The organism is Janthinobacterium sp., from assembly GCF_031995485.1.
Classification (GTDB): domain Bacteria; phylum Pseudomonadota; class Gammaproteobacteria; order Burkholderiales; family Burkholderiaceae_D; genus Janthinobacterium.
The window spans coordinates 56,873-169,010 of the sequence record NZ_DAMAGB010000005.1 but is presented as its reverse complement, the minus strand read 5'-3'; the positions used below and the strand labels follow the sequence as shown (position 1 = coordinate 169,010).

Sequence of the window (112,138 nt, the reverse complement as noted above, 5' to 3'; positions counted from 1 at the left end):
CCGTAGTTATACTGTATTGTGCGGCAAATTCAAGTTGTGTATTATAAAAAAAACTAAGTAGTACAAAAAGTACAACTAGGAGACACGATGTCCAACATCATCTTGGAAACAAGAAGCTTGACCAAGGAATTCAAGGGTTTCACCGCTGTCAGCGATGTGAACCTGAAAGTGGAGCGTGGCCATATCCACGCCTTGATCGGCCCGAACGGGGCCGGCAAGACCACGTGCTTTAACCTGCTCACCAAATTCCTGGTTCCCACGTCCGGACAGATCCTGTTCAATGGGAAAGATATTACCGCCGCCAAACCGGCGCAGATCGCCCGCATGGGCGTGATCCGCTCGTTCCAGATTTCCGCTGTGTTTCCTCACCTGTCGGTGCTGCAGAATGTGCGCATCGGCCTGCAGCGTCAGCTCGGCACCTCGTTTTACTTCTGGCAAAGCGAACGGGCGCTGAACCAGCTCAACGACCGTGCCATGGCCTTGCTGGCCGAAGTGGACCTGACCGAATTTGCCGACACCATCACGGTCGATATGCCGTATGGCCGCAAGCGCGCGCTCGAGATCGCCACCACCCTGGCGATGGAGCCGGAAATGATGCTGCTCGACGAGCCAACGCAGGGCATGGGCCATGAAGACGTGCACCGCGTGACGGAGCTGATCAAGAAAGTCTCGGCCGGCCGCACGATTCTGATGGTGGAGCACAACATGAGCGTGGTGTCGGGCATCTGCGACAAGATTTCCGTGCTGCAGCGCGGCGCCATGCTGGCCGAAGGCAGCTATGCGGAAGTGTCGCGCAATCCGCAGGTGATGGAAGCGTACATGGGCACCACCCACGCCGAACTGGAAGGGGCGCATTGATGACGTCGACAAACAAAGCGCCCGCGCTGGAAATTTCACAGCTGCACACCTGGTATGGCGAATCGCACATCCTGCACGATGTGAATCTGAAAGTGGAGCAGGGCGAGGTGGTCACTTTGCTGGGCCGCAATGGCGCCGGCCGCACCACCACCCTGCGCGCGATCATGGGCCTGACGGGCGCGCGCACCGGCTCGATCAAGGTCGACGGCGTGGAAGCGATCGGTTTGCCGACGCACAAAATCGCCCACCTGGGCATCGGCTATTGTCCCGAGGAGCGCGGTATTTTTTCGTCGCTGTCGGCGGAAGAAAACCTGATGCTGCCACCGACGCTGGCCAGCGGCCAGAAGGGCATGTCGGTGGCGGAGATCTACGCCATGTTCCCCAACCTGCAGGAGCGCCGCCACAGCCAGGGCACGCGCTTGTCCGGCGGCGAGCAGCAGATGCTGGCCGTAGCGCGCATCCTGCGCACGGGCGCGCGGCTGCTGCTGCTCGATGAAATCTCGGAAGGCCTGGCACCCGTCATCGTGCAGGGGCTGGCGCGCATGATCACCACCCTGAAAGCGAAGGGATACACCATCGTCATGGTGGAGCAGAATTTCCGGTTTGCCGCGCCGCTGGCGGACCGGTTTTATGTGATGGAGCACGGTCAGATCGTCGAGACTTTTGCTGCATCCGAACTGGAGGCCAAGATGCCGGTCCTGACCGAGCTGCTTGGCGTGTAGTGCGAGCGATCGAATTCAATAGCAAACAATAATTTCCAACGGAGACACCATGAAACGTAACGCTATCGCCATTGCCACCGCTGCCCTGTGCGCAGTGGGCTTTTCCTCCTTCGCTCACGCCCAGGTATCGGGCGACACCATCAAGATCGGTTTTATTTCGGACATGTCGGGCGTGTATTCCGACGTCGATGGCTTGGGCGGCGCCGAAGCCATCAAGATGGCGATCGCCGACGCCGGCGTGGTCATCGCTGGCAAGAAAGTGGAATTCATTTCCGCCGACCACCAGAACAAGGCCGACATCGCCGCCTCCAAGGCGCGCGAATGGTTCGACCAGCAGGGCGTCGACATGCTAATCGGCGGCACCAACTCGGGCGCCAGCCTGGCCATGGCCAAGGTGGCGGCCGAAAAGAAAAAGATTTTCGTCGCCATCGGCGCGGGCTCGTCGCGCCTGACCAATGAAGAATGCACGCCGTACACCGTGCATTACGCCTACGACACGGTGGCGCTGGCGCGCGGCACCGGCGGCACCATCGTCAAGCAGGGCGGCAAGAACTGGTACTTCATGACGGCCGATTATGCATTCGGCCACTCGCTGGAAAAAGACACGGCCGAAGTGGTCAAGGCGGCCGGCGGCAAGGTGCTGGGCAGCGTCAAGCATCCGCTGGGCGCCTCGGACTTTTCTTCGTTCCTGCTGCAGGCGCAAGGCGCCAAGCCGCAGATCCTGGGCCTGGCCAATGCCGGCGGCGACGCCATCAACAGCATCAAGGCGGCCAATGAATTCGGCGTGTCGAAAACCGTCAAGCTGGCGGGCTTGCTGATCTTTATCAACGACATCCATTCGCTGGGCCTGAACCTGACGCAGGGTATGTACCTGACCGATGGCTGGTACTGGGACCTGAATCCGGAAACGCGCGCCTGGTCGAAACGCTATTTCGACAAGATGAAGAAAGAGCCGTCGATGCTGCAGGCTGGCGACTACTCGGCCGCCGCCAACTACCTGAAAGCCGTCAAGGCGATTGGTACCGACGATTCCGACAAAGTCATGGCCTACCTGAAAAAGACCAAGATCAACGACATGTTCACCAAGAATGGCGAAATTCGTCCCGACGGCCGCATGGTGCACGATATGTACCTGATGGAAGTGAAAAAGCCGGCCGAGTCGAAATACCCGTGGGATTACTACAAGGTGGTGGCCACCGTGCCGGGTGCGCAAGCGTACCTGACCAAGGCCGAATCGAAGTGTTCGCTCTGGAAATAAGTTAAACGGAACTGCCCGCCTGGCCCATGCCACGCGGGCAGTTCCGCCATGGCCGCTCGTTCCGGCTCGCCATGCTTCACCTTGCGCCGCCCTGCCCAGGCAGGATGGCGTGTCTCCCTTGATACCGCACCGTCGTCCGGCGGTGCTTTTTATACTGTGATGCCATGGAAATTTTCGGCGTTCCATTACAAGCGATGATGAGCCAGCTGCTGCTGGGTCTCGTCAACGGCTCGTTCTATGCCATGTTGTCCCTCGGTCTGGCCGTCATCTTCGGCCTGCTCAACGTCATTAATTTCTCGCACGGCGCCATGTACATGATGGGCGCGTTCCTGGCCTGGATGGGGCTCAGCTATTTCGATATCAATTACTGGGCCATGCTGGTGATCGCACCGATTATCGTCGGCGCGTTCGGCATCCTGATCGAAAAAACCATGCTGCGCTGGCTGTACAAGCTCGACCATTTATACGGTTTGCTGCTGACCTTCGGCATCACGCTGATTGTCGAAGGCGTGTTTCGCTCCTTCTACGGCGTGTCGGGCCAGCCGTATGCCGTGCCGGAACTGCTGGCCGGCGCCACCGATCTCGGCTTCATGATCCTGCCGAATTACCGCGCCTGGGTCGTGGTCGCCTCGCTGGTCGTGTGCCTGGCGACCTGGTTCGTGATCGAAAAAACCAAGCTCGGCGCCTACCTGCGGGCCGGCACGGAAAACCCGAAACTGGTGGAAGCGTTTGGCATCAATGTGCCGCTGATGGTGACCCTGACGTTTGGCTTCGGCGTGGCGCTGGCCGGCTTTGCCGGCGTGCTGGCCGCACCGATCATCCAGGTCTCGCCGCTGATGGGCTCGAACCTGATCATTGTCGTGTTCGCCGTGGTGGTGATCGGCGGCATGGGTTCCATCCTGGGCTCGATCCTGACCGGTCTCTGCCTGGGCGTGATCGAAGGCCTGACCCGCGTGTTCTACCCGGAAGGCTCGGCCACCGTGGTGTTCGTGGTGATGGTGATCGTGCTGCTGCTGCGTCCGGCCGGCCTGTTCGGCAAAGAAAAGTAATCCTCATCAGTCATGTATTGGAGCAATCACGATGAATAAGAATGTAGGCTACGCAATCGCCCTGGCGCTGGCGCTGGCCGCACCGTTTTACGGCTACCCGGTCTTCCTGATGAAGTTGCTGTGCTTTGCCCTGTTTGCCTGCGCCTTCAATCTGCTGATCGGCTATACCGGTCTGCTGTCGTTCGGCCATGCGGCCTTCTTTGGCGGCGCCGGCTATGTCACCGGCTATGCGCTGCGCACCTGGGGCTGGCCGACCGAACTGGGCCTGCTGGCCGGCGTCGCCACCGGCGCTTTCCTGGGACTGGTGATGGGCGGCCTGGCGATCCGCCGCCAGGGCATCTACTTCACCATGATCACGCTGGCCCTGGCACAGATGGTGTACTTCCTGGCGCTGCGTTTGCCTTTCACGGGCGGCGAAGATGGGCTGCAGGGTGTTCCACGTGGAACGTTATTGGGCACGATCGACCTGGGCAACGACACGGTGCTGTACTACGTGGTGCTGGCCATCTTCATCGCCGGCTTTGCCCTGATCGTGCGCACCATTCACTCGCCGTTCGGCCAGGTGCTGAAAGCGATCAAGGAAAACGAACCGCGCGCCATCTCGCTCGGCTACGACGTCAACAAGTACAAGCTGACGGCCACCGTGCTGTCGGCTTCCTTGGCGGCACTGGCCGGCGCCACCAAGACGCTGGTACTGGGCTTTGAAACGCTGACCGACGTCTACTGGGGCATGTCGGGCCTGGTCGTGCTGATGACGCTGGTCGGCGGCATGGGGACATTGGCCGGCCCGATCCTGGGTGCGGTATTGATCATTGCGCTGGAAAACAAGCTGGGCGACCTGGGCACTTTCCTGGCCACGCATACGGGTGTGGAGTGGTTCGGGACCTTGGGCGAATCGGTGGGCATCGTGACGGGGATTATTTTCGTGATCTGCGTGTTGATGTTCCGGCGCGGCATCGTGGGCGAGGCGATCGCCCGCTTCGGCGGCAGGGCAGTCAAGCCTGCCGCCTGATTGGGAAGTAGCAAGCAAGGCCGGACGCAAGTCCGGCTTTTTTTATCTGGAGACAGTTTTTTTAGCGTTACCTCATCAATGAATGGAGAACAGCTATGACCGCAACAACCATGCGCACCGGCGGTGGCCTGTGCACATTACTTTTACTGGCCGCGTGCGGCAGCAATCACCGGGCCGAAGAGCTGAACCAGCTGCCCGGCTACCTGGGCACGATCACGCGCCTGGACGTCGATGGCAAGACCAATGACCTGCTGACAGCTGGCCTCGGCAAGACAGGGCTGGCCGCCGCCGCTCCCGCGTATGCGGACGCCGAACATCCGACCGCTGCCGAACTGCGCCGTAATGCGATTCACGCCAATTACCGCGCCGTGCTCGATATTGCCGCCAGCAGCGGCTACGGCACCCTGTACGGTCCCAACGTGGATGCCAATGGCGTGGTCGGCAGCGGCGAAGGATTGATCGCCGGCAGCGAGTACGTGGCATATGCCGACGATGGCACGGGCAAGAAAAATGTCACGCTGATGGTGCAGGTCCCAAGCACCTTCGATCCGGAGCGCGCCTGCATCGTGACGGGCACCTCGAGCGGCTCGCGCGGCATCTACGGCGCCATCGGCAGCTCCGGCGAATGGGGCCTGAAAAAAGGCTGCGCCGTGGCCTATGCGGACAAGGGTTCCGGTACCGGCCTGTATGTGTTCGAGGACGACAGCGTCAACCTGCAGAACGGCCTGCGCGCCACGCGCACGTCTGCCGGCAAGAACGCCATCTTCGCACCGGACCTGTCGGACACCGAGCGCGCCGCCTTTGCCAGCGCCAACCCGAACCGCATCGCCTTCAAGCACGCGCACTCGCAGCAGAACCCGGAAAAGGACTGGGGCAAGGCCACCTTGCAGGCAGTCGAGTTTGCCTACTATGTGCTGAACGAGCGCCATGGCGTGGTGGCGCGCGACGGCACCTCGCACCTGGTGCGCCTGACGCCGAAGAACACCATCACCATCGCGTCGAGCATTTCCAATGGCGCCGGCGCGGCGCTGCTGGCGGCCGAGCAGGACACCAAGGGGCTGATCAGCGGCGTGGCCGCCAGCGAACCGCAGGTGCAGCCGCAGCCATCGACCGCCTACAGCGTGCGGCAGGGCAGTGTGACGGTCGCCAGTCCGGGCCGCGCGCTGTTCGACTACGCCACGTACGCAGCGCTGTACCAGCCCTGCATCGCCTCGGTGGCCGGCAATGCCGGACGCTGCATGGCGCTGGCCGCCAAGGGCTTGCTCAATGGCGGCGACCTGGCATCGCAACAGCAGGATGCGAAACGGCGCCTGCAGGCGTATGGCTGGCTGATTGATTCCGATCCGCTGCAGGCGTCGCACGCGGGCACGAATATTCTGGTGGCCGTCACCTACGCGTATGCCTACGGAAAATTTTCCGTGACGGATAAAGTCTGCGGTTTCAGCTTTGCACAGACCGATGCGCTGGGCAGTCCCGTCGCCTATACCAATGCACAGAAGGCGGCCAGCTTTGCCACGCAGAACGGCATTCTCGGCAATGTACTCTACGAGAATGCTGCCGGTGGCGCGCGCGTATATACCGCCGCGGTGTCGCCGTCGAGCAACCTGGCCGACCAGGCGCTCGACGGCTTCCTGTGCCTGCGCAGCCTGGCAACGGGTGTGGATGCTGTCAGCGGGGTGGCGTTGACGGGCACGCTGGCCACGCAAAGCACGCGCGTGCGCGCCGGCATGGCCGAGGTGCAGGCCACGGGCAAGCTGAACGGAAAACCGGCGATTATCGTGCAGGGCCGCAGCGACACCTTGATTCCTGTCAATCACGCGTCGCGCGCCTACCTGGGCCTGAACGCCGTGGCCGAAGGCGCGAACAGCAAGCTGCGCTATATCGAGGTGACCAACGCCAACCACTTCGACTCCTTCAGCAGCGCCTTGCCGACGCTGATCGTGCCTTTGCACGTGTATCTGAACCGCGCACTGGACGCCATGTATCTGCATCTGAAAAGCAGCCAGGCCTTGCCGCCATCGCAGGTGGTGCGCACCGTCACGCGGACGGACGCCAGCACGGTGATCACCAACGTCAATCTGCCGGCCATCGCGGCGGCGCCGGTGGCAGGCAATGCCATTACACTGACGGGAACGGCGGTGAACATCCCTGACTAACTGTGCACGGTAAAAAAAATGGCCACGTTTCACGTGGCCATTTTTTATTGATCTGCTGGCGCAGGTCCGCACGTCCTGTATGCGGCTGTCAGCTCACCATGCCGCCGCATAGATCGCGCGGGCATCCGTCAGCGTGACAGGCCGGGGATTATTGCCCAGCAAGCGCGTCTGCAACATGGCAGCCTCGGCCAGAGCATCCAGGTCGCTTTCCGCAATCCCCACTTCTCTCAGCGTGCGCACGATGCCGGTCTCGGCCGCCAGCGCCTGCATCGCATCGATCATTGCCTGTGCGCGTGCGTCCTCGCTGCCGCTGGCGTGGGGCGCAACAATGGAAGCCAGCTGTGCATACAGCGGCGCCGCATGGGACAGGTTAAAGCGCAGCACATGCGGCAGTACCAGCGCATTCGACAAGCCATGGGGCACGTGGAACATGCCGCCGATCGGATAGGCGAGGGCATGCACAGCCGCCACCGGGGCATTGGAAAACGCCTGGCCCGCCAGGGTGGCGCCCAGCAGCATGGCTTGTCGCGCTGCCAGATCCTGGCCATTGCGGCAGACACGCGCGAGGTTTTGTGACAGCAGCGTCAACGCCTGCTGCGCCAGAATGTCGGACAAGGGGTTCTTCAGGTGCGCGCTGGTATACGCTTCGATTGCATGCACCATCGCATCGATACCGGTGGCGGCGGTAATCGCCGGTGGTAAGCCCAAAGTCAGGTTGGCGTCGAGAATGGCCAAGTCCGCATACAGCTGCGGCGCCACCACGCCCATCTTGCTGGTGGCGCCAGTCGTGACTATCGAGATATTCGTCACTTCCGATCCCGTGCCTGCCGTAGTCGGTATTTGTACCAGCGGCAGCCGCTGGCCCTGCACCTTGCCGATACCGTACATATCGGCTAGCTGCTGGTGGCCGGGCGCCAGCACGGCGATCAGCTTGGCCACATCCATCGAGCTGCCGCCGCCCAGACCGATGACCAGTTCCACGTGAAACAATTGCGCCTGCGCGACGGCAGCCATGACCACCGCTTCGGGCGGATCGGCCTGCACGTCGGCGTAGACGTGGACCTCGATGCCTGCGTCCCGCAAGCTGCGCAGCGGCGTCTCCACCAGGCCCGTGTTGAGAAAGCCGGGATCGGTAACCAGCAGAGCGCGCTTTACCTCAGGAAAATGCTGCCGGATATAGGCGCCCAACTGCGCGCTGGCGCCTGGTTCGCTGATCAGATGGGGGACGGTTCGGAATTGGAATACTGACATGCTGACTCCTGAATAAAGGATACAGCGAGCTTACTCCGCTTTTCAGTCATCGGCTTGTTCCACGTGAAACCTGACCGTGGTCTTGCTGGCACTGATCAACCGTTGTTCCACGTGGAACAGGCAAACGCTGTTTGCTTGTCTACTGAGTAAAAATTAAGCAAAAAATGACCCGTAAAAAGTTATGGCCGCAAAAAGACTCTATAATCGGAGCTCACTCCTCGCATTTTTCTAATTACTCATGTTATTTCCTACAGAATTCGACGTCATCGTCGTCGGTGGTGGTCACGCCGGTACCGAGGCGGCACTCGCTTCCGCCCGCATGGGGCAGAAGACGCTTTTGCTGACCCATAATATCGAGACCCTGGGCCAGATGTCGTGCAACCCGTCCATCGGCGGCATCGGCAAGGGCCACCTGGTCAAGGAAGTCGACGCCATGGGCGGCGCGATGGCAATTGCCACCGACGAGTCCGGCATCCAGTTCCGCATCCTGAACTCCTCGAAAGGCCCGGCAGTTCGCGCCACGCGCGCCCAGGCCGACCGTATTCTTTACAAGGCCGCGATCCGCTCGCGCCTGGAAAACCAGCCCAACCTGTGGCTGTTCCAGCAGGCCGTCGACGACCTGATCGTCGAAGGCGACCGCGTGGTCGGCGCCGTGACGCAGATCGGCCTGAAGTTCCTGGCCCGCGCCGTGGTGCTGACGGCGGGCACTTTCCTCGACGGCAAGATCCACGTTGGCCTGAACAACTACTCGGCCGGCCGTGCCGGCGACCCGCCGGCAATTTCTTTATCGGCGCGCCTGAAAGAACTGAAGCTGCCGCAGGGCCGCCTGAAGACCGGCACGCCGCCGCGCATCGACGGGCGCAGCATCGACTTTTCCGTGATGCAGGAACAGCCTGGCGACCTCGATCCGGTACCTGTCTTCTCGGTAATGGGCAACACATCCATGCACCCGAAACAGGTGCCATGCTGGATCACGCACACCAACAGCCAGACGCACGACATTATCCGCGCCGGCCTGGATCGCAGCCCCATGTATACAGGCGTGATCGAAGGCGTCGGTCCCCGTTATTGCCCGTCGATCGAAGACAAGATCCACCGCTTTGCCGGCAAGGAATCGCACCAGATTTTCCTGGAACCGGAAGGCTTGAGCACGCACGAATTCTATCCGAACGGCATCTCGACCAGCCTGCCGTTCGACGTGCAGATTGCCCTGGTGCGCTCGATGAAAGGCATGGAAAACGCGCATATCCTGCGCCCCGGCTATGCCATCGAATACGATTATTTCGACCCGCGTGGCCTGAAAGCGTCACTGGAAACCAAGGTCGTGGCAGGGCTGTTTTTTGCCGGCCAGATCAATGGCACCACGGGCTACGAGGAAGCGGCCGCGCAAGGCATGCTGGCCGGCATCAATGCCGCGCTGCTGACGCAAGGCAAGGAATCGTGGACGCCAGGCCGCTCCGAGGCGTACCTGGGCGTGCTGGTCGACGACCTGATCACGCAGGGTGTGCAGGAGCCGTACCGCATGTTTACCAGCCGCGCCGAGTACCGCCTGAGCCTGCGTGAAGACAATGCCGACATGCGCTTGACGGAAATCGGCCGGGCCCTGGGCTGCGTCGGCGATGTGCAGTGGGAAGCGTTCGAGCGCAAGCGCGAAGCCGTCGCCGTGGAACTGGAACGCCTGCGTTCCACGTGGGTCAATCCGCGCATCCTGGCCGCGGCCGAATCGGAGCGCATCGTTGGCCAGGCCATCGAGCGCGAATACTCGCTGGCCGACCTGCTGCGCCGCCCGAACGTGGCCTACGACACGCTGATGAGCATGACCGGCGTCGAAGGCCAGGCCCTGGCCGGCCCCGGCGTGGAAGACCCGGCGGTGCGCGAGCAGGTGGAAATCCAGCTCAAATACGCGGGCTATATCGAGCGCCAGACCAAGGAAATCGAGCGTCACGAACACTATGAGAACCTGGCCTTGCCGCAGGGTTTCAACTACCTCGATATCGCCGCCCTGTCGGTCGAAGTGCGCCAGAAACTCGACAAGCAGCGCCCCGAAACCCTGGGCCAGGCATCGCGCATTTCCGGCGTCACGCCGGCCGCCATTTCGCTGTTGCTGGTACACCTGAAAAAACGCGGATTCGGCGCAGGTCAGGCCGGCATACAGACCACTACTTTACAGGACGAGGTTGTTGAATGAAGCAGTTTGACCGGGCCGCATTGGCCCAGATTTTGAATGATGGTATTGCCGCGCTGGCGCTGGACCTGGGCGCGGAGCAGGCTGAAAAACTGCTCGATTATCTGGCTTTACTGGCCAAGTGGAACAGCGTCTACAACCTGACCTCGGTGCGCGATCCGATGCAGATGCTGACCCTGCATGTGCTCGACTCGCTGGCTGCCGTGCCGGCGTTTGCAGAGGCGAAAAACGTCCTCGACGTGGGCGCCGGCGGCGGCCTGCCAGGCATGGTGCTGGCGATCGCGCGGCCGGACGTCAAGGTGTCGATGATCGACACGGTGCACAAGAAAACCGCGTTTTTGACGCAAGTGAAGGCAGAGCTGGGCCTGGCCAACGTGACGGTGTACACCAAGCGCGTGGAGCAGCTGGAAGTGAAGCAGAAATTCGACGTGATCACCTCGCGCGCGTTTGCCGACCTGTCCGACTTCGTCAACTGGTCCAATCACGTACTGGAGGAGGGCGGGCAATTCATTGCCTTGAAGGGGGTGGCCCCGCCAGACGAGCGCGAGCGACTCCCGGCAGACTGGAAAGTGACGAAATTGCAGCCTATCCAGGTTCCAGGGCTAAATGCAGAGCGTCATCTGGTCTTTATAGCAAGAATTTAAGAACTGAAATTTAAACGATGTAAATCGTATAAACGGTATAAATCGTTTATACGATATAAACTATATAAATCGTATAAACAGTATAAATTGTATATATTGTATAAATAAAATAAACAGTATAAATCGTTTCGGTGGGTTGCCGGGACGCGACCATGCAGTGCGCATCCATTTACAATTAGAAGATACATGGCCAAAATTTTTTGTGTAGCAAATCAAAAGGGTGGTGTTGGTAAAACCACAACAAGCGTCAACCTGTCCGCCGGCCTGGCCAAGCTGAACCAGCGCGTGCTGCTGGTCGACCTGGACCCGCAAGGCAATGCCACCATGGGCGCCGGCATCAACAAGGCCGGTCTCGCTGCCTCGACCTATGAAGTGATGCTGGGCGAGTCCGATGTCAAAACGGCACGCCAGCGTTCGGAGACAGGCCGCTTCGACGTGCTGCCGTCGAACCGCGAGCTGGCCGGCGCCGAAGTGGAGATGGTGGAACTGGACCGCCGCGAGAGCCGTCTGAAGGATGCGCTGGCCGAAGTCGACAGCGAATACGACTTCATCCTGGTCGATTGTCCGCCGGCGCTGTCGATGCTGACCTTGAATGGCTTGTGCGCCGCGCATGGCGTGATCATCCCGATGCAGTGCGAGTACTACGCGCTGGAAGGTTTGTCCGACCTGGTCAACACCATCAAGAAGGTGCATGCCAACCTGAACCCGGAACTGAAGATCATCGGCCTGTTGCGCGTGATGTTCGATCCGCGCATGACATTATCGCAACAAGTGTCGGCCCAGCTGGAACAGCACTTCGGCGACAAGGTCTTCAAGACCATTATCCCGCGCAACGTGCGACTGGCCGAGGCACCGTCGTACGGGTTGCCTGGCGTCAACTTCGACCCCAGCTCGAAAGGCGCGCAGGCGTATATCGCGTTTGGCGCCGAGATGGTCGAGCGCATCAAGCATATGTAAACAGAGCAGGACAGACCCGCAGCATCGGGGTCCGACCCTTCGGGTCATACCCCTGCTTCTGCAGTTGGGTTGATACTTTATTAACCCTAAGAAAAATACTGGGGTCGGACCCGAAGGGTCCGACCCCTAAGCTAGTTAGGACAGCATGGCTACCAAAAAATTAAAAGGACTGGGCCGCGGCCTCGACGCCCTGTTGGGCGGCGGCGACTTCGCCAGTCCGGAAGTGAATACTCCGACAACGTTGCCGGTCACGCAAATGCAGGCCGGCAAATACCAGCCGCGCACGCGCATGGACGAGGGCGCCTTGAATGAACTGGCCGCCTCGATCAAGGCGCAGGGTTTGATGCAGCCGATCCTGGTGCGTCCGATCGGCCAGGATACGTTGAGCGGACTTGTCAAATATGAAATCATCGCCGGCGAACGGCGTTTCCGCGCCTCGCAGCTGGCGGGGCTGACGGAAGTGCCGGTACTGGTGCGCGATGTCGACGACCTGGCCGCCGCGGCCATGGCGCTGATCGAGAATATCCAGCGCGAAGACCTGAACCCGCTGGAAGAAGCGCAGGGCATCCACCGCCTGATTACGGACTTCAGTTTTACCCATGAGCAAGCGGCCACTGCGGTCGGACGCTCGCGCAGTGCTGTGTCCAACCTGTTGCGCCTGATGAATCTGGCCGCTCCCGTGCAGACCATGCTGATGGCCGGCGACATCGACATGGGCCATGCGCGCGCACTGCTGGCGGTGGATGCGGCCAGCCAGATCAACCTGGCCAACCAGGTGGTGGCGAAGCGGCTGTCGGTACGCGAAACGGAAAAACTGGTGACAAAAACCGTCGAAGAAGCGGCCAACCCGATAGAGCCGCGCGTAAAAGAGAAGTCGGGCGACATCGCGCGGCTGGAAGAAGAGCTGTCCGATGCGCTGGCAACCCCGGTGGTATTCAAGATGGGCAACAAAGGGCGTGGCCAATTGGTGATTGATTTTGCCGATCTTGACGTACTGGACGGTTTGTTAAGCCGTTTGCGTGGTTAAATGGCGGGTTGCTAACACGGGCGCCAGCGGCGCGGCAAGCCGCTTTGCCATATGTTGGTGCAAATCGCCGCGAAGTGTCGGTAAAGCGTCTGTTTCATGCTGCAATTGCCCTGCAGCGGTGCGCCAACGTTTGACTCTGTATATCAAAGCCAACTATAATCCCGTGTCTTTGCGTGTGTAGATTTTTCCGGGAACTTGGTAATTGAGTGATTCGATGCAAAACATTGCCAAGCCGGTCTACAAAGTAGTTGCCTTGCAGCTAGCAATCGTGATCAGCTTTGCCACTGTTACCCTGTTTTTTGGTGGCAGTAACCGAGGCTGGTCCGCCGCAGTTGGCGGTGCAATCGCCGTCATTGGCAGCGTGGCATATGCCATGCTGGTCGTTCGCGGCTCCAGCGACGCCAAAAAGGCTTTTCGTGCGCACGTGCGCGCGGAAGCGGTGAAAATATTTATCACAGCGGTGCTGTTTATATTGGCACTGGTGTTGTTTCAGTCGGCCGCCTGGTTATGGCTGATCTTGGGTTTCGCGGTGGCAACCTTAGCATACTGGTTTTCATTGCTCGCTGTTTAATCATTGGTTTTAGGGCCTGTTGTGCTCTGAAACGACAAATCTAAATTCATTATGACCACAGAACACGCTATTGAAGCGGGCCATGCTGCCCCGGCCAACGCCACAGAATACATCAGCCACCACTTGGCCCACTTGAAAAGCGCCGATGGCGCCTACAATCTGGACACCTTCTGGGTGTCGGCCATCCTGGGCTTTGTATTCCTTGCCGTTTTCTACATGGCTTCGCGCCGCGCGACCGCCGGTGTTCCTGGCAAGCTGCAAAACTTCGTCGAAATGATCATGGAAATGGTCAATGAGACTATCAATGGGGCCTTTCACGCAAAAAGCAAGATCATCGCGCCACTGGCCATCACGATTTTCGTGTGGGTCTGGTTGCTGAACGCGATGGACTTCCTGCCGGTTGACCTGTTGCCGAAAGTATTGAGCTGGTTCGGCGTGCACAAGCTGCGCGTGGTACCGACTGCCGACGTGAACCATACATTTGCGATGTCGTTCTCGGTGGTTCTGTGCATTATCGCTTTCTCCGTCAAGGCCAAGGGCCTGGGCGGCTGGATCAAGGAATTGTTCACGGCGCCGTTCCACGCCAGTGGCATTGTCGGCACGATCTTGCTGGCACCAGTTAATTTCCTGCTGCAAATGGTTGAGTTGGTTGCAAAACTGATCTCCCTGTCGCTGCGACTGTTCGGCAATATGTATGCCGGCGAACTGATTTTCATCTTGATCGCGTTGTTGCCTTGGTGGGCACAGTGGGCGTTGGGTGGTCCATGGGCAATTTTCCATATCTTGATTGTAACTTTGCAAGCTTTTGTGTTTATGGCGTTGACGGTTGTGTATCTGAGCCTTGCGGTTGAGAAGCATTAATCAGCAACTTTATATTTTGTTTTTTAGTTAGTACCTTTCGTTTTTAAATTTAGGAGAATTTTATGCAAGCTCTGATCGCACAAGTACAAAGCATGACCGTTCTGGCAGCAGCAATCATCATCGGCCTGGCCGCAATCGGTACCGCTTTGGGCTTCGCTATCTTGGGTGGTAAATTCCTGGAAGCTTCGGCACGTCAACCAGAACTGATGCCACAACTGCAAACCAAACTGTTCGTTATCGCTGGTCTGCTGGATGCTATCTCGATGATCGGCGTTGGTATCGCTCTGCTGTACACGTTCGCTAACCCGTTCCTGTCGGCTCTGACCGCTGTTGCTCAGTAATTCGCTCCAACCCTAGGAGAAACTTTTAGTCAGGAGCAAAGGTATGGACATCAATATGTCGCTCATCGGCCAGATGATCACCTTCGCGGTGTTGGTCTGGTTCTCGATGAAGTTCGTATTTCCAGCGCTGAACACAGCGCTGGATGAGCGTGCCAAACGAATCGCGGATGGATTGGCTGCGGCCGATCAAGGTCAGGCTTCGATGGCTGTCGCTGAAAAGCGTGCGCAAGAAGCATTGAATGGTGCACGTGAAGAAGCGTCGCAACGTGTTGCGGACGCTGAAAAGCGCGCCCAGCTGGTTGCTGAAGAGATCAAGCAAAATGCCCAGGCTGAAGCAGCGCGTATCATTGCGCAAGCCCAGTCCGACGCCGAGCAGCAACTGTCGAAAGCACGCGAACAATTGCGCGCTCAGGTGGCTGACCTGGCGATCAAGGGTGCCGAGCAGATCTTGAAACGTGAAGTAAACCCAACGGCTCACGCCGAAATGTTGCAGCGTCTTGCTGTCGAGCTGTAATCATGGCAGAACTCGCAACCGTCGCCCGTCCCTACGCGGAAGCTTTGTTCCGCGTAGCCCAAGCTGGTAAGGAGTCAAGCAACCTCGCGGCGTGGTCCGAACTGGTGTCCGAATTGGCCCAGGTTGGCAGCCACCCCGAGGTACAGGCGTACGCGCGCAATCCGAAAGTTTCGGAAAGCGACGTCGCCGCCACCATCCTGTCGTTGTTGAAATCGCCGCTCAACGAAGAAGTCAAAAACTTCGTGACCCTGTTGATCGAAAATGGCCGCATCAGCCTGCTGCCGGAAATCGGCGCGCAATTCCACCTGTTGAAAAACAGCCTGGAAGGTGCGGCTGACGCCGAGATCACGAGCGCTTTCGATCTGAGCGAAGGCCAAACGGCCGAGCTGGTCGCAACGCTGGAAAAGAAATTCAGTCGTAAGCTCAACCCTGCCGTCACAGTGGATCCATCGCTGCTCGGCGGCGTGCGCGTGGTTGTTGGCGACCAGGTGCTCGACACATCGGTGCGCGCCAAGCTGCAGCAACTGCACGCTGCTCTGGTGTCGTAAGACACGCGCTTCGGCAGGCCAGCTAAGACAGACCCTTACCCCTCGCGCAAGCTGAGAGAAACACTTTTAGGAGTTAGTATGCAACTCAACCCATCTGAAATCAGCGAGTTGATCAAGAGCCGGATCCAAGGTCTTGATGGCGGCGCTGAAGTGCGTAACCAAGGCACGGTCATTTCCGTCGCCGACGGTATCTGCCGCATCCACGGCCTGTCGGACGTGATGCAAGGCGAGATGCTGGAATTCCCGGGCAACACGTTCGGCCTGGCGATGAACCTGGAGCGCGACTCCGTCGGTTCCGTGATTCTGGGTGCTTACGAGCACATCTCCGAAGGCGACACGGTGAAATGCACCGGCCGCATTCTGGAAGTGCCGGTCGGTCCTGAACTGCTGGGCCGCGTGGTCAACGCGCTGGGTCAGCCGATCGACGGCAAAGGCCCGGTCGAAGCGAAAATGACGGCCGCGATCGAAAAAATCGCACCGGGCGTGATCGCCCGTGAATCCGTTTCGCAACCAATGCAAACCGGCCTGAAGTCGATCGATGCGATGGTTCCAGTTGGCCGCGGCCAGCGCGAACTGATCATCGGCGACCGTCAAACCGGTAAATCGGCCGTGGCGATTGATGCGATCATCAATCAAAAAGGCCAGGGCATGAAATGTATCTACGTCGCGATTGGCCAGAAGGCCTCGTCGATCAAGAACATCGTGCGCTCGCTGGAACAGCACGGCGCGATGGAATACACCATCGTTGTCGCCGCTTCCGCTTCGGAATCGGCCGCCATGCAATACATCTCGCCGTACTCGGGTTGCGCCATGGGCGAATACTTCCGTGACCGCGGTGAAGATGCACTGATCGTCTACGATGACCTGTCCAAGCAAGCTGTTGCTTACCGTCAGATCTCGCTGCTGCTGCGCCGTCCACCAGGTCGCGAAGCGTACCCAGGCGACGTGTTCTACCTGCACAGCCGTCTGCTGGAACGCGCAGCGCGCGTGAACGCCGACTACGTCGAGAAGTTCACCAACGGCGCCGTGACCGGCAAGACCGGTTCGCTGACGGCACTGCCGATCATCGAAACGCAAGCAGGCGACGTGTCGGCCTTCGTGCCAACCAACGTGATTTCGATTACCGACGGTCAGATCTTCCTGGAAACGTCGTTGTTCAACGCCGGTATCCGTCCTGCAATTAACGCCGGTATTTCCGTATCGCGCGTCGGTGGCGCCGCCCAGACCAAGGTCATCAAAAACCTGTCCGGCGGTATCCGTACCGACCTGGCGCAGTACCGTGAGCTGGCCGCGTTTGCGCAGTTCGCATCGGACCTGGACGAATCGACCCGCAAGCAGCTGGACCGTGGTGCCCGCGTAACGGAATTGCTCAAGCAAGCCCAGTACTCGCCACTGTCGATCTCGCTGATGGCTGTCTCGCTGTTCTCGGTGAACAAGGGCTTCATGGACGACGTGCCAGTCAAGCAAGTGCTGTCGTTCGAAGCAGGCGTCCACGCTTACATGAAAACCAAGCAAGCTGCTCTGCTGGCCAAGATCGAAGAAACCAAGCAACTCGACAAAGACAGCGAAGCAACTCTGTCGGCGGCCATTGCTGATTTCAAGAAATCCGGCGCATATTAAGCGGCCAGGCGGCGCCCGCCTCGAGTGAGGCGCCGCCCTACGCGCAGAAGGAGTAAGGACTCATGGCATCAAGCAAAGAGATACGTGGCAAGATCAAAAGCGTAGAGAATACGAAGAAGATCACCAAGGCGATGGAAATGGTCGCCGCGTCCAAAATGCGCAAGGCGCAAGACCGGATGCGGGCCGCTCGTCCCTACAGTGACAAGATTCGTAATATCGCCGCCAATCTGGCGAATGCCAATCCGGAATACACCCACCCGTTCCTGGCAGCAGCGCAGGGCACGGAAGCGAAGGCAGCGGGTTTCATCGTCGTCACGACCGACAAGGGTCTGTGCGGCGGCATGAACACCAATATCTTGCGCCAGGTAACGTCCAAGTCGCGCGAGCTGGAAGCAGCCGGCAACAAGATTGAAGCAGTCGCCATCGGTAACAAGGGTTTGGGTTTTTTGAATCGTATCGGCGTCAAGATCGTCGCCTCTGCCATTCAGACTGGCGATACGCCACACCTGGATAAATTGATCGGACCTGTCAAGGTCATGCTCGAAGAGTTCCAGGCCGGCAAGCTCGATGCAGTGTACCTGTGCTACACCAAATTCATCAACACGATGAAGCAGGAACCAGTGGTCGAACAGCTGCTGCCTTTGACGGCTGACAAAATGGTCGCCGACAAGAGCGCACACTCGTGGGATTACATCTACGAGCCAGATGCACAAAGCATCATCGACGAATTGCTGGAGCGCTATGTAGAAGCGCTGGTGTACCAGGCAGTCGCGGAAAATCTGGCGTCCGAGCAATCGGCACGGATGGTCGCGATGAAAGCTGCAAGCGACAACGCAGGTAGTGTGATCGGCGAACTGAAGCTCGTCTACAACAAGACCCGCCAAGCTGCGATTACCAAAGAACTCTCCGAAATCGTCGCCGGTGCGGCAGCGGTTTAAACGAATTTAACTATATTTGAAGGAACGAACATGGCTGATGGCAAAATCGTTCAGTGTATCGGCGCTGTGGTGGACGTTGAGTTTCCCCGCAACGCGATGCCTAAGGTATTTGATGCCTTGAAGATGGCGGGCTCGGAACTGACCCTGGAAGTACAACAACAGCTGGGCGACGGCATTGTCCGTACCATTGCACTCGGTTCGTCCGATGGCCTGCGTCGCGGCATGATGATCCAGAACACCGGCAAACCTATCATGGTGCCAGTCGGTAAAGCAACCCTGGGCCGCATCATGGACGTGCTGGGTAACCCGATCGACGAATGCGGTCCGGTATCGCACGAACAGATCGCGTCGATCCACCGCACCGCTCCTGCGTACGACGAACTGTCGCCATCGCAAGAACTGCTGGAAACCGGCATCAAGGTGATCGACCTGGTGTGCCCGTTTGCAAAAGGCGGTAAAGTCGGCCTGTTCGGCGGCGCCGGCGTGGGCAAGACCGTGAACATGATGGAACTGATCAACAACATCGCCAAGGCACACAGCGGCGTGTCCGTGTTTGCCGGCGTGGGCGAGCGTACTCGCGAGGGTAACGACTTCTACCACGAGATGGCTGACGCGAAAGTGGTCGATCTGGAAAATCCGGAAAACTCCAAAGTTGCGATGGTGTACGGTCAGATGAATGAACCACCAGGCAACCGTCTGCGCGTGGCGCTGACCGGCCTGACGATCGCTGAATCGTTCCGTGATGAAGGCAAGGACGTTCTGTTCTTCGTCGACAACATCTACCGCTTCACGCTGGCCGGTACCGAAGTATCCGCACTGCTGGGCCGTATGCCGTCGGCTGTGGGTTACCAGCCAACGCTGGCCGAAGAAATGGGCCGTCTGCAAGAGCGTATCACGTCGACCAAAACCGGCTCGATCACCTCGATCCAGGCCGTCTACGTTCCTGCCGATGATTACACCGATCCGTCGCCAGCAACCACCTTTGCCCACCTCGATTCGACCGTTGCCCTGTCGCGTGACATCGCTTCGCTGGGTATCTACCCGGCCGTCGATCCACTGGACTCGACCTCGCGCCAGCTGGACCCGCTGATCGTTGGTCAAGAGCACTATGACACCGCGCGTGCCGTGCAAACGACCCTGCAGCGCTACAAGGAATTGCGCGACATTATCGCGATTCTGGGCATGGACGAGCTGGCACCGGAAGACAAACTGCTGGTGGCCCGCGCACGTAAAATGCAGCGTTTCCTGTCGCAGCCGTTCCACGTTGCTGAAGTGTTTACCGGTTCGCCAGGTAAATACGTTTCGCTGAAAGACACGATCAAGGGCTTCAAGATGATCGCGTCGGGCGAACTCGATCACCTGCCGGAACAAGCGTTCTACATGGTCGGCACGATCGACGAAGCAATCGAAAAAGCCAAGAAACTTAACTAAGTTAAGTCTGGGCCTAACCCCGCCCGTCATACGGCGGGGTTCTTCAACCCGATAGGACACACATGGCACACACAATTCACGTTGACGTGGTTTCCGCTGAAGAATTGATTTTTTCAGGCGAAGCAGAATTCGTCGCGTTGCCGGGTGAACAGGGCGAGCTGGGTATCTACCCACGCCACACGCCCTTGATTACCCGCATCCGTCCGGGCGCGGTCCGCATCAAGGTAGTCGGCCAGGCTGAAGAAGAGTTCGTCTTCGTTGCCGGCGGCCTGCTGGAAGTGCAGCCTGACACCGTGACCGTCCTGGCCGATACCGCGATCCGCGGTCACGACCTCGACGAAGCGAAAGCGCTGGAAGCGAAGAAGCTGGCGGAAGAAAACATCCACAACAAGGATTCGGGCATCGACTACGCGCAAGCGCAAGCCGAGCTGGCCAGCGCGATTGCGCAGCTGGCAGCGATCCAGAAGCTGCGCAAGCATTAATTTGCCGCGCATGCAAAAAAAGCAGCCTTCGGGCTGCTTTTTTTTTGCTCAAACCCAAGTGCAAAGACTGGGGTCGGACCCTCAGGGTCCGACCCCGGCAGTTCAGCCGTTGGGTTAAAAAGCCGGGCAGCTCGGATTAGGCCGAAGGCCGTAATCCGCCAACATGGTTGACGCGGCCGATAAGCTAGCTGCACATCCCGTACGCCTTGCGCTCCTCAAAATACCGGTACGTAAACGTGCGCACCGGATAGCGCTTGCCGCCCACCAGCATGTCGGGCATCGACAAATCAAACCGTTGCGGCAGCTGGCGCGGCAGCTGCAGCCGCAAACGCCATTGGGTCGCCTTGCTGTTGCCCACCGCCGAGAACATGATCGGCAGCTTCTCGATCACATCGACGATTTCCGCCTTCTGGTCCAGGCCGCGCTGATAGATGGTAGTCACCTTGGCCTGCGCGAACGGTTCCTTCTTCGGCTCTTCCAGCAGGAACGACAAACGGGTAAAGCTCGCTTGCGTGCCGACCGGCAAAGTAAAAATCAGCGCCAGTTCCGTGCCGCCATCTTTCAAGGTGGTGGGAGGCGTGGCGTAGATGCTGATATCGCGCGGCAGCTCGAAGCGCGAGCCATCCGTCCACGTCTTGCAGTCGGGCGTGGTGGCCTGGTACAGGCTGGGCGCCGTATAGTCGTCGCAGGCGGACACCAGCAGCAGGAGTGGCAAGGCAAGCAGGGCGGAACGGCGCATGGCAGTGGAGGGTAAGGAGTGAGCCGACAGTGTAAGCGATCCACCGGCGATCGGCCAGCGATGGCCTTAGCCGGGTGGCGCGCGCCGCGCCGCATGCACTGCGCAGTGCTGCGCCTGCAGGGCGGTGGCGATGATGTCGAGCGCCAGCTGCGGACGCGCCGCGCCGCACATGAAGATATCGACGGCGGCAAAGCCGGCCTCGGGCCAGGTATGGATCGAGATATGCGACTCGGCCAGCAGCAGCACGCCCGTCACGCCCGCCTCCACGCCGAAGCTGTGGAAGTGGCCGTGCAGTACCTGTGCGCCCGCTGCGATGGCCGCCTGGCGCAGCAGCGCGTCGAGCGCCGCGCAGTCGCGCAGGCGCGCCGCCGCCACCCCCGACAGGTCGGCCAGCAGATGCGTGCCCAGCGGCAGATGCACGTTCTGCGTCATGTCACTTGTGGCTGCCGCCGCTGGAGCCACCGCCATAGCTGCCGCCGCCGCTGCCGGTGCGCGAACTCCAGCTGCTGCCGCCACCGCTGCCGCTGCCGGCTACCTTGAACATGCGTACCCAGTTGGTGGCCGTGACGGAGAACGTCACCATCAGTGCATAGATCACGTATTTGCTCATGTCGGCGGCTTGTTATTGTCGAGGAAGAGGGCGGGCACGAACAGCGCCACGCAGGCCAGCACACTCCACATCAGGGTGCTGGAAAACGACACGAACATCGGAATCGCATTGAGTACCAGCGTGATGATGATGAAGACCTTGGCCACGCCGCGATGAGTCATCTTGATGTTCGAGGTGGGCGTGATGCCATGGAAGGCGGCGCCGAACCAGGCGCTCATCTGGTCATGGGCGACCGGCGTGGAGCGCGACCAGGTCATCTCTTCGCTGGTCAGCTCGGCCGCCAGTTTTGTTTGCCCGTGTTCGAATTCGTAGACATGCGTGGTGTCGCCGACCGCCACCTTCCAGTTGAAGGCGCCGGCCGCATAGGTTACCTGCGAGCCGTAGTCATACAGCTTGGCATAGGTGGCGCCGTCGAGCGTGCACTTGTCCGCGTCGAGCGCAGCCCAGGTGGGCCAGTTCGGCAGCACATTCGAGCGCGACCAGCCGTCGTCGGTTTCCACCAGCCAGAAAAAGCCCGCGTGCGCGTTGTACAGCAGGTATTCGTTCCACCCGGTGCCTTCGTCGTCGCTGCGGCGCATCATGCCGATCACGGTGAAGTCGACATTGTTGATCTTCGCCGTGGCGCCCAGCTCCAGGGTGATCTCCGCTTCGTCCTCGACCTGCTTGCCCTTGGCCAGCACCTGCGTTTCGGGGCCGCTGGCGTCGAGCTGCGCATGGCAGGCCGGGCACACCAGCTGCGCGGCGGCGCCCGGCACATACTTGATGCCGCTGCCGCAGGACGGGCAGTCGAGCGCATCGAGCTTGCCGCGGTATTTGCCGGCCGTGCGCGCAATCGCGTCCTGGTCGCGCAGCAGCTGGCACTGCATGCCTTCCAGGGTGACGGCCACGCCCTGGTACAGCACCGGCTGCGGACCATCCGTGTAGTCGAGCGTGGCGAAGCTGGCGTAGTTGCGCAGGTCGGCCACCTGGATGCGCCAGCCGCTGCCCACCTTGAACGGCAGCTCGCCCTGGCCGGCGATGCATTCGCCGCTGCGCACTTCGGCCGCCGTGTACGGCTCGTTATTGATGGTGTAGCGCTGGCCCGGACGCAGTTCGGCAAAGGCGGGCAGGGGACCGCTGGCCTTGCGTTCGCGCGTCATCGTGTACAGGCCGGACGAGTCGCCCAGCCAGGCCGTGCTGGCGTCGTCGAACAGCACATGCCACTCGTTCCAGGTGCCGGCCGCGTAGCGCTGCTGGATGCGGCCCACCACCGTGAAATGGACGCCTTCATGGATGCCGGCGGTGCCGACCTGGATCGGCGAATAGTCTTCCAGCACGGCCGACATCTTGCCGATATCGCGCACCGACTCGGCGTCCTTCAGGATCGTGCTATGGCAGTACTCGCACACGGCCAGCACGGAAGCGTGCGAGCGAAAGTGGACCTCCGCGCCGCAGCTGGGACAGGAAACAGTTTGCATGCAGTCGCGCTTAACCGATCAGTTTCTTCAACAGTTCCGCCTTCGCGCCGTCGTAGTCGGCCGCCGAAATCAGGCCCTTGTCGAGCAGGCCCTTGAGCTTTTCCAGGCGCGCTTCGATCGGTTCCCCGGCGGGCGCCGGTGGCGCCGCTGGGGCAGGTGCGGGCTGCTGCTGCAGCGTATTACCCATGCTTTGCGCCATCACCTGGCCGATCGACAGTCCGGCTCCCAGGCCCGCGCCGATGCCGGCCATGCCGCCTTCGTTCTGCGCCGCCAGCGGGATCGCGTTCGCCACCTGGAATTTGGTGAAGCCGCTCATCTTGTCGGCACCCAGGCCGCCCTTCATGCCGGCCGAGATGCGCTCGTCCAGCGCCGCCTGCAGTTCCTCGGGCAGGCTGATGCTGGCGACATTAAATTCGTCCAGGCCCACGCCATAGCGGGCAAACGCCTGGCGCAAGCCGTCCTTGACCTCTTGCGCCATCAGCGCCTGGTTGGCCGCCATGTCGAGGAAGGGCACGTTGGCGCCGCCCAGCGAGCTGGCCATGCTGGCCATCAGGATGCCGCGCAGCTGGTCTTCCACTTCGTCGCGCGTATAGACTTCGCGCGTACCGCTGATCTCCGTAAAAAAGGCGCGCGCGTCAGCGATGCGGTACGAGTACATGCCGAAGGCGCGCACGCGGATCATGTCGAAGTCCTTGTCGCGGATCGTGATCGGCTGCGGCGTGCCCCATTTGCGGCCGGTCTGCACGCGGGTGCTGAAGTAGTACACGTCCGACTTGAAGGGCGAGTCGAACAGCTTGTCCCAGTTTTTCAGGTTGGTCAGCAGCGGCAGGGTTTGCGTGGTCAGCTTGTGCGTGCCGGGGCCGAACACGTCGGCGATCTTGCCTTCGTTGACGAAGACGGCAACCTGCGACTCGCGCACGTTCAAGATGGCGCCGTTCTGGATCTCGAAATCCTGCATCGGGAAGCGCCAGGCCAGCACACCTTCCGTCTCCTCGTTCCACTGCAGTACATCGATAAACTGCTTCTTGATAAAGCTGCCGAGGCTCATGATGGTGTCCTTGCGAAGATGGTGACGGGGTCAGGAAATGCAGGCCGCGTTGATGGCGCCGATGGACAGCGCGATGGCGCCCAGCAGGCCGCCAAAGGCGGTGTTGTTCGATTCGATCTGGTCTTTCGACATGCGCAGCAGGCGCGTGGCCACCACATAGGCCAGCAATTGCACCACCATCGCGCCAAAGGCCCAGGCGAAGAATTGCTGGTAGTTCGCCGTGTGCATCAGCGACGAGGCGATGGTGGCCGAAAAGCCGAGCAGGGCGCCGCCCAGCGACAGCGCCGCGGCCTGGTTCCCCTGGCGTATCAGCAGCACCTCGTTATACGGCGTCACGCGCGTGTAGATGACAAAAAAGACAATCAACAGCACGGCGGCCAGTAAAAGGTGGATCAGATAGTTTAGGATGTCGGGCACGGCATTCCTCGCAAGTGGCGCGCCCAGCCGGCGCGATGGCCACGCTTCCAGATGAGCATTTGATAACGTCCAAGCATATTAGAACAAAAAAAGCCCAATGAACAAAAAGATTCTGATTTTATCGGTGTTCGTGGTCGCTTCCTGCGGCCTTGCGTATGAACTGATCGCCGGCGCCATGTCCAGCTATCTGCTGGGCGACTCGATCCTGCAGTTCTCCACGATTATCGGCTGTTACCTGTTTGCCATGGGGGTAGGCGCTCACTTTTCCAAGTACGTGAAGGACGGCGACGTGCTGTCGCGCTTTGTCGATATCGAGCTGGCGGTCGGCCTGATCGGCGGGCTGTCGGCGGCGGTCCTGTTCATGACGTTTTCATGGATGGCCGCGCCGTTTCGCACCTTATTGTATGTGATGGTGTTCCTGATCGGCGCACTGGTCGGCATGGAGGTGCCGCTGGTGATGCGCGCGCTGAACACGCGCCAGACGGAATTTTCCGAACTGGTCAGCCGCGTGCTGACGTTCGACTACCTCGGTGCGCTGGCCGTCTCGCTGCTGTTCCCGCTGGTGCTCTCGCCGTATCTGGGCCTGGTGCGCACGGGCTTTTTGTTCGGCATGCTCAACGTGGCCGTCGGCCTGTGGAGCATTTACGTCTTCCGCGCCGAGCTGAAAAACATGACCGGCCAGTTCCTGCGCGCCTGCGCCGTGATGCTGCTGCTGGTCACCGGCTTCGCCATGTCCGACCGCATGGTGGAGTGGGGCGAGCATGGCCTGTTCGGCGACCAGATCGTGTATTCCACCACCACGCCGTACCAGCGCCTGGTGATCACGCGCTGGAAGGACGACACGCGCCTGTACATCAACGGCAACCTGCAGTTCTCCTCGCGCGACGAATACCGCTACCACGAAGCGCTGGTGCACCCGGTGCTGGAAGCCCTGCCATGGGCGCGCCGCGTGCTGGTGCTCGGTGGCGGCGACGGCCTGGCGCTGCGCGAGATCCTGCGCTATCCGCATATCGAACACGTCACCGTGGTCGACCTGGACCCGGCCATGACGGGCGCGTTTACCACCCGCCCGGAACTGGCCGAACTCAATAAAAAATCATTCTCCGACAAGCGCGTCACCGTCATCAATGCCGACGCCGCCGTCTGGCTGCGCAACAGCGGCGACATGTTCGACGCGGCGATTGTCGACTTCCCCGACCCGTCCAGCTTCGCGCTGGGCAAGCTGTATTCGGTGCCGTTCTACGACCTGGTCAAGAAACACCTGGCGGCCAAGGGCCTGATGGTGGTGCAATCGACCTCGCCGTTCTTTGCGCCGCACGCCTACTGGACCATCGATGCCACCCTGCGCGAAGTGGGCATGCGCACCTGGCCGTATCACGCCTATGTGCCGTCGTTCGGCGAATGGGGGTTTATCCTCGCCTCGCCGCAGCTCGATTACCGGCCGCCCACCAGTTACCGCCTGCCGATGCGCTACCTGAACGCCGACACCACGCGCGAGATGTTCATCTTCCCGCCCGACATGCAGAAGCTGCCGATGGCGCCGAACCGCCTCAATACCCAGTCGCTGGTGCACGAGTTCGAGCAGGACTGGAACCGGGTGATCCGCTGATGCAGCGCCGTTCCTTCATGCTGTGGGCCGCCGGCGGCACGGCGGCGGCAGCCGCGGGCGCCGGCAGCATCGCGGCGTACCTGCGCTGGCAGGAGATCACGCCCAGGATACTGTATCCGGGGCGCAGCGAGGGGCACTTCCTTCGAGACCGCAAGGCGCTGCCGCCGCCGTCGCGCACCCTCGTCACCGACGTGGCGATATTCGGTTCCGGCATCGCCGGGCTGACGGCCGCCTGGCGCCTGAACAAACTGGGCCACAAGGACTTCCTGATGGTCGACGGCCCGCAACCGTATGGCAATGCGGCCGGCGGCCATTTCGGCGACCTGGCCTATCCCACCGGCGGCCACTATCTGCCATTGCCGTCGCCCGAATCGACGCACGTGCGCGAAATCCTGTTCGACCTGGGCATTATCCAGCGCGACCCGATGGCGGAAAAGCCGACTTACGACGAACGCTATATCCTGCACGCGCCCGAGGAACGGCTGCTGTTCAACGGCCACTGGCAGGACGGCTTTATTCCCGTCGAAGGGGTAGCGGCCGACGAACTGGCGCAGCACCGGCGTTTCTTTGCGCAGGTGGCGCAGCTGCGCCAGGTGCGCGGCAATGACGGCAAGCGCGTGTTCGTGTTTCCCACCATCGAGTCGTCGCAGGACCCGGCCTGGCAGTCGCTCGATACCATCACGTTAAAGGCGTGGATGGAGCAGCACGGCTATACCTCGCCCACGCTGCACTGGTACCTGAACTACTGCTGCCGCGACGACTACGGCACGCGCTACGACCAGGTCTCGGCCTGGGCCGGCCTGCACTACTACTGCAGCCGCTGGGGCCAGGCCGCCAACGCGGGAAACGGCGCCTGGCTGACCTGGCCCGGCGGCATGCAGCCGGTCGCCACGGCGCTGGAGCAGGCCTCTGGCGTGCAGCGCCATGCGGGCACGGTGGTGTCGCTCACGACGACGGCAAACGGCGTGGAGGCGCTGTGCATGGAGCTGGTCGACGGCCAGCCGCGCACCTATCTGGTCAAGGCCCGCAAGGCCATCTGCGCCATGCCGCTATACGTGGCGGCGCGCGTGGTGCCGGAGATCGCCAGCTACGGCTTTGACATCAAGCGCGATACGCCCGCGTATGCGCCGTGGATGGTGGCCAATTTTTTGCTGAAACGCTTCCCCGCCGAACTGCCGCATGCGCCGCTTTGCTGGGACAACGTGGTGTACCAGGAGCCGGGCCTCGGCTACGTGGTCTCGACCCACCAGGATATCCGCGTGCGCCCGCCCGAGCAAACCGTGTTCAGCGCCTATGTCGCGCTGTCCGACCGCACGCCGCAGCAGGCCCGCAAGTGGCTCGATACGGCCAGCCCCGAGGAACTGCTGGCGCTGGCCAGCGTCGACCTGAAAACGGCGTACGGACGCGACTTTACCCGCTGCGTCGAGCGCGTCGACATCACCGTGCGCGGCCACGCCATGGCCGCGCCCTTGCCCGGCTTTCGCAGCAATGCGGGCCTGAAAGCGCTGCGCGAGCATGACGGCGCGATCCTGTTCGCGCATGCCGATTTGTCCGGCTTTTCGGTGTTCGAGGAGGCGGCGTGGTGGGGGGACAGGGCGGCGCGGCTGGCGGCGGGCTAGCTGAACACTCAAACACTAACTGTACAACCCGAAGGAATCACCATGAATAGTGCATTGATCGTTATCGATTTCCAGAACGCCGTCCTGAGCGAGCCGCCTGCCTGGCAGGCCGACACCATGTTGGAGCGCATCGCCGGCCTGATCGCCAGGGCGCGCGCCGCCGGCGTGCCGGTGATCTATGTGCAGCACGACACGGCCAATTCGGCCGATTTGGCCGGTTCAAGCTGGGCAGCCGGCACGCACGGCTGGCAGTTTCCCGCCTTGATCGCGCCGCAGCCGCAGGACCATGTCAGCGCCAAAAGCTCCTGCGATGCGTTTCGCCAGACCGGGCTGCAGCAGCACCTGGCGCAGGCCGGCATCACGACGATTTATGTGTGCGGCTATGCCACCGAATTTTGCATCGACACCAGCGTGCGCCGCGCCGCCAGCCTGGAACTGGCGACGGTGGTGATCAGCGACGCGCATACCACGCGCGACCGCCCGCACCTGGCCGCGCCGGCCATCGTCGAACACCATAACTGGGTATGGGGCCAGCTGCTCAATCCGGGCAATCCCGTCACGCTGGTCACGGCCGACGCCGTAACGTTCTGAATATGGTTCGCCCATAAAAAAGCCGGCGCATGCGCCGGCTTGAACCCCCTAAGGCTCGAACCTTCTCTTGCTTTGTTCTTACTTGTTCTTGTTGACCACGTCGATAAAGACGGCGGCCAGCAGCACCAGGCCCTTGATCACCTGCTGGTAATCGATGCCGATGCCCATGATGGACATGCCGTTGTTCATCACGCCCATGATGAAGGCGCCGATCACCGCGCCCATCACCTTGCCGACGCCGCCCGAGGCCGAAGCGCCGCCGATAAAGCAGGCTGCGATCACGTCCAGCTCGAAGCCGGTACCGGCTTTCGGCGTGGCGGTGTTCAGGCGTGCCGCGAAGATCAGGCCGGCCAGGGCTGCCAGCATGCCCATGTTGACGAAGGTGTAGAAGCTGACGCGTTCGGTCTTGATGCCGGACAGGCGCGCCGCCTTTTCATTGCCGCCGACGGCGTAGACGCGGCGGCCCAGCACGGTGCGGTTGGTCACGAAGGTGTAGGCGACGATCAGGACCGACATCACGGCCAGCACGTTCGGGAAGCCGCGGTACGACGACAGCAGGTAGCTGAAGTACACCATCACGACGGCGAAGATGCCGTTTTTCAGCAGGAAGAAGGCGCGTGGCTCGTTTTCCATGCCGTGTTTCATCTGCTTGGCGCGGCTGCGCAGCGAGGTGAAGATCAGTGCCGCGGCGGCGATCACGCCCAGCAGCAGCGAGAAGCCGCGCAGGTTTTCGCCGCCGAACGGATCAGGCAAAAAGCCCGAGCTCAGCATCTGGAAGCCTTCCGGGAACGGGCCGACCGACTGGCCTGCCAGCAGCGCCAGGGTCAGGCCCTTGAACACCAGCATGCCGGCCAGCGTGACGATAAACGACGGAATCTTGAAAAAGGCGACGAAATAGCCTTGCGCGCCGCCGATGACGGCACCGGCGATCAGGCAGATGATGCTGGCCGCGACAAAATTCATCTCGTAGTTGACGATCAGGACGGCCGCCAGCGCGCCGACAAAGCCCACCACCGAGCCGACCGACAGGTCGATATGGCCGGCCACGATGACCATCAGCATGCCCAGCGCCATGATGACGATGTAGCTGTTCTGCAGCACCAGATTGGTCAGGTTCAGCGGCTGCATCAGCGTGCCGTTCGTCATGTACTGGAAGAAGCCCATGATGACGATCAGCGACAGCAGCATGCCGTAGTCGCGCATATTGTTTTTCAAAAAGCCGGCATAGCTTTTCGCTTCCGGCGCGGCGGCTGGCGTTGCTGCTGCTGGCGCGCCTGCGGTCAGTTTGTTATCCATTGTTCTCTCCGTGTGTGACGATCGCGCGCATGATGCGTTCCTGCGACGCTTCTGCTGCGCTCAGTTCTGCCGCAAAGCGGCCTTCGTTCATGACATAGATCCGGTCGCACATGCCGAGCAGTTCCGGCATTTCCGACGAAATCATGATGATGCATTTGCCTTCGGCGGCCAGGTCGCTGATGATGCTGTAGATCTCGTACTTGGCGCCGACGTCGATGCCGCGGCTCGGCTCATCGAGGATCAGCACGTCGGGGCGCGAAAACAGCCACTTGGCCAGCACCACTTTCTGCTGGTTGCCGCCGGACAGGTTGACCACTTTCTGCGCCACGCTCGAGCAGCGGGTCTTGAGCTTGCGGCGAAATTCCTCGGCCACGCTGAACTCGCGCTGCTCGTCGATCACCATGTGCTTCGAGATCGCGTCCAGGTTGGCCAGGCTGGTGTTCTTCTGGATGTCCTCTTCGAGGATCAGGCCCAGGCCCTTGCGGTCTTCCGTCACATAGGCCAGACCGTGGGCAATCGCCTTGCCGATCGTGCTGACGTCGATTTCCTGGCCGTTCTTCAGCACCGTGCCGCTGATGCGCTGGCCATAGGCGCGGCCGAAGATGCTCATCGCCAGTTCGGTGCGCCCGGAGCCCATCAGGCCGGCGATGCCGATGATCTCGCCCTTTTTTGCATGCAGGTTGATGCCCTTGATGACGGCGCGGTCGGCGTGTTCGGGGTGATACACCTTCCAGTCGCGCACTTCGAAAATGGTCTCGCCGATGGTCGGCGTGCGCGGCGGATAGCGGTCCGCCATCTCGCGGCCGACCATTTTTTCGATGATGCGGTCTTCGCTGACCGGTTCGACGCGGCAGTCGAAACTGTCGACCGTGTTGCCGTCGCGCAGCACCGTGATGGCATCGGCGACGCGCGAAATTTCATTCAGTTTGTGCGAAATCAGGATCGACGAAATGCCCTGGGCTTTCAGGCCCAGCAGCAGGTCGAGCAGGGCCGCGCTGTCGCTTTCGTTCAGGCTGGCGGTCGGCTCGTCGAGGATCAGGAGCTTGACGTCCTTGCACAGCGCCTTGGCGATTTCGATCAGCTGCTGCTTGCCCACGCCCAGGTTGGTGATCAGGGTGTCGGGCGACTCTTTCAGGCCGACTTTCTGCAGCAGTTCGCGCGTCTTGCTTTGCGTGTGTTCCCAGTCGATGACGCCCATGGTGGCCGGCTCGTTACCGAGAAAAATATTCTCGGCGATCGACAGCTGCGGCACCAGCGCCAGTTCCTGGTGGATGATGATGATGCCGATTTCTTCGCTGTCCTTGATGCCGCGGAACTGGCGCACCTGGCCCTGATATTCGATGTCGCCCGAGTAGCTGCCGTGGCCATACACGCCACTCAGCACTTTCATCAGGGTCGATTTGCCGGCGCCGTTTTCGCCCACGATGGCGTGGATTTCGCCGCTGCGCACGCGCAGATTGACATTGTCGAGCGCAACCACGCCCGGGAACGTCTTGCGTATCCCGCGCATTTCCAGGATAGTGTTCGTCATATAACCTCTCTGGCACGGCCGCGCTGCATGCGGCGGCCGTGCTGCAGTCTTTGCTTGATATTCTGTGAAGCGAAAGGCCCGGCGTCGCCGGGCCTTCAGTACCCGTCTGCTACATTACTTCACTTGCGCTTCGGTGTAGTAGCCGCTGCCGGTGACCAGCACTTGCTTCCAGTTCGCCTTGTCGACGATGACCGGTTTCAACAGGAACGATGGCACGACTTTCACGCCATTGTTGTAGGTCTTGGTATCGTTTACGGTCGGGGTTTTGCCGGTCATCATGGCGTCAACCATGTTGGCGGTGACCTTGGCCAGTTCGCGCGTGTCCTTGAACACGGTCGATGCCTGTTCGCCGCGGATGATCGATTTCACCGACGGGATTTCCGCATCCTGGCCGGTCACGACCGGGAATGGCTGCTTCGGCGTACCGTAGCCGACGCCTTTGAGCGACGACAGGATGCCGATGCTCAGGCCATCATAAGGCGACAGCACGGCGTCCACGCGGGCATTGCCGTAGTAGGCGCTGAGCAGGTTGTCCATGCGGGCTTGCGCCACGGCGCCGTCCCAGCGCAAGGTCGCGACTTTTTCCATGCCCATCTGTTTCGAGCGCACCACCAGCTTGCCGCTGTCGATGTATGGCTTCAGTACAGACATCGCGCCGTTGTAGAAGAAGTGGGCGTTGTTGTCGTCAGCCGAACCGCCGAACAGTTCGATATTGAACGGGCCTTTGCCTTCTTTCAGCTTCAGCGCCGATTCGATATAGCCAGCCTGCAGCACGCCGACCTGGAAGTTGTCGAAGGTGGCGTAGTAGTCGATATTGGCAGTGCCGCGGATCAGGCGGTCATACGAGATGACCTTGATGCCCTTGGCCGAGGCTTTTTTCAGCACGTCCGACAGCGTGGTGCCGTCGATGGCGGCGATCACCAGGACTTTGGCGCCCTTGGTGATCATGTTTTCCACTTGCGCCAGCTGGTTCGGGATATCGTCGTCGGCGAACTGCAGATCGGTCTTGTAGCCGCGTTCCTTGAATACCTTGACCATGTTGTCGCCATCGGCGATCCAGCGCATCGACGATTTGGTTGGCATGGAAATGCCGACCGCGCCCTTGTCGGCAGCGCTTGCCATTGGCATCACTGCCATGCCGGACATCGCCAGCACCAGGCTTGCGGACAGCATTTTCATTGTCGTTTTCATATTGGGTCTCCACCGTGTTCGATAGTTGATGTGCCAGCGTCACGGTCTCTAGGGGCCGCCTTTTGCTGGTGGCCCAGGGAGGCCACGGCTGATAGTAGTTTGTCCACCGACGCCTCACCAATCACTTTTTGCGCATATGCGATATCCAAAACGGTATCAAGGCCCGGAATGCTGCACTGCCGCATGATTTTTCCTGAGCTGAACCGATGGCATCACGCGCCATTCGGCAGCGGTTTTTTTGGTGCGTCGCACTAACGATAATCATCATGCAAATTGGTGATTTTCGTAATTGCAGCGACCCCGCACGGCGCGCAGAATCGGCCTCACTTGTTTTCGCTCCCTTTTTTCTGAAAGCCGCCATGCTGCCGATTTCTCCCGCTTCCCTGCTGCCGTCCGACCTTGCCAACGCCACCCTGATCGGCCGCATCTGGCGTGGCGGTCCCTGCGTGGTGGCCGTGCGCGGCGGCGAAGTTTTCGATATCACGGCAGCCGTGCCGACCGTGTCGGAGTTGCTGGAACGCGACAATCCGCTGGAAATCGCGCGCCAGGCACCGGGCGAGTCGCTCGGTGCCGTGCAGGAGCTGCTGGCGCAGGCGCTGCAGGCACCCAACGACCAGCCGCTGCTGCTGGCGCCGTGCGACCTGCAGGCCGTCAAGGCCTGCGGCGTGACGTTTGCCGTCAGCCTGCTCGAGCGCGTGATCGAGGAACAGGCCGGCGGCAATGCCGACAAGGCCGCCGCCCTGCGCGGTGCGCTGCAGGCCACCCTGGGCAGCGATCTGTCGGCGCTGAAACCCGGTTCGGACGCGGCGCAGCGCCTGAAAGCGCAATTGCAGGAGCGCGGCGCCTGGTCGCAATACATGGAAGTGGGCATCGGCCCCGATGCGGAAGTATTTACCAAGGCGCAGCCGATGTCGTCGGTCGGCTGCGGCGCGCAGGTCGGCCTGCTGCCGGCGTCTGCCTGGAACAACCCGGAACCGGAGATCGTGCTGGCAGTGAACAGCCGTGGCCAGGTGCTGGGGGCGACTTTGGGCAACGACGTCAACCTGCGCGATATCGAAGGACGCAGTGCGCTATTGCTGGGCAAAGCCAAGGACAACAACGGCTCGTGCGCCATCGGCCCCTTCATCCGCCTGTTCGATGACGCCTTCACCATCGACACCGTGCGCGAAGCGGAAGTGTCGCTGCTGATCGAAGGCGCGGACGACGGCTTTGTGCTCGAAGGCGCCAGCTTCATGCGCGAAATCAGCCGCGACCCGCTCGACCTGGTGCGCCAGACGGCCGGCCAGTACCACCAGTATCCGGACGGCTTCATGCTGTTCCTGGGCACCATGTTCTCGCCCGTCAAGGACCGCGGCGCACCGGGTGGCGGCTTTACCCACCACCTGGGCGACCGCGTGACCATCGCCAGCCCCGCATTGGGCGCGCTGGTCAACGAAGTGCAGCATTGCGACGCGATCGCGCCATGGCAGTTCGGCGTGCGCGCCCTGTACAGCAACCTGGCACAACGCGGCCTGATCTGATTTTTTACCTCATATAAAACAAAACGAGAGACATTGATGCTGCATGCAACCTACCCCAGCCTGGCCGGAAAAAACGTCGTCATTACCGGTGGCGGCACCGGCATCGGCGTGGCTATTGTCGAGGCATTCGCGCGCCAGGGCGCGCAGGTCACCTTCCTCGATATCGCGCGCGATGCGTCGCGCGAACTCGAAGCCAAACTGGCCGCTTTGCCGCAGCCGCCGCGCTTTCGCTATTGCGACCTGACCGACCTGGCGGCGCTGGCCACCACCTTTGCCGAGATCGCAGCCGACGTGGGCGCCACCGACATCCTGATCAACAACGCGGCCAACGATGACCGCCACCAGATCGAAAACGTCACGCCCGCCTACTGGGACGAGCGCATGGCGGTCAACCTGCGCCACCAGTATTTCTGCGCCCAGGCCGTGGCGCCGGCCATGCGCGCGAAGAAAAGTGGCGTGATCCTGAACCTGGGCTCGATCTCGTGGCACCTGGCGCAGGCCAACCTGTCGATCTACATGACGGCCAAGGCCGGCATCGAAGGCCTGACACGGGGCCTGGCGCGCGACCTGGGCGTCGACGGCATCCGCGTCAACTGCATCATCCCGGGCGCCGTGCGCACGCCGCGCCAGGAACGCCTGTGGCATACGCCGGAAGCCGAAGCCGTGATCCTGCAGGGCCAGTGCCTGCAGCTGCGCGTGGAACCGGAAGACGTGGCGGCGCTGGCGCTGTTCCTGGCGTCCGACAACGCCGCCAAGTGCGCCGGCCGCGAATATTATGTCGACGCAGGCTGGTACGGCGCATGAGCGACCTGAAAATTCCGCCGACCACCGCGCCGCGCCGCTTCCGCTCGCAGGACTGGTTCGACAATCCCGACCATATCGACATGACGGCGCTGTACCTTGAGCGCTTCATGAACTACGGTATCACGCCGGAAGAACTGCGCTCGGGCCGGCCGATTATCGGCATCGCCCAAAGCGGCAGCGACATCAGCCCGTGCAACCGCATCCACCTGGACCTGGCCAAGCGCGTGCGCGACGGCATTCGCGACGCGGGCGGCATTCCGATGGAATTCCCGCTGCATCCGATTTTTGAAAACTGCCGCCGGCCTACCGCCGCGCTGGACCGCAACCTGGCTTACCTGGGCCTGGTCGAGATTTTGCACGGCTATCCGATCGACGCGGTGGTGCTGACCACCGGCTGCGACAAGACCACGCCGGCCCAGCTGATGGCCGCCGCCACGGTCGATATTCCCGCCATCGTGCTGTCGGGCGGCCCGATGCTCGACGGCTGGATGGACGGCGAACTGGTGGGCTCGGGCGCGGCCATCTGGAAGGGCCGCCGGCAATTGTCCGCCGGCCTGATCGACAACGACAAATTCCTGCAGATCGCCGCCGCGTCGGCGCCGTCGGCAGGGCACTGCAACACCATGGGCACGGCGTCGACCATGAACGCGCTGGCCGAAGCGCTGGGCATGTCGCTGACGGGCTGCTCGGCGATTCCCGCGCCATACCGCGAACGGGGCCAGATCGCCTATGAGACGGGACGCCGCATCGTCGGCCTCGCTTATGACGACGTGCGCCCGTCGGCCATCCTGACGCGCGAAGCGTTTCTGGATGCGATCATCGTCAACGCGGCCATCGGCGGCTCCACCAACGCCCAGCCGCACCTGATGGCGATGGCGCGCCACGCGGGCGTGGAACTGCATTCGAGCGACTGGATGGCGCATGGCTACGACGTGCCGCTGCTGCTGAACATGCAGCCGGCCGGGAAGTATTTGGGCGAGCGCTTCCACCGCGCCGGCGGCGTGCCGGCCATCATGTGGGAACTGCAGCAGGCGGGCCTGCTGCACACGGACCGCCTGACCGTCACCGGCAAGACCATGGCGGAAAACCTGGCCGGCCAGGAAAGCGGCGACCGCGAAATGATCCGTCCGTTTGCCGAACCGCTGAAGGAAAAGGCGGGCTTTTTGGCCTTGAAAGGCAATCTGTTCGACTTTGCCATCATGAAGACCAGCGTGATTTCGCCCGCTTTCCGCGAACGCTATCTGTCGCGCCCCGGCTGCGAAGGCATCTTCGAGGCGCGCGCCATCGTGTTCGACGGTTCGGCCGACTACCACGCCCGCATCAACGATCCGGCGCTGGCGATTGACGACAGCTGCATGCTGGTGATGCGCGGCGCGGGTCCGGTCGGCTGGCCCGGTTCGGCCGAAGTGGTCAACATGCAGCCGCCCGACGCCTTACTCAAAGCCGGCATATTGAATTTGCCGACGCTGGGCGATGGCCGCCAGTCCGGCACTTCGGACAGCCCGTCGATCCTGAATGCCTCGCCCGAAAGCGCGGTCGGCGGCGGTCTGGCGCTGCTGCGCACGGGAGACTTGATCCGCGTCAACTTGCAGGAAGGCCGCTGCGACATGCTGGTCGATGGCGAGGAACTGGCGCGCCGCGCGCAGGAACTGCCGCCACCGGTCAACGACAGCGCCACCCCGTGGCAGGAAATCTACCGCGCCAGCGTTGGCCAGCTGGAAACCGGCGCCTGCATGGAGCTGGCCCTGAAATACCGCGCCGTGGGCCAGACCCTGCCACGGCATAACCATTAGCAGGTAGGTCGGGTTAGCGCTCCGCGCGTGACCCGACACCATCGCAACAACCATTAACACCAGCACCAATTTTTCAGAGGCACCCGTAGTTAAAAAACGTTGTTAATAAAATCCATTAGGAGACACACAATGAACAAGATCATCAGTGCAGCCATCATGACCGCCATGCTGGCAATGAGCAGCGGCGCCGCCCTGGCCGACGCCAAGAATCCGAAGATCGGTTTTTCCATCGACGATCTGCGCGTCGAACGCTGGACGCGCGACCGCGACTTCTTTATCGCCGCCGCCGAAAAGCAGGGCGCCAAGGTGTTCGTGCAGTCGGCCGACGCCAGCGAGCAGCGCCAGATTTCGCAAATCGAAAACCTGATCTCGCGCGGCGTTGACGTGCTGGTGATCGTGCCGTTCAATGCCACGGTGCTGAACAACACCGTCAAGGAAGCCAAAAAGGCCGGCATCAAGGTGCTGTCGTATGACCGCCTGATCCTGGGCGCCGATATCGACGCGTACATCTCGTTCGACAATGAAAAAGTCGGCGAAATGCAGGCCGAAGGCGTGACCAAGGTTCAACCGAAGGGCAACTACTATCTGCTGGGTGGCGCGCCGACCGACAACAACGCCAAGATGCTGCGCGAAGGCCAGATGAAGGTCCTCAAACCGTTCATCGACAAGGGCGACATCAAGATCGTTGGCCAGCAATGGGTCAAGGACTGGAGCGCCACCGAAGCGCTGTCCATCGTGGAAAACGCGCTGACCGCCAACAACAACAAGATCGACGCCATCGTCGCCTCGAACGACGGCACGGCCGGCGGCGCGATCCAGGCGCTGGCTGCGCAAAAACTGGCCGGCAAGGTACCAGTGTCGGGCCAGGATGCCGACCTGGCCGCCGTCAAGCGCGTGATCGCCGGCACCCAGGCCATGACGGTCTACAAGCCGCTCAAAACCATCGCCTCGGAAGCGGCCAAACTGGCCGTGCAACTGGCCCGCAACGAAAAGCCGGCCTACAACTCCAGCTATGACAACGGCCTGAAAAAAGTCAGCACCGTGCTGCTCAAGCCGACGCCACTGACCAAGGCGAACGTGAATATTCTCGTTGACGACGGCTTCTACACCAAGGCGCAGCTGGGTAATTGATCGCCTCTCCAAATGTCGGGTTACGCGCTGCGCGCTGACCGACCTGCGCCGGCCCCGAAAAACGCCGGTGGTGGTGTCGGCTTACGCGCTTTGCGCTAACCCGACCTGCGCTTGCCCGGATCGGCCGTAGGTCGGATTAGCGGTGCCATGGGCACCGCGTAATCCGACATTTTTTCCCGTATCAGCAACGAGAGTGAGCATGTCCGACTATCTGCTTGAAATGAAAGGCATCGTCAAACAGTTTGGCGGTGTCCGCGCGCTCGATGGCATCGACCTGCAGGTGCGGGCCGGCGAGTGCATAGGCCTGTGCGGCGAGAATGGCGCCGGCAAGTCGACCCTGATGAAGGTGCTGTCCGGCGTGTACCCGCACGGCACCTGGGATGGCGAAATCCTGTGGGACGGCCAGCCGCTGCGCGCGCAGTCGATCCGCGATACCGAGGCGGCCGGCATCATCATCATCCACCAGGAACTGATGCTGGTGCCGCAGCTGTCGGTGGCCGAAAACATCTTCATGGGCCGCGAAATCACGCTGGCGGGCGGGCGCATGAACTATGGCGCCATGTACAAGCGCGCCGACGAACTGCTGCGCGAACTGAAGATCCCCGAACTGAACGTGGCGCTGCCGGTCATGAACTACGGTGGCGGCCACCAGCAGCTGGTCGAAATCGCCAAGGCGCTCAACAAGAATGCGCGCCTCCTGATCCTCGACGAGCCGTCGTCGTCGCTGACGGCGTCCGAAATCGCGGTGCTGCTCGATATTATCCGCGCGCTCAAAGCCAAGGGCGTCACCTGCATCTATATCTCGCACAAGCTCGATGAAGTGGCGGCCATCTGCGACACCATCGTGGTAATCCGCGACGGCAAGCATATCGCCACCACGCCGATGGCGCAGATGAACGTCGAACGCATCATCTCGCAGATGGTGGGGCGCGAAATGAGCCAGCTGTATCCGCACCGTGCCAAGAAAGAGGAAATCGGCGAGGTGCTGTTCGAGGCGCGCCATGTGACCTGCATCGACGCCGACAACCCGCAACGCAAGCGCGTCGACGATGTGTCGTTCAACCTGCGCCGCGGCGAAATTCTCGGCATCGCCGGACTGGTGGGGGCAGGGCGCACCGAGCTGGTCTCGGCGCTGTTCGGCGCCTACCAGGGACCGTGCGAGGCCGAAGTCTGGCTCGACGGCAAGCGCATCGACACCACCACGCCGTTGAAAGCCATCGCGCAGGGGCTGGCGATGGTGCCGGAAGACCGCAAGCACCACGGCATCGTGCCGGACCTGGACGTCGGCCAGAACATCACCCTGTCGGTGCTCGGTGAATTTGCGCGCGCCACGCGCATCGATGGCGACGCCGAACTGGCGGCCGTGCGCGGCGAGATCGCGCAGCTGGAACTGAAAACGGCCAGCCCGTCGCTGCCGATCACCAGCCTGTCGGGCGGCAACCAGCAGAAGGCCGTGCTGGCCAAGATGCTGCTGACCCGGCCGCGCGTGCTGATCCTGGACGAGCCGACGCGCGGCGTCGACGTGGGCGCCAAGTATGAAATCTACAAGCTGATGATGGCGCTGGCCGACGAAGGCGTGGCCATCATCATGGTCTCGTCCGAACTGGCCGAAGTGCTGGGCGTGTCGGACCGCGTGCTGGTGATGGGCGAAGGCCGGCTGCGCGGCGACTTTATCAACGATGGCCTGAGCCAGGAAACCGTGCTGGCGGCGGCGCTCGACCAGCGCCCGGCATCCGGCGACAACACTGCACACAAGGAACCTGCCGCATGAATACGCATAGCGTGAAACAGCTTTTCACCCAATACAAGATGCTGGCCCTGCTGATCGCAGTGGCCCTGATCTGGGCCTTTTTTTCGTGGAAGACCGAAGGCAGCTTCGTCACGCCGCGCAACCTGTCGAACCTGCTGCGCCAGATGTCGGTTACCGGCATCCTGGCCTGCGGCATGGTGCTGGTCATTATCGCCGGCGAGATCGACCTGTCGATCGGCTCCCTGCTGGGCCTGTTGGGCGGCATCGCCGCCGTGCTCGACGTCACGCAGCACTGGCCGCTGGCGCTGAACCTGATGGCGGTGCTGGGCTGCGGCCTGGTGATCGGCCTGTTGAACGGCTACCTGACCGCGTACCGGGGCATCCCCTCGTTTATCGTGGGCCTGGGCGGCATGCTGGCCTACCGCGGCATTTTATTGGGCATCACGGGCGGCATCACCATCGCGCCGGTGTCCGAACCGATGGTCTACCTGGGCCAGGGCTACCTGCCGGCCACGCCCGGCATGGTCCTGGGCGTGTTCCTGTTCGTGCTGGCCGCCTTCCTGACCTGGCGCGGCCGCGCCAGCCGCGCCCAGCATGGCCTGCCGCAAACGGCCGTGTGGATCGATACCCTGCGCGTGGCCGTGATCGGCGCGGTGCTGTATGCATTCGTGCGCACCCTGAACGGCTATGAAGGCATTCCGCTGCCGGTGCTGTTGCTGCTGGCGCTGCTGGGCCTGTTCAGCTATATCACCAGCCAGACCGTGTTCGGCCGCCGCATCTACGCGGTGGGCAGCAATATGGAAGCGACGCGCCTGTCGGGCATCAACGTGAAAGCCGTCAAGCTGTGGATCTTCGGCATCATGGGCCTGATGTGCGCCCTGGCGGGCCTGATCAATACGGGCCGCCTGGCCGCTGGTTCGCCCTCGGCCGGCACCTTCAGCGAACTCGATGCCATCGCCGCCTGCTTTATCGGCGGCACCTCGATGCGCGGCGGCTCGGGCACGGTGTACGGCGCCCTGATCGGCGCACTGGTGATGGCCAGCCTGGACAACGGCATGTCGATGCTGGACGTGGACACGTATTGGCAGATGATCGTGAAAGGCAGTATTCTGACCCTCGCAGTCTGGGTCGATGTCAGCACCCGGGCCGGACGCCGGTAGTACCGGCGCATGACCAGTGGCCAGGGACGAAGATACGTCCCGGCCGCGCCCATGGAGGAGACAAAAAGAATGAAGATGCCGACCGCGCACCGTATCGCGCTGCTTTTCAATGGCAACAAGATCTATGACCGCGACATCATCGCCGGCATTGCCGCCTACCTGAACACCACGCGCGTGTCGTGGGACCTGTTCCTGGAAGAGGACTTCCGCTGCCGCCTGCCCGGCATCGAGCGCTGGCAGGGCGACGGCATCATCGCCGACTTCGACGACCCGGCCGTCTGCGCGGCGCTGGCCAACAGCCATCTGCCGGTGGTCGCCGTGGGCGGCTCGTACGCGCACGAGGACGGCTACCCGGCCGGCATTCCCTATGTCGCGACCGACAATTTCAAGATCGTCAAGCTGGCCTACGACCACCTGGTCGAAGCGGGCCTGACGCGCTTTGCCTGTTTCAGCCTGCCCGAGGCGGACGTCAACCGCTGGGCGCAGGAGCGCGAAACGGCCTTCTGTACCCTGATGGAGCGCGACCATCTGCGCGCCGACGTGTACCGCGGCGTGGCCACCAGCGCGCCGTCGTGGGACGAAGCGGTCGAGCAGCAGATCGCCTGGCTCAACAGCTTGGAAAAACCGGTCGGCATCATCGCCGTCAGCGACGCGCGGGCGCGCCAGCTGCTGCAGGCCTGCATGCATGCGGGCATCGCCGTGCCGGAGCAAGTCGCCCTGATCGGCATCGACAACGACCCGCTGGCGCGCATGCTCACGCGCATCCCATTGAGTTCCGTGATCCAGGGCGCCGAAGAGATGGGCCGCACGGCCGCGCACCTGCTGCACCAGATGCTCAATGGCGCGCGCTTGTCCGGCACCCGCATCCTGGTGCCGCCGGCCGGCCTCAATGTGCTGGCCTCGACGCGCCACCAGCCGTTCCAGCATCCGCAGGTGATGCAGGCGCGCCACTTCATCCGCCAGTACGCCTGCCAGGGCATCAAGACGGAACAGGTGGCCGACTACGTGGGCGTGTCGCGCTCGACGCTGGAATCGCACTTCCGCCACGAGCTGGGGCGCAGCGTGCACGACGAGATCCTGCACTTCAAGCTCGATGCGGCCAAGACCCTGCTCACGCGCGAGCCGGGCCAGGTGGCCGACGTGGCCGTGCGTTGCGGTTTTACCACGGTGCAGTACATGCACGCCGTGTTCAAGCGCGAACTCGGTTGCACGCCGCGCGAATTCCAGCAGCGCAGCCGGCCGCCGCCTGCGCCGTCCGCATGACGGGGCAGGCTGGCGGCAGCCACACGCTGCGCAACGCGCGCGGCATGCGCGTGATGGTCAATCCGGTCGATGCCACCCTGTGCGGCTGGTGGGCGCCGGACCGCTACGGCCGCCTGGCCGATGTGCTGGAGCAGGCGCCCATAGCAGCGGCGGCGTCGCCGGCGCAGTGGCAATGCGACGCCGCCAGCGACGCCAGCCTGGAGCTGCGCCTGGCGCAGGACGGCCTGTGCGTGAAGTTGCGCTACCGGCTGGAAGACAATGGCGGCCTGCGCATCGATTGCGAGGCGGTGGCGATCGCGCCGGCCCGCATCGACCTGTGCGCACCGGCGTTCAACCTGCATGGCGGCGGAATCGTGGCGGATCACGTGCTGCGCCTGGCGGCCGACCGCTATCTGCCGGCACAGGGCGTGACGGACGTGGCCGGCAGCGCGTTTGACTTTCGCCAGCCGGCGCCGCTCGGCGCCCGCCTGGCCTGGCCCGGCGCCCAGCCGGCCGGCAGCGAGGGCTTCGACCATGGCTTCTGCCTGGCCGGCGACGGCCTGCTGCGCGAAGCGGCGCGCGTGGCCGATCCGGCCTCGGGGCGCGAATTGCGCTTTTTTACCACCCAGCCGCGCCTGCACCTGCACTCGGACAGCCGGCATTTCTGCCTGGCGGCCGAGGCGCTGGACGTGCCCTGCGGCGCCGTGACGCGGCATACCTTCGTGTATCGTCTGGGCGTGCAGGATATCGATGCGTTTGACATATCGGAATCGGTATCAATGTTGTGAAATAAGTGATTGGTCAGATATGCGGTGCAGTTCTACCATGAGGTAGTTTTTCGCCCCTCTTTCTCACCGACGCTGCGACACATGCCATGAATATAATTACCATCGATGCCGGCACCACCAATACGCGCACCCTGTTGTGGCAGAACGGACGCGTGATCGCGCAGGCCGCGCAGGAAATCGGCGTGCGCAATACGGCCATCGATGGCCACAACGGCGCGCTGAAACAGGCGCTGCGCGACAGCATCGCCGCCGTGCTGGCGCAAGCATCGCTGACGCAAAACGACCTGAAACTGGTGGTCGCCTCGGGCATGATCACCTCGCCGATGGGAGTGCAGGAAGTGCCGCACCTGCCGGCGCCGGCGGGCCTGGCGCAGCTGGCCAAGGGCATGCAGGCGGTGGACCTGCCCGACGTGCTGGACCTGCCCCTGTGGCTGATCCCGGGCGTGCGCAACCAGCATGGCGCGATTGGCCTGCACAATGTCGAAGCGATGGACATGATGCGCGGCGAAGAAACGGAAGTCATCAGCCTGCTCGACCGCCTGCAGCTGCAGGGCGCGGCCACGCTGATCATGCCGGGCTCGCACACCAAGCTGGTGAGCGTGGACGAGCAGCGCCGCATCCTCGGCTGCGCAACCACGATCGCCGGCGAACTGCTGCAGGCGATCTCGCAGCATACCCTGATACGCCAGTCGGTCGACGGCGAATTTGCCGAGTCCCTGGTGCCGAAAATGCTGCTGGCCGGCGCCGCCGCCGCGCAGAAAACGGGACTGGCGCGCGCCTGCTTCGGCGTGCGCACCCTGGGCCAGTTCGGCGCCGTCGAGCGCAACGAGCGGGCCAATTTCCTGATGGGCGCCGTCCTCAGTGGCGACCTGCTGGCGCTGCGCAACAGCAGCGCCGTGCAGATGCGGCCAGATACCACGCTGGTCATCACCGGCAAGGCCATGCTGCGCCAGGCGCTGGCCCTTTTGATCGAAGAACACGGATTTTTTTACGGCAAGCGCATCGTCGTCGACGATGGACAGCAAGCCAATATGGCGGGCCATGGTGCCCTTTTAATTGCCGCTGCGCGCGGCTTGATTTCACAGCAGGAGGCCGCGTGAGCGAGCTGAAGAACAAACGAGTATTACGCTCGCAATCATGGTTTGGTGGCGATGACAAAGACAGCTTCATTCACCGTAGCTGGATGAAGAACCAGGGTTACCCGAGCGATGCCTTCGATGGCCGTCCGGTGATCGGTATCTGCAATACGTGGTCGGAACTGACGCCGTGCAATGGCCATTTCCGCGACCTGGCCGAGATGGTCAAGCGCGGCGTACTCGAAGCGGGCGGCTTCCCGGTCGAATTCCCGGTGATGTCGCTGGGCGAAACGAACCTGCGTCCGACCGCCATGTTGTTCCGCAACCTGGCCAGCATGGACGTCGAGGAATCGATCCGCGCCAATCCGATTGACGGCGTGGTGCTGCTGACCGGCTGCGACAAGACCACCCCCGCCCTCCTGATGGGCGCGGCCAGCGTCGACCTGCCGACCATCGTGCTGTCCGGCGGCCCGATGCTGAACGGTAACTACCGCGGCAAGCCGATCGGCTCCGGCACCGACGTGTGGAAATTCTCCGAAGACGTGCGCGCAGGGCGCATGACATCGGCCGAATTCAAGCAGGCCGAGTCCTGCATGTCGCGCTCGACCGGCCACTGCATGACCATGGGCACCGCATCGACCATGGCCAGCATGGTTGAATCGCTGGGCGTGACCCTGCCTGGCAATGCGGCCATTCCGGCCGTCGATTCGCGCCGCAAGCTGCAGGCGCAGCTGACGGGCCGCCGCATCGTCGACATGGTCAACGAAGACCTGAAGCTGTCGAAGATCCTGACGCGCGAAGCGTTTGAAAACGCCATCATGGTCAACGGCGCCATCGGCGGCTCGACCAACGCCGTGATCCACCTGCTGGCGATTGCCGGCCGCATCGGCGTCGACATGCGCCTGGCCGACTGGGACCGCCTGGGCCGCGACATTCCGTGCCTGCTGAACCTGATGCCGTCGGGCCAGTACCTGATGGAAGATTTTTATTATGCGGGCGGCCTGCCCGTCATCATCCGCGACCTGCTGGGCAAGCTGCATGGCGAAGCCCTGACGGTGACCGGCGCCACCATGGCCGTCAACGTGGCCGAAGCGGAAAACTTCAACCCTGAAGTCATCACGCCGCTGGCGCAGCCGTTCAAGGACGAAGGCGGCATCGCTGTATTGCACGGCAACCTGTCGCCGCGCGGCGCCGTCATCAAGCCATCGGCCGCCTCGCCGGAACTGATGCAGCACCGTGGCCGCGCCGTGGTCTTCAACAGCATCGAGCACTACAAGGAGCGCGTCGACGATCCCGATCTCGATATCGACGCCAGCTGTATCATGGTGCTGCAGAACTGCGGCCCGCAAGGCTATCCGGGCATGGCCGAAGTGGGCAACATGGGCCTGCCGAAAAAACTGCTGGAGCTGGGGGTGCGCGACATGGTGCGCATCTCGGACGCGCGCATGAGCGGCACGGCGTACGGCACCGTGGTGCTGCACGTGGCGCCGGAAGCGGCCGCCGGCGGCCCGCTGGCGCTGGTGCGCGATGGCGACATGATTGAACTCGACGTGCATGGCCGCCGCCTGCACCTGGAAGTGTCCGACGAAGAGCTGGCGCGCCGCCGCGCCGAATGGACGCCACCGGCGCCGACCATGCGTGGCGGCTACCAGTCGATGTACATCAAGCACGTGACGCAGGCCGATGAAGGCGCGGACCTGGACTTCCTGGTCGGTTGCCGTGGGTCGGCCGTGCCGCGCGAGTCGCATTAAGACCGCAGGTCGGCTTGGTGCAGCGTAAGCCGACATTCAGCCGGCGCAACATGTCGGGTTACGCCGTGCCGGCTAACCCGACCTACGTGTCTTTGCCGCTGAAATAAAAAAGGAAAAAAAGATGGAGACAAAAGCACAATTACTGGTCGACTCCCAGGATTTCCTGGGCGAAGGCGTGCGCTGGTGCGAGCGCAGCGGGCGCGTGTTCTGGACCAATATCGAAGGCTGCAAGCTGCATGCGCTGACGCTGGCCACCGGCGTGCGCGAAACCTGGGTCATGCCCGAGCGCCTGGCCTGCTTTGCGCTGACGCACGACGACCATGTGCTGCTGCTGGGACTGGCCTCGCGCCTGGCCTGGTATGACCTGCGCAGCGGCGCCGTCACCACCCTGCATGTGGTGGAAGACGAGCTGCCGATGACGCGCCTGAACGATGGCCGCTGCGACCGCCAGGGCCGCTTCGTGTTCGGCACGCTCGACGAGCGCCCATGCCGCGATGCGATCGGCAGTTTCTACCGCCTCAATCTGGATCTGACGCTGGAGCGCCTGCCGCTGCCCAACGTGGCGATCTCGAACAGCATCTGCTTCAGCGTCGATGGCGCGGCCATGTATTTTTGCGACTCGATCAAGGGCGTGATCTGGCGCTGGGACGATTACCTTGGCGGCGACGCGGACAAGATCAGGGTGTTTGCGCATCTGTCCGGCGACCCCGGTGCACCCGATGGCGCCACCATCGACGCCGATGGCTATCTGTGGAGCGCGCAGTGGGGCGCTTCGCGCGTGCTGCGCTTTGCGCCGGACGGCAGCATCGACCAGCAGGTGACGTTGCCTGTCTCGCAGCCGAGCTGCGTGAGCGTGGGCGGCCCCGCTTGCAACGACGTATTCATCACCACGGCGCAGGAAAACCTGACGCCGGAACAACTGGCGGCCGAGCCGCAGGCCGGTGGCCTGTTCCATGCACGGTTTGACGGCGTGCGCGGCTTGCCTGAAGTGCGTTTCAATGCATTACCAGTTTGACCAACCGATCAGGAGCAACAGCATGTTGAAGCAAACAGTTTTTCAGGGCATTCTCGAACGCGGCATGGTGGGCATCGTGCGCGCCGACTCGCCCGAGGCGGCGGTGCAAATCGCCGAGGCGTGCATCGCCGGCGGCGTGACCGCGCTGGAAGTGGCGTTCACCACGCCCGACACGCTGGGCGTGCTGCGCACCCTGCGCGAGCGTCACGGCAAGGATGTGCTGCTCGGTGCCGGCACGGTGCTCGATCCTGAAACGGCGCGCGCGGCGATTCTGGCCGGCGCGCAGTTCATCATTTCGCCGGGCGTCAATGTCGAGACCATCGCCGTCTGCCAGCGCTACCAGGTGCTGGCCATGCCGGGCGCCATGACGCCGACCGAAATCGTCACTGCCCTGCAGGCCGGCGCCGATATCGTCAAGGTATTCCCGGCCGAGATGTTCGGCCCATCGTATATCAAGGCCCTGCGCGCGCCGTTGCCGCAGGCCCCCTTGATGCCGACCGGCGGCGTGACGGTGGAAAACCTGGGCGAATGGTTTGCCAGCGGCGCCATCGCCGTGGGCATCGGCAGCAGCCTGAGCGGCCCGGGCGCCAAGGGCGATTATGCGGCTGTCACCAGCCGCGCGCGCGAGTTCGTGGCGCAGATGGCGGCCATCCGCAAATAAGGCAGGACCAGGACTTCAGGCTGGCTACCGCGCCGGCCTGAATCTGCTACGCTAGGCGGGCAATCTCGCACGCCTGCCGAAGCCCAGAACATGCCCACCACATCCACTATCGCCCGCATCCTCCAGGATGCCCGTATCATCGCCATCGTCGGCCTGTCCGACAAGCCCGAACGCGCCAGCCACCAGGTGGCCGACTACCTGATCGCGAACGGCTACCGGGTCGTGCCCGTCAATCCGGCGCTGGCCGGCCAGGAGGTGCTGGGCCAGCGCGCGTTTTCTACCTTGACTGAAGCGGCTGCCGCCGTCGCGCCGGCACGCATCGATATCGTCGACTGCTTCCGCAAGTCCGACGACATCGTTCCCATCGCCGAAGAAGCGGTCGCCATCAAGGCCGGCTGCCTGTGGCTGCAGCTCGATGTGGTCAACGAGGACGCGGCCGGCATCGCGCGCGCCGGCGGGCTGGAGGTGGTGATGGATCACTGCACGAAAATCGAGCACCGCAAGCTGGCGGTGGCGGCATGAAGGCGCGCAAGCAGTTCCGCGCCGGCACAGGCTTCGACCTGGACGAGGATTTCGCCGGCAAGCGCCTGCTGGGCGCCGCCACCAAGTCCGCCAACAAGAAGCTGACGCCGGCCCAGTGCAAGGCGCTGGACCGCGAGGAAACCGTGGCGCTCACGGCGCAGATTGCCGAGTGCCAGAGCATGCTGTACGCGCAGCGCAAGCAGAAGGTGCTGCTGGTCCTGCAGGGCATGGACACCTCGGGCAAGGATGGCACTGTGAAAGCCATCTTCAGCAATATCAACCCGATGGGCATCCGCGCCGTGGCCTTCAAGGGCCCGACCGATATCGAACTGGCGCACGACTACCTGTGGCGCGTGCATCAGCATGTGCCGGTGAAAGGCGAGATCGCCATCTTCAACCGCAGCCATTATGAAGACGTGCTGATCACGCGCGTGCAGGGCATGATCGACAAGCCCGAATGCCAGCGCCGCTATGCGCAGATCCGCGACTTCGAGCGCATGCTGAGCGAAACGGGTACCGTGATCCTGAAGATCTTTTTGCATATCTCCAGGGACGAACAGCGCGGCCGCCTGCAGGAGCGGCTCGACGATCCCGACCGCCAGTGGAAGTTTGATCCGAACGATATCGCCCAGCGCAAGAAATGGGACGACTACCAGCGCGCCTACCAGACGGCGATACGCGAGACCGACGCCGACCATGCGCCCTGGTACGTGGTGCCGGCCAATTCCAAGACCCAGCGCAACCTGGTGGTGGCATCCCTGCTGCTCGAAACGCTGCAGGCGATGAAATTGAGCTATCCGGAACCGGATCCGAAACTGTCTTCCTACAAGGTCCAGTAAAGCCTAGTGCGCGCCGCGGCGCGCAGCCAGCCGGTCCAGCATGTTTTTGACCGCCTCCATCTGCGTGCCGCTCTTGCGGTAAAACTCCGGGACATAAGGATTGATGCTGGTATAGCCCCAGAAGTCCCAGCAGCCTTTCGGGTTGTACGGGTAGATCGGGCTCGGTTCCACCTGCGGATACAGCACCACGATCTTGTTGGCGTCGGCCACCTGGTTGTAGCCGGTGCGCGTATAGAACTTGTCGCCGATGGCCTGCGTGGTTTGCAGGCAGCCATGGAACACCACGTGCACGCGGCAGCTCTCGCTGTTGCAGGCGGCGGGCACATATGCATAGCCCGTATTGCCCATGCTTGAATACGAGCTCTTGATAAAGCCGCGCTGGTTGAAGGCGATCAGCTTGCCTTTCAGGGTGCCGGAAGTCGGCTGCAGGTCGGGATACAGGTGCTGCAGGATCTCGCGCGCCTGCACAAAACCGCAGTTGTTGATGAAGGGCGGCTGCGTGCTGTCGCAGGGTGCGTCCTGCAGGCTGTCGGTCAGGATGGCGTGGCCGGCGGCCACCGTGTCGGCAAAGCGGATCTGCGCGGCCGGCGTGCCGGCCAGCTGGTAGAACCTGGCCACCTGCTCCACCACCGGCCGCGTCACGGTCTGGTCGCGCGTGCCGCTGAACAGGTAGATGCGCTGGCGCTGCAGGTTGGCGGTATCGTCGATCAGCTTGTCGCGCGCAAAGTCGTTGGCCGCGCGCAGCAGGCCGGCCGCGTCCGGCGGGGGAACCTGGGCGTCGCCGGGGTTCATGCAGGTGGTCAGGGCATTGTTCAGGTAGGCGATAAACGGAAAGCGGCCCGGCTGGCTGGCGCAGTAATACGGCCCGCCCGCGACAATGCCGGCGCCGCTGACGGTGGCCGAATAGGCGACGGCAAACTGCGCCGCCATATAGCCGCCCGACGACAGGCCGGACACGGTGGTCTGGCGCAGGTCGACCTGCAGCGCGGGCAGGGCGTCCGCCTCGCTTTTCGGCGCAGGCGGCTTGACGCTGGTCGTGACGGCTCGGGCGTGCGATGCAAGCAGCAGGCCGGCGGCCAGCAGGATAGTACGGCAAAAGTGCGGCATGGCGTTTCCTTGTAAGCGCGGGTAGGGCGAGCATAGGTAAAAAAACTGTGCGCTGGGCAAGTAGTGCTGCGGGCTTGATACCGCTCAACTGCTTCAGTTGCGCCGGCGTCCCGTACGCGCGTGCAAGGATTGGCATAGAATGCTTTTTTCCCTATTTTTCATGGTGCCCGCATGTCCAAGATCCTAGCCCCGCTGTTTGCGTTAACCGCCCTGTGCGCGGGCCTGCCTGCCTTTGCCGCCCAGCCTGCGGTGGCCGCCGCCGCCGCTCCTGCCGCCGCCGCACCGGTCGCCTGCCCGGCCATCCTCAAGCAGACCTTCAACCGCCTGCAGGACGAAGCGCCGCAGAACCTGTGCCAGTACGCGGGCAAGGTGGTGCTGGTGGTCAATACGGCCAGCTACTGCGGCTTTACCAAGCAGTATGAAGGCCTCGAAGCGCTGTACGCCAAATACGGCAGCAAGGGCCTGGTGGTGCTGGGCTTTCCGTCGAACGACTTCGGCAACCAGGAACCGGGCAACAGCAAGGATATCGCCGACCTGTGCTACAACACCTACGGCGTCAAATTCCCGATGTTTGCCAAGTCGGTGGTGTCCGGCTCGACGCCGAATCCGTTCTACGCGGACCTGATCAGGCAGACCGGCAAGACGCCAGCCTGGAATTTTCACAAGTACCTGATCGACCGCAACGGCAAGGTCGTGGAAAGCTTCCCCAGCAAGGTTACGCCGGAGGACAAGAAACTGGTCGGCGCCGTCGAAAAGGCGCTGGCGATGTAAATGAAAGCCGGCTTGCAAGCCGGCTTTTTTTATGGCTATGTCATCGTAATACGTGGGAACGTGCTGGAATTGCTGAGGTCTAACGAATCAGTTATTTCCTTTCAGGAGAGTGTAATGGACGCTTCCCAATGGCATGTATTTCACAGGCAGTTTACACAACTGTCACAGCGTCAGCGCCTGATCAGTATCGGCTTGTTGCGCGACGATCCATCGCGCAACACAGGCATCACCGTGATCGAACAAGCGGCACAGGCGCACTTGCAGTGTCCAGCTTGCAGTTCGACACATTTTCACCGGCATGGCCATGCCAACCAGTTGCAACGCTATCGTTGCGTCCCCTGCGGCAAAACCTTCAACGCCTTGAGCGGCACGCCGCTGGCGCACCTGCGCCACAAGGAACGCTGGCTGGCCTATGCCGGCTGCATGCTGAACTCGTTTTCCGTGCGCAAGGCTGCCCAGCAGATTCGGATTCATCGCAACACCAGCTTTCGCTGGCGCCATCGTTTTCTGTCGCTGGCCAAGGCCGACCGGCCACACCGTCTGCACGGCATTGCCGAAGCCGACGAGATGTATGTGCTGGAATCGCAGAAAGGGTCGCGGCACCTGACGCGTCCGGCGCGCCAGCGTCTGCGTGCGGAGCGCGATCCACGTGCACAACGTCAACGCCTACCACAGCCGTTTGCGGCAATGGCTGCGCCCGTTTCACGGCGTGGCGACACGCTATCTGCCCAACTATCTCGGTTGGCGCTGGATACTCGATGCCAGGAGGATTTTGTCGCCCGAAAGCTTGCTCAGGGCCACCTTGGGTATATTCCCCCATCTGTCGGTGACATAGCCTTTTTTACAGTGCCGTGCTTGTTCTCCTGCCATCGCTGTCCTAAGCTGTCTGCTGGAGTTGTCTACAACTGCTGACAAGGAGAACATCATGGCGTATGTCGATGGATTCGTGGTGCCGGTACCCAGGGACCGGCTCGAAGATTACCTGGCCATGTCGCGTTCCTGCGGTGCCATCTGGCGCGACCATGGTGCGCTGGAATACCGCGAGTGCGTGGCCGACGATGTCAAGCCGGGCAAGTGGACCTCGTTCCCGCAGGCGGTCGACCTGCAGGACGGCGAAGTGGTGATCTTTTCCTGGATCGTCTACGAATCGCGCGCCCGGCGCGACGAGATCAACGACAAGGTCATGAAAGATCCGCGCATGAAGGACAACATGGATCCGGACCGGCTGCCGTTCGATGGCAAGCGCATGATCTACGGCGGTTACGAGATGAAGATAGACCTTTAAGCCAGCTGCGCCACTACCGCCCCGCGCAGCGCATTGCAGACCACGATCTGCTCGGCGCTGGCCAGCATGGCGCGCGTGATCACGGTTTCCTGCGCATTCCACGCCGGATCGGCCAACATGGCGGCGCGCTGCACGCCCGGCAGCAGGCCACAACTGAGCGGCGGCGTATGCCAGCGCCCGTCCAGCCGGACAAATACATTGCTGCGCCCGCCCTCGGTCAGCTCGCCTCGTTCGTTAAAGAACAGCATGTCGAAGCAGCCCTGTGCTTCGGCGGCGCGCCAGGCGTCGTCGTAACGGTGGCGCACGCTGCTCTTGTGGCGCAGGAACAAATTACTGCTATCGGTTGCCTCGGGCGCCAGCATCACCGTGACGGTAGCCGGCAGCGGCGCCAGCGCGCCGCTCTGCACGCTGAACACGCCATCCTGGCGCAGGGCCAGGCGCAGGCGGAACGGGAGATCGTCGCTGCGCGCGCTGCAGGCTGCCTGCAGCGCGGCGAGGGCTGCGTCCTCGTTCCACGCGAAGCCGAAATACGCGGCCGAAGCGGCCAGCCGCGCCAGGTGGCGCTGCTGCTGGCGGCAGCCGTCGATGCGGCTCGCATGCAGCGTCTCGAACAGGTCAAAGTCGTTCGTCAAACCGGTCAGGAAGCGCGCCTTGAGCCGGCATTCCGCGTATTCCTCATCGGCCACGCTGTCATGCACGATGCCGGCGCCCACGCCCAGCTCACCGCGGCGGGTGCCAGTGGTGGCGTCAAGAGGCTGCAAGGCCAGCGTGCGGATCGGCACGGACATGCAGAAGTCGCCCACGCCGTGAGCGGAGCCAGCGACCGGCGGATCGAACCAGCCGATCGCGCCGGTGTACACGCCGCGCGGATCGGGTTCCAGCTCGGCGATGATTTCCATGGTGCGCCGCTTGGGCGCGCCCGTGATCGAGCCGCACGGATACAGCGCCTGGAAGATGTCGGCCAGCGTGGCGTCAGCGCGCAGTCTTGCTTGCACGGTGGAAGTCATCTGCAGCACGCTGCTGTAGCGTTTCACTTCGAACAGCGCCGGCACCTGCACCGAGCCGGTGGCGGCGATGCGGCCGATATCGTTGCGCAGCAGGTCGACGATCATCAGGTTTTCGGCGCGGTTCTTCGGGTCCTGCGACAGCGCCAGTGCGCGCCGCGCGTTTTCTTCATCCTGGTCTGCCGCTGCGGCCGGCGCCGTGCCCTTCATCGGCCGCGCCAGCAGTTCGCCTTGCGCATGGCGCACGAACAGCTCGGGCGACAGCGACAGCAGGGCGCCGCCATCGGGCAGCATCAGCAGCGCGCCATACGGCACCGGCTGGCGCGCGCGCAGGCGCGCATACAGCGCCGCCGGCGCGCCGAACGCCTCGAAGCGCAGGCGGTAGGTGTAGTTGACCTGGTAGGTGTCGCCGGCGGCGATATAGTGGTGGATGCGGTCCAGGGCTTGCGTGAACTGCGCCTGGCCGAGACTGGCGCTGATATCGGCGATGCCGGCCGGGCCGGCGCTGGCCACGGCCTGTGCCTGCAGCCATTGCGCCACCTCGTCCTGCGATACATGCCGGCAGTGCTGGAACAGCAGCACCTGCGCCAGCGGCGGCGCATGCTCGCCTGCCGCGCGCGGCGGCATTGCCAGCAGATGCGCGCCCAGTTCGTAGCTGCAGACGGTGACGGCATGCAGGCCGCGTTGTAACGCCGCTTGCAGGCTCTCCAGCAGTGCCGGCCACTCGCTACCCTTGTCACAGCGCAGCACGGCCGCCAGGCCCGTGTAGAGGCGCGAGCCGGCGCCGGGGGGGCTGGCGTCGTCCAGCAGGGCGTAGCAGTCGGCACTCATGGAAAACCCGCGATCGATCAGCCCAGCAGCATGGCGATCTGCAGCGCCGCTTCCTGGGACGGATTGATCTTGAAGCCGCTTTTGGCGTAGCGGTGCCAGCGGCCGATCACGAAGCTGACCAGCAGCGTGGCGCGCGCCGCCACTTCGTTTTCCTTGCCGTGGCCTTCGGAGACGGCCACGCGCAAGGCCTGCTTGAGCGCCAGTTCCACGCGGTCGTAGAACTGGTTCATGCGCACTTGCAGGCGTTCGTCTTCATTGACCAGCGCGTCGCCGATCAGCACGCGCGTCATGCCCGGATTGCTGATGGCGAAATTGAGCAGCATGCCGACCATGTCGCGCGTTTGCGACAGGCCGTCGCTGTGCTTTTCCGTAATCTGGTTGATCAGGCCGAAGACGCTCGACTCGATGAATTCGATCAGCCCTTCGAACATCTGCGCCTTGCTGGCGAAATGGCGGTACAGCGCCGCTTCGGAGACGGCCAGCCTGGCGGCCAGTGCGGCCGTGGTGATCTTTTCGCCTTTCGGCTGCTCCAGCATTGCGGCGAGGGCCTGAAGAATTTGTAGCCTGCGTTGGCCCGGCGGTGTGCTTGCCATGTTTTCTCTTATAGTTAAAAAAAATGCTGCCTTGAGGGGAGTTCGAAACCGCCGCTAGCGGTCCGCCATCCGGGATCAGCCGGACGGCGCAGAAGGTCCCCTTCAGCGCAGGCGATGAAGGCGGCGTGCCAAATGCCGGACAGATTTTACTTTGACATCGACGTAAGCGGGGCGATTTAACGCTTTGGGCAGCCGCGCCATGCCGATCGGATCGGCCATTTTCAGGTATTGCGTGACCCACGCCGTGCGCAGGCCGACCTTTTTTGCGCCCTTCAGATTGGCCAGCGTGTCTTCAACCAAAATACAACGGTCTGGCCGCAGATGGTATTTGCGCATCAATTTGCGCAGCATCAGCGTCGATGGCTTGGGCCGCAGCTGGCGGTGCACATGCATGGACTCGATCGCCACGTGCTGGTCGAAGTGCCGGCGCAGCCGCAGGTGGCGCATCACGTCGCTCGAATAGCGCAGCGGCGCATTGGTCAGCAAAATTTTACGGCCAGGCAGGCGCCGCAGCAAGACCCCAAGTCCCCGTTCAGCGCGTATCATCGACGGCAAATCCGCAAAGGCATGCGTCTCGCTGAGAAAATGCGCGGCCGGCACCTGGTGATGCTTGACCATGCCCAGCAAGGTGGCGCCATAGCGGCGCCAGTATGCCGCGCGTGCCGCGTTGACGATGGCGTCATCGGCCGGCGTCACGCCGTCGCCCAGCACGCGCGCAATATAGGTGTTCATGTTGGCGGTGATCAGCGGGAAAATGGCGTGCGAGGCATTGTGCAGGGTGTTGTCGAGGTCGAACAGCCAGACGGGTGACGCGCGGTCAGGATAGGGCACAGGCACGAGAGTGTTCAGCAATCATAGTGAAAATTTAACGATCAGGAAAACCATGCGACGCCAGATTATAGTGATGTTCTGCGGATTATTCTTGCTGCCTCTTCCGGCAGCCTTTGCCGAAGCGCCGCCTGCGGCCGTCAAGCGCGGTGCGCTGTTCAAGGTGCAGGACAAGAACAACACGCTGTATTTGTTCGGCACCATCCACGTCGGCGCGCCCGACTTTTATCCGCTCGAACCGACCGTCACGCGCGCGCTGCACGAGGCTGGCGCGCTGGCGCTCGAGATCGACCCGGCCGGCGACCCGCGCGCGGCGGCGCGCGCCGTGATCAAATACGGCATGGATGCGCCGGGCGGCAGCGCCCCCGCCGACTGCCGCCAGACGCTGGCGCCGCGCGTGTCGCCGCTGTTGCAGAAATACGGCATTCCGGCGGAAGCCGTGGCGCCGATGAAGCCGTGGATGCTGGCCAGCGTGCTGGCGATCGGCGAATTTTCCACGCTCGGCTACCGGCCGGACCTGGCGGTCGACACCTATCTGTCGCAGCAGGCGAAACAGCGCCTGATCCCGGTGGTGGAGCTTGAATCGATGGAAAGCCAGCTGGCGCTGTTCGCTTCCATGACGCCGGCCGATCAATGCCGCTTCCTGGAAGACAGCGTGGAATCGATCGAGGACCAGGAGCAGAAAGAAGAAGCGCGCGAAATCGCCAACGCCTGGCGCACCGCCGACGCCGCCGCCTTCGAGCGCCTGGCCGCCAAGGCCGCCACCGACCCCTCGTACGCCGCCCAGTTCATGCAGAAAGTCCTGCTCGATGGCCGCAACCCGCACCTCGCCGACGGCATCGCCAAACTGCTCAAGCAGGAGAAAACCAGCCTCGCCGCCATCGGCGTTCTGCACCTGGTCGGCAGCCAAAGCGTCCCCGACCTCTTGCGCAAGAAAGGTTTGAAAGTAGAGCGCATCTATTGAACAACCGAGAAATAAGCTGACACCAGCTATGCCGCACAGCACACGCGGCAGAGTAGATGGAAAACCGTTCAGGACCAGGCGCCGAGCCGAAGACAGTACGCATGTACGGCGAGGCGAGGCAAGGCAGTCATGGACGGTTTTGAACGATGAGGAGATGACGGCAGAGTAGATGAAAAATGTTCAGGGCCAGGCGCCTTGACGAAGACAGTACGAATGTACGGCGAGGAAAGGCAACGCCGCCATGGACATTTTTCAGATACAGATCGAAGATACTGGTGCCCTTGACGTGGATCGAACACGTGGCCTCTCCCTTACCAAGGGAGTGCTCTACCACTGAGCTACAAGGGCAAAATTGAAAGCGGCGCCAGGTGAGTGCGCCGCCGTGCTGTTCGCGATGGGTTGCGAAATGTTTAGTGCGAACGGATCATAGTACCAAAAGCCTGCTCGGTCAACACTTCCAGCAACAAAGAGTGTTCGATGCGGCCATCGATGATGTGCACCGTGTTCACGCCGGACTTGGCAGCGTCGAGCGCGGACGAGATTTTTGGCAGCATGCCGCCCGAAATCGTGCCGTCGGCGAACATCTCGTCGATCTCGCGCGCCGACAGGTCGGTCACCAGGTTGCCCTGCTTGTCCTGCACGCCGGCGATATTGGTCATCATGATCAGCTTTTCCGCTTTCAGGATTTCCGCGATCTTGCCGGCCACCACATCGGCGTTGATGTTGTAGGCCTGGCCGTCCTGGCCGAAGCCGATCGGCGAGATGATCGGAATGAAGGCATCGTCCTGCAGCGCCTTGACCACGGCCGGATTGATGGCGTCGATCTCGCCGACGAAACCGATGTCGAGGAACTCGCCCGGTTTTTCGCGGTCAGGCATCTGCATGCGGCGAGCGCGGATCAAGCCGCCATCCTTGCCAGTCAGGCCGACAGCCTGGCCGCCGTAGTGGTTGATCAGCATGACGATATCCTGCTGCACTTCGCCGCCCAGCACCCACTCCACCACTTCCATGGTTTCTTCGTCGGTGATGCGCATGCCCTGCACGAAGGTGCCTTGCTTGCCGATTTTTTTCAGCGCATTGTCGATCTGCGGTCCGCCGCCGTGCACCACGACAGGGTTCATGCCGACCAGCTTGAGCAGGATGACGTCGCGCGCGAAGCCGTGCTTGAGGCGCTCGTCGGTCATCGCGTTGCCACCGTATTTGATGACGATGGTCTTGCCGTGGAAATTGCGGATGTAGGGCAGGGCCTCGGCCAGAATCTGCGCCTTGATTTGCGGCGATACGGCCGTCAAGTCGTCATTCATGTCCAGGTTCAATTTAGCTAGTTGATTCATGGCGAGTCCGGAAAATAGATAGGGGGGATTTTACAGGGAAGACGAAAATCTTGGAGGCATTATAGGACGATCCTGTTGTATTTTCCCTGGTGATCCGATAGTCTGGTCCGTTATGCATGCCAACCAGCCTTTTTACTGCCAGTTACATCTGCGTCGCGCCTTGCATCGTCGTGTGACACAGTTGCACATTAAATATCGATCATGAGCCAGTGTACGCTTTGTGGCGCCGATTTTACCTGCGGCCAGCTCGACTCCGAAGCGGGTGCCGCGTGCTGGTGCATGGCCTTGCCACCGGCGGTGCCGGTGCCCGGTACTGTCACCGCCATCGCCACCGGCTGCTGGTGCCCGGCCTGCCTGCAGGTGCATATCGCCGGCCTGGCCGTGCCGCCGGCATCTGGCACGCCATCGAAATAAGCGGGTCACTACCGGTTTTCTTTACATTTGACCTTGCACGGGGCGGGGCAAGCCGGTCAGACTTCGTTTTTTGGAAGTTACCGTAAGGAAATAAAAATGCGTTTCAGGGATATCCGCATCGGCGTGCGCATCAATGCGGGCTACGCCATCCTGATTGTGCTGATGCTGGTCGTAATCGTGCTGTCAGGCAGCCGCATCTATGCGATCCGCGCCGAGACCGACGATATCTTGCAGCGCGACTGGGTCGCCGCCAAGGCCACCAGCAAGATCCACGCGATGGCGCGCGAGGCGGCCACGCGCATCGTCAGCCTGCCGATTTTGCAAAGCGACGCGCTGCGCCAGGAAAACCAGGCCCGCCTCGAAGCGATCAAGCAGGGCGTCGATGGCCAGATGCGCATCCTCGAAAGCCTCGATGCGCGGCCCGCGGAACGGCGCCTGCTCGAGCAGATCCGCACTGCGCGCGCCGCCTATTTTGTCGCCCTCAAACAGATTTTTGCGCAGGTGGGGCGCGGCGATTATGCCGGCGCCGAGGTGACGCTGCAAACGGCGGCGCTGCCGGTGCTGGAGCAGGTGCTGCAGTACGTGGGCCAGCTCGACGCGCTGCAGCAGCAGCAGATCAGCGACAGCGCGGCGCGCATCCGCAGCGATATCGACACGTCCTTGCTGCTGATGGGCGGCATCGGCCTGGCGGCGCTGCTGGTGGGGCTGGCGTTTGCCTGGTCGGCCCGCTCGATCACGCGTCCGCTGGGGCAGGCGGTGGCGATCGCCACGCGCGTGGCCAATGGCGACCTGAGTTCCGTGATCGACGTCGACTCGCGCGACGAGACGGGCGAACTGATGCAGGCGCTGAAAAACATGAGCACCAGCCTGGCGGTGGAGCAGGACCTGCGCCACGCGGTGGAGGTGGCCGAAGACGCCACCAAGATGAAGTCCGACTTTCTCGCCAATATGTCGCACGAGATCCGCACGCCGATGAACGGCATTATCGGCATGACCCATCTCGCCTTGCAGACGGAGCTGACGCCGACCCAGCGCAACTACCTCGACAAGGTCGAATCGGCCTCGAAGAACCTGCTGGCCATTATCGACGACATCCTCGACTTTTCCAAAATCGAAGCGGGCAAGATGACGTTTGAAAAAGTCGATTTTTACCTTGAAGACGTGCTGGCGCAGATCGCGGATCTGTCGGTGATGCGGGCCCAGGACAAGGGCCTGGAACTGCTGTTCGACGTCGGCGCCGACGTGCCCAATGCGCTGCAGGGCGATCCGCTGCGCCTGGGCCAGGTACTGATCAATCTGACCAACAACGCGATCAAATTTACCGACAGGGGCGAGATCGTCGTCACCATCCGCCTGCTGCAACTGGAGAGCCATGCGGCCGTACTGCGCGTCGACGTGCGCGATACCGGCATTGGCCTGACGCCGCCCCAGCGCAGCAAATTGTTCCAGGCATTTACCCAGGCCGACACCTCGACCACGCGCCACCATGGCGGCACGGGCCTGGGCCTGACCATCAGCAAGCGCCTGGTGGAAATGATGGAAGGCGAGATCGGCCTGGAAAGCGAAGCGGGCGTGGGCAGCACCTTTTTCTTTACGGCCCGTTTTGGCCTGGCCGCCGTGCGCCGCGATCATCTCACCGTGCCGCAGCAGTTTGCCGGCCTGCGCGTGCTGGTGGTGGATGACAATCCCAGCGCGCGCGAGATCTTTGTCGGCATGCTGATCGCGCTCGGCTTCGAGGCGCGGGCGGTGAACGGCGGCGTGCTGGCGATCGGCGCGGTGGCGCAGGCGCGGCTCGATGGCCGTCCGTTCGGCCTGGTGCTGATGGACTGGAAAATGCCGGGCATGAACGGCCTCGATGCGCTGGCCGGCATCCGCGCCGAGGCCAATGGCATCGATGCCACGCCAGCCTGCATCATGGTTACCGCGTATCACCGCGAAGCGCTGCTGGAGGCGGCGCGCCAGCGCGAGCTGCCGCTCGACGGCGTGCTGAACAAACCGGTCAGCGCTTCGACCCTGCTCGACCAGATTGCCTTTGTGTTTGGCGGCGTCACCGGCCAAAGCCGCAAGACACTGCGCCAGAGCAGCTACAAGGAGGACGAACGGGCCCTGCGCGGCGCCTGGCTGCTGCTGGTGGAAGACAATGAGGTGAACCAGGAGGTGGCGCAGCAAATTCTCAGCGACGCCGGCATCCGCGTCGACATCGCCGGCAACGGCGCCATCGCACTGGCGAAAATCGCGGAAAACGCCTATGACGGCGTGCTGATGGATTGCCAGATGCCGGTGATGGACGGCTACCAGGCCACGCGCAAGCTGCGCCAGGATCCACGCTATTCGAATTTGCCGGTGATTGCCATGACAGCCAACGCGATGGTCGGCGACAAGGAGAAATGCCTGGACGCCGGCATGAACGACTTCATCGCCAAGCCGATCGACGTGGCCCAGCTGTTCGGCACCCTGGCGCGCTGGGTGGCCCCGAGCGCGCCGCACGACGTGGCCGTCAGCGTGGCACAACCGGAAGAGCAACTGCCGGTGGTGCCGGGCCTGAAAATGAGCGAGGCATTGCGCCGCGTGGGCGGCAATGTCAATTTGATGCGAAAATTGCTGGACCGTTTCGTGGAAACCCAGTTCGACGCCATGCTGCGCATCGCCACCGCGATCGACAACAACCAGCTGGCGACGGCGATCCGCGAGGCCCATACCCTGAAGGGGCTGGCCGGCAATATCGGCGCCGGCGGCCTGGCCGACAGCGCGGCGCGCGTCGAACATTTGCTCAGCCTCGGCTCGCACGACGGCCTGCCGCAGGCGCTTGAAGCGTGCACGCAGGCGCTCGACGAGCTGGTGCCGAAGATCGCGCAGGCGATGCAGGGCCGCGCGGCGATGGCCGCCACGTCGCAAGGCGCGGCCGTGGCTGCGGTCGACCGCGCGCAGCTGGCGGCCAGCCTGCGCGAACTGTCGCAGCTGCTGCAGCAGGACGATGCGCAGGCCGTCAAGCACCTCGACGGCATCGGCCCGCTGCTGGTGGCGGCCGGCCAGGCCGAGCATGCGCGCCAGTTGAAGCGCATGCTGGGACAATACGATTTTGAAGGTGCGCTGGCGCAGCTGGCCGATGTGGCCGAGGCGCTGGAAGTCACCCTGTGACAAGGACAGAAATGAATAGCGAACGAGTGGCCAAGGCGCCGCATGCCAAGCCGACTATCCTGGTGGTCGATGACACACCGGACAATATCGACCTGCTGCGCGCGGTGCTCGAAGACGATTACCGCACCAAGATCGCCGTCAATGGCGAGCGTGCGCTGAAGATCGCCGCCGGCAGCGACCAGCCCGACCTGATCCTGCTCGACATCATGATGCCGGGCATGAGCGGCTACGACGTGTGCCGCGCGCTGAAGGCCGATCCGTCCACCGCCAATATTCCCGTGATCTTTGTCACCGCCATGAGCGAAGTGGCCGACGAGCAGCTGGGACTGGCGCTGGGCGCTGTCGACTACATCACCAAGCCGATCTCGGCGCCGCTGGTACTGGCGCGCATCAAAACGCAGCTGGGCATGAAGCGCATGCAGGATTTTTTAAGGGACCAGAATCACTACCTGGAAAGCGAAGTGGAACGCCGGGTGCAGGAAGTGGCCGCCCTGCAGGACGTCACCATCCACGCCATGGCGTCACTGGCCGAGACGCGCGACAGCGAAACGGGCAACCATATCCGCCGCACTTCGCATTACCTGAAGGCGCTGGCCGAGCAGGTGCGCCACCTGCCGCGCTTCCGCGATTTTTTGACCGACAAGAATATCGAACTGCTGTTCAAGACGGCGCCGCTGCACGATATCGGCAAGGTTGGCATCCCCGACCATATCCTGCTCAAGCCGGGCCGCTTCGAGCCGCATGAAATGGCCATCATGAAGACCCACACCACGCTGGGCCGCGACGCCATCCTGGCGGCCGAGCGCGAGCTGGGCATCGAAGTCGATTTTTTGAAATACGCGAAAGAGATCGCCTACAGCCACCATGAAAAATGGGACGGCACCGGCTATCCGCAAGGGCTGGCCGGCGAACAGATCCCGATCTCGGCGCGCCTGATGGCGCTGGCCGACGTGTACGACGCGCTGATCAGCTGCCGCATCTACAAGGACGGCATGCGCCACGAAGACGCGGTGCGTATCATAGCCGACGGGCGCGGCACGCATTTCGACGCCGATATCGTCGACGCCTTTTTGCGCATCCAGGACCAGTTCCAGGCCATCTCCAGCCGCTATGCCGACGGCGTGCGCGAACTCGCCGACAAGCAGCGGCAAGTCGCGCGCTTTACCGCCTGATTGCCTAACTGACGGTTTTAAAGAAGCGCATCATCTCGCGACTGGCGTCCGGCCCCTTGTTGTCGGTATAGCTGCCGCTGTCGCTGCCGCCCGACCAGGCATGGCCGGCGCCGTGGATCACCCAGTATTCGCCCAGCGGCGAGCCGTCTGCCTGGCTGTGCGTGGTGCGCGTGTAGCGGTGGCCGTTCGGCACGCTGCCGTCGAAGGAATCCGCTTTCGCGTCCTGCCCGCGCACGGCCTGCGCGATCACTTCTTCGCCATTGCGCAGGTTGACGGTGGTGTCGCGGTCGCCGTGGAACACGATGATGGGCACGCCGCCTTCGGGCGCCTGGCGCTTGGGGTTGGGCATGGCGCCGCCGCGCATGGCCGACAGCGCCGATGGCAGATCCTGCGCCGAGGCGAACGGCAGGCCGGAATGGACACCGACAGCGGCAAACAGTTCCGGGTACAGCGTGCCGACGATGACGGCCATGGCGCCGCCCGCCGACAGGCCGGCGATGAATACTTCGCGTTCATTGACCGGGTATTCTTCGATGATCTGCTGCGTGATGCCGGCGATCAGCGATGGTTCGCCCTGGTCGCGCTGCTGATCGAGCGCATTGAACCAGTTCCAGCAGCGCGAGCTGTTGGCGCCCTGGGTCTGCGCCGGATAGACCACGAAGCACTGCTTTTCCTCGGCCACCGCATTCATCTGCGTGCCGGCGGCGAAATCGTCGGGGTTTTGCGTGCAGCCGTGCAGCATCACGATCAGCGGCATGGCCTGGCCGTGGTAGCCGCTGGGGATATACAGCTTGTAGGAGCGCGTGCCCGCATGGTTGCGGTAGCTGCCGTCGATAAACTGCGCGCCTTCCGGCACGGGCGTCGCCGCGGCGGCGGGGCCGCCGAAACCGGGCAGGCCCGAGGGCTGGAAGTTCGGCATCTCGAAACTGGGCATGTCGAAGCTGTGCTGGCCCAGGCCGGCCGGCACGCCGAGGCGTGCCATGAAGTCCTGGGCAAATTCCTGCGCCGCCTGCGCAGGCGAGGGCGGCACCGGCGTGGCCTGGGCCTGGGCTTGTTTCACCTCAGGCTCTGGCTGCGCGGTTCTGGCCTGGCTGTTCGCTGGCGGCGGATTGATATCGTGCATGGGGCGTGCCGGCGGCGTGGCGGACGGCTGCGGCGCCGCCGCGGCGCTTGCGGCGCCAGCGGCCGGCATCAGGCCGGCGGCCGACAGCGCGTTCTGGATCACTTCGGTGGCAGCCTGCGGGCTGCTGCCCATCAGTTTGCTGGTCGCGGCGCGCATCTGCGCCATCATGTCGTGCGGTAGTTTCATGGCAGTCCTTAACTGTTGCATGGTTTGCGCAACTGGTCCGGCATCCTGCCGCCACCGTCACGCTAGTGAATTCGCCCTGCCAGCGCCGTCTTGACGACGGTGCTGGCGTGCAGGGCACCTAATACAAAAATCGATTCGATGGTGGCCAAGGCCAGTTCCACCGATACATCGCTGGCAATGCTGGCCATGCCGAGCACCTGGATCTGCAGGCGCTGTCCGGCTGCCTGGATCGCTTCGAGGTCGGCGCGCGAATAATGCTGCATGCCCAGTACCAGGCTGCGCCGCGCCACCGTCTGCTTGACCACCTCGGCATGCGTACCCAGCTGGTTGCGTATCGCCGTGCGGATCAGATCCGTGCGGTTCGAATAAAATCCCTCCTGTACCAGCAAATCAATCTGCCCCAGGTCGATCAGGCCCAGATTGATGGTAATTTTTTCCGATTCCCCAATTTTGGGCTTGCTGTCTTGCTTGGCCATATCGCTCCGTAGACTCCACGTGGCATCCATTTGCCATCTGTATGGATGGTAGTATAGGCCTGAAACAAACTGAGTCAAGTCCATCGCGTCTGATTTTGACCGGGGTTCTTGTCCTACAGAATGTGAAATCGCTGCAAACAAAGTGTGCACTCTTGCCATGCTGGCAGCATTTTTTCGTCCACCCCACCAGGCGGGCGTTTCGCGGCATAATGAATGTCCATATTTTCAGACGCCTTTCACGATGGTCGCTACCCCGCCAGTTGTTTCCGCCGATTTGCCTTCGCCTGTACCTTCGCCTTGCGTCAGCCTGTGCAAGATGAACCGCAACAGCGGCCTGTGCGAAGGTTGTTTGCGCACGCTCGACGAGATCATTGCCTGGGGCAAGGCCGACGACGATTTCAAGCGTGCTGTCTGGGCGCAATTGCCGGGCCGCGAGTCGCTGCTCGATTTCGAGCCCGATTACTGAGGACGCCATGACGCTGCTGCCGGACTCCATCGAAGTATTCGAACGCGGCTGGCTGTCGTCGAACAATATCGTGCTGCACGGGAAAGACGAGGTGGCCCTGATCGACAGCGGCTACGTCAGCCATGCGCCGCAGACGCTGGCGCTGCTGCGCCACAGCCTGCAGGGGCGGTCCCTGGACCGCCTGTTCAATACCCACCTGCATTCGGACCATTGCGGCGGCAACGCGCTGCTGCAGGCCGCATATGGCTGCCATACGGCGATTCCTGTTTCGGAAGCGGCCAAGGTGCGCGACTGGGACGTCGATGCGCTCAGTTTCAAAGCCACCGGCCAGCAGTGCGACCGTTTTACGTTCGACGCCACCGTCTCACCCGGCGACCAGCTTGTGCTGGCCGGCCTGCGCTGGCAGGCACTGGGCGCGCCGGGCCACGATCCGCATTCATTGATCTTTTACTGCGCCGACGAGGGCATCCTGGTGTCGGCCGACGCGCTGTGGGAAAACGGCTTTGGCGTGATCTTTCCGGAGCTCGAAGGCGAGTCCGGTTTTGACGAGGCGCGCGCCACGCTGGCGCTGATCGCCACGCTCGACATACGCGTGGTGATCCCAGGCCATGGCCGGCCGTTTGCGGATGCAAAGGGCGCGCTGGAGCGCGCCTTTTCGCGCCTCGATTACCTGTCGTCGGAACCGGCGCGCAATGCGCAAAATGCGGTGAAAGTGCTGCTGAAATTTTTGCTGCTGGAGCGCCAGCGCATCGCCTTGGCCGAGGTGCCGGCGCTGTTGCAGGCGATGCCGCTGTTCAGGGAGGCGAACCGGCGCTTCCTGCGCCAGGAAACGCCGGCCCTGGCCGAGTGGGCGGTGGCGCAGCTGGTCAAGGCCGATGCGGCGCGCGTGGACGGCGACCAGCTGACCAATTAAGCGCCTTTGGCCGGCACCTTCTCGGCCCAGGCACGCCCTTGCGCATCGAGCGCCTGGCGCCGCGCGGGCGCCACCAGCGGCAGCAGCTGTGCGCGCGTGGTGCGGTCGATCGTGCACGAGACGGCCGTGACGCGCTTGCCGAATGCACGCTTGAGAACACAGTCGAATTCATACGCGCCGGCCGCATCCTCATAGCCTTGTTCGAGCAGCTCGGGCAGCGCGCTGGCATAGCGTGCCACGGTCTGCGCCGAGATGCTCCTGTAGCCCGGATCGAAGGCGCCGGCCTGGTGGCTGTAGCGCACGGCGTCCTTCAGGCTCTTGAACGCAGCGGCATGCTTCTCGATATTGGCGATCCCGGGCGGCAGCTTGCTTTGCGTGTCGCCGGCGTTCTTGCCGCTGCTGGTGGTCTCGATCACGGCCCAGCCGCTGTCGCCCGTCAGTTTTTCTTCGTGGCAGGCCAGTACGTTGCCGGCGACGGCGGCGCGGTTGCGGATCGCTTCGCGGTCGCCGCCGTCGGCTTCGCGGCCATTGGTCTGCAGCCAGCTTTTGTAGGTGGTTGCCGCCTTGCCGCCGGTCAGGACGTCGCAATCGCTGAGATCAAGCTCGGCGGCATGGGTCAAGGGGGCGATGGCCGACAGCAGCAGGGCCGCGATACAGGTTTTATGCAGGGCAGTCATGAAAGGTCTCGAAAATCCGGTGGAAATGGCTGCAAATCATACCTTGAAAAAATGCCAAATCATCAATGCTTTTCAATCGTGCGCGCCTGCCGCGCTTATCGCTGACGGCGAGCAAAACTAATTGGCACCCCTGATCAAAAATGCTGACACTGGCAAGGCCTGAAGGCTCAACCAGATTGCTGACCGCATCGATATCAAGGAGTAGTAATGAGGACTTTGTCGTTTTCCCAAAAGCTGTGGATACCCTCGGTGCTCGCGCTGCTCTGCGTGGCGGGGCTGTCGACCTTCAACGCCTGGTCGCAGCGCGATGTGCGCGTCGAGGAACGGCGCGCCGATCTCTCCAACCTGGTCGATGCCGCCGTCGGCATCGCCCGCGAGTACGAGGCGCTGGCGCGCAGCGGCAAGCTCAGCGTGGCCGACGCGAAGAACGATGCGCTGGCGCGGCTGAAGAATTTCAGATACGGCAAGGACGGCTATGTCACCGTGACCGATTCGAGCGCCACCGTCATCATGCACCCGTTCATGCCTGGCTCCACCGGCAAGAACCTCGACGCCTTCCAGGATGCGAAAGGCGTGCACGTGTTCCGTGAAGTGGCGCAGATCGGCAAGGGCAGCGGCGCGGGATTCGTCCATTACGACTATCCGCGTCCGGGCAGCACGGTCGAAGAACCCAAGCTGATGCGCGTGGTGCACTTTGGCGCCTGGGACTGGAATATCAGCACCGGCGTGTATATCGATGATATCGACACAGCTTTTCACCGCTCGCTGCTGCATGCGCTGGGCATCCTGGCGGCGGTCTGCGCGGCGCTGGCCGGCGTGGTGCTGGTGATTAACCGTGGCCTGTTGCGCGAACTGGGGGGCGAGCCGGCCTATGCGGCGCAGATCGCCACGCGCATCGCGGCCGGCGACCTCGGCGTGCCGGTCGAAACGCGTCCCGGCGACAGCACCAGCATGCTGCATGCGATGCACACCATGCAGGCGATGCTGGCGCGCACGGTGGGCACCATCCGCGGCGGCTCGGACAGCATCGCCAGCGCCACCAGCCAGATCGCGGCCGGCAACCTGGACCTGTCGGCACGCACCGAAGAGCAGGCCAGCTCGCTCGAACAGACGGCCGCCTCGATGGAGGAACTGACGGCGACGGTGCGCCAGACCACGGCCAACGCGCACCAGGCCAACGACTACGCGGCGGCGGCGACGGCGGTGGCGAAAAAAGGCGGCGACGTGGTGGCGCAGGTGATTCAAACGATGGCGCAGATCGACGCGTCCGCCGGCAAGATCGCCGAGATCATCGGCGTCATCGACGGCATCGCCTTCCAGACCAATATCCTGGCCCTGAACGCGGCGGTGGAGGCGGCGCGCGCCGGCGACCAGGGGCGCGGCTTTGCCGTCGTCGCCACCGAGGTGCGCAACCTGGCGCAGCGTTCGGCCGCTGCGGCCAAACAGATCAAGGACCTGATCGGCGACTCCAGCGGCAAGGTGCAGGCCGGCACGCGGCTGGTGCGCGAAGCCGGCCAGACCATGGGCGAGATCGTCGACAGCATCGCCAGCGTCAGCGGCAAGATGCAGGAAATCGCCGCCGCCAGCGCCGAGCAGAGCATCGGCATCGAGCAGGTCAACCAGGCGGTCGGCCAGATGGATGAAGTGACCCAGCAAAATGCCGCGCTGGTCGAGGAAGCGGCTGCTGCTGCCGCCTCACTGCAGGAACAGGCCGCGCGCCTGACGGCGGCGGTGGCCGTGTTCAGTGTACGCCGGCAGGGCAATGCGGCCGCGCAGGAAGGTGTGCTCACCGTCCCGCGCAATCGCAAGACCCCTATCGAAAGGCAGGGTTTGCTGACTGCGTATTGATTTATGATGCCGCTTGTGCAAGTACCTTCGTCGTGACGGCGGCCGTCCCGGTGCGCCGGCAAAGGCACTGCCCGGACGAGGAAACGATGCGAGGGATCGAGCTGCGGCAACTGCGTTATTTTTCCATCCTGGCCAATGAGCTGCATTTCCGCAAGGCAGCCGACCTGGCCTTTATCACCCAGCCGGCCCTGAGCCAGCAAATCAGCAAACTCGAGGAAACCGTCGGCACGGCGCTGTTTACGCGCGACGGACGCAAGGTTGCGCTGACGCCGGCCGGCGCGGTCCTGCACTGCGAAACGTCGAAGATCTTCGACCAGCTCCAGCGCGCGCTGCGCCTGACGCGCGAGGTGGCCGGCGAGCGCGAATTTCGCATCTCGATCGGCCTGGTCGAATACACCAATCTGCCGTTCCTGCCGCCGGCGCTGATGCGCCTGCAGGCACTGTATCCCTCGTTGAAAGTACAGCGCCATGAAATGCATTCGGTGCTGCAGATGGACGCGCTGGCCAGGAAGGTGATCGATGTGGGCATCGGCGTGCAGGTCGGCCTGCTGCCGGCCGATGGCAGCATCCGCGCGCAGCCGGTGATGACGGCGCCGTGGGTGGTGCTGATGCGCCAGGATCACCGGTTGGCCGGGCTCGATGAACTGTGCCTGGAAGACCTGGTCGGCGAGCGCCTGATCTTCTTCGAACGCTCGGTGATCCCGCAGCTGTACGACGGCCTGCTGGCGGCCTGCCGCCAGGCCGGCTTCACGCCCAACTTCGTCTATGAAACGCAGCAGTCGCAAGTGGGCATGGCGATGGTCAGCGAAGGCGTGGGCGCGATGCTGGGCGCAGCCTATATCTTCCATGCGCCGCCGGCCGGCCTGACCACGCGGCCGCTGCGCGACATGGACCAGCTGGTGGTGCAGCTGTTCTCGCGCAGCAGCGAAGCCGATCCCCTCAAGCACGAATTCATGGAGGTGGCCAAGGAAGAGGCGCGCCGTTTGCAGATACGTTTCAATGCGTGATGCGGCGACATGGTTGGCATTGGCCGGTGGCGTTGTCGGATTCCGCGCTTGCGCGCTAATCCGGCCTGCTCCAAATGGGCGCTTTTGGCGGGAGTTGACCCCAGGCGCAGGAAGAAGCGTAGGTCGGATTAGCGTAGCGTAATCCGACAACATGGTTGGCGCCAACGCTGGCGTCGGATTACGCGGCGTGCCGCCGCTGATCCGGCCTACTCGAAACTGACGCTTTTGGTCAGTGTTGACCACAGGCGAAATTCGCGCGCAAGCTCCTCGTTCCGGAATTGCGCATAGGCAAGCGCATCGCGGCCCAGCAGAAGATGGTGTGGCGCATGCTGTGCATCGACGGCCGCCAGGATCGCCTGCGCCGCCTTGTGCGGGTCGCCCGGCTGCTTGCCGTGGCGGGCAAGGCGCGACTGGCGGACGGCCGCGAACGGCGCCGCATAGTCGTCCAGCTGCGCTTCGCCGCGCAGCATCGAGCGGCCATCCCAGTCGGTACGCAGCATGCCCGGTTCGATCAGCGTGACCTTCACGCCGAATTGCGCCACTTCGCGCGCCAGCGCGGCAAACATGCCTTCCAGCGCGAACTTGCTGCCGTTGTAAATGCCCAGCCCCGGCAGCGGCACCAGGCCGCCGACCGAACTCACCGTCAGCACATGGCCGGTGCGGCGCGCGCGCATGCGCGGCAGCACCGACTGCGTTACGGACAGCGTGCCCAGCACGTTGACGTCGAACTGGCGCCGCACTTCCTCCAGCGCCGCTTCCTCGACCGGGATCTCGTACGCGTAGCCGGCGTTATTGAGCAGGATATCGATGGCGCCCCACTGCGCCTGCACCTGCTCCAGCACCTGCCTGACAACGTCATGGTCGGCGATATCGAGCAGCACGCCGCGTGCGTCCGGGTGGCGCGCGGCAAAGGCCAGCCGCTGCGCTTCCTGGCGCACGGTGCCGATGACGCGGTCGCCGCGCGCCAGCGCCAGGTCGGCCACCGCCAGTCCCAGCCCCCCGGCCACGCCGGTAATCAGCCATGTCTTCATTCTGCGTCTCCTTGATTTTTCTTCATGCCGCCATCACTGCCCGGCGTGCCAGTTCTTCCACCGGCGCCGGCTTGCCGAACAAATAGCCCTGGAATGTGCGGCAGCCGCTGCCGGCCAGGAAGTCGCGCTGCGCCTGCGTCTCGACGCCCTCGGCCACCACTTCCAGTCCCAGGCTGTGCGCCAGCGCGATGATGGCGCGCGCAATCGCCGCGTCGTTGCTGTTGCTGAGCACATCCTGCACGAACGAGCGGTCGATCTTGAGCTGCGACAGCGGCAGTTTTTTCAGGTAGGCCAGCGAGGAATAACCGGTGCCGAAGTCGTCCAGCGAAAAGCCGATGCCTTCGGCGCGCAGGGCCGCCATCCTGTTCGCCACGCTGTCGATGTCGTCGAGCAGCATGCTTTCGGTCAGCTCCAGTTTCAGCTTGCATGCCTGCGCACCGCTGTCGTGCAGCACCTGCAGCACCTGCTGCACGAAATCGTCCTGGCGGAACTGGCGTGCGCTGACATTGACTGCCATCGTCCACTGCGCGGTGGCCGGGTTATCGGCCCACAGCCGCAACTGGCGGCAGGCCTGCTGCAACACCCACAGGCCAAGCGGCAGGATCAGGCCGGTCTTTTCGGCCAGCGCGATGAACTTGTCGGGGCCGACCATGCCGCGCTGCGGATGCCGCCAGCGCAGTAGCGCCTCGACGCCGCAGATGTCGTGGCGCAGGCCGACGATGGGCTGGTAGTGCAGCACGAATTCGCCGCCTGCCAGCGCGCGCCGCAGTTCTTCCTCCAGCGAGACCGAGTCGCTGATGCGCTGCTGCATCAGCGGATCGAAAAAGCGCAGCAGGTCGCCACCGCCGGCCTTGGCTTCATACATGGCCAGGTCGGCCTGGCGCAGCAGGTCTTCGACCGAATGCCCGTCGCTGCCGAACAGCGCCGCGCCGATGCTGGGCGTGATGTACGAATCGTGGCCTTCGAGCTGGTGCGGCTGGTCCAGGCGATACAGGATTTTCGCGCCGATCAGTTCCACCTGGCGCCGCGCGCCGGCCGCGTCGGTATCGAGGTCTTCCAGCAGGATGATGAATTCGTCGCCGCCCAGGCGCGCCACGGTATCGTTTGAACGCGTTACCTCGACCAGCCGCCGCGCCACCGATTGCAGCAGCCGGTCGCCCATGGCATGGCCCAGCGTGTCGTTGAGCTTCTTGAAGTTGTCGAGGTCGAGGAACAGTACCGCGCCATGGCGGCCGCTGCGCGCCGTGGTGTGCAGCGACTGGGCCAGCCGTTCGAGCAGCAGGCGGCGGTTCGGCAGCGCCGTCAGGCCGTCATAGAACGCCAGGCTGTGGATGCGTGCCTCGGCCAGCTTGCGCCCGCTGATATCCATGCGCGTGCCGACCATGCGCAGCGGCGTGCCGGCAGCGTCGCGCTCGACGATCTTGCCGCGGCTGTGTACCCAGATCCAGTGGCCATCGCGGTGCAGCATGCGAAACTCCGCCTCGTACCACGGCGAGCCATCGCGCAGATGCAGGCAGACCGCCTCATGCACGGCCGCCACGTCGTCCGCATGCACATGGTGGTAAAACATTTCGACGCTATCGAGTTCGCCCGTGGTAAATCCCAGCATGCCGGCGCCCCGTTCGTCGACCTGGCGCACGCCGGACGGCAGATGCCAGTCCCACAGGCCAAGGTCGGCGCCGGCCAGCGCCAGTTCGATGCGGGCCGCATGGCGCTGCTGCTCCTGCTGCTGCGATTGCGCCGTTTCGCGCGATGCATGGCGCCGGCGCTGCAGCACCAGCAGCATCAGCGCGGCCAGCAGCGCCACCAGCAGCCAGGCGGCAAAATACACCACCGCCAGGCGCAGCCACGGCGCGTTCATGGCCGCCGCATCGCGGCTGAGCGCTATCGTCAGCTGCTGGTCCAGCCCCAGGCTGGCCGGAGCGAAACGGCGCCGTACCACCAGCCTTGGCGCCCGCGGCGCGGCGCCGGTGCCGGCGTTCGGCGGCGCATACAGCAGCACCGCGCCGCTGCCTTCCAGAATCGCGCTGCGCATGTCCGGCGCATACAGCACCGAGCGCATGACGACATCGAAATACGCGGCGTCGAGCAGCGCGGTGACCAGCGCGGGATCCCGCTTGCCGGGTCCATCGCCGGCATCCATGCGCAAGGTCAGCGCCAGCGCGTCGCCGGTGTGGCTCAGGTATAGCTTGTCCGGATCGGCGGCGCTGACGGCCAGGCCATGGCCTTGGGCGCCACTGGCCAGCCGCAGGCGGCCATGCAGATCCTGCACCAGCAAGGCCCGTACACCCGGCATCGCCACCCGCATCGCATCGAGCGCCTGCGCATCGACCGCGCCAGGCGCGCCCGATTGCCAGCTGCGGCGCAGGTTGACCAGGGCGCCGCGCGCGCCTTCGAGCTGGTGGCGCAGGTTTTCATCGATGATGCCGGCCTGCGCCTGCAGGCGTTCGACTTCGGCCTGGTGCGCCAGCTTGCGGTCGTTATTGAAAAACACGGCGCTGACCAGGCAGCTGGCGCCCAGCAGCAGCACGAACGACAGCCATTCGATCTGGCCGCGCCGCAGCCGTGCCATGATTGCCAGCCGGATGTTCATTGTGTCCACCTATCGCATGATCGGTCTCCAGTATCGCGGCGCGGCGCGCCGGCGGCCAATTGGTTTCAGGCCGTGGCGGCGATAAGCCGCGCTTATCGCTATCGTTATCCCTTGTTGGAAAAAATCAGCACGCTCGTACTTTTTTCGTCTTATAATCGACCGACGCATCTCCGATCAATCCACTTTCAGCGAGTCCGCCATGGCATTGCCTGCAGCACTGCAAAACCTGTCCCTTCCCGTTATCGCGTCGCCGATGTTCATCGCCAGCGGCCCGGCCCTCGTCGCGGCGCAGTGCAAGGCCGGCATTGTCGGCTCTTTTCCGGCCTTGAATGCGCGTCCGGCCGAGCTGCTCGACACCTGGCTGACCGACCTGCAAGCCGAACTGGCCGCCTTCCAGGCCGCCAATCCCGACAAAAAAGTCGGCCCGATCGCCGTCAACCAGATCGTGCACCAGTCGAACGACCGCCTCGCGCATGACGTGGCAGTATGCGTCAAGCACAGGATCCCCATCATCATTTCGTCCTTGCGCGCGCCGCCGAAGGAAATGCTCGACGCCATCCACAGCTACGGCGGCATCGTGCTGCACGACGTGATTTCGATCCGCCACGCGAAAAAAGCGCTGGAAGCGGGTGTCGATGGCCTGATCCTGGTGGCGACCGGCGCCGGCGGCCATGCGGGCACGCTGTCGCCGTTCGCGCTGGTCGGTGAAGTGCGCAAGTTCTTTGACGGTCCGCTGGCATTGTCCGGCTCGATCGCCACCGGCGACGCCGTGCTGGCCGCGCAGGCGATGGGCGCCGATTTCGCGTATATCGGGTCGCGCTGGCTGGCGACGAAAGAGTCGAACGTCAGCGACGGCTACCGCGACGCCATCGTCGATTCCAGCGCGGCCGACATCGTCTATACCAACCTGTTTACGGGCGTGCACGGCAATTATCTGAAAAAATCGATCGAAGCGGCAGGACTCGATCCGGAAGCGCTGCCGGAAGCGGACAAGACGGCGATGAACTTCGGTTCGGGCAGCGCCAAGGCCTGGCGCGATATCTGGGGCGCAGGGCAGGGCGTGGGCCTGATGGATGACGTGCCGACGGTGGCCGAGATGGTGGCGCGCTTGAGCGCCGAATACGAGGCGGCGCGCGCAAGGCTGAAGCTGTAGTTTTTGTGGCGGTGCTGGTGGTGTCGGATTACGCGGCTCGCGCCGCCAATCCGGCCTACGTGCAGCTGTGCTGGCAGGTCGGATTAGCGCCTTGCGCGTAATCCGACACCACCACCATCACTCCTGCTTCAGATCCTCGGGCTTGATCGCCCACAGCCCCGGCAGGTTGCGCCAGTAGCCATACGCGTCCATGCCGAAGCCGACCACGAAGCGGTTCGGGATCACCAGGCCGACGATATCGGCCTGCACCGGTTTTTTCTTGCCGATCGCCTTGTCGGCAAATACAGCCAGGATCACTTCCGAGGCGCCCATGTCGAGCAGGCGCTGCTTGACGTGCGCCAGCGTTTCGCCTTCGTCGAGAATATCGTCGAGCACGATCACGGTACGGCCCGCTACATTCGAGCGCGGGATGACTTTCCACACCACTTCGCCACCCTTGTCGTCGTCGCCGTAGCGGCTCACATGAATGTAGTCGAACTCCAGCGGAAAGCTCAGCTGCGGCAGCAGGTTGCCGGTAAACACGACCGCGCCGCCCATCACGCCCAGCACCAGCGGGAACTCTTTCGCTCCCTCGGCATTGAAGCGCGTGTTGAGCACATCGGCCATGCGCGTGATCGACGCTTGCACGGCTTCCTGGTCAAACAGCAGTTCCGCGTTCTTGAGCAGTTCGCGGGCACGGTTATGATGAAATTCTTGCATGGACTCTTGCATGGCGATGAATATGGCTGATGGTTAATGCCGATATTATCCCGCAATTGCCTGCGGCGTGCCATGCACACCATCCGCGCTATGTGTAATCGCGCACGTCGTCGATGATTTTGCCATCCTGCGGCAAGCTGCCCCTGGCCACCAGCAGCACCTCGCCGCGCAGCTTGGTCAGTTCGCGGATCGAGCCGACGATCGCTTCCACCGCTTGCGCGTCGTGCGGATCGTCCACTTCGCAGTGCAGGGTCATCTCGTCATTGGCCATGCGGCCCGACACCACCAGCCGCGCCTTGGCGATCTGAGGATGGCGGCGCGCGATCTCGTGCACCTGCGACGGATGGACGAACATGGCGCGCACCTTGGTGGTCTGGTCGGCGCGGCCCATCCAGCCCCGTATGCGGGTATTGGTGCGCCCGCACGGCGAGGCCGGCGCATCGACCAGCACGGCCGACAGGTCGCCGGTGGCAAAACGGATCAGCGGATAGTCCGCATTGAACACGGTCACCAGCACTTCGCCCACTTCGCCGGGGGCGACAGGTATGCCGCTGCCCGGATGGACGATTTCCAGCAGCACGTTTTCATCGACCACCATGCCCGGATTGAGCGTGCCGTTGCTGGCCGTCTCGTACGCGATGCTGCCGATATCGGCCGAGGCATAGGTCTGGAACACATGCGGCACGCCGTTCGCGGCAAACCAGCTGCGCAAGGATTCGGGCAGCGCTTCGGCGCCCATCACGGCCTGCTTCACGCTGCTGATGTCGGCGCCCATCTCGCGCGCTTTTTCGATAATCAGTTTCAAGAATGACGGTGTGCCGATATAGGTGTCCGGTTTCAGGTCCACCATCGCCTGCACCTGCATTTCGGTCTGGCCGATGCCGGCCGGGATCACGGTGCAGCCGATGCGCGCGGCGCCCCCTTCGACCATGAAGGCGGCCGGCGTGAAGTGGTACGAGAAACAGTTCTGCAGCAGGCCGCCGGCGCGCACGCCGGCCGCATACATGGGCCGCGCAAAGCGCCACCAGTCGGTGCCGCGTCCTTCCGGGTCGAAGATGGGGCCGGGCGAGACGAACACGCGCGACAGGGCGTTCTTGGGCGTGGTATTCAAGCCGCCGAACGGCAGTTCGCCGTGCTGCAGTTGCTTGAGGTCCGACTTGCGCGTGACGGGCAGCTGCGCCAGCGCTGCGCGGCTGGTGATGTCGGCTGGATTGACGCCGGCCAGGATGCGCGCCCAGCCGGGGGCCGCTTGCGCGCGCGCGATCAGCTGCGGCAGGCCTGCCATCAATTCACGTTCGCGCGCCTCAACGGTGCGCGTTTCCAGATTGTCGAGCGTGTCGGTCATGTCAGTGAATCTCCAGTATCAATGCGCAAATGTCAGTGCGTGTCGGTCCGCACGCCCGGCTATCCACGATGGCCGGGCGCGTTGCAGGTGAAGGTTTTTTTTATCAGGCCAGCCAGCGTTTCCGGCGGCGGTAGAACTTCATGTCGCGAAAGCTCTTGCGCCCGGCGCTCGATACGCCCAGGTAGAACTCCTTGACGTCCTCGTTGCTGGCCAGGTCCTGCGCCTGGCCTTCCATCACCACGCGGCCGTTTTCCAGGATGTAGCCGAAGTCCGCGTAGCGCAGCGCCACGTTGGTGTTCTGCTCGGCCAGCAGGAACGACACGTTTTCCTTGTGGTTCAAATCCTTGACGATGCCGAAGATCTCTTCGACGATCTGCGGCGCGATGCCCATCGACGGCTCGTCGAGCAGGATCATCGACGGCTTGGCCATCAGCGCGCGGCCGATCGCGCACATCTGCTGTTCGCCGCCCGAGGTATAGCCGGCCTGGCTGCTGCGCCGGGTCTTGAGGCGCGGGAAATAGTGATACACCTTGTCCAGCGCATCTTTCAGCTCGCCCCGTGACAGGCTGCGCGTGTAGGCGCCCGTCAGCAGGTTTTCCTCGATGGTCAGGTGGCCGAAGCAGTGGCGTCCTTCCATCACCTGCGACAGGCCGCGTTTCACCAGTTCATTCGGCGTCAGCTGGTCGACGCGCTCGCCCTTGAACTGCACTTCGCCCTTGGTGACGTCGCCGCGCTCGCCGCGCAGCAGGGTCGAGATGGTTTTCAGCGTGGTCGACTTGCCGGCGCCGTTCGCGCCCAGCAGCGCGACGATTTTTCCCTGCGGGACCTGCAGCGACACGCCTTTCAGGACCAGGATCACATGGTCGTAGATGACTTCGATATTGTTGACCGATAAATAGGGTGGCGCAGTGTGCGGTGCTGGCGTGGCAGTGGGTGTCATGGCTGCTTCGTTTTCATATTGTGTTGGTGCTTGTCGGATTACGCCTTCGGCTAATCCGACCTACGGGATGCGGTGTTGGGCTGTGTAGGTCGGATCAGCGCGCAGCGCGTAATCCGACACCACCACCGCAACAGCGACTTACTTCATGCACGCCGGCGTGATCTTCTTCTCGTCCGCATACTTGCCTGACGATTCCTCGACCAGTTTGCGTACCAGCGCCTTGTCGCCGACGATCCATTTCGGCGTGATGGCGGTCCATTTCTTGCCGTCCCACTGCTGCACTTTGACGGCGCCCGAACCTTCATGGTCGTCGCAGCTGGTTTTCACGGTCGGGAACATGCCCAGCGCGCCGACGGCTTTCTGGCGCGCGTCGTCGACGTTCAGGTTTTCCAGGCCCCAGCGCATCTGCTCGCCGGTGATCGGCTTGCCCTTGCCGAATTTTTCCTGCGCCGTGCGGATCGCTTCGACCCACAGGATGCCGGCTGTCACGCCGCGCATGTGATACACGGAGCCGATGCGCGACTGGTCGGCCAGGTTGCCCTTGCCGGATGCGTACAGTTTTTTGCGGATATCGTCGAGCACCGGATAGTTGCCCGGCGTGTTGAAACTCATGGCGCTATAGCCCTTGGCGGCGTCGCCCGACGGGATCGTGTCTTCCTCGGAACCGGCCCACCACACGCCCAGCATTTTCTCGCGCGGGAAACCGTTGCGCTGCGCCGTCTTGATGGCCACCGAATTCATCACGCCCCAGCCCCACAGGATCACGTGATCGGGCCTGGCCTGGCGGATCTGCAGCCACTGCGACTGCTGTTCGCTGCCCGGCGGCGCGACGGGGATCTTGATCAGTTCAAAGCCGTACTGTTTCGACAGCGCGTCGAGCACCGGCATCGGCTCCTTGCCGAAGGCCGAGTCGTGGTACAGGTGGACGATTTTTTTCCCTTTCAGCTTGTCCATGCCGCCTTCCTTGTCGCCCAGGTATTTGATCATGGCGGCGGCCTGGCTCCAGTAGCTGGAGATGAGCGGATACACATACGGGAACACCTTGCCGTTGGCGGCGTCCGAGCGGCCGTAGCCGATCATGGTCATCGGGATCTTGTCCTGCGCCACGCGGTCCAGGATGCCGTAGGCGACGCCGGTCGACAGCGTTTCGACCAGCGTGGCGCCGCCCTGCTTGGTTTTCAGGCGCTCGTAGCATTCCACGCCGCGCGACGGGTTGTATTCGGTCTCGCATTCTTCCCAGCTGATTTTCACGCCATTGACGCCGCCGGCCTGGTTGACCAGGTTGAAGTAATCGATGATGCCGCCGTAGAAGCCCGAACCGCCGGCCGCATACGGCCCGACGCGGTAGGACGGCAGGGCGATGTACTGGTCCTGCGCCTGCGCCCGGGCCGTGCCGGCAATCGTGAAAGCGGCACTGGCAAAGGCGGTGGCCAGCATGAGCGATTTGATGTGTTTCATTGTGTCTCCTCTTGTTTTATTTGGTTTTCAATTCAAGCGACATCGACTGCAAAATCAGTGGGGGAAAGGCCAGAGCCGCAATTTTTCTTTGGCGATCTGCCACAGCCTGGCCAGGCCGTGCGGCTCGACGATCAGGAAGAAGATGATCAGCGCGCCGAACACCATCAGTTCCAGGTTCGAGGCCACGCTGGTGGGCAGCGCCAGGCCGTGCGCGACGATATTGAGGAACACCGGCAGCAGCACGATGAATGCGGCGCCCAGGAACGAGCCCAGGATGGAACCGACGCCGCCGATAATGATCATGAACAGGATGCGGAACGACAGATCCAGGTTGTATGCCTCCGGCTCCACCGTGCCCAGGTAGGCATACGCATACAGGGCGCCGGCCACGCCGCAGTAGAACGAGCTGACGGCAAACGCCAGCAGCTTGGTGCGCATCAGCCGGAAACCGATCACCTCGGCCGCCATGTCCATGTCGCGCACCGCCATCCACGAGCGGCCCACGTTCGAGCGGATCATGTTCTTGGCCAAGAGCGCCATGCCCGCCACGATGGCCAGTACCAGCAGGTATTTGCTTTGCGGCGTGTCGAACTGGTAGCCGAGGATCTGCATCGGCTGCACCGTCACCACGCCCGACGAGCTGTAGTTGGTCAGGTACGGAATCTTGGTCAGGCACCAGACCACAAAAAACTGCGTCGCCAGGGTGGAAGCGGCCAGGTAGAAGCCGCGGATGCGCAGGGACGGCAGGCCGAACGCGATGCCGACCATGGCCGCGCACAGGCCGCCCAGGATGAACGACACCAGCAGCGGCAGTCCCGGCAGGCGCGCCATGAAGTTGTACGAGGCGAATGCGCCGACGGCCATGAAGGCGGCCGTGCCCAGGGAGAGCTGGCCGGCGTAGCCCGTCAAAATGTTCAGGCCCAGGGCGGCCAGGGCGAAGATCAGGAACGGGATCATGATCGCCGACAGGATATAGGGCGTGGCGAAATACGGCAGCAGGAAGACGGCGGCGATCAGGGTCGCCGTCAGCGCCAGGCGGTCCTGGCGGATCGGGAAGATCTGGTTGTCGTCCTGGTAGCTGGTTTTGAATTGTCCGGCTTCACGGTAGATCATGGGGTGTGTCCTTTGCTGGCTGTCGGGCTGCAACCCAACGGCGTAAATACTGGGGTCGGACCCTCAGGGTCCGACCCCGGGGTTTGCATTTGGGGTAAAAAGATCATGCGAGATCAGATGCGCCGGATGATTTTTTCGCCGAACAGGCCTTCCGGGCGCACCAGCAGGAACAGCAGGGCCAGCACGTACGGGAACCAGCCTTCGATGCCGCCGCCCACCATCGGGCCGATATAGACTTCGGCCAGCTTTTCGGACGCGCCGATAATCAGGCCGCCGACAATCGCGCCGGGCACGGACGTGAAGCCACCGAGGATCAGCACCGGCAAGGCTTTGAGGGCGATAAAGGTCAGCGCAAACTGCACCCCGTTGCGCGCGCCCCACAGCAGGCCCGCCACCATCGCCACCAGGCCGGCCACGCCCCACACCACGGCCCAGATGCGCTGCAGCGGGATACCCACCGCCAGTGCCGCCTGGTGGTCGTCGGCCACCGCGCGCAGGGCGCGGCCCACCTTGGTTTTCGAGAACAGCAGCGCCAGGCAGATCACCAGCAGCGCGCAGATGCCGGCCGCCACCACGTCGAACTGCGAGATGATGATGTTGAAGTTATCCATCAGGAACTGCATCGGCACGTCTTCGATCGGCAGGTCCAGCTTATGGACCTGCGAGCCCCACATCAGCTGCGCCAGGCCTTCGATAAAGAACGCCAGGCCGATGGTGGCCATGAACAGCGTGATCTCGGGCTGGTTGACCAGCGGGCGCAGCACCACCCGTTCGATCGCCATGCCGAGAATAATCATGGTGACCATCGTCAGCGGGATGGCCAGCCACAGCGACAGGCCGAATTTGTCCATGATGCCGACGCAGGTGAGGGCGGCAAAGAACACCATCGCGCCCTGCGCAAAATTGAACACGCCCGAAGCCTTGTAGATCAAGACAAAACCAATCGCCACCAGCGCATACATCACGCCCGACAGCAGGCCGCCGATCAGCACTTCAAAGAAAAAATTGATATTCATGAGTTGTCCAATGGGTTGCGCGTAGCCCTGCCCGGTTACGGGCAGGTCGTTTCGCCGGCAGGCAGCGTGCTGCCTGAATTCCCGGCTACACCGCCTAAATAAGCATTAATGACATCCTGGTTGCCGCGCACCTCGTCCGGCGTGCCGTCGCCGATCTTCTTGCCGTAGTCGAGCACCACCACGCGGTCCGAGATATCCATCACCACGCCCATGTCATGCTCGATCAGCACGATGGTGGTGCCCAGCTGGTCGTTGACGTCGAGGATGAAGCGGCACATGTCCTGTTTTTCTTCCACGTTCATGCCGGCCATCGGTTCGTCGAGCAGCAAAATTTCCGGTTCGGCCACCAGCGCGCGCCCCAGCTCGACGCGCTTTTGCAGGCCGTACGGCAGGCGTCCGACGGGCGTCTTGCGGATCGCCTGGATTTCCAGGAAGTCGATGATTTCCTCGGCCTTCCTGCGGTGCGCGATTTCCTCGCGCCGCGCCGGTCCCCAGTACAGCGCCTGCAGCAGGAAGTTCGATTTCATTTTCAGGTTACGGCCGGTCATGATGTTGTCCAGCACCGTCATGCCCTTGAACAGCGCGATGTTCTGGAAGGTGCGCGCAATGCCGGACTTGGCGGCCTCGTAGCAGTCCATGCCGCGCCGGTGTTCGCCGCGGTAGATGATCTCGCCCTGCTGCGGGCGGTACACGCCGTTGATCACATTGAGCATCGAGCTCTTGCCCGCGCCATTCGGGCCGATGATGGCGCGGATCTCGTGCTGCTTCACGTCGAAGGAAATGTCGGTCAGCGCTTTCACGCCGCCGAACGACAGCGAGATGTTTTTCAGGTCCAGGATCACGGGGCCGGTCTTGCGCGCCGTGCCGAAGTGGACGTCGGGTTCGTTCATTAGCATTGTGCCGTGCTCCATCATGCTGCCAGGCCCAGGGCCGGCCAGGTTTTGCTGGTCCAGATCTGCAGGTCGGCGCTGGTCGAACCAGTGCGGCCGTCCTCGAATTTGACCTGGGTCTCGATGAACTGCGAGGTCTTGCCCTCGTACAGGGCGGCGATCAGCACCGCGTATTTTTCGGCGATGAATTTGCGGCGCACCTTGCGCGTGCGGGTCAGCTCGTCGTCATCGGGGTCCAGCTCCTTGTGCAGCACCAGGAAGCGGTGCACCTGGGTGCGCTCCATCAGCGGATCGGCCGCCAGTTCCGCGTTGACCTGTTCGATGCAGTCGCGGATCAGGCCATAGGTTTCCTCGCGCGCGGCCAGGTCGGTATAGCCGGCATAGGCGATGCCGCGCCGTTCGGACCAGTTGCCGACCGCCTCGATATCGATATTGATAAACGCGCAGACCTGGTCGCGGCCATGGCCGAAGGCCACCACCTCCTTGATGAAAGGAAAGAACTTGAGCTTGTTTTCGATATAGTTGGGCGCGAAGATGGCGCCGCAATTCATCTTGCCGACGTCGGCCGCGCGGTCGATGATTTTCAGGTGGCCTTCGCTGTCGAATACGCCGGCGTCGCCCGTATGGAAGTAGCCGTCGGCGTCGATCACTTCGGCCGTCGCTTCGGGGCGGTGGTAGTAGCCGCTCATGGTCGCTTGCGACTTGACCAGCACTTCGCCATTGGCCGCGAGTTTCACTTCCACGCCGGGCGCCGGCAGGCCGACGCTGTCGAACTTGATATTGCCGTCCGGTTGCAGGCACACGTAGGCGCAGGTTTCGGTCGAGCCGTACAGCTGCTTGAGGTTGACGCCGATGGAGCGGTAGAAGCGGAACAGGTCCGGGCCGATGGCCGCGCCGGCGGTATATGCCACGCGCACGCGCGACAGTCCCAGCACGTTTTTGAGCGGACCGTAGACCAGCACATTGCCCAGCCGGTAGCCGAGGCGGTCCATCAGCGAGACTGGCTTGCCGTCCAAAATCTGCGCGCCGCAGCGCTTGGCCACGTCCATGAAGTGGGCAAACAGGCGGCGCTTGATGCTGCTGGCGTCTTCCATCCGTATCATCACGCTGGTGAGCATGTTTTCAAACACGCGCGGCGGCGCAAAATAGCAGGTGGGGCCGATTTCGCGCATGTCGATCATCACCGTGTCGCCGGACTCGGGGCAGTTGACGGTAAACCCGGCCACCATCGCCTGCGCCAGCGAAAACAGGCAGTCGCCGACCCACGCCATCGGCAGGTAGGACAGTATGTCTTCGCCGTCGGTCAGCTTGTCGAAGGCGACACAGCCTTCGCCGGCGGACAGCAGCGCCGCATGGCTCTGGCATACGCCCTTCGGCTTGCCGGTGGTGCCCGAGGTGTACAGGATCACGGCCGAATCCGTGCCGCGGCCCGCTTCCACGGCCGCTTCGAAAAAGCCCGGATGTTCGCGGTCATACTCGCGGCCCAGCGCCTGCAGGCCGGCAAAGGAAATCAGTTCCGGCTGATGGTAGTGGCGCATGCCGCGCTCGTCGTCATAGGCGATATGGGCCACGTGCGCATACAGGGCTTTGAGTTCAAGCAGCTTGTCGACCTGTTCCTGGTCTTCGACGATGGCATACTGGATATGCGCGTCCTGCAGCACATAGGCCATGTCGGCCGCCGGCGCATCCTGGTACAGCGGCACCGGCACGCCGCCGAGGCTTTGCGCGGCCAGCATGGCCCAGTACAGGCGCGGGCGGTTGTCGCCGATAATGGCCAGGTTCATGCCGCGCTGGAAGCCGATGGCGGCCAGGCCGCAGGCGAGGGCGCGGACCTCGGCATTGACGTCCTGCCAGGTCCAGGTTTGCCAGATGCCCAGGTATTTTTCGCGGAACGCGGGCTTGTCGGCACGGACGGCGCCATGCTGCATCAGGCGCCGCGGGAAAGTCGGCATTGCTGTGTTGTTTTGCACCAGTGTCTCCTGTTGCGTGTCTCAGGCGCCACCTCGTTGGATGGCACTCTGTGTTTTTTATGTGTACGGCGTTTGTGCAATGATAGTAGCTTGCGTTGGTTTGCCGAGTTGTCTTTTCGGGGACATTTACCCACTTTTCGATGGTGCATCGCACAATGATCACGACAGATATCAACCTCAAGGATGCCTTGCGCGCGGCCAACTGGGCACGCCTGCTCGACGCCGACCAATTGGCCCGCGTGGAGGCCGATACCTTTGAAGCATTCGTGCCGAAAGGCGGCTTTGTCTGCCGCAAGGGCGAGCCGGTCGAGCACTGGACAGGCGTCATCAGCGGCATGGTCAAGATGAACAATTTTTCCGCCTCCGGCAAGGCGATGACGTTTATCGGCGTGCCGCCCGGCAGCTGGTTCGGCGAAGGGTCCTTGCTGAAAAACGAGATCCGCAAATACGACACCATGGCCCTGCGCGACACGCGCGTGGCGCGCCTGCCGGCTGCCACCTTTCACTGGCTGCTCGACACCAGTTTGCCGTTCACGCGCTTCCTGCTGATGCAGTTGAACGAGCGCCTGGGCCAGTTTATCGGCATGGTGGAAAACGACCGCCTGCAGGACCTCAACACGCGCGTGGCGCGCTGCCTGGCATCGATGTTCAATTCCCATTTGTACCCGGGCGTCGACACGCTGGTGCAGCTGTCGCAGGAAGAGATCGGCCTCTTGTCCGGCTCTTCGCGCCAGCGCGCCAACCAGGCCCTGCAGGTGCTGGAAAAAAAGGGTTTGCTGCGGCTCGACTACGGCGGCATCCGCATACTGGATCTGGACGGCCTGCGCCGCTACGAGGCCGATGATGCGCTCTGAGTCGGCGCGCGCCGATGCCCTGCGCGAGCGTCTCGATGGCGGCGCGGTCGACCACGCGCGTTTTACGGGGCCGCCGGTAGCCCTCGCAGACTGGACACCGGAAGAACTGGGCGCGATCTGGGGCGCGCTGCACCGCGCGGCGCGCTTCGGCCATGACGATATCGCGCGGCGTGCGCTCGCTTCCGGCCTGCTGGAGCAGGTGACCCAGGCCGGGCTGGCGCCAATACTGGCCAGCGCCGACTTCCTCGATGCGCTCGACGCGGCCGGCGACTACAACGGCGAATGGGAGTATGTGGTCGCTTGCCTGGCCTGTCTGCAGGGCGAGGCGCCGGCAGGCACGGCGGCGCAGGCGCGGCGCATCCTGGGCGAGCCGTCCGGCTGGGCCGAGCGGCCCTACCAGGCGTATCTGCTGGCGCGCCTGGCGGGCGGCGATGCGCCCGCCCTGTTCATGCAGCAGATGGAAGAGCGCCACGCGCGCTATCCGATGCCGCTGACGATGCAGGAACTGGAACTGCTGGCGCAACTGAAACCCGATTCGCTGCTGGCGCTGGCCGGTTCGCGCCACAGCAGCTTCTGGAATCGCGACAGCATCGGCGAGCCGGATCCGGCCGAGGTGCTGGCCGGCGACGCCGCCTATATCGCATTTGCGCGCGCCATGCTGGAACAGGCGGCGCGCCATATCGCCGCCATCCACGACGGCAGCGTGCCGTATGCGGCCGATGCCGCCTTTGCCACGGCAGACTCGCCGGTGCTGGCGCGCGCCGCGCGGCTGGCCGCCTATCGCGACGAGGACTGGTTCAGGCCCGTCATCGCCGCCTTGCTGCCGCTCGCGTGCGTGGCGCCCGGCACGGCCAGGAGCGCGCCGTCGCAATCGCTGGCAATGGCGCTGGGCCACGCAGTGGAAACGATCCCGACGCCGGAAAGCCTGCAGGCGCTGCGCACGGCGCTGGCGCAGGTGCGCCATGCGGGCATCCGCAAGAAGCTCGAACGCAATTTGAAGCCGGCCGAACGGGCGCTGGCCGAGCGCGCCGATATCGCCTGGCGCCTGGGCCTGCCGGGGCAGCCGGGCAAGCGCCGCCAGGCCATGCTGGCGCGCGCGCTGGAAGCGGGACTGGCGTCCGAGGTACGCTGGAAAACGGCCACCTGGCGCGCCTTGCAGATGGACGCCGATGGCGAGATCGTGGCGCGCGCGCTGGTCTGGCGTATGGGCGACGGCACGGCCTTTATGCTGGACGGCGAGGGCGCGGTCGATGCGCACGGCGGCAAGGTGGCGTTGCCCGACGATGCAGAGATCGGGCTATGGCATCCGCTGCACGGCGGCGAGCAGGAACGCGCCGCCTGGCAGACGCAGGTTGCGGCACGCCGCCTGCGCCAGCCCGTGCGCCAGGCATATCGCGAAATCTATCTGCCGCCAGACGATGGCAGTATCCCGTTTGCCGGCCATGCGCTGTCGGTGCGCACCTTGCTGGGACTGGCGCGCCGGGAAGGCTGGCGGCTCGATACCGATGAAGGCTTGTCGCGCCAGTTCGGCGCCTGGCGCGTGTCGCTGCGGCTCGAAGGCCGCGTGTATCCGGGTGCGGAAGGTGCCTGCACCTCGGACGGGCTGGCAGTGGACCAGCGCGTGGGCAGCCAGTGGCAGCAAACTGACGCGAGTCAGATGGCGCCGGTAGCCTACTCGGAGGCCTGCCGCGCGATCGACCTCCTGGTCAGCGCCAGCGCGTTTGCGCTGGTCGAAAACGAGTCCAGCGCGCAGCGCGACCGGCGCCTGTTTTACCTGAGCAATCTGGAAACGGGGCCGATGATCGGCATGCGGCGCGCCGTGCTGGAGCAGGTGTTTGCGCAGCAGATCGCCGAGGGCCGCATGGCCAGCGAGCCGCGTCATTTGATGGTGGGCCACCATGCGATCCATCTGGCGACTGCCAGGGTCACGCTGGACGGCGCCGAAGTGACGGTGGACGTGGCAGCCAAAGGCAGCAAGCTGGCCGCCGTGCCGTGGCTGCCGCACGACGAGGCGCTGCTCGAAACCATCGCCGCCATCGCCGGCCAGCTGCTGAACAGCCGGCCATGATGCGCATCCTGATCCTGGCTGTCGGCAGCGCGGGCGATGTCTATCCATTTATCGTGATCGGCCAGGCGCTGCGTGCGCGGGGATACCACGTGACGCTGATGGCCACCGCAAATTTCCAGGCGCGCGTACAGGCGGCCGGCCTGCATTTCGTCTCGGGGCTGAGCCAGGAAGAGCTGGACGCGAGCGTGCTGGACCCGGGCCTGTGGCATCCGGTCAAGGGCTTTGCCACCATCTGGAAGCATATGGCGCGCCATCTGCCTGCCGCCTATGCGCAGCAGCTGGCGCTGGTGCAGCAAGCGCCGACGCTGATCGTCGCCAGCACGCTGGGCCTGACGGGGCGGCTGCTGCAGGAAGCGCATGGCGTGCCTTTGGTGACCGTGCACCTGGCGCCATCGTGTTTTTTAACGGCGCATGATACCTCGGTGCGGCGCGGGCTCGACTGGCCCCGCTCGCTGCCGCGCTGGCTGGTACGCGTGATATTGAACCTGGTCGAACGGCTGATGCTGGACCCCGTGGTGCGCCCGGCCATCAACCGCCTGCGCGCGACATTGGGGCTGGTGCCCGTGCGGCGCGTGATGAGCCGCTGGCTGCATTCGCCGCAACGCGTGATCTGCGCCTTTCCCGCCTGGTTTGCCGCGCCGCAGCCGGACTGGCCGGCCAATACCGTGTGCACGGGTTTTCCGCGCATGCGGGCCTCCGATGGCGAGCTGGATCCTGAACTGCAGCGCTTTATCGACAAAGGCGGGGCGCCTGTCGTCGTCACGCCCGGTTCGGCGATGGCGCATGGCGGCGGCTTTATCGGCCGCGCGCTGGACGCCGCCCAGGCGCTGGGACTGCGCGTGGTGGTGGTCACGCCGTACCGCGATCAGTTGCCCGCCGTGTTGCCGCCCTCGGTGCACCATGTGGCCTATGCGCCGTTCGATCTGCTGAGCCGCCAGGCGGCCGCCTTTGTCCATCACGGCGGCATCGGCACCAGCGCCACCGTGCTGGCCGCCGGCAAGCCGCAACTGGTCGTGCCGTTCGCATTCGACCAGCCCGACAACGCCGCCCGCTTGCGGCGCCTGGGCGTGGCCGCCACCGTGCTGCCGAATGCGCCATTGCGGGCATGGGTGAAAGCCTTGTCGTCGCTGTTGAACGACCCGCAAGTGGCTGTGGCCTGCCGCACCGTGGCCGCCACCATGGCGTCGGAAACGCCGGCGGCCGAACAGATTGCCGATCTGATCGCGCTGCAGCTGGCGTGAGTGCAGCAACGCCGGCAATCGGAGTATCATGATCCTTTCCCAGCACCGCACCTTTTTACCACCATGCAGACACCCGTCCAGAGTAATCCCGCCTCCCGTCTGACCCTGCTGCGCGCCGCCATGCGCGCCGCGCAAATCGACGCATATATCGTGCCGTCGGCCGATCCGCATCTTTCCGAATACCTGCCGGCGCACTGGCAGGGCCGCGCATGGCTGTCCGGCTTTACAGGTTCGGTCGGCACGCTGGTGGTCACGCAGGACGATGCCGGCGTGTGGACCGATGGCCGCTACTGGGAACAGGCGGAAAGCGAACTGGCCGGCAGCGGCATCGCCCTGAAAAAAATCCCGTCCGGCGCCAGCGTGCTGTTTATCGACTGGCTGGGACAGACCATGCAGGCTGGCCAGACGGTGGCGGTCGATGGCGCCGTGCTGGGCCTGGCCAATGCGCGGCTGCTGCAGCAGGCGCTGGCACAGGGCGTGACGCTGCGCACCGATACCGATCTGCTCCACGACGTGTGGATGGAGCGCCCGGCGCTGCCCGCCGCCGCCATTTTCGAGCATGGCGCGCCATATCCGGCCCTGCCGCGCAGCGACAAGCTGGCGGCGCTGCGCGCAGCCATGGCGGTGCACGGCGCCAGCCACCATGTGATCTCCACGCTGGACGACATCGCGTACCTGTTCAACCTGCGCGGCGCCGACGTCAACTACAACCCCGTGTTCCTGGCGCATGCGCTGGTGGGGCCGCAGCGCACGACCCTGTTTGTCGCCGATGGCAAGCTGCCATCCGACCTGCGCGCAACGCTGGAACAGCAGGGCGTGGATGTGGCAGGCTACGGCACGGCGGCTGCCGCGCTGGCCGCCTTGCCCGATACCGCCACCTTGCTGCTCGATCCGCGCCGCATCACGTACGGCACGCGCCAGGCAGTGCCCGCTGGCGTGCGCGTGATCGAGGCGATCAACCCGACCACGCTGGCCAAGTCGCGCAAGACCGATAGCGAAGCGGCCCATGTGCGCGCGGCGATGGAGCAGGATGGTGCGGCGCTGTGCGAGTTTTTCAGCTGGCTCGATGCCACCCTGGCCGATCCGCAGCGCGCGCCGCTGACGGAAATCGGCGTCGATGAACGCCTGACGGCCGCGCGTGCGCGCCGCACCGGTTTTGTCAGCCCCAGCTTTGGCACCATCGCCGGCTTCAATGCCCATGGCGCCATCATGCATTATCACGCCCATGCGGAAACGGCGGCCACCATCGAGGGCAACGGCCTGCTGCTGATCGACTCGGGCGGCCAGTACCTGGGCGGCACCACCGATATCACGCGGGTGGTGCCGGTGGGCGCCATCACGGCGCAGCACAAGCGCGATTTCACGCTGGTGCTCCGCAGCATGATCGCGCTGTCGCGCGCGCAGTTCCCGCGCGGCCTGAAGTCGCCGATGCTCGACGCGATTGCACGCGCGCCGCTGTGGGCCGAAGGCATCGACTTCGGCCACGGCACCGGCCACGGCGTGGGCTTTTTCCTGAACGTGCACGAAGGACCGCAGTCGATTTCGCAGTCCGCCATGCCGGAGCCGCAGACGGCGATGGAGCCGGGCATGATCACCTCGGTGGAGCCGGGCATCTACCGTCCCGGCCAGTGGGGCATCCGCATCGAGAACCTGGTATTGAACGTCCCGGCGGAACCGGCGCAGTTCGGAGAATTCCTGAAATTTGAAACCTTGACCCTGTGCCCGATCGACACGCGCTGCATCGAGCGCAGCCTGCTGCGCGACGACGAAGCGGCCTGGCTGAACGACTATCACGCCACCGTGCGCGCGCGCCTGGCGCCGCACCTGGCCGCGCCGGCCGATGCGCCTGCGCTGGCGTGGCTGGAACAACGAACGGGAGCCATCTGATGCGATCGACACGCGCCACCTCCGCCATCGAGCGGCTCAAGGAACGCACCGGCAACCGCCTGTACACGATGGCGCGTACCGGCGACGAATTGTTTTTCCTGACCGAGGGGCCTGGCCTGCCGCCGCTGTGCGAGCCGCTGGAACTCGATGCCTTTGTCGCCTTTGTCAATGCGCTGGGGCCGCAAAAGGCGCGCCGCGTCAGCAAGCTCGATGTGGCGTTTGAAAAGCAGCTGACCAAAAAGCCGTAAGCGGCGATGCCCACCATCGACTTCCTGCGCGCCTACTGGTCGCCGGCCGAGCTGGCGACCAATGGCGTGATCCTGCTCAATCTGCTCGGCGCGCTGCTGCTGGGCTTATTGGTGGGCTACGAGCGCTCGTATCACGGCCGCGCGGCCGGCATGCGCACCTACAGCCTGGTGTGCATGGCCTCGGCCGCGCTGACCGTGCTGGGGGGCTATCCCGAGTTCTGGTACGGCGGCCATGGCAGCATTGTCGGCAGCGACCCCACGCGCGTGATCCAGGGCATCGTCACCGGCGTGGGCTTCCTGGGCGCCGGGGTGATCATGCGCGAAGGCTTCAATATCAGCGGCCTGACGACGGCCGCCTCGATCTGGGCCTCGTCCGTGATCGGCATCATGGTCGGCATCGGCTTTTACCTGTCGGCCATGGGCCTGGCCTTCCTGTGCGCGATGGCGATGATTTTTCTGTCAAAATTGGAGAACTGGCTGCCGTCGCGCCATGCGGTGGCGATCACCATGCGCTTCAGGCGCGACTTCGTGCCGCGCGAAGATGCGCTGCGCCGCATGGCCGCCAAGCGCGGCTATGACATCGCCGGCGGCTCGCTGGCCATCGGCAGCACGGACGGCATGCAGGAATGGCGCTTTGTCGCCATCGCGCATGGCAAGAACACGGGCGCCAGCCTGTCCGCCATGTCGGCCGAACTGGCCGCTTTCGAGGGCATCGCCAGCTTCCAGCTGTCGCATGCCCGCAATTGACAACGCGTTCATCACGCGCTTACAAGGACGATCATGGATGTATCGCTGCAGGCAGTACTCGATTTCTGGTTTCTTCCCCCCGACAATCCGGCCCACGGCCAGGCACGCGCCGAATGGTTCCGCAAGGACGACGCATTTGACGCGCAGATCCGCGAGCGCTTCGGCGCCCTGATCGACAGCGCCATCGCCGGCGGCCTGCGCGAGTGGGAAGACACGCCGCGTGGCGCGCTGGCGCGCATCCTGGTGCTCGACCAGTTCACGCGCAATGTCCATCGCGGCACGCCGCGCGCGTTTGCCGGCGACGCCCAGGCCCTGGTGCTGGCGCAAGCGCTGACCGAAGACGGCCGCGACCAGCAGCTCGACCCGATGCTGCGCTCGTTCGTCTACATGCCGTTCGAGCATGCGGAAGACCTGGCCATGCAGGCGCGTGCGGTGGAACTGTTCCAGCTGCTGTCGCAGGCGCACGCGGGCTTTGAAAGCATGCTCGATTATGCGCAGCGCCACCAGGAAGTGATTGCCCGCTTCGGCCGCTTCCCGCACCGCAACGCCATCCTGGGCCGCGCCTCGACAGCGGAAGAGGAAACCTTTCTGCAGCAGCCCGGCTCCAGCTTTTAAACCACCATGAATGTCAGTCTGAATATCATCGGCGCCGGCCATGTGGGCCGGGTGCTGGGGCGCCTGCTGGCGGGCGTGGACGGCATTGCCGTGCAGGATGTGCTGACGCGCTCGCTGGCCTCGGCGCAGGCAGCCGTCGACTGCATCGGTGCCGGCACGCCGGTCGCCAGTTATGCGGCGCTGCGGCGCGCCGACGTCACCATGCTGGCCGTCTCGGACGACCAGATCGGCCTCGCCTGCGCGGCGCTGGTGGCCGAAGGCCGGCAGGCGGGCGCCATCGTGTTTCACTGCAGCGGCGCGCTGGCGTCGAACCTGCTGTTGCCGGCCAGCCAGGCCGGCGCTTCGGTCGCCAGTGTGCACCCGATCCGCAGCTTTGCCGATCCCGCCCAGGTGGCCGCCAGCTTCGACGGCACCTATTGCGGCATCGAGGGCGATGCGCTGGCGCTGGCCTTCCTGACGCCGGCCCTGATCGCCATCGGCGCGCGCCCGGTGCCGATCGACCCCGCCGCCAAGACCGTCTATCACGCAGCGGCCGTGTTTGCCAGCAATTACCTGGTGACGGTGCTCGACGCCTCGCTGCGCGCCTACCAGGCGGCCGGCATACCGGAAGCGGTGGCGCGCGAGCTGGCCGCACCGTTGATCACGGAAACGGTGGCCAATGTGCTGCGCCTGGGTGCGGCGCCGGCGCTGACGGGGCCCATCGCCCGTGGCGACATGGCGACGGTGGCGCGCCAGCAGCAGGCGGTGGCGCAATGGGATGCCGCCACCGGCGAGCTGTACGCGGCGCTGGTGGCGGCCACTGTCGACCTGGCCCGGCGCAAGCGCGGGCAATAATCAAGCCGTCTCCACGCGGTTGCGGCCCCTGTTCTTGGCTTGATACAACGCGCTGTCCGCGCGTGAAAAAAACGCCGATTCGCTCTCGTCCTGGCGGTATTCGGTCACGCCCAGGCTGATCGTCACGGGCAGCTGCGGCGCCGGCAGGCCGAAGTCGTGGCTGGCAATTGCGGCGCGCAGCTCTTCCGCCACCTGTGCCGCCTGTGCCAGGCTGCAGTTGTTGAGCAGTACCAGATACTCTTCGCCGCCCCAGCGCGTGATGGCGTCGCTCGCGCGCACGATGGCGCGCGCCACGTCGGCCACGCCGGCAATCACCTTGTCGCCGCACAGGTGGCCGTGCGTGTCGTTGACGCGCTTGAAGAAATCGATATCGAACAGGATGGCCGACATCGGCTGCGCCGTGCGCTTCGACAGCAGCATGGCGCGCTGGAACAGCAGTTCCAGCGACTTGCGGTTGAGCAGACCGGTCAGCGCATCGGTCGAGGCGATGCGTTCGATGCGCTGCTGGTAGCGGTTGACCGTCAGCAAGGTCAGCAGCAGCACCAGCAGGGTCACGCCAAAGCTGATCGCCAGGTTCAGGATGAACACGCCCTGCACCGATTTGACATCGTCACTGACATTCTGCTCGACCACCAGGTACCAGCCCAGCTCGGGAATATGGCGCGAATTGACCAGGATATGCGCGTGGCCCAGGTGGTAGGACAGGTGGGTCGGCTCGGTCTGCTGGTTGAGGATCTGGCCGGCGATGTCGCGCACGCCGGGCAGGTTGCGCACATTGCCCCGGCTTTTATTACCGTCGCGCATGGTCTGGCCGGCCAGCACCACGGCGCCCCTGGCGTCGACAAAATAGATATTGCGGTGAAAGCGCGCCTGGTAGCGGTCGATGATATGGCTCATGGTGGCCAATGTCAGGCCGATGCCGGTAGCGCCGATAAAGCGCCCGTCGTAATCATAGACGCGATGGTTGATGAAAATCGTCATGCTGTCGCGGTTGGCCATGTCGATATCGACATTGGTTTCGTAATCCGCATTCTTCATGTCGCGCACGCGGTAGTACCAGATATCGCGCTCGGCCTTGGGACTGACCGATTTCAGCGTGCCTTCGGCGTAATAGTATTTGCTGGTCTTGTCGGAAATCAGGAAGCTGGTGATGGCGCCGTATTTCTTTTTCACTTCGGCCAGGTAGCGCACGATTTGCCTGCTGTCGCTTTCGCCGGCGAGGATCCAGTCGCGCACAAAGGTGTCGTGCGCCATCAGCGACGAGATGAAGACGGGGCGCAGCATGTCTTTCTGGATCTCGGAATAGATATTGTCGCCGGTCAGCGGCAAAGTCTGGTCGGCGATGCCGTGTTCGATGGCGTTGCGCGAGGCCAGGTAACCGGCCAGGCTGGTGGCGACAAAGCCGGCCGCCAGGATCAGCGTCAGCAGGAGAAGCAGGCGATACTTGTTCGACAAAAGACGCATGGGTTTTCTGGTAGGTCAGGCTGGCGGCGCGCAAGGCAAAAGTATGCAGCAGCGTTTGTCTTGATGCAATGTTAATAGCTTTTCCTTATTGCAAGAACAGACAACAAGCGACCAGATAACCACGCTTTGCCAAATAAAAGCGCGGCTTTGTCGACAAAGCGATCAATTGGAAATAATATTTGTCGATGGGAAATGCGCATCACCCCAGTCAGGGCGCCGGCTTCAGGCGCGCGACAGCAAGCGCAGGGAGTGTTGCAATGCTATTTTTAAAGAGTACCTCAAGCACCAAGGCGCCCGGCGTGTATGAAGTCGATATCGCCGCCAAACCCCCGGGCAAGACTTATGGCGTGTATCTGGCCACCGATCCCGACCATCCCCCGCATGCCTTGCTGGACCAGCTGAAAACACTTGGCTTCGACAATGTCCACAGTTCTTCTTACCAGCACAAGGATGGCCGCAAGGTACTGGACCTGCATTTCCAGAAGGACGGCACCGATCTCTTCAAGGGCTGGAAAAGCGAAGAATGCACGCACAACCTGGCCGCCATCACGGCCCTGTTCGAGCAGCACGGCATGGCAATCACGCCGCGCGTGATGACCATGGCAGAAGCCTATTCATGACACATCACTTTTCTTATTTCTCTTAAGTTTCGCTTAAGTCGGGCTAACTTTAGTCATCTCTACTCTAATTTCGCTTTGCTTGCCTGGCTTACATCTCGTCACACTTCTTACGGAATGGAGACGGACGTGGGTTTTTCACGGTGCTATCGTGGAGCCATCGCATTTCGCTGGAACTGCGAACCCAGGCAACTCAACTAATTTAGAGAGAGAACATGATGAAAAAGATCCTGTTTGCAATGATCGCTTCCGTTACCGCCCTGTCCGCCATGAGCGCTGCCCATGCTGAAGGTCCTTACGTCGGTGTCGGCGTGACCGCCAACCGTTACGACTTCGATGTCGCTGGTGCCACCAGCGCCGACAACCACAGCGGCGCCAAGGCTGGCGGCAAGGTCTTCGCCGGTTACGACATCAATCAGACCTGGGCAGTGGAGGGCGGCTACGCCGACTTCGGCAGCAAGGATTACAGCTACGTCAACAGCGCTGGCGCTGGCGGCAAGGTAAAAAGCGATTCGCACGGCTATTATCTGGCCGGCAAGGCGACCATGCCCGTCAATGAAAAAGTCGGCGTGTTCGGCAAGCTCGGCGTGGCCCGCGTCGACAACAGCCTGAGCGGCTCCGGCCTGGCGACCGGTATCCGTGGCGAGAACAAGACCGGCGTGTACGCCTCGCTGGGTGCCCAGTACGCGGTCAACGAGAAAGTCTCGCTGACGGCGGAAGTGGAACACTTCGGCAAGAGCGCCGACCAGGGCCACAAGGCTACCGGCCTGGCAGTCGGCGCACGCTACAACTTCTAATTTTGTCTAGAAGTTGCTGAAAAAAAGGCAGTCACCGCGAGGTGACTGCTTTTTTGCATTGCCGCTTTGGTAACGGGTAAAAGTTACACGGTCAGCGGCTTGTAGCGAATGCGTTTTGGCTTGGCGCCTTCTTCGCCCAGGCGTTTTTTCTTGTCGGCTTCATATTCCTGATAGTTGCCGTCGAAGAATTTCACCTGCGAATCGCCTTCGAATGCCAGGATATGCGTGGCGATACGGTCGAGGAACCAGCGATCGTGGGAAATGACCATCACGCTGCCGGCAAATTCCAGCAGCGCGTCTTCCAGCGCGCGCAGGGTTTCCACGTCCAGATCGTTCGACGGTTCATCGAGCAGCAGCACGTTGCCGCCCATCAGCAGTGTCTTGGCCAGGTGCAGGCGGCCGCGTTCGCCGCCCGACAGGTTGCCCACTTGCTTCTGCTGGTCCGAACCCTTGAAGTTGAAGCGGCCCAGGTAGGCGCGCGACGGCATCTCGAAGCGGCCCACGGTCAGCATGTCGGCGCCGCCGGACACGTCTTCAAATACCGATTTGTTGTCGGCCAGCGAATCGCGGTTCTGGTCGACGATCGACACGCGTGCCGTCTTGCCGATCACCACTTCGCCGCTGTCCGGCTGTTCCTTGCCGGTGATCATCTTGAACAGGGTCGATTTACCGGCGCCGTTCGGGCCGATGATGCCGACGATGGCGCCGGCAGGGATCGTGAAGCTCAGGTCGTCGATCAGCAGGCGGTCGCCGAACGCTTTCGACACGTTCTTGAATTCGATCACTTCATTGCCCAGGCGCTCGGCCACGGGAATGAAGATTTCCTGGGTTTCGTTGCGCTTCTGGTATTCGTGCTCGGACAGCTCGTTGAAGCGGGCCAGGCGGGCTTTCGACTTGGCCTGGCGCGCTTTCGGGTTCTGGCGCGACCATTCCAGCTCTTTCTGCAGCGCTTTCTGGCGCGCCGACTCGGTGGCTTCTTCCTGTTTCAGGCGGGCCTGCTTCTGGTCCAGCCAGGTGGAGTAATTGCCCTTCCAGGGAATGCCGTGGCCACGGTCCAGTTCCAGGATCCATTCGGCCGCGTTGTCGAGGAAGTAGCGATCGTGGGTAATCGCCACCACGGTGCCCGGGAAGCGCAGCAGGAATTGTTCCAGCCAGTCGACCGATTCCGCATCCAGGTGATTGGTCGGTTCGTCGAGCAGCAGCATGTCCGGTTTCGACAGCAGCAGCTTGCACAGCGCCACGCGGCGCTTTTCACCGCCGGACAGCACGCCGATTTTCGCGTCCCACGGCGGCAGGCGCAGCGCGTCGGCGGCCATTTCCAGTTGCAGGTTCAGGTTGCCACCGTCGGACGTCGAAATGATCGCTTCCAGGCGCGCCTGCTCATTGGCCAGCGCGTCGAAATCGGCGTCTTCCTCGGCATAGGCGGCGTACACGGCTTCGAGCTTGGCTTGTGCTTCGAACACTTCGCCCAGGCCCGATTCGACTTCCTGGCGCACGGTTTTTTCCGGATCGAGCTGCGGTTCCTGCGGCAGGTAGCCGATGTTCAGGCCCGGCATCGGCACCGCTTCGCCCTGGATATCGGTGTCGATGCCTGCCATGATTTTCAGCAGCGTCGATTTACCGGAGCCGTTCAGGCCCAGCACGCCAATCTTGGCGCCTGGAAAGAACGACAGGGAAATATCTTTCAGGATCTGGCGCTTGGGCGGGACGATCTTGCCCACGCGATTCATGGTGTAGACGTAATTAGCCATTAGAAATCTCGGGTGTTATACAAAGACGGACAGGATACGGTAAACGCCCGCTTCCGGCCAGCGCTGTCACGTACATCAGGCCGCCAGGCGGGCGCGGCGCGACATCCACAGTCCCTCGCAGGCATACAGCGCCAGCGCGGCCCAGATCACCATGAAGCCCAGCATGCGTTCCTGCGTAAACGACTCATGGAAGACCCACACGCCGATCAGCAGCTGGCCGGTGGGCGCGATATATTGCAGCAGGCCCAGCACGGCCAGCGGCAGGCGGCGCGCACCGGCCGCGAACATCAGCAGCGGAATCGCCGTGATCGGGCCGGAGGCCAGCAGCAGCGCGCGCGTGGCGTTCGAGTCCGTATTGACGAAGCCGCTCTGGCCATGCCAGGTCAGCCACAGCATATAGGCCAGCGCCAGCGGAAACAGGATCATGGTCTCGAACGACAGGCCTTCCAGCGCGCCCAGCGCCGCCGTCTTGCGCAGCAGGCCGTAGCCGCCAAAGGTGGCGGCCAGCAGCAGCGCGATCCATGGCACTTGCCCTGCCTGCCAGGTCAGCCAGGCCACGCCGCAGGCGGCCAGGCCGATGGCCAGCCACTGCGCGCGGCGCAAGCGCTCGTGCAGCAGCAGAAAGCCCAGCATCACATTGATCAGCGGGGTAATGAAATAGCCGAGGCTGGCGTCGACCACATGGCCGTTGTTGACGGCCCAGATATAGATGAACCAGTTGGCGGACAACAAGAACGCACTGGCGACAAAGCTGGCCACCACCTTTGGCTGGCTGCCCAGGGTGCGCAGCCAGCCCCACTGGCGGCGCGCCGTCAATACGATGCCGAGGAACAGCAGCGACCAGACCATGCGGTGCGCCAGGATTTCCTGCGGTGCGACTTCTTCCAGGGCATGGAAGTACAGTGGAAACAGGCCCCAGCACAAAAAGGCGAGCGAGGCGTACAACATGCCTGGATTCATGACGGCGTTCTCGGAGAGAGTAGACAGTCTGTCATTATCGCTGAAAACCACGGCGCCTGCCGGACGGCACCGGGGCAGCGTAGAATGGCAACAAATCGAGGGCAAGGGCGCTGCGTGCAGAGCTGCCCCGGCCAAAAACAAACGACCTTGGGGTAGCCCGGAACCATGCATAAATACTCTTGCAATTTGCTGATACCTATCATATTGTGCGTTGCAATAAAACAAATACGGGTGCAATCTTGACGTCGGAACATAAAAAAAGCGGCCTGGCCGGCATGACGCTGGCGGCCGTGGGCATCGTTTACGGCGATATCGGCACCAGTCCGCTGTACACCCTGAAAACGGTGTTCGACCCGGCCCACGGCCTGGCGCTCACGCACAACAACCTGCTGGGCATCGTCTCGCTGATCTTCTGGGGCCTGACCCTGATCGTGTCGCTCAAGTATGTGACCCTGGTGCTGCGCGCCGACAACCGCGGCGAGGGCGGCATCATGGCGCTGATGGCGCTGGTGCTGTCGTCGGTCAGCAAGCTGTCGCGCTGGCATTTTCCGCTGATGGTGATCGGCGTGTTCGGCGCCACCCTGTTCTATGGCGACAGCGTGATCACGCCCGCCATCTCCGTGCTGTCGGCGATCGAAGGGCTGGAGGTGGCGACACCCGCCATGAGCGCCTATGTGGTGCCGCTGACGATCGTGGTGCTGGTCGCGCTGTATTCGGTGCAGTCGCACGGCACGGCCGGCATCGGCCGCTATTTTGCGCCCATCATGGTGCTGTGGTTTGCCGCGCTGGCCATCATGGGCGTGCTCAACATCATCAAGTCGCCGCATATCCTGGCGGCGCTCAATCCGATGCATGCGGCCAGCTTCCTGATGGAGAACGGCTTTGTCGCGTTCGTGGCGCTGGGCGCCGTGGTGCTGGCGCTGACGGGCGCCGAGGCGCTGTATGCCGACATGGGCCACTTCGGCAAGAAGCCGATCCGCCTGGCCTGGTTCCTGATCGCCTTTCCCGCGCTGGCGCTGAACTACCTGGGCCAGGGCGGCCTGCTGCTGGCGCACCCGGACGCCGTATCGAACCCGTTTTACCAGCAGCTGGGCTCGTGGAGCGTGTATCCGCTGGTGATCCTGTCGACCATGGCCACCGTGATCGCCTCGCAGGCGACCATTTCCGGCACCTTCTCGATGACCAAGCAGGCCATTGCGCTGGGCTTTTTGCCGCGCATGCGCGTGCGCCATACGTCGGAGAGCGAAATCGGCCAGATCTACATCCCGGCCGTCAACTGGCTGCAGCTGTGCGTGGTGCTGCTGGCCGTGGTCGGTTTCGGCTCGTCGGAAAACCTGGCCGCCGCCTACGGCATTGCCGTCACCGCCACCATGCTGTGCACCACCATATTGACGTTCTTCGTGATCCGCTACCGCTGGAAGATGAACCTGGCCCTGTGCTGGGCCGCCACCGGCTTTTTCCTGGTGATCGACGTCAGCCTGGTGTCGGCCAGCGCGCTCAAACTGTTCCATGGCGGCTGGTTCCCGCTGCTGCTCGGTTCCATCCTGTTCATCGTCATGCTGACCTGGAAGCGCGGGCGCCAGCTGGTGTTCGACAACCTGGAAAAACATGCGATTCCGCTCGATGATTTCCTCGCTTCGCTGTTTATCGCGCCGCCGCTGCGCGTGCCGGGCACGGCGATCTTCCTGCGCGGCGAGAGCGACGGCGTGCCCCATGCGCTGCTGCATAATCTGCTGCACAACAAGGTGCTGCATGAACGCGTGATCTTCCTGACCGTCTTCATGCACGAGGAGCCATGGGTGGCGCGGGCCGAGCGCGTGCGCGTGCTGGACCTGGGCCACCAGTGCTACCAGGTCAACGTGCATTACGGCTTCAAGGATGAGCCGGATATTCCGGAAGCGCTGGCGCTGGCCCAGGGCTCGGGCGAGGATTTCACCTTCGAGATGATGGAAACGTCGTTCTTCATCGCCCGCCAGACCATCATCTCGACGCCGGGCGCCGGCATGATGCCGTGGCGCGAACACCTGTTCGTCACCATGTCGCGCAATGCGCGCACGGCGGCCGACTACTACCAGATCCCGAGCAACCGGGTGATCGAACTGGGAACCCAGGTGGAAATCTGACGGAGCAGGGGCGCAGCGTTGTAGCGTGACCGCAAATGCGCCCTTGCTTACGTCTGCTTACAAATTGGCCGCTCCACTCCTGTTAAACTGCAGCCCGCACGGTCCGCACCGCACGGGCCCCAGTCACACTCCAATATTTAAAGGGAAACCATGAAATCGGTATTTCAGTTGATCGCCTCCGTCGCTTGTGCCTTTGCCCTGACCGCCTGTGGCAGCGCTGCGAATGAAACCAAGGAAGTCGTCATCGATCCGGCCACCCAGGTCAAGGAACTGGTCGCCACGGATCTGACCGTCGGCACCGGCACCACGATTGCCGCCGGCGACAGCTTTACCGTGCGCTATACCGGCTGGCTGTACAACTCGGCCGCCACCGATGGCAAGGGCAAGCAATTCGAAACCTCGCCGGCCGACGCCGCCCTGTCGTTCAAGCTGGGCATCGGCCAGGTCATTCCCGGCTGGGACCAGGGCATTGTCGGCATGAAGGCGGGCGGCACGCGCCGCCTGACCATCCCGGCCAGCCTGGCCTATGGTCCTGCCGTCAAATACGACAGCAAGGGCGCGGTGCTGATTCCCGCCTATTCCGGCCTGGTATTTGAAGTGACGCTGGTGACGGTCACCAAGCCATAAGCGTCTTGCGTTCAAGATGAAACGGGCGGCTCCATGGAGCCGCCCGTTTTGCATTCAGGGCGCCAGCTCCTGGAAATAATAGGTGGCGCCGCCGAGTTCCTGCGGCGCGTCATAGCGCAGCACCTGGGTGCGGCGCAGCGCCACCGGCGCGCTGAAGGCCGGGCCGTCGTAGACAAAGGTGTGGAATTCGCCATTCTCGCCGCAGGCGTCGACGCCGGGCGGCAGGTCGGCCAGGAAGGCGGCGTCGAATTCGCGTCCGCAAAAGTCGGCACGCAGATGGTTGCCGTTGATGCAGACGACGATGGCCTTGAAGCCGGCCGCCAGGAACTCGTCGACCAGCGCGCGCCGGTCTTCGCCCCACAGCGGCAGGTGCGCCGTCAGGCCGGCGGCGGCGCACACTTTTTCTTCCCAGTCGCGGTGCGGCTGCAGGTCGATATCGCCGAACAGCGCGTGGGCTATGCCATCGGCCCTGGCCGCACGCAGCATGGCAATGAACTGTTCCTCGTAGCTGGCCCAGCTGGCGCAGTAACGCTGCAGGCGCGCGCCCAGGCTGGCCGCCTGCGCTTCGAGCAGGGACGGCGGCACGCCGTGCGAGCGCGACTTGCGGCCGTCTTCATCCATCGCCGTGATCAGCAGCGGCACCGCCATGCCGGCCGTGCGGGCCCGCCACAGGGCCAGGCAGGAGTCCTTGCCGCCGCTCCAGGAGATCAGCGCCGTTGTCATGCAGCCACTTCCGCGGCGCGCAGCATGTCGATATGCTGTATGCCGTCTTCATCGTAGGGGGCGCTGACGGTGACGAATCCGAAGGACTGATAGAAGCGCTCCAGGTACTGCTGCGCGCCGATGCGGATCGCGTGGCCCGGATGCAGGCGCACGGCGCGCGCGATGCCTTCAAGCAGCAGCAGCTTGCCGGCGCCCGTGGTGCGCGCTTCAGGGGCCGTCAGCACGCGGCCCAGCGACATCTCCACATACTTGGCGCCCGGCGCCAGCACGCGCAGGTAAGCGGCCAGCTGCGGCTGGCCATCGCCATCACCTTGGTGCCAGCCCAGCAGATGCATGGCCGCCTGGTCATGGCCGTCCAGGTCCGGGTACAGGCATTGCTGTTCCAGCACGAACACGCGCTGGCGCAGCGCCAGCACCGCATACAGGCCGTGGGGGCCGAGTTCGTCGAAGGTTTGCCATTGCCAGGTGATCATCGCTGTTCCAGATTGTCAGGGAAAAGCGCCATTTTAAAGCGGCAGACGAAAAAAAACCGCGCTGCCTTTCGGGCAGCGTGGCTTTTGATGTAAACCTCTGGCTTACCGCGCCTGACAGAAGCGTAGCGAGCGGCAGTGATTTGTGGCCGAGAAGCGCAACCGTGCTGGAGCACGGTGAGCATCGCCGGCCGCAAAGCGCGACGCGCAGTAGCTTATGTCAGGTGCCATCACACGATAGTCAAGGTGACGTCGATATTGCCGCGGGTCGCGTTCGAGTATGGGCACACGATATGGGCGGCGGCGACCAGTGCTTCGGCGGCGGCGCGGTCCATGCCTGGCAGCGAGATGGTCAGTTCCACTTCGATGCCGAAGCCGGTTTCGATGGCGCCGATGCCGACATTGCCCTGGATCGACAGATCCGCTGGCAGCGCGATCTTGTCACGGCCGGCGACAAATTTCATCGCGCCGATAAAGCAGGCCGAGTAGCCGGCAGCGAACAGCTGTTCCGGATTGGTGCCGACGGCGCCATTGCCGCCCAGTTCTTTTGGCGTGGTCAGTTTCACGTCGAGCACGTTATCGGACGACACGGCACGGCCTTCGCGGCCTCCGGTGGCGGTGGCTTGGGCGCGGTACAGGACTTGTTGGATCGACATGATAGTTTTCCTTTGAGTTAAATAGTTAACGACTAAATAGTGTGCTACTTATTTCTGCTTGCTTTGCGGACTCTGCATTCCTCGCTTGCCCGGTATGGCCGTCTGAAGTATCGGTAATGCGGCGTCCATGCACACAATATATATCGTGCACTATTTAATTGCAAGCGATTTTTAAAAAAAGATCATCCAGACTCAAGCTTTATTTTTTTGCCTTTGTCGCCGCTGCATGCCTTCCGTCGCATAATGGCCACCGCTGCGGACGCCGATTGCTATTCTCGGCTCACTTCAACGCCTCCAGGACACCATCATGACCAGCTTCTTCTTTATTATCCGCCTTGCGCTGGCCAGCATGGCCGCCTATGCCCTGCTTGCCGGCATGGTGCTCAATGGCCTGCTGCCGCACGGCGCCCACTTTGAAGGCTTTGTGGTGGGCACGGCCAGCCTGCTGGGCGCGTTTGCCGCCCTCAATGCGTTTTCGCATGTGCGCCGCGTGCGCCTGATCGCCGGCAAGGTCAGTGGCGCGACCGTGTCGAGCCGCCAGCGGCGCCAGATCGAAGTGCCGTTCGAGGCCGGCGAAGCGTTCGACCTGATCGACGCGGCCATCCGCGAACTGCCCGGCAGCGAGATACAGGAAAGTGCGCGCGACAGCCTGCAGGTACAGGCGCGCGTGCGCCGTCCCGCCCCATATACCCAGGCCGGTACGCCGCGCTGGCATTTGCTCAATTTTTTCGAGCCGCGGCCGAACCAGATCCTGGCCACCGTCACGCCGAACGGCGAAGCGGGCAGCGTGACGCTGATCTGCGAACCGGCGCGCACGGCGTGGACCGACTGGTTCCTGGTCGACCATGGCACCAACCTGGAAAATGCGGAAGCGGTGACGCGGGCGATTACCCGCCGGGTGGCGCAGCGGCGCCGCGGCGAGCAGGCCGAAGTGCGCCAGACGGTGACGGAAAAGGAACTGACGGTGGCCAAACTGAGCCTGCTGCATGCCCAGGTCGAACCGCATTTTCTCTACAACACGCTGACCAGCGCCCAGCTCTTGACGCGCTCCGATCCGGCCCGTGCCGACGAGATGCTGGGCAACCTGATCGAATACCTGCGCCATTCGCTGCCGCGCACCGAAAACGCCATGTCGAGCATCGGCGTCGAACTGGAGCGGGCGAAGGCCTATCTCGATATCCTGAAAATCCGCATGGGCAGCCGCCTCAATCTGCAGATCGAAGTGCCGCAGTACCTGAAGCAGGTGGAGTTGCCGCCGATGATGCTGCAAACCCTGGTGGAAAACGCCATCAAGCACGGGCTGGAGCCGAAAAGCGGCGGCGGCACCATCTGGATCCTGGCGCGCGCCGGCGAGGGCACGGTGGCCATCACGGTGGCCGACGATGGCCAGGGCTTCAGCGACCATGGCGGCGGCACCGGCATCGGCCTGCGCAATGTGCGCGAGCGGCTGCGCCTGACCTACGGCGACGCGGCGCTGTTCAGCATCGTGTCGAATTTTCCCGGCGGCGTGGCCGCCACCATCACGGTGCCGGACAGCACGGCCAGGGGAGCGGCATATGCCTAGCGCATTGACCAAACCCCTGACGTGTGTCGTGGCCGAAGACGAAACCCTGCTGCGCGAAGCGCTGTTGACGCTGTTGTCGGAAGTGTGGCCGGAGCTGCGCGTGGTGTCCGCCTGCGACGATGGCGGCACGGCCCTGGAAGCGATCGCCACCTTCCAGCCCGACGTGGCGTTTCTCGATATCCGCATGCCGGGCTTGAGTGGCCTGGAAGTGGCGGCCGGCGCGTTCGAGGCCAGTCCGGCCACTCAGGTGGTGTTCATCACCGCCTACGACCAGTATGCGATCGCCGCGTTCGACAAGGGCGCCGTCGACTATCTGTTGAAACCGGTGGCGCGGCCCAGACTGCAGGCCTGCCGCGAGCGCATCGAGGCGCGCGCGGCCAAGAGCGCAGTGTCCGGCGCTGCGCCCGATGCGGCATTGGCGACACTGCTGCAGCAACTGACCGGCGCGCTGCCGGCCGTGGCCAAGGCGCCGCCGCTGGTGTGGCTGACCGCCAGCAGCGGCAAGGACACCCGCCTGATCATGGTCGACGATATCGCGTATTTTCAGTCCGATACCAAGTACACGGCGGTGATGACGGCCGATGGCGAGGCGCTGCTGAGGAAACCGATACGCGAGCTGCTCGACACGCTCGACCCGGCCATTTTCAAGCAGATCCACCGCTCGACCATCGTCAACATGAAGGCGGTGGCGTCGGTCACGCGCGACGAGATGGGGCGCGGCACATTGCGGCTGAAAACGCGGCCGGAAACGCTGGTGGTAAGCCAGCCGTTCATGAGCTTGTTCAGGAATATGTAATAAGCTAACCATGGTGTCGGATTACGGCCTGCGGCCTAATCCGACCTACCGTGCGGCGTAGGTCGGGTAGGTCGGGTTAGCGCGCAGTGCGTAACCCGACACAGCACCGTCATCTACTCCGCCGTCTCGAACCCTTCGAGCACATTGACCACATTGATCCCCAGTTCCTTGACCGCATAGCCGCCTTCGAGGATAAATGCGGTCGGCAGGTTCAGGTAGGCGAGACGTTCGCCCAGGCGCAGGTAGTCGCCGCTTTGCAGGGCAAAATGCGACAGCGGGTCGCCGACATAGGTGTCCACGCCCAGCGAGACCACCAGCGCGTCGGGCGCGTACATATTGATGCGCAGGCAGGCCGTTTCCAGGGCAGTGAACCACTGCGTGGTGGGGCAGCCGGCCGGCAGCGGCAGGTTGACGTTGTAGCCGGTGCCGGCGCCGGTGCCCGTCTCGTCGGCGTGGCCCAGATAAAACGGAAATTCGTGGCGCGGGTCGGCGTGCATCGAGACGAACAGCACGTCGTTGCGCGCATAGAAAATGCTCTGCGTGCCGTTGCCGTGGTGGTAGTCGAGGTCGAGGATGGCGACCTTGCGCGCACCGTCGTCGAGCAGGTGCTGCGCCGCCAGCGCGGCGTTATTGAGGAAGCAGTAGCCGCCGAAAAAATCGGCGCCCGCATGGTGGCCCGGCGGGCGCGTCAGGGCAAAGGTGGCCCGTTCGCCGAGGCGCAGCGCATGGGCAGCATTGACGGCGCAGTCGGCGCCCGTCTTGGCGGCGGTCCAGGTGCCGCTGGTGAGCGGCGTGCCATTGTCCATCGAGTACAGGCCCAGCTTGGCCGTGAAGTTGTCGGGCTCGATATCGCTGCGCAGGGTGCGCACCGGCCAGACGGACGGCACGGCGTCGCGGTTGGCGTTGTCCGGATCGAGCGCCAGCCAGTCGTGCCAGGCGTGGCGCAGAAAATGCAGGTAGCGCGGCGTGTGGATGCGTTCCAGCGAAGTCAATGGCACGCCGTGCGGCGTGACGATGCGGCCCAGGTTGCGCCGCCCCAGTTCGGCCACCACCATGTCGGCCCGTTCCGGCGTCTCGAAGCAGGGCACGAGTTCGCCGCGAAACATCTCGAAGCGGCCCCGATGCTGGCTGTGCAATTCATTGTAGAAGGTCAGCATCGGGCGCTTTGCAGAAGTTTACAGGGAACTCAGGTGTGCGAGCAGAGGGTGCTGGCGCGGTAGGACGCCACGTAGTCGTCGAAGCTGCCCTGCGGCGCCGCTTCCATGGCGCGCTGCTCGGCCAGCGAGGTGGCGGCCAGCCGGTCGAAATACGCGCTTTGTTCCGGCGCCGGTGGTTGTGCACGGAAAAACGCCGCATGGCGCTCGCTTTGCTGCAGGCCGAAGGCGGCAAACGAGCCGCCGTTGGCGCGCAGTTCGCGCAGCACGCGCGCCGAGGGTGTCGCATCCGGATCAGCCAGTTTCACCGCTTGCGCGGCCAGGCTGTCGGCATGGGCCGTGCCGCCGCTGCGCGCGTCGAGCAGCGCCGCCACTGGCGCGATGCGCGCCAGCAGTTCTTCGCCCCAGGCCTGCAGCGAGATGTCTTCACCGTCGCGGCGCAGCATCAAGCCGGGCTTGCGGCCTTCCTTGACGGTGCGCGCAAAGTTGGCCGTGTAGCAAGTGCCCTGTTCGCTTGAGATCGGCGCGCTGTCGTCGAGCGCGCAGAACAGCAGAAAGGCGTCGAGGAAGCGGCCCGTTTCCAGGCTGATGCCGACCGGCTCGAACGGATCGACGTCCATGCAGCGCACTTCGATATATTGCACGCCGCGCAGGCACAGCGCCTGGATCGGGCGCTCGCCGGTGCGGATCACGCGCTTGGGACGGATGGTCGAATAGTATTCGTTCTCGATCTGCAGCACGTTGGTCGACAGCTGTATCCACTCGCCGTCCTTCTTGGTACCGAGTTCGGCGTACGGCGCATACGGGTCGTTGACGGCGTGCGTCAGCGCGCTGACATAGTCTTCCAGGCTGTTCTCGTGCGGACGCAGGCCCGACTGGGCGTCGTTCTGGTAACCGAGGTCGCTCATGCGCAGGCTGGTGGCGTACGGCAGGAACAGGGTGTCGCCGGACAGGGTGTCGAGCTTGTGCGCGCGGCCGCGCAAGAAACCGGACGCCAGCGCCGGCGAGGCGCCGAACAGATACATCAGGAGCCAGCTGTAGCGGCGGAAATTGCGGATCGTCGCCAGGTAGCTTTCCGACTGCACGTCTTTTGCCGTGGTCGCCGTGGTGGCGCTGGTGGACTTGTCGGCGGCCAGCAGCTGCCACAGGCCTTCGTCGAGCGAGTAGTTGTAGTGGATGCCGGCGATGCATTGCATGGCCTTGCCATAGCGCAGCGCCAGGCCGCGACGGTACACATGCTTGAGCATGCCCATGTTCGAACTGCCGTAGTTGGCGATCTCGATCTGCTCTTCGTCGGGCAACTGGCCCGGCATCGACTGGCTCCACAACAGCTCGTCGCCCAGGCGGCTGTAGGCATGGCGGTGCACGGTATCGAGTTGCTTGATCGTGAGGGCGATGTCGGGTTCGGCCGGGGTGATGAATTCGAGCAGGGCTTCGGCGTAGTCGGTGGTGATTTCAGGGTGGGTCAGCGCCGAGCCCAGCGCGGCAGGATGGGGCGTGGAAGCCAGATGGCCGGCGTGGTCGACGCGCAGGGTTTCACGCTCGATGCCGCGCAATCCGCCCAGCAGCGCGCGGTTGGCATCTTCGGTCAGCAATGCCAGGCGGCGAGTCAACAGGTTGGGCAATTTGAGCTTCCTTTCTTGTGCAGCAGATAAATGTGGTGCTGAGATTAACCGAAAATGCGCAATTGCGTCGGCGGCCTCCCAAAAATCGCCGCGCCGCCAGCATCCGCCCGGGAAAGCAGGGCAGCGTGGCGGTCAGGAAGCGCTTGATATTTTAACAAACTGGACGCTGGACGGCGCGTTGCGCGGTCAAGCGGGTGGACGAGAACGAAAAAATACTTCAGCCGTGGCGGCCGCCGGACACGCGTTCTATATTGGCCAGGTCGCGCCAGCTTTGCGACTGGTTGAAACCGGCAAGGACCAGCAACTGGCGTACCTGGGCCGCCTGGTCATAGCCATGCTCCATCAGCAACCAGGCCTTGGGTGCCAGGTGGCGCGCGGCGCCGGTCACGATGGTGCGCAGCGCCGACAGGCCGTCGGCATGGTCGGTCAGCGCGCCAGCGGGCTCGAAGCGCAAATCGCCTTCGGCCAGGTGGCGGTCGCCGCTGGCGATATACGGCGGGTTGGAGACGATCAGGTCAAATTTCTCCGTGCCCAGCGCTTCGAACCAGTCGCTGGCCATGAAGGTGATATTGACGCCGTTGGCGCTGGCGTTGCGGCGCGCCACGGCCAGCGCCGCGCTGCTGACATCCAACGCCGTGACCACCGCGTCGGGCCGCGTATGGGCCAGCGCCACGGCAATCGCGCCGCTGCCGGTGCCCATGTCGAGCACGCGCCCGCCCGGTGGCAAACGGTCCAGCGCCAGTTCGACCAGCACTTCCGTATCGGGGCGCGGGATCAGCACGGCATCGCTGACGGCAAACGGCAAGCCGAAAAATTCGCGCTGGCCGACGATATACGCCACCGGTTCGCCGCGCAGGCGGCGTTCCATCAGGCCAGACAGGCGCTGCGCCTCGTCGCCGGTCAGCACGCGCTCCGATTGCGTGATCAGGCCCACGCGCGACAGGCCCAGCGCATGGCCGAGCAGGATGCGGTTATCGACCGCATCGAGGGGAGAGCCCTGTTGCAGGGCGCCGACGGTGCTGCCGGCGGGGATCAATGTTTCAGACATGGTGCTTTCAATTATTTTTTGCGGCGCAGCAAGGTCCACAGCAAGCCGATGGCAAAGATGGCGAACCAGACAAATGCCCATTGCGGGATCGACAGGCCGATGAACGGCTCGCCCGCGTTTTCGCAGGCGCCGTACGATTCGAACATGAACGGCATATACTGGGCCGTGAAGATCTTGTTGAGCGCCGTTTCCACCGGATCGATGCCGCAGGAAAAACCGGGGTGGGCCAGCACATACAGGTGTTTTCCCGCCACGCCCAGGCCGCCCAGCGCGGCCAGCAGGCCGATGCCCGCGCCGATCGCCGGTGTTTTTGACGCCGCGCCGATCAGGCAGCCGATGGCAATCGCGATGAACAGATAGCGCTGGATCACGCACAGCGGGCAGGGCGCCATGTTCATCACATGCTGCAGATACATGGCCGTGCCCAGCATGACGAAGCACAGGGCGGCGATAAGAAGAAGGACGGTGCGGGAGTTTTTCATGGGCGACACGGTAAGGTGGATGGAATTTTAGCCATGCATTCTCGCACAAGGGGAAAATGTTGCTGCTTAACCTCTACTTAAACCCAACTGCAAATGCCGGGGTCGGACCCTGAGGGTCCGACCCCAGTCCCTGCCTTTGGGTTGTTTTAATCCCCCAGCGCCGCCAAAAGCTCCGCCTGGTGTTCCGCCGCCAGCGCATTGGTCAGTTCCGTCAAATCCCCATCCATGATGAAGTCCAGCTTGTACAGGGTCAGGTTAATGCGGTGATCGGTCATGCGCCCCTGCGGAAAGTTATAGGTGCGGATGCGCTCGCTGCGGTCGCCCGAGCCGATCAGGCTCTTGCGGGTGGCCGCTTCTTTCGACTGCTGCTCGCGCAGCTGCACGTCCTTGATGCGGGCGGCCAGCACTTTCATGGCCTGCGCCTTGTTCTTGTGCTGGCTGCGGTCGTCCTGGCATTCGACCACGATCCCGGTCGGCAAGTGGGTAATGCGCACGGCCGAGTCGGTCTTGTTGATGTGCTGGCCGCCGGCGCCCGAGGCGCGGTAGGTGTCGATGCGCAGATCGGCCGGGTTGATGTTGACATCTTCCACCTCGTCTGCTTCCGGCATCACGGCCACGGTGCAGGCCGAGGTGTGGATGCGGCCTTGCGTCTCGGTGGCCGGCACGCGCTGCACGCGATGGCCGCCCGATTCGAATTTCAGCTTGGAGTAGGCGCCATTGCCGACCAGGCGCACGATCACCTCGCGGTAGCCGCCCAGGTCGGAGTCGGAGGCCGACACCAGTTCCACCTGCCAGCGGTTGCGTTCGGCAAAGCGCGTGTACATGCGCAGCAGGTCGCCCGCAAACAGGGCCGACTCGTCGCCGCCGGTGCCGGCGCGAATTTCCAGGAAAATATTGCGCTCGTCGTTCGCGTCCTTCGGCAGCAGCATGGTCTGCAGTTCGCGTTCGAGCTGCGTCATGGTGGTTTTCGCTGCCTCGATTTCTTCTTGCGCGAAATCCTTCATGTCGGGGTCCGCCAGCATTTCCTGCGCCGTGGCGATGTCGTTGCCCGCTTCCTGGTAGGAGTGGTACAGCGCCACCAGCGGACCGAGTTCGGCATGCTCGCGCGTCATCTTGCGGTAGGTGTCCATATTCGACGTGGCGTCCTGGTGCATCAACAGTTCGTCGAGTTCAACCAGGCGGTTCGCCAGTTGATCGAGCTTGGACAGCATGGATGGTTTCATAGCGCTTCGGGGTAAAAAGTGAATGAGGGGACAGGCCGTGGCTGCGCGCCGGCTGGCCGGCGCAGCGGGTGACAAGCGGGGACGCTAACGGCGTGGGCGGAACAGTTTCGGCAACAGCGTGGCCAGCTGCTTGCGCTCGTCGCCTTGCGCGCGGTGCAGGGCCTGTTGCGGGCCATGCATGAACTTGGCCGTCAGGCCTTTCGACAAGGCTTCCAGTACGGCGTCGATATCGGCGCCCTTGGCCAGCATCTTGCGCGCGCGTTCGACTTCCATCTGGCGCAGCGTTTCGCTGCTTTCGTGCAGATCCTGGATCACCGGCACCATGGCGCGGTCGTCGACCCAGGTCATGAACGACTGCACGCGCGTCTCGATGATGGCTTCGGCCTGCGCCACGGCGGCCTGGCGGCTTTCCAGACCCGTCTGCACCACCTTGCCCAGGTCGTCGACGGTATACAAAAACACGTCGTTCAGGCGGCCCACTTCCGTTTCGATATCGCGCGGCACGGCCAGGTCGACCATGAACATCGGCTTGTGGCGGCGCGCCTTGATGGCGCGCTCGACCAGGCCCAGGCCCAGCAGCGGTAACGATGAGGCCGTGCACGAGATGACGATGTCGAACTGGTGCAGTTTTTCCGGCAGGTCGGCCAGGCGGATCGCCTTGCCGTTGAAACGGTGGGCCAGCGCCTCGCCGCGCTCCATGGTGCGGTTGGCGATCGTGATGCTGTGCGGATTCTGCGCCGCAAAATGGGTGGCGCACAGCTCGATCATTTCGCCGGCGCCGATGAACAGCACGTTCTGCTCGGAGATCTTGTCGAAGATGCGCTGCGACAGGCGCACGGCGGCGGCCGCCATCGACACGCTGTGCGCGCCGATCTCGGTGGTGCTGCGCACTTCCTTGGCCACCGAAAAGCTGCGCTGGAACAGTTGATGCAAGTAAGTGCCCAGGCCGCCCACTTCATCGGCCGTGCGGATCGCGTCCTTGATCTGGCCCAGGATCTGCGTTTCGCCGAGCACCATCGAATCGAGCCCGGAGGCGACGCGGAAGGTGTGGCGCACGGCATCGTGCTGCGGCAGCATGTACAGGTGGGGGCGCAGTTCGCTGTAGCTGAGCTTGTGATAATCGGCCAGGAAATGCGCGCCCGCGTCGAGCGGATTGGGTACCCGGCTGGCCGCATACAGCTCGGTGCGGTTGCAGGTCGACAGAATTGCCGCTTCGTCATTGTCACGCAAGTCGATGCGCTGGAACCAGGTGCGCGCCGCCACCACCGCCTGGCCCAGATGCTCAGGCGAAAACGCCAGCTGTTCGCGGAGCGACACTGGTGCAGTGGTGTGATTGAGGCCGACGGCTAACAGTTGCATGTGAGGGCAGTGGGATGACTTATGCCGACATTATAGCGCTTTGTGCCCGTTGCTTGAGCAGGTCAGCCGTTTGGCTCCTGGCCGCCCAGCTTTTCCAGCCGGTAACCATAACTGTAAACCGGCACCAGCCGGTAGCCGTGTTCGGGTTTCAGCTGCAGCTTGTTGCGCACGCGCGAGACATGGGTGTCCATGGTGCGCGAGGGCAGGGCCGTGTCGCGCTGCCAGACGGCCTCATGGATATAAGCGCGCGACAGGGGCCGGCCCAGGTTGCGGAAAAACAGCAGCGCCAGGGCAAATTCCTTGTGCGTCACATCGAGCAGCTCGCCATCCATCAGCAGCCGGCCAGCCCGCGTTTCAAAAATGTAATTGCCAAATTGCAGTTGCTCGGCGCCGCTCTGGGTCGGATAGGCCATGCGCAGCAGCGCCTGGGCCCGCAGCGCCAGTTCGCTGCGCCGCAGCGGCTTGACCAGGTAATCGTCGGCGCCCGCCCTGATGCCGGCGACGATATCGTCCTCGCCGGAACTGTTGGTCATAAACAACACCGGCGCCTTGGGCGCCAGTTTTTCGCGTGCGCGGCGCAGCACTTCGGCGCCGTCCAGATCGCTGCCCTGCCAGTCGAGGATCAGCATGTCGCAGCTATCCTTGCGCAGCTGGCCCAGCATCTCCCTGGCACTCTGGAATTCATGACAGGCATGGCCGGCTGCGGTGAGCACCTGGCAGATCAGTGCTGCCTGACTATGGTCGCTATCGAGTACGGCAATTCGCATAATTGGCTGGAGTGTGTAACAACAAACAGACAGACCACGCTGCTTATCGTAATGTTAAGGAATGCTCTGATGAAATATAACAGAGATTGCAACTGTGTCCAGTGAAATCGAAAGGCCGCCTTTCCGGCCGCACTTTGCCGCCACACTTGGACGTGTTCTTACCGCATGGAGAAACGCGTATGCCAGATGACACTGTCACTGATTGGAATTTGATCCCGGGCACGCTGGCCGAAATCGAACAGGCGCGCGAGCGCTGCCGCCGCCTGGTGGGCCGGCGCGCCATGATGTCGGCCGGCACTTCGGCCATCCCGATTCCCGGCATCGACCTGATGTCGGACGTGGGCCTGCTGTCAATGCTGATCAATGACATCAACCACGAATTCGGCCTGACGCCGGAGCAGATCGAAAAACTCAACCCGCAGTTCAAGCTGATGGCCTATCGCGTGGCGATCGGCATGGGCGGCATGCTGGTAGGCAAACTGGTGACGCGCGAGCTGATCATCCACCT

Annotated in this window: 104 protein-coding genes, 1 tRNA gene and 1 pseudogene (1 of these 106 only partly in view); 64 read left to right on the top strand and 42 right to left on the bottom strand. The window is 63.2% G+C overall.

The genetic code is table 11. The features are described 5' to 3' along the window. Window positions 1–87 precede the first annotated feature (87 nt). The 6 genes from RTQ46_RS05865 (at window position 88) to RTQ46_RS05840 (ending at window position 7,055) form a co-directional block, all read left to right on the top strand. Entirely contained in the window at window positions 88–858 is a 771-nt protein-coding gene (locus tag RTQ46_RS05865; protein WP_094443584.1) for an ABC transporter ATP-binding protein, read from the top strand. After that, window positions 858–1,580 (top strand): ABC transporter ATP-binding protein, encoded by a 723-nt coding sequence (locus RTQ46_RS05860; protein ID WP_312435192.1) that lies wholly within the window; start codon window positions 858–860, stop codon window positions 1,578–1,580. Before RTQ46_RS05865 ends, RTQ46_RS05860 begins: the two co-directional genes overlap by 1 nt. Window positions 1,581–1,629: 49 nt before the next feature. After that, complete coding sequence (locus RTQ46_RS05855) at window positions 1,630–2,838, top strand: ABC transporter substrate-binding protein (protein WP_312435191.1); 1,209 nt, start codon at window positions 1,630–1,632, stop codon at window positions 2,836–2,838. Between the two features lie 164 nt (window positions 2,839–3,002). Further along, a complete protein-coding gene (locus tag RTQ46_RS05850) occupies window positions 3,003–3,887 on the top strand; it encodes a branched-chain amino acid ABC transporter permease (protein ID WP_312435190.1) in 885 nt (294 codons plus the stop codon). 31 nt (window positions 3,888–3,918) lie between these two features. After that, complete coding sequence (locus tag RTQ46_RS05845; protein WP_312435189.1) at window positions 3,919–4,899, top strand: branched-chain amino acid ABC transporter permease; 981 nt, start codon at window positions 3,919–3,921, stop codon at window positions 4,897–4,899. A 95-nt stretch (window positions 4,900–4,994) separates the two neighbouring features. Next, window positions 4,995–7,055 (top strand): 3-hydroxybutyrate oligomer hydrolase family protein, encoded by a 2,061-nt coding sequence (locus RTQ46_RS05840; RefSeq protein ID WP_312435188.1) that lies wholly within the window; start codon window positions 4,995–4,997, stop codon window positions 7,053–7,055. Window positions 7,056–7,148: 93 nt separating this feature from the next. Here the strand turns inward: RTQ46_RS05840 and RTQ46_RS05835 are convergent, their stop codons facing one another. Further along, window positions 7,149–8,306, bottom strand: coding sequence for an iron-containing alcohol dehydrogenase (locus tag RTQ46_RS05835; RefSeq protein WP_312435187.1), 1,158 nt, complete (start codon window positions 8,304–8,306; stop codon window positions 7,149–7,151). 238 nt (window positions 8,307–8,544) lie between these two features. Here RTQ46_RS05835 and mnmG point away from each other — a divergent pair, with 238 nt between their 5' ends. The 13 genes from mnmG (at window position 8,545) to RTQ46_RS05770 (ending at window position 20,425) form a co-directional block, all read left to right on the top strand. Next, the gene (gene mnmG / locus RTQ46_RS05830) at window positions 8,545–10,494 is read left to right on the top strand and encodes a tRNA uridine-5-carboxymethylaminomethyl(34) synthesis enzyme MnmG (protein WP_312435186.1); all 1,950 of its coding nucleotides are present in this window, start codon (window positions 8,545–8,547) and stop codon (window positions 10,492–10,494) included. Continuing rightward, the gene (rsmG, locus tag RTQ46_RS05825) at window positions 10,491–11,135 is read left to right on the top strand and encodes a 16S rRNA (guanine(527)-N(7))-methyltransferase RsmG (protein WP_312435185.1); all 645 of its coding nucleotides are present in this window, start codon (window positions 10,491–10,493) and stop codon (window positions 11,133–11,135) included. The genes mnmG and rsmG overlap by 4 nt, the downstream gene beginning before the upstream one ends. Window positions 11,136–11,321: 186 nt before the next feature. Then, window positions 11,322–12,092, top strand: coding sequence for an AAA family ATPase (locus RTQ46_RS05820; RefSeq protein ID WP_312435184.1), 771 nt, complete (start codon window positions 11,322–11,324; stop codon window positions 12,090–12,092). 145 nt (window positions 12,093–12,237) lie between these two features. Further along, window positions 12,238–13,119 (top strand): ParB/RepB/Spo0J family partition protein, encoded by an 882-nt coding sequence (locus tag RTQ46_RS05815; protein WP_312435183.1) that lies wholly within the window; start codon window positions 12,238–12,240, stop codon window positions 13,117–13,119. 214 nt (window positions 13,120–13,333) lie between these two features. Continuing rightward, the gene (locus RTQ46_RS05810) at window positions 13,334–13,690 is read left to right on the top strand and encodes an ATP synthase subunit I (RefSeq protein ID WP_312435182.1); all 357 of its coding nucleotides are present in this window, start codon (window positions 13,334–13,336) and stop codon (window positions 13,688–13,690) included. Between the two features lie 51 nt (window positions 13,691–13,741). After that, window positions 13,742–14,551: a F0F1 ATP synthase subunit A gene (gene atpB, locus RTQ46_RS05805; protein WP_312435181.1), complete on the top strand. Its 810-nt coding sequence runs from the start codon at window positions 13,742–13,744 to the stop codon at window positions 14,549–14,551. A gap of 62 nt (window positions 14,552–14,613) precedes the next feature. Continuing rightward, window positions 14,614–14,892 (top strand): F0F1 ATP synthase subunit C, encoded by a 279-nt coding sequence (gene atpE / locus RTQ46_RS05800; protein ID WP_071080009.1) that lies wholly within the window; start codon window positions 14,614–14,616, stop codon window positions 14,890–14,892. A 43-nt stretch (window positions 14,893–14,935) separates the two neighbouring features. Then, window positions 14,936–15,406 carry a F0F1 ATP synthase subunit B gene (locus RTQ46_RS05795; RefSeq protein ID WP_312435180.1) on the top strand — a complete coding sequence of 157 codons (471 nt, stop codon included), beginning with the start codon at window positions 14,936–14,938 and terminating at the stop codon, window positions 15,404–15,406. Between the two features lie 2 nt (window positions 15,407–15,408). Then, a complete protein-coding gene (locus tag RTQ46_RS05790) occupies window positions 15,409–15,954 on the top strand; it encodes a F0F1 ATP synthase subunit delta (RefSeq protein WP_312435179.1) in 546 nt (181 codons plus the stop codon). A gap of 78 nt (window positions 15,955–16,032) precedes the next feature. Then, entirely contained in the window at window positions 16,033–17,574 is a 1,542-nt protein-coding gene (gene atpA, locus RTQ46_RS05785) for a F0F1 ATP synthase subunit alpha (RefSeq protein WP_312435178.1), read from the top strand. Between the two features lie 62 nt (window positions 17,575–17,636). Further along, window positions 17,637–18,512, top strand: a complete 876-nt coding sequence (gene atpG, locus RTQ46_RS05780) for a F0F1 ATP synthase subunit gamma (RefSeq protein ID WP_312435177.1) — start codon at window positions 17,637–17,639, stop codon at window positions 18,510–18,512. A gap of 30 nt (window positions 18,513–18,542) precedes the next feature. Then, window positions 18,543–19,943 (top strand): F0F1 ATP synthase subunit beta, encoded by a 1,401-nt coding sequence (atpD, locus tag RTQ46_RS05775; protein WP_065307861.1) that lies wholly within the window; start codon window positions 18,543–18,545, stop codon window positions 19,941–19,943. A 62-nt stretch (window positions 19,944–20,005) separates the two neighbouring features. Next, on the top strand, window positions 20,006–20,425 hold the full coding sequence (locus tag RTQ46_RS05770; protein ID WP_065307860.1) for a F0F1 ATP synthase subunit epsilon: 420 nt from the start codon (window positions 20,006–20,008) through the stop codon (window positions 20,423–20,425). A gap of 184 nt (window positions 20,426–20,609) precedes the next feature. On the opposite strand, the gene RTQ46_RS05765 is transcribed toward RTQ46_RS05770, so the two are convergent. The 6 genes from RTQ46_RS05765 to RTQ46_RS05740 all read right to left on the bottom strand — a co-directional run bounded on the left by RTQ46_RS05765 (window position 20,610) and on the right by RTQ46_RS05740 (window position 24,696). Further along, window positions 20,610–21,164 carry a hypothetical protein gene (locus RTQ46_RS05765; protein WP_312435176.1) on the bottom strand — a complete coding sequence of 185 codons (555 nt, stop codon included), beginning with the start codon at window positions 21,162–21,164 and terminating at the stop codon, window positions 20,610–20,612. Window positions 21,165–21,230: 66 nt separating this feature from the next. Next, window positions 21,231–21,596, bottom strand: coding sequence for an adenosylmethionine decarboxylase (gene speD / locus RTQ46_RS05760; RefSeq protein ID WP_312435175.1), 366 nt, complete (start codon window positions 21,594–21,596; stop codon window positions 21,231–21,233). A 1-nt stretch (window position 21,597) separates the two neighbouring features. Beyond that, entirely contained in the window at window positions 21,598–21,774 is a 177-nt protein-coding gene (locus RTQ46_RS05755; RefSeq protein WP_312435174.1) for a hypothetical protein, read from the bottom strand. Then, window positions 21,771–23,231: a DUF4178 domain-containing protein gene (locus RTQ46_RS05750; protein WP_312435173.1), complete on the bottom strand. Its 1,461-nt coding sequence runs from the start codon at window positions 23,229–23,231 to the stop codon at window positions 21,771–21,773. The genes RTQ46_RS05755 and RTQ46_RS05750 overlap by 4 nt, the downstream gene beginning before the upstream one ends. Window positions 23,232–23,241: 10 nt before the next feature. Then, window positions 23,242–24,279 carry an SPFH domain-containing protein gene (locus RTQ46_RS05745; RefSeq protein WP_312435172.1) on the bottom strand — a complete coding sequence of 346 codons (1,038 nt, stop codon included), beginning with the start codon at window positions 24,277–24,279 and terminating at the stop codon, window positions 23,242–23,244. 30 nt (window positions 24,280–24,309) lie between these two features. After that, window positions 24,310–24,696 carry a DUF350 domain-containing protein gene (locus RTQ46_RS05740; protein WP_312435171.1) on the bottom strand — a complete coding sequence of 129 codons (387 nt, stop codon included), beginning with the start codon at window positions 24,694–24,696 and terminating at the stop codon, window positions 24,310–24,312. A 97-nt stretch (window positions 24,697–24,793) separates the two neighbouring features. Between RTQ46_RS05740 and RTQ46_RS05735 the strand changes: the two genes are divergently transcribed. From RTQ46_RS05735 to RTQ46_RS05725, 3 genes are read left to right on the top strand one after another with little or no spacing between them, the layout of a single operon-like run. After that, window positions 24,794–26,305 (top strand): polyamine aminopropyltransferase, encoded by a 1,512-nt coding sequence (locus RTQ46_RS05735; RefSeq protein ID WP_312435170.1) that lies wholly within the window; start codon window positions 24,794–24,796, stop codon window positions 26,303–26,305. Next, window positions 26,305–27,924 (top strand): NAD(P)-binding protein, encoded by a 1,620-nt coding sequence (locus tag RTQ46_RS05730; RefSeq protein ID WP_312435169.1) that lies wholly within the window; start codon window positions 26,305–26,307, stop codon window positions 27,922–27,924. The genes RTQ46_RS05735 and RTQ46_RS05730 overlap by 1 nt, the downstream gene beginning before the upstream one ends. Before the next feature lie 42 nt (window positions 27,925–27,966). After that, on the top strand, window positions 27,967–28,515 hold the full coding sequence (locus tag RTQ46_RS05725) for a cysteine hydrolase family protein (protein WP_312435167.1): 549 nt from the start codon (window positions 27,967–27,969) through the stop codon (window positions 28,513–28,515). Between the two features lie 78 nt (window positions 28,516–28,593). On the opposite strand, the gene mmsB is transcribed toward RTQ46_RS05725, so the two are convergent. The 3 genes from mmsB to chvE form a co-directional block, all read right to left on the bottom strand. Then, complete coding sequence (gene mmsB / locus RTQ46_RS05720) at window positions 28,594–29,811, bottom strand: multiple monosaccharide ABC transporter permease (RefSeq protein WP_312435166.1); 1,218 nt, start codon at window positions 29,809–29,811, stop codon at window positions 28,594–28,596. Beyond that, window positions 29,804–31,342: a multiple monosaccharide ABC transporter ATP-binding protein gene (gene mmsA, locus RTQ46_RS05715; RefSeq protein ID WP_312435165.1), complete on the bottom strand. Its 1,539-nt coding sequence runs from the start codon at window positions 31,340–31,342 to the stop codon at window positions 29,804–29,806. The genes mmsB and mmsA overlap by 8 nt, the downstream gene beginning before the upstream one ends. A 114-nt stretch (window positions 31,343–31,456) precedes the next feature. Continuing rightward, window positions 31,457–32,515, bottom strand: coding sequence for a multiple monosaccharide ABC transporter substrate-binding protein (gene chvE / locus RTQ46_RS05710; RefSeq protein ID WP_409518301.1), 1,059 nt, complete (start codon window positions 32,513–32,515; stop codon window positions 31,457–31,459). 377 nt (window positions 32,516–32,892) lie between these two features. Here chvE and RTQ46_RS05705 point away from each other — a divergent pair, with 377 nt between their 5' ends. From RTQ46_RS05705 to RTQ46_RS05640, 14 genes are all read left to right on the top strand, one after another. Continuing rightward, complete coding sequence (locus RTQ46_RS05705) at window positions 32,893–34,053, top strand: fumarylacetoacetate hydrolase family protein (RefSeq protein ID WP_312435162.1); 1,161 nt, start codon at window positions 32,893–32,895, stop codon at window positions 34,051–34,053. Window positions 34,054–34,089: 36 nt separating this feature from the next. Beyond that, window positions 34,090–34,857 (top strand): SDR family oxidoreductase, encoded by a 768-nt coding sequence (locus RTQ46_RS05700; RefSeq protein ID WP_312435161.1) that lies wholly within the window; start codon window positions 34,090–34,092, stop codon window positions 34,855–34,857. Further along, on the top strand, window positions 34,854–36,650 hold the full coding sequence (locus RTQ46_RS05695) for an IlvD/Edd family dehydratase (protein WP_312435160.1): 1,797 nt from the start codon (window positions 34,854–34,856) through the stop codon (window positions 36,648–36,650). Before RTQ46_RS05700 ends, RTQ46_RS05695 begins: the two co-directional genes overlap by 4 nt. 156 nt (window positions 36,651–36,806) lie before the next feature. After that, a complete protein-coding gene (gene xylF, locus RTQ46_RS05690; protein WP_409518300.1) occupies window positions 36,807–37,781 on the top strand; it encodes a D-xylose ABC transporter substrate-binding protein in 975 nt (324 codons plus the stop codon). A 199-nt stretch (window positions 37,782–37,980) separates the two neighbouring features. Continuing rightward, window positions 37,981–39,552 (top strand): D-xylose ABC transporter ATP-binding protein, encoded by a 1,572-nt coding sequence (gene xylG / locus RTQ46_RS05685; RefSeq protein WP_312435157.1) that lies wholly within the window; start codon window positions 37,981–37,983, stop codon window positions 39,550–39,552. Next, window positions 39,549–40,691 (top strand): ABC transporter permease subunit, encoded by a 1,143-nt coding sequence (locus RTQ46_RS05680; protein ID WP_312435156.1) that lies wholly within the window; start codon window positions 39,549–39,551, stop codon window positions 40,689–40,691. Before xylG ends, RTQ46_RS05680 begins: the two co-directional genes overlap by 4 nt. Window positions 40,692–40,760: 69 nt before the next feature. Further along, on the top strand, window positions 40,761–41,954 hold the full coding sequence (locus RTQ46_RS05675) for a DNA-binding transcriptional regulator (RefSeq protein ID WP_312435155.1): 1,194 nt from the start codon (window positions 40,761–40,763) through the stop codon (window positions 41,952–41,954). Beyond that, complete coding sequence (locus tag RTQ46_RS05670) at window positions 41,951–42,721, top strand: hypothetical protein (protein ID WP_312435154.1); 771 nt, start codon at window positions 41,951–41,953, stop codon at window positions 42,719–42,721. Before RTQ46_RS05675 ends, RTQ46_RS05670 begins: the two co-directional genes overlap by 4 nt. An 86-nt stretch (window positions 42,722–42,807) precedes the next feature. Beyond that, window positions 42,808–43,821, top strand: a complete 1,014-nt coding sequence (locus RTQ46_RS05665) for a 2-dehydro-3-deoxygalactonokinase (protein WP_312435153.1) — start codon at window positions 42,808–42,810, stop codon at window positions 43,819–43,821. After that, window positions 43,818–45,548: an L-arabinonate dehydratase gene (gene araD / locus RTQ46_RS05660; protein ID WP_312435151.1), complete on the top strand. Its 1,731-nt coding sequence runs from the start codon at window positions 43,818–43,820 to the stop codon at window positions 45,546–45,548. The genes RTQ46_RS05665 and araD overlap by 4 nt, the downstream gene beginning before the upstream one ends. Before the next feature lie 121 nt (window positions 45,549–45,669). Then, complete coding sequence (locus RTQ46_RS05655; RefSeq protein WP_312435150.1) at window positions 45,670–46,563, top strand: SMP-30/gluconolactonase/LRE family protein; 894 nt, start codon at window positions 45,670–45,672, stop codon at window positions 46,561–46,563. Window positions 46,564–46,585: 22 nt separating this feature from the next. Beyond that, window positions 46,586–47,224: a bifunctional 2-keto-4-hydroxyglutarate aldolase/2-keto-3-deoxy-6-phosphogluconate aldolase gene (locus RTQ46_RS05650; RefSeq protein WP_312435149.1), complete on the top strand. Its 639-nt coding sequence runs from the start codon at window positions 46,586–46,588 to the stop codon at window positions 47,222–47,224. A gap of 90 nt (window positions 47,225–47,314) precedes the next feature. Then, window positions 47,315–47,746 (top strand): CoA-binding protein, encoded by a 432-nt coding sequence (locus tag RTQ46_RS05645; protein WP_312435148.1) that lies wholly within the window; start codon window positions 47,315–47,317, stop codon window positions 47,744–47,746. After that, window positions 47,743–48,585 (top strand): PPK2 family polyphosphate kinase, encoded by an 843-nt coding sequence (locus RTQ46_RS05640; RefSeq protein WP_312435147.1) that lies wholly within the window; start codon window positions 47,743–47,745, stop codon window positions 48,583–48,585. Before RTQ46_RS05645 ends, RTQ46_RS05640 begins: the two co-directional genes overlap by 4 nt. Before the next feature lie 3 nt (window positions 48,586–48,588). Here the strand turns inward: RTQ46_RS05640 and RTQ46_RS05635 are convergent, their stop codons facing one another. Further along, window positions 48,589–49,692 carry a poly(3-hydroxybutyrate) depolymerase gene (locus RTQ46_RS05635; RefSeq protein WP_312435146.1) on the bottom strand — a complete coding sequence of 368 codons (1,104 nt, stop codon included), beginning with the start codon at window positions 49,690–49,692 and terminating at the stop codon, window positions 48,589–48,591. Window positions 49,693–49,863: 171 nt separating this feature from the next. Between RTQ46_RS05635 and RTQ46_RS05630 the strand changes: the two genes are divergently transcribed. The 3 genes and pseudogenes from RTQ46_RS05630 to RTQ46_RS05620 all read left to right on the top strand — a co-directional run bounded on the left by RTQ46_RS05630 (window position 49,864) and on the right by RTQ46_RS05620 (window position 51,748). Further along, window positions 49,864–50,463, top strand: coding sequence for a glutathione peroxidase (locus tag RTQ46_RS05630; protein WP_312435145.1), 600 nt, complete (start codon window positions 49,864–49,866; stop codon window positions 50,461–50,463). A 114-nt stretch (window positions 50,464–50,577) separates the two neighbouring features. Beyond that, window positions 50,578–51,298 (top strand): annotated as a pseudogene (locus RTQ46_RS05625) (hypothetical protein). A 90-nt stretch (window positions 51,299–51,388) separates the two neighbouring features. After that, window positions 51,389–51,748 carry a DUF1428 domain-containing protein gene (locus RTQ46_RS05620; RefSeq protein WP_312435143.1) on the top strand — a complete coding sequence of 120 codons (360 nt, stop codon included), beginning with the start codon at window positions 51,389–51,391 and terminating at the stop codon, window positions 51,746–51,748. Here the strand turns inward: RTQ46_RS05620 and pabB are convergent. From pabB to RTQ46_RS05605, 3 genes are all read right to left on the bottom strand, one after another. Beyond that, window positions 51,745–53,583: an aminodeoxychorismate synthase component I gene (pabB, locus tag RTQ46_RS05615; RefSeq protein WP_312435142.1), complete on the bottom strand. Its 1,839-nt coding sequence runs from the start codon at window positions 53,581–53,583 to the stop codon at window positions 51,745–51,747. The two genes, RTQ46_RS05620 and pabB, sit on opposite strands and share 4 nt — an antisense overlap. Window positions 53,584–53,600: 17 nt before the next feature. Next, the gene (gene slmA, locus RTQ46_RS05610; protein ID WP_312435140.1) at window positions 53,601–54,176 is read right to left on the bottom strand and encodes a nucleoid occlusion factor SlmA; all 576 of its coding nucleotides are present in this window, start codon (window positions 54,174–54,176) and stop codon (window positions 53,601–53,603) included. A gap of 102 nt (window positions 54,177–54,278) precedes the next feature. Next, window positions 54,279–55,013 (bottom strand): HAD-IA family hydrolase, encoded by a 735-nt coding sequence (locus RTQ46_RS05605; RefSeq protein WP_312435139.1) that lies wholly within the window; start codon window positions 55,011–55,013, stop codon window positions 54,279–54,281. 85 nt (window positions 55,014–55,098) lie between these two features. On the opposite strand from RTQ46_RS05605, the gene RTQ46_RS05600 reads away from it, so the two are divergent. Next, window positions 55,099–55,968 (top strand): TraB/GumN family protein, encoded by an 870-nt coding sequence (locus tag RTQ46_RS05600; protein ID WP_312435138.1) that lies wholly within the window; start codon window positions 55,099–55,101, stop codon window positions 55,966–55,968. 273 nt (window positions 55,969–56,241) lie between these two features. Here RTQ46_RS05600 and RTQ46_RS05595 read toward each other — a convergent pair. Together RTQ46_RS05595 and argB are read right to left on the bottom strand one after the other, a co-directional pair. Next, a tRNA-Thr gene (locus tag RTQ46_RS05595) sits at window positions 56,242–56,316 on the bottom strand. A gap of 62 nt (window positions 56,317–56,378) precedes the next feature. Beyond that, window positions 56,379–57,272 carry an acetylglutamate kinase gene (argB, locus tag RTQ46_RS05590; RefSeq protein WP_065307827.1) on the bottom strand — a complete coding sequence of 298 codons (894 nt, stop codon included), beginning with the start codon at window positions 57,270–57,272 and terminating at the stop codon, window positions 56,379–56,381. 231 nt (window positions 57,273–57,503) lie between these two features. Here argB and RTQ46_RS05585 point away from each other — a divergent pair, with 231 nt between their 5' ends. The 3 genes from RTQ46_RS05585 (at window position 57,504) to RTQ46_RS05575 (ending at window position 62,026) form a co-directional block, all read left to right on the top strand. Then, entirely contained in the window at window positions 57,504–57,716 is a 213-nt protein-coding gene (locus tag RTQ46_RS05585) for a cysteine-rich CWC family protein (protein WP_312435137.1), read from the top strand. Window positions 57,717–57,812: 96 nt separating this feature from the next. Beyond that, a complete protein-coding gene (locus tag RTQ46_RS05580; protein ID WP_312435136.1) occupies window positions 57,813–60,854 on the top strand; it encodes a response regulator in 3,042 nt (1,013 codons plus the stop codon). A gap of 11 nt (window positions 60,855–60,865) precedes the next feature. Continuing rightward, window positions 60,866–62,026 (top strand): two-component system response regulator, encoded by a 1,161-nt coding sequence (locus tag RTQ46_RS05575; RefSeq protein WP_312435135.1) that lies wholly within the window; start codon window positions 60,866–60,868, stop codon window positions 62,024–62,026. A 4-nt stretch (window positions 62,027–62,030) separates the two neighbouring features. Here RTQ46_RS05575 and RTQ46_RS05570 read toward each other — a convergent pair whose 3' ends face one another. Continuing rightward, window positions 62,031–63,335, bottom strand: coding sequence for a PHB depolymerase family esterase (locus tag RTQ46_RS05570; protein ID WP_312435134.1), 1,305 nt, complete (start codon window positions 63,333–63,335; stop codon window positions 62,031–62,033). A 62-nt stretch (window positions 63,336–63,397) separates the two neighbouring features. After that, window positions 63,398–63,811 (bottom strand): CopG family transcriptional regulator, encoded by a 414-nt coding sequence (locus RTQ46_RS05565; protein ID WP_312435133.1) that lies wholly within the window; start codon window positions 63,809–63,811, stop codon window positions 63,398–63,400. A 316-nt stretch (window positions 63,812–64,127) separates the two neighbouring features. Between RTQ46_RS05565 and RTQ46_RS05560 the strand changes: the two genes are divergently transcribed. Both RTQ46_RS05560 and RTQ46_RS05555 read left to right on the top strand, forming a co-directional pair. Continuing rightward, window positions 64,128–64,277, top strand: coding sequence for a DUF1289 domain-containing protein (locus RTQ46_RS05560; protein ID WP_312435132.1), 150 nt, complete (start codon window positions 64,128–64,130; stop codon window positions 64,275–64,277). 7 nt (window positions 64,278–64,284) lie between these two features. After that, entirely contained in the window at window positions 64,285–65,190 is a 906-nt protein-coding gene (locus RTQ46_RS05555; protein ID WP_312435131.1) for an MBL fold metallo-hydrolase, read from the top strand. Here the strand turns inward: RTQ46_RS05555 and RTQ46_RS05550 are convergent. After that, complete coding sequence (locus tag RTQ46_RS05550) at window positions 65,187–65,867, bottom strand: hypothetical protein (protein WP_312435130.1); 681 nt, start codon at window positions 65,865–65,867, stop codon at window positions 65,187–65,189. The two genes, RTQ46_RS05555 and RTQ46_RS05550, sit on opposite strands and share 4 nt — an antisense overlap. Here RTQ46_RS05550 and RTQ46_RS05545 point away from each other — a divergent pair. From RTQ46_RS05545 to RTQ46_RS05535, 3 genes are all read left to right on the top strand, one after another. Further along, on the top strand, window positions 65,866–65,988 hold the full coding sequence (locus tag RTQ46_RS05545; RefSeq protein ID WP_312435128.1) for a hypothetical protein: 123 nt from the start codon (window positions 65,866–65,868) through the stop codon (window positions 65,986–65,988). The genes RTQ46_RS05550 and RTQ46_RS05545 overlap by 2 nt on opposite strands. Window positions 65,989–66,074: 86 nt before the next feature. Further along, complete coding sequence (locus tag RTQ46_RS05540; RefSeq protein WP_312435127.1) at window positions 66,075–67,715, top strand: methyl-accepting chemotaxis protein; 1,641 nt, start codon at window positions 66,075–66,077, stop codon at window positions 67,713–67,715. 86 nt (window positions 67,716–67,801) lie between these two features. Then, complete coding sequence (locus tag RTQ46_RS05535) at window positions 67,802–68,722, top strand: LysR substrate-binding domain-containing protein (RefSeq protein WP_312435126.1); 921 nt, start codon at window positions 67,802–67,804, stop codon at window positions 68,720–68,722. Between the two features lie 206 nt (window positions 68,723–68,928). Here the strand turns inward: RTQ46_RS05535 and RTQ46_RS05530 are convergent, their stop codons facing one another. Then, on the bottom strand, window positions 68,929–69,753 hold the full coding sequence (locus RTQ46_RS05530; RefSeq protein WP_312435124.1) for an oxidoreductase: 825 nt from the start codon (window positions 69,751–69,753) through the stop codon (window positions 68,929–68,931). A gap of 22 nt (window positions 69,754–69,775) precedes the next feature. Then, window positions 69,776–72,346: an EAL domain-containing protein gene (locus RTQ46_RS05525; RefSeq protein ID WP_312435123.1), complete on the bottom strand. Its 2,571-nt coding sequence runs from the start codon at window positions 72,344–72,346 to the stop codon at window positions 69,776–69,778. Between the two features lie 199 nt (window positions 72,347–72,545). On the opposite strand from RTQ46_RS05525, the gene RTQ46_RS05520 reads away from it, so the two are divergent. Beyond that, window positions 72,546–73,499: a nitronate monooxygenase family protein gene (locus RTQ46_RS05520; RefSeq protein ID WP_312435122.1), complete on the top strand. Its 954-nt coding sequence runs from the start codon at window positions 72,546–72,548 to the stop codon at window positions 73,497–73,499. A gap of 117 nt (window positions 73,500–73,616) precedes the next feature. Here RTQ46_RS05520 and RTQ46_RS05515 read toward each other — a convergent pair whose 3' ends face one another. From RTQ46_RS05515 to RTQ46_RS05480, 8 genes are all read right to left on the bottom strand, one after another. Next, window positions 73,617–74,198, bottom strand: coding sequence for a hypoxanthine-guanine phosphoribosyltransferase (locus RTQ46_RS05515; protein WP_312435121.1), 582 nt, complete (start codon window positions 74,196–74,198; stop codon window positions 73,617–73,619). Window positions 74,199–74,286: 88 nt separating this feature from the next. Further along, entirely contained in the window at window positions 74,287–75,543 is a 1,257-nt protein-coding gene (locus RTQ46_RS05510) for an AMP-binding protein (protein WP_312435120.1), read from the bottom strand. Between the two features lie 103 nt (window positions 75,544–75,646). Beyond that, entirely contained in the window at window positions 75,647–76,483 is an 837-nt protein-coding gene (locus tag RTQ46_RS05505) for an ABC transporter ATP-binding protein (RefSeq protein ID WP_312435119.1), read from the bottom strand. Between the two features lie 138 nt (window positions 76,484–76,621). Further along, entirely contained in the window at window positions 76,622–77,941 is a 1,320-nt protein-coding gene (locus RTQ46_RS05500) for an ABC transporter substrate-binding protein (protein WP_312435118.1), read from the bottom strand. 54 nt (window positions 77,942–77,995) lie between these two features. Next, complete coding sequence (locus tag RTQ46_RS05495) at window positions 77,996–79,054, bottom strand: branched-chain amino acid ABC transporter permease (protein ID WP_312435117.1); 1,059 nt, start codon at window positions 79,052–79,054, stop codon at window positions 77,996–77,998. A gap of 113 nt (window positions 79,055–79,167) precedes the next feature. Continuing rightward, window positions 79,168–80,064, bottom strand: coding sequence for a branched-chain amino acid ABC transporter permease (locus RTQ46_RS05490; RefSeq protein WP_312435222.1), 897 nt, complete (start codon window positions 80,062–80,064; stop codon window positions 79,168–79,170). A 41-nt stretch (window positions 80,065–80,105) separates the two neighbouring features. Next, entirely contained in the window at window positions 80,106–80,984 is an 879-nt protein-coding gene (locus tag RTQ46_RS05485) for an ABC transporter ATP-binding protein (protein WP_409518299.1), read from the bottom strand. Beyond that, on the bottom strand, window positions 80,981–82,912 hold the full coding sequence (locus RTQ46_RS05480; RefSeq protein WP_312435220.1) for an AMP-binding protein: 1,932 nt from the start codon (window positions 82,910–82,912) through the stop codon (window positions 80,981–80,983). The genes RTQ46_RS05485 and RTQ46_RS05480 overlap by 4 nt, the downstream gene beginning before the upstream one ends. Window positions 82,913–83,085: 173 nt before the next feature. On the opposite strand from RTQ46_RS05480, the gene RTQ46_RS05475 reads away from it, so the two are divergent. The 8 genes from RTQ46_RS05475 to RTQ46_RS05440 all read left to right on the top strand — a co-directional run bounded on the left by RTQ46_RS05475 (window position 83,086) and on the right by RTQ46_RS05440 (window position 91,424). Continuing rightward, complete coding sequence (locus tag RTQ46_RS05475; RefSeq protein ID WP_312435115.1) at window positions 83,086–83,784, top strand: Crp/Fnr family transcriptional regulator; 699 nt, start codon at window positions 83,086–83,088, stop codon at window positions 83,782–83,784. Further along, the gene (locus RTQ46_RS05470; RefSeq protein WP_312435114.1) at window positions 83,771–85,852 is read left to right on the top strand and encodes a DUF4132 domain-containing protein; all 2,082 of its coding nucleotides are present in this window, start codon (window positions 83,771–83,773) and stop codon (window positions 85,850–85,852) included. Before RTQ46_RS05475 ends, RTQ46_RS05470 begins: the two co-directional genes overlap by 14 nt. Next, window positions 85,849–87,093 carry a nucleotide disphospho-sugar-binding domain-containing protein gene (locus RTQ46_RS05465; RefSeq protein WP_312435113.1) on the top strand — a complete coding sequence of 415 codons (1,245 nt, stop codon included), beginning with the start codon at window positions 85,849–85,851 and terminating at the stop codon, window positions 87,091–87,093. Before RTQ46_RS05470 ends, RTQ46_RS05465 begins: the two co-directional genes overlap by 4 nt. A gap of 63 nt (window positions 87,094–87,156) precedes the next feature. After that, on the top strand, window positions 87,157–88,980 hold the full coding sequence (locus RTQ46_RS05460) for an aminopeptidase P family protein (RefSeq protein ID WP_312435112.1): 1,824 nt from the start codon (window positions 87,157–87,159) through the stop codon (window positions 88,978–88,980). Further along, window positions 88,980–89,228, top strand: a complete 249-nt coding sequence (locus tag RTQ46_RS05455) for a hypothetical protein (protein ID WP_312435111.1) — start codon at window positions 88,980–88,982, stop codon at window positions 89,226–89,228. Before RTQ46_RS05460 ends, RTQ46_RS05455 begins: the two co-directional genes overlap by 1 nt. Before the next feature lie 6 nt (window positions 89,229–89,234). After that, window positions 89,235–89,975 carry an MgtC/SapB family protein gene (locus RTQ46_RS05450; RefSeq protein WP_312435110.1) on the top strand — a complete coding sequence of 247 codons (741 nt, stop codon included), beginning with the start codon at window positions 89,235–89,237 and terminating at the stop codon, window positions 89,973–89,975. 33 nt (window positions 89,976–90,008) lie between these two features. Beyond that, window positions 90,009–90,590 carry a DUF924 family protein gene (locus RTQ46_RS05445; protein ID WP_312435109.1) on the top strand — a complete coding sequence of 194 codons (582 nt, stop codon included), beginning with the start codon at window positions 90,009–90,011 and terminating at the stop codon, window positions 90,588–90,590. A gap of 6 nt (window positions 90,591–90,596) precedes the next feature. Continuing rightward, the gene (locus tag RTQ46_RS05440; protein WP_312435108.1) at window positions 90,597–91,424 is read left to right on the top strand and encodes a Rossmann-like and DUF2520 domain-containing protein; all 828 of its coding nucleotides are present in this window, start codon (window positions 90,597–90,599) and stop codon (window positions 91,422–91,424) included. Here RTQ46_RS05440 and RTQ46_RS05435 read toward each other — a convergent pair whose 3' ends face one another. After that, the gene (locus tag RTQ46_RS05435; RefSeq protein ID WP_312435107.1) at window positions 91,425–92,888 is read right to left on the bottom strand and encodes a sensor domain-containing diguanylate cyclase; all 1,464 of its coding nucleotides are present in this window, start codon (window positions 92,886–92,888) and stop codon (window positions 91,425–91,427) included. It abuts the gene before it with no gap. A 257-nt stretch (window positions 92,889–93,145) separates the two neighbouring features. On the opposite strand from RTQ46_RS05435, the gene RTQ46_RS05430 reads away from it, so the two are divergent. Together RTQ46_RS05430 and RTQ46_RS05425 are read left to right on the top strand one after the other, a co-directional pair. Continuing rightward, window positions 93,146–93,508, top strand: a complete 363-nt coding sequence (locus RTQ46_RS05430; RefSeq protein WP_312435106.1) for a hypothetical protein — start codon at window positions 93,146–93,148, stop codon at window positions 93,506–93,508. A gap of 212 nt (window positions 93,509–93,720) precedes the next feature. Beyond that, window positions 93,721–94,302: a porin family protein gene (locus tag RTQ46_RS05425; RefSeq protein ID WP_312435104.1), complete on the top strand. Its 582-nt coding sequence runs from the start codon at window positions 93,721–93,723 to the stop codon at window positions 94,300–94,302. A gap of 83 nt (window positions 94,303–94,385) precedes the next feature. Here the strand turns inward: RTQ46_RS05425 and ettA are convergent, their stop codons facing one another. Further along, on the bottom strand, window positions 94,386–96,053 hold the full coding sequence (gene ettA / locus RTQ46_RS05420; protein ID WP_312435103.1) for an energy-dependent translational throttle protein EttA: 1,668 nt from the start codon (window positions 96,051–96,053) through the stop codon (window positions 94,386–94,388). 75 nt (window positions 96,054–96,128) lie between these two features. Then, window positions 96,129–97,013, bottom strand: coding sequence for an EamA family transporter RarD (rarD, locus tag RTQ46_RS05415; RefSeq protein ID WP_312435102.1), 885 nt, complete (start codon window positions 97,011–97,013; stop codon window positions 96,129–96,131). 239 nt (window positions 97,014–97,252) lie between these two features. Here rarD and RTQ46_RS05410 point away from each other — a divergent pair, with 239 nt between their 5' ends. Continuing rightward, window positions 97,253–99,136 (top strand): potassium transporter Kup, encoded by a 1,884-nt coding sequence (locus RTQ46_RS05410; protein ID WP_312435100.1) that lies wholly within the window; start codon window positions 97,253–97,255, stop codon window positions 99,134–99,136. 150 nt (window positions 99,137–99,286) lie between these two features. Next, complete coding sequence (locus RTQ46_RS05405) at window positions 99,287–99,763, top strand: FKBP-type peptidyl-prolyl cis-trans isomerase (protein WP_312435099.1); 477 nt, start codon at window positions 99,287–99,289, stop codon at window positions 99,761–99,763. Window positions 99,764–99,817: 54 nt separating this feature from the next. Here RTQ46_RS05405 and RTQ46_RS05400 read toward each other — a convergent pair whose 3' ends face one another. The 3 genes from RTQ46_RS05400 to RTQ46_RS05390 form a co-directional block, all read right to left on the bottom strand. Beyond that, window positions 99,818–100,486 (bottom strand): diphthine--ammonia ligase, encoded by a 669-nt coding sequence (locus tag RTQ46_RS05400; RefSeq protein WP_312435098.1) that lies wholly within the window; start codon window positions 100,484–100,486, stop codon window positions 99,818–99,820. Beyond that, window positions 100,483–100,959 carry a GNAT family N-acetyltransferase gene (locus tag RTQ46_RS05395; protein ID WP_312435096.1) on the bottom strand — a complete coding sequence of 159 codons (477 nt, stop codon included), beginning with the start codon at window positions 100,957–100,959 and terminating at the stop codon, window positions 100,483–100,485. Before RTQ46_RS05395 ends, RTQ46_RS05400 begins: the two co-directional genes overlap by 4 nt. Window positions 100,960–101,186: 227 nt before the next feature. After that, complete coding sequence (locus RTQ46_RS05390) at window positions 101,187–101,612, bottom strand: organic hydroperoxide resistance protein (protein ID WP_312435095.1); 426 nt, start codon at window positions 101,610–101,612, stop codon at window positions 101,187–101,189. A gap of 307 nt (window positions 101,613–101,919) precedes the next feature. Between RTQ46_RS05390 and RTQ46_RS05385 the strand changes: the two genes are divergently transcribed. Both RTQ46_RS05385 and RTQ46_RS05380 read left to right on the top strand, forming a co-directional pair. Further along, complete coding sequence (locus RTQ46_RS05385; RefSeq protein ID WP_312435094.1) at window positions 101,920–103,176, top strand: histidine kinase; 1,257 nt, start codon at window positions 101,920–101,922, stop codon at window positions 103,174–103,176. Next, the gene (locus tag RTQ46_RS05380; RefSeq protein WP_312435093.1) at window positions 103,169–103,972 is read left to right on the top strand and encodes a LytTR family DNA-binding domain-containing protein; all 804 of its coding nucleotides are present in this window, start codon (window positions 103,169–103,171) and stop codon (window positions 103,970–103,972) included. The genes RTQ46_RS05385 and RTQ46_RS05380 overlap by 8 nt, the downstream gene beginning before the upstream one ends. A gap of 113 nt (window positions 103,973–104,085) precedes the next feature. On the opposite strand, the gene RTQ46_RS05375 is transcribed toward RTQ46_RS05380, so the two are convergent. The 7 genes from RTQ46_RS05375 to RTQ46_RS05345 form a co-directional block, all read right to left on the bottom strand. Next, window positions 104,086–105,129, bottom strand: coding sequence for a histone deacetylase family protein (locus RTQ46_RS05375; RefSeq protein ID WP_312435092.1), 1,044 nt, complete (start codon window positions 105,127–105,129; stop codon window positions 104,086–104,088). A 29-nt stretch (window positions 105,130–105,158) separates the two neighbouring features. Next, entirely contained in the window at window positions 105,159–106,751 is a 1,593-nt protein-coding gene (gshA, locus tag RTQ46_RS05370) for a glutamate--cysteine ligase (RefSeq protein WP_312435091.1), read from the bottom strand. Window positions 106,752–106,968: 217 nt separating this feature from the next. Beyond that, a complete protein-coding gene (gene prmC / locus RTQ46_RS05365; protein WP_312435090.1) occupies window positions 106,969–107,799 on the bottom strand; it encodes a peptide chain release factor N(5)-glutamine methyltransferase in 831 nt (276 codons plus the stop codon). An 11-nt stretch (window positions 107,800–107,810) separates the two neighbouring features. After that, window positions 107,811–108,281, bottom strand: coding sequence for a disulfide bond formation protein B (locus RTQ46_RS05360; protein ID WP_312435088.1), 471 nt, complete (start codon window positions 108,279–108,281; stop codon window positions 107,811–107,813). 146 nt (window positions 108,282–108,427) lie between these two features. Beyond that, the gene (gene prfA / locus RTQ46_RS05355; protein ID WP_312435087.1) at window positions 108,428–109,504 is read right to left on the bottom strand and encodes a peptide chain release factor 1; all 1,077 of its coding nucleotides are present in this window, start codon (window positions 109,502–109,504) and stop codon (window positions 108,428–108,430) included. A gap of 84 nt (window positions 109,505–109,588) precedes the next feature. Further along, window positions 109,589–110,863 (bottom strand): glutamyl-tRNA reductase, encoded by a 1,275-nt coding sequence (gene hemA, locus RTQ46_RS05350; protein ID WP_312435086.1) that lies wholly within the window; start codon window positions 110,861–110,863, stop codon window positions 109,589–109,591. A 62-nt stretch (window positions 110,864–110,925) separates the two neighbouring features. Further along, complete coding sequence (locus RTQ46_RS05345) at window positions 110,926–111,630, bottom strand: response regulator transcription factor (protein WP_312435084.1); 705 nt, start codon at window positions 111,628–111,630, stop codon at window positions 110,926–110,928. A 179-nt stretch (window positions 111,631–111,809) separates the two neighbouring features. Here RTQ46_RS05345 and RTQ46_RS05340 point away from each other — a divergent pair, with 179 nt between their 5' ends. Beyond that, window positions 111,810–112,138, top strand: partial view of a hypothetical protein gene (locus RTQ46_RS05340; RefSeq protein ID WP_312435082.1) — the 5' portion only. Its footprint extends 175 nt past the window's final position; only the first 329 of its 504 coding nucleotides appear in the window; it begins with the start codon at window positions 111,810–111,812; its stop codon lies beyond the right edge, outside the window.

What these genes read in the sequence shown, in the direction of transcription:
- RTQ46_RS05865 (WP_094443584.1), top strand. Translation starts at nt 88, where the DNA reads ATGTCCAACATCATCTTGGAAACAAGAAGCTTGACCAAGGAATTCAAG.
- RTQ46_RS05860 (WP_312435192.1), top strand. Translation starts at nt 858, where the DNA reads ATGACGTCGACAAACAAAGCGCCCGCGCTGGAAATTTCACAGCTGCAC.
- RTQ46_RS05855 (WP_312435191.1), top strand. Translation starts at nt 1,630, where the DNA reads ATGAAACGTAACGCTATCGCCATTGCCACCGCTGCCCTGTGCGCAGTG.
- RTQ46_RS05850 (WP_312435190.1), top strand. Translation starts at nt 3,003, where the DNA reads ATGGAAATTTTCGGCGTTCCATTACAAGCGATGATGAGCCAGCTGCTG.
- RTQ46_RS05845 (WP_312435189.1), top strand. Translation starts at nt 3,919, where the DNA reads ATGAATAAGAATGTAGGCTACGCAATCGCCCTGGCGCTGGCGCTGGCC.
- RTQ46_RS05840 (WP_312435188.1), top strand. Translation starts at nt 4,995, where the DNA reads ATGACCGCAACAACCATGCGCACCGGCGGTGGCCTGTGCACATTACTT.
- RTQ46_RS05835 (WP_312435187.1), bottom strand. Translation starts at nt 8,306, where the DNA reads ATGTCAGTATTCCAATTCCGAACCGTCCCCCATCTGATCAGCGAACCA.
- mnmG (WP_312435186.1), top strand. Translation starts at nt 8,545, where the DNA reads ATGTTATTTCCTACAGAATTCGACGTCATCGTCGTCGGTGGTGGTCAC.
- rsmG (WP_312435185.1), top strand. Translation starts at nt 10,491, where the DNA reads ATGAAGCAGTTTGACCGGGCCGCATTGGCCCAGATTTTGAATGATGGT.
- RTQ46_RS05820 (WP_312435184.1), top strand. Translation starts at nt 11,322, where the DNA reads ATGGCCAAAATTTTTTGTGTAGCAAATCAAAAGGGTGGTGTTGGTAAA.
- RTQ46_RS05815 (WP_312435183.1), top strand. Translation starts at nt 12,238, where the DNA reads ATGGCTACCAAAAAATTAAAAGGACTGGGCCGCGGCCTCGACGCCCTG.
- RTQ46_RS05810 (WP_312435182.1), top strand. Translation starts at nt 13,334, where the DNA reads ATGCAAAACATTGCCAAGCCGGTCTACAAAGTAGTTGCCTTGCAGCTA.
- atpB (WP_312435181.1), top strand. Translation starts at nt 13,742, where the DNA reads ATGACCACAGAACACGCTATTGAAGCGGGCCATGCTGCCCCGGCCAAC.
- atpE (WP_071080009.1), top strand. Translation starts at nt 14,614, where the DNA reads ATGCAAGCTCTGATCGCACAAGTACAAAGCATGACCGTTCTGGCAGCA.
- RTQ46_RS05795 (WP_312435180.1), top strand. Translation starts at nt 14,936, where the DNA reads ATGGACATCAATATGTCGCTCATCGGCCAGATGATCACCTTCGCGGTG.
- RTQ46_RS05790 (WP_312435179.1), top strand. Translation starts at nt 15,409, where the DNA reads ATGGCAGAACTCGCAACCGTCGCCCGTCCCTACGCGGAAGCTTTGTTC.
- atpA (WP_312435178.1), top strand. Translation starts at nt 16,033, where the DNA reads ATGCAACTCAACCCATCTGAAATCAGCGAGTTGATCAAGAGCCGGATC.
- atpG (WP_312435177.1), top strand. Translation starts at nt 17,637, where the DNA reads ATGGCATCAAGCAAAGAGATACGTGGCAAGATCAAAAGCGTAGAGAAT.
- atpD (WP_065307861.1), top strand. Translation starts at nt 18,543, where the DNA reads ATGGCTGATGGCAAAATCGTTCAGTGTATCGGCGCTGTGGTGGACGTT.
- RTQ46_RS05770 (WP_065307860.1), top strand. Translation starts at nt 20,006, where the DNA reads ATGGCACACACAATTCACGTTGACGTGGTTTCCGCTGAAGAATTGATT.
- RTQ46_RS05765 (WP_312435176.1), bottom strand. Translation starts at nt 21,164, where the DNA reads ATGCGCCGTTCCGCCCTGCTTGCCTTGCCACTCCTGCTGCTGGTGTCC.
- speD (WP_312435175.1), bottom strand. Translation starts at nt 21,596, where the DNA reads ATGACGCAGAACGTGCATCTGCCGCTGGGCACGCATCTGCTGGCCGAC.
- RTQ46_RS05755 (WP_312435174.1), bottom strand. Translation starts at nt 21,774, where the DNA reads ATGAGCAAATACGTGATCTATGCACTGATGGTGACGTTCTCCGTCACG.
- RTQ46_RS05750 (WP_312435173.1), bottom strand. Translation starts at nt 23,231, where the DNA reads ATGCAAACTGTTTCCTGTCCCAGCTGCGGCGCGGAGGTCCACTTTCGC.
- RTQ46_RS05745 (WP_312435172.1), bottom strand. Translation starts at nt 24,279, where the DNA reads ATGAGCCTCGGCAGCTTTATCAAGAAGCAGTTTATCGATGTACTGCAG.
- RTQ46_RS05735 (WP_312435170.1), top strand. Translation starts at nt 24,794, where the DNA reads ATGAACAAAAAGATTCTGATTTTATCGGTGTTCGTGGTCGCTTCCTGC.
- RTQ46_RS05730 (WP_312435169.1), top strand. Translation starts at nt 26,305, where the DNA reads ATGCAGCGCCGTTCCTTCATGCTGTGGGCCGCCGGCGGCACGGCGGCG.
- RTQ46_RS05725 (WP_312435167.1), top strand. Translation starts at nt 27,967, where the DNA reads ATGAATAGTGCATTGATCGTTATCGATTTCCAGAACGCCGTCCTGAGC.
- mmsB (WP_312435166.1), bottom strand. Translation starts at nt 29,811, where the DNA reads ATGGATAACAAACTGACCGCAGGCGCGCCAGCAGCAGCAACGCCAGCC.
- mmsA (WP_312435165.1), bottom strand. Translation starts at nt 31,342, where the DNA reads ATGACGAACACTATCCTGGAAATGCGCGGGATACGCAAGACGTTCCCG.
- chvE (WP_409518301.1), bottom strand. Translation starts at nt 32,515, where the DNA reads ATGCTGTCCGCAAGCCTGGTGCTGGCGATGTCCGGCATGGCAGTGATG.
- RTQ46_RS05705 (WP_312435162.1), top strand. Translation starts at nt 32,893, where the DNA reads ATGCTGCCGATTTCTCCCGCTTCCCTGCTGCCGTCCGACCTTGCCAAC.
- RTQ46_RS05700 (WP_312435161.1), top strand. Translation starts at nt 34,090, where the DNA reads ATGCTGCATGCAACCTACCCCAGCCTGGCCGGAAAAAACGTCGTCATT.
- RTQ46_RS05695 (WP_312435160.1), top strand. Translation starts at nt 34,854, where the DNA reads ATGAGCGACCTGAAAATTCCGCCGACCACCGCGCCGCGCCGCTTCCGC.
- xylF (WP_409518300.1), top strand. Translation starts at nt 36,807, where the DNA reads ATGACCGCCATGCTGGCAATGAGCAGCGGCGCCGCCCTGGCCGACGCC.
- xylG (WP_312435157.1), top strand. Translation starts at nt 37,981, where the DNA reads ATGTCCGACTATCTGCTTGAAATGAAAGGCATCGTCAAACAGTTTGGC.
- RTQ46_RS05680 (WP_312435156.1), top strand. Translation starts at nt 39,549, where the DNA reads ATGAATACGCATAGCGTGAAACAGCTTTTCACCCAATACAAGATGCTG.
- RTQ46_RS05675 (WP_312435155.1), top strand. Translation starts at nt 40,761, where the DNA reads ATGAAGATGCCGACCGCGCACCGTATCGCGCTGCTTTTCAATGGCAAC.
- RTQ46_RS05670 (WP_312435154.1), top strand. Translation starts at nt 41,951, where the DNA reads ATGACGGGGCAGGCTGGCGGCAGCCACACGCTGCGCAACGCGCGCGGC.
- RTQ46_RS05665 (WP_312435153.1), top strand. Translation starts at nt 42,808, where the DNA reads ATGAATATAATTACCATCGATGCCGGCACCACCAATACGCGCACCCTG.
- RTQ46_RS05655 (WP_312435150.1), top strand. Translation starts at nt 45,670, where the DNA reads ATGGAGACAAAAGCACAATTACTGGTCGACTCCCAGGATTTCCTGGGC.
- RTQ46_RS05650 (WP_312435149.1), top strand. Translation starts at nt 46,586, where the DNA reads ATGTTGAAGCAAACAGTTTTTCAGGGCATTCTCGAACGCGGCATGGTG.
- RTQ46_RS05645 (WP_312435148.1), top strand. Translation starts at nt 47,315, where the DNA reads ATGCCCACCACATCCACTATCGCCCGCATCCTCCAGGATGCCCGTATC.
- RTQ46_RS05640 (WP_312435147.1), top strand. Translation starts at nt 47,743, where the DNA reads ATGAAGGCGCGCAAGCAGTTCCGCGCCGGCACAGGCTTCGACCTGGAC.
- RTQ46_RS05635 (WP_312435146.1), bottom strand. Translation starts at nt 49,692, where the DNA reads ATGCCGCACTTTTGCCGTACTATCCTGCTGGCCGCCGGCCTGCTGCTT.
- RTQ46_RS05630 (WP_312435145.1), top strand. Translation starts at nt 49,864, where the DNA reads ATGTCCAAGATCCTAGCCCCGCTGTTTGCGTTAACCGCCCTGTGCGCG.
- RTQ46_RS05620 (WP_312435143.1), top strand. Translation starts at nt 51,389, where the DNA reads ATGGCGTATGTCGATGGATTCGTGGTGCCGGTACCCAGGGACCGGCTC.
- pabB (WP_312435142.1), bottom strand. Translation starts at nt 53,583, where the DNA reads ATGAGTGCCGACTGCTACGCCCTGCTGGACGACGCCAGCCCCCCCGGC.
- slmA (WP_312435140.1), bottom strand. Translation starts at nt 54,176, where the DNA reads ATGGCAAGCACACCGCCGGGCCAACGCAGGCTACAAATTCTTCAGGCC.
- argB (WP_065307827.1), bottom strand. Translation starts at nt 57,272, where the DNA reads ATGAATGACGACTTGACGGCCGTATCGCCGCAAATCAAGGCGCAGATT.
- RTQ46_RS05585 (WP_312435137.1), top strand. Translation starts at nt 57,504, where the DNA reads ATGAGCCAGTGTACGCTTTGTGGCGCCGATTTTACCTGCGGCCAGCTC.
- RTQ46_RS05580 (WP_312435136.1), top strand. Translation starts at nt 57,813, where the DNA reads ATGCGTTTCAGGGATATCCGCATCGGCGTGCGCATCAATGCGGGCTAC.
- RTQ46_RS05575 (WP_312435135.1), top strand. Translation starts at nt 60,866, where the DNA reads ATGAATAGCGAACGAGTGGCCAAGGCGCCGCATGCCAAGCCGACTATC.
- RTQ46_RS05570 (WP_312435134.1), bottom strand. Translation starts at nt 63,335, where the DNA reads ATGAAACTACCGCACGACATGATGGCGCAGATGCGCGCCGCGACCAGC.
- RTQ46_RS05565 (WP_312435133.1), bottom strand. Translation starts at nt 63,811, where the DNA reads ATGGCCAAGCAAGACAGCAAGCCCAAAATTGGGGAATCGGAAAAAATT.
- RTQ46_RS05560 (WP_312435132.1), top strand. Translation starts at nt 64,128, where the DNA reads ATGAACCGCAACAGCGGCCTGTGCGAAGGTTGTTTGCGCACGCTCGAC.
- RTQ46_RS05555 (WP_312435131.1), top strand. Translation starts at nt 64,285, where the DNA reads ATGACGCTGCTGCCGGACTCCATCGAAGTATTCGAACGCGGCTGGCTG.
- RTQ46_RS05545 (WP_312435128.1), top strand. Translation starts at nt 65,866, where the DNA reads ATGAAAGGTCTCGAAAATCCGGTGGAAATGGCTGCAAATCATACCTTG.
- RTQ46_RS05550 (WP_312435130.1), bottom strand. Translation starts at nt 65,867, where the DNA reads ATGACTGCCCTGCATAAAACCTGTATCGCGGCCCTGCTGCTGTCGGCC.
- RTQ46_RS05540 (WP_312435127.1), top strand. Translation starts at nt 66,075, where the DNA reads ATGAGGACTTTGTCGTTTTCCCAAAAGCTGTGGATACCCTCGGTGCTC.
- RTQ46_RS05535 (WP_312435126.1), top strand. Translation starts at nt 67,802, where the DNA reads ATGCGAGGGATCGAGCTGCGGCAACTGCGTTATTTTTCCATCCTGGCC.
- RTQ46_RS05530 (WP_312435124.1), bottom strand. Translation starts at nt 69,753, where the DNA reads ATGAAGACATGGCTGATTACCGGCGTGGCCGGGGGGCTGGGACTGGCG.
- RTQ46_RS05525 (WP_312435123.1), bottom strand. Translation starts at nt 72,346, where the DNA reads ATGAACATCCGGCTGGCAATCATGGCACGGCTGCGGCGCGGCCAGATC.
- RTQ46_RS05520 (WP_312435122.1), top strand. Translation starts at nt 72,546, where the DNA reads ATGGCATTGCCTGCAGCACTGCAAAACCTGTCCCTTCCCGTTATCGCG.
- RTQ46_RS05515 (WP_312435121.1), bottom strand. Translation starts at nt 74,198, where the DNA reads ATGCAAGAATTTCATCATAACCGTGCCCGCGAACTGCTCAAGAACGCG.
- RTQ46_RS05510 (WP_312435120.1), bottom strand. Translation starts at nt 75,543, where the DNA reads ATGACCGACACGCTCGACAATCTGGAAACGCGCACCGTTGAGGCGCGC.
- RTQ46_RS05505 (WP_312435119.1), bottom strand. Translation starts at nt 76,483, where the DNA reads ATGACACCCACTGCCACGCCAGCACCGCACACTGCGCCACCCTATTTA.
- RTQ46_RS05500 (WP_312435118.1), bottom strand. Translation starts at nt 77,941, where the DNA reads ATGAAACACATCAAATCGCTCATGCTGGCCACCGCCTTTGCCAGTGCC.
- RTQ46_RS05495 (WP_312435117.1), bottom strand. Translation starts at nt 79,054, where the DNA reads ATGATCTACCGTGAAGCCGGACAATTCAAAACCAGCTACCAGGACGAC.
- RTQ46_RS05485 (WP_409518299.1), bottom strand. Translation starts at nt 80,984, where the DNA reads ATGATGGAGCACGGCACAATGCTAATGAACGAACCCGACGTCCACTTC.
- RTQ46_RS05480 (WP_312435220.1), bottom strand. Translation starts at nt 82,912, where the DNA reads ATGCCGACTTTCCCGCGGCGCCTGATGCAGCATGGCGCCGTCCGTGCC.
- RTQ46_RS05475 (WP_312435115.1), top strand. Translation starts at nt 83,086, where the DNA reads ATGATCACGACAGATATCAACCTCAAGGATGCCTTGCGCGCGGCCAAC.
- RTQ46_RS05470 (WP_312435114.1), top strand. Translation starts at nt 83,771, where the DNA reads ATGATGCGCTCTGAGTCGGCGCGCGCCGATGCCCTGCGCGAGCGTCTC.
- RTQ46_RS05465 (WP_312435113.1), top strand. Translation starts at nt 85,849, where the DNA reads ATGATGCGCATCCTGATCCTGGCTGTCGGCAGCGCGGGCGATGTCTAT.
- RTQ46_RS05460 (WP_312435112.1), top strand. Translation starts at nt 87,157, where the DNA reads ATGCAGACACCCGTCCAGAGTAATCCCGCCTCCCGTCTGACCCTGCTG.
- RTQ46_RS05455 (WP_312435111.1), top strand. Translation starts at nt 88,980, where the DNA reads ATGCGATCGACACGCGCCACCTCCGCCATCGAGCGGCTCAAGGAACGC.
- RTQ46_RS05450 (WP_312435110.1), top strand. Translation starts at nt 89,235, where the DNA reads ATGCCCACCATCGACTTCCTGCGCGCCTACTGGTCGCCGGCCGAGCTG.
- RTQ46_RS05445 (WP_312435109.1), top strand. Translation starts at nt 90,009, where the DNA reads ATGGATGTATCGCTGCAGGCAGTACTCGATTTCTGGTTTCTTCCCCCC.
- RTQ46_RS05440 (WP_312435108.1), top strand. Translation starts at nt 90,597, where the DNA reads ATGAATGTCAGTCTGAATATCATCGGCGCCGGCCATGTGGGCCGGGTG.
- RTQ46_RS05435 (WP_312435107.1), bottom strand. Translation starts at nt 92,888, where the DNA reads ATGCGTCTTTTGTCGAACAAGTATCGCCTGCTTCTCCTGCTGACGCTG.
- RTQ46_RS05430 (WP_312435106.1), top strand. Translation starts at nt 93,146, where the DNA reads ATGCTATTTTTAAAGAGTACCTCAAGCACCAAGGCGCCCGGCGTGTAT.
- RTQ46_RS05425 (WP_312435104.1), top strand. Translation starts at nt 93,721, where the DNA reads ATGATGAAAAAGATCCTGTTTGCAATGATCGCTTCCGTTACCGCCCTG.
- ettA (WP_312435103.1), bottom strand. Translation starts at nt 96,053, where the DNA reads ATGGCTAATTACGTCTACACCATGAATCGCGTGGGCAAGATCGTCCCG.
- rarD (WP_312435102.1), bottom strand. Translation starts at nt 97,013, where the DNA reads ATGAATCCAGGCATGTTGTACGCCTCGCTCGCCTTTTTGTGCTGGGGC.
- RTQ46_RS05405 (WP_312435099.1), top strand. Translation starts at nt 99,287, where the DNA reads ATGAAATCGGTATTTCAGTTGATCGCCTCCGTCGCTTGTGCCTTTGCC.
- RTQ46_RS05400 (WP_312435098.1), bottom strand. Translation starts at nt 100,486, where the DNA reads ATGACAACGGCGCTGATCTCCTGGAGCGGCGGCAAGGACTCCTGCCTG.
- RTQ46_RS05395 (WP_312435096.1), bottom strand. Translation starts at nt 100,959, where the DNA reads ATGATCACCTGGCAATGGCAAACCTTCGACGAACTCGGCCCCCACGGC.
- RTQ46_RS05390 (WP_312435095.1), bottom strand. Translation starts at nt 101,612, where the DNA reads ATGTCGATCCAACAAGTCCTGTACCGCGCCCAAGCCACCGCCACCGGA.
- RTQ46_RS05385 (WP_312435094.1), top strand. Translation starts at nt 101,920, where the DNA reads ATGACCAGCTTCTTCTTTATTATCCGCCTTGCGCTGGCCAGCATGGCC.
- RTQ46_RS05380 (WP_312435093.1), top strand. Translation starts at nt 103,169, where the DNA reads ATGCCTAGCGCATTGACCAAACCCCTGACGTGTGTCGTGGCCGAAGAC.
- RTQ46_RS05375 (WP_312435092.1), bottom strand. Translation starts at nt 105,129, where the DNA reads ATGCTGACCTTCTACAATGAATTGCACAGCCAGCATCGGGGCCGCTTC.
- prmC (WP_312435090.1), bottom strand. Translation starts at nt 107,799, where the DNA reads ATGTCTGAAACATTGATCCCCGCCGGCAGCACCGTCGGCGCCCTGCAA.
- RTQ46_RS05360 (WP_312435088.1), bottom strand. Translation starts at nt 108,281, where the DNA reads ATGAAAAACTCCCGCACCGTCCTTCTTCTTATCGCCGCCCTGTGCTTC.
- prfA (WP_312435087.1), bottom strand. Translation starts at nt 109,504, where the DNA reads ATGAAACCATCCATGCTGTCCAAGCTCGATCAACTGGCGAACCGCCTG.
- hemA (WP_312435086.1), bottom strand. Translation starts at nt 110,863, where the DNA reads ATGCAACTGTTAGCCGTCGGCCTCAATCACACCACTGCACCAGTGTCG.
- RTQ46_RS05345 (WP_312435084.1), bottom strand. Translation starts at nt 111,630, where the DNA reads ATGCGAATTGCCGTACTCGATAGCGACCATAGTCAGGCAGCACTGATC.